The sequence below is a fragment of the Streptomyces sp. TS71-3 genome (assembly GCF_018327685.1).
In the GTDB taxonomy this organism is placed as follows: domain Bacteria; phylum Actinomycetota; class Actinomycetes; order Streptomycetales; family Streptomycetaceae; genus Streptomyces.
Genome location: NZ_BNEL01000001.1, coordinates 5,856,014 through 5,939,903, shown reverse-complemented (window position 1 = coordinate 5,939,903; position 83,890 = coordinate 5,856,014). Strand labels below are relative to the sequence as shown.

Annotated in this window: 75 protein-coding genes and 7 pseudogenes (1 of these 82 only partly in view); 45 read left to right on the top strand and 37 right to left on the bottom strand. The window is 70.7% G+C overall.

Translation table 11 applies throughout. The features are described from left to right. Window positions 1–567: 567 nt before the first annotated feature. The 5 genes and pseudogenes from Sm713_RS24385 (at window position 568) to Sm713_RS24365 (ending at window position 6,191) form a co-directional block, all read left to right on the top strand. A complete protein-coding gene (locus Sm713_RS24385; RefSeq protein WP_212911671.1) occupies window positions 568–1,413 on the top strand; it encodes an SDR family NAD(P)-dependent oxidoreductase in 846 nt (281 codons plus the stop codon). 67 nt (window positions 1,414–1,480) lie between these two features. Then, the gene (locus tag Sm713_RS40625; protein ID WP_308293187.1) at window positions 1,481–2,185 is read left to right on the top strand and encodes a ScbR family autoregulator-binding transcription factor; all 705 of its coding nucleotides are present in this window, start codon (window positions 1,481–1,483) and stop codon (window positions 2,183–2,185) included. 31 nt (window positions 2,186–2,216) lie between these two features. Further along, entirely contained in the window at window positions 2,217–3,827 is a 1,611-nt protein-coding gene (locus Sm713_RS24375) for an FAD-binding oxidoreductase (protein WP_212911670.1), read from the top strand. A 622-nt stretch (window positions 3,828–4,449) separates the two neighbouring features. Then, window positions 4,450–5,784 (top strand): annotated as a pseudogene (locus tag Sm713_RS24370) (NF041680 family putative transposase); the annotation flags it as partial. 203 nt (window positions 5,785–5,987) lie between these two features. After that, a complete protein-coding gene (locus Sm713_RS24365) occupies window positions 5,988–6,191 on the top strand; it encodes a hypothetical protein (protein ID WP_212912246.1) in 204 nt (67 codons plus the stop codon). 92 nt (window positions 6,192–6,283) lie between these two features. On the opposite strand, the pseudogene Sm713_RS24360 reads toward Sm713_RS24365, so the two are convergent. The 7 genes and pseudogenes from Sm713_RS24360 to Sm713_RS24330 all read right to left on the bottom strand — a co-directional run bounded on the left by Sm713_RS24360 (window position 6,284) and on the right by Sm713_RS24330 (window position 12,762). After that, window positions 6,284–7,716: pseudogene (locus Sm713_RS24360) on the bottom strand (NF041680 family putative transposase). 149 nt (window positions 7,717–7,865) lie between these two features. Continuing rightward, complete coding sequence (locus Sm713_RS24355; RefSeq protein WP_212911669.1) at window positions 7,866–8,024, bottom strand: hypothetical protein; 159 nt, start codon at window positions 8,022–8,024, stop codon at window positions 7,866–7,868. A 230-nt stretch (window positions 8,025–8,254) separates the two neighbouring features. Further along, window positions 8,255–8,458 carry a hypothetical protein gene (locus tag Sm713_RS24350; protein ID WP_212912245.1) on the bottom strand — a complete coding sequence of 68 codons (204 nt, stop codon included), beginning with the start codon at window positions 8,456–8,458 and terminating at the stop codon, window positions 8,255–8,257. A 46-nt stretch (window positions 8,459–8,504) separates the two neighbouring features. Next, window positions 8,505–8,972, bottom strand: a complete 468-nt coding sequence (locus tag Sm713_RS24345) for a hypothetical protein (protein WP_212911668.1) — start codon at window positions 8,970–8,972, stop codon at window positions 8,505–8,507. 838 nt (window positions 8,973–9,810) lie between these two features. Further along, window positions 9,811–11,188, bottom strand: a pseudogene (locus tag Sm713_RS24340) (IS1380 family transposase). A 222-nt stretch (window positions 11,189–11,410) separates the two neighbouring features. Beyond that, entirely contained in the window at window positions 11,411–12,253 is an 843-nt protein-coding gene (locus tag Sm713_RS24335; RefSeq protein WP_212911667.1) for a hypothetical protein, read from the bottom strand. A gap of 71 nt (window positions 12,254–12,324) precedes the next feature. Then, a complete protein-coding gene (locus Sm713_RS24330) occupies window positions 12,325–12,762 on the bottom strand; it encodes a peptidase inhibitor family I36 protein (RefSeq protein ID WP_212911666.1) in 438 nt (145 codons plus the stop codon). A 378-nt stretch (window positions 12,763–13,140) separates the two neighbouring features. Between Sm713_RS24330 and Sm713_RS41745 the strand changes: the two are divergent. Next, window positions 13,141–13,308, top strand: a pseudogene (locus tag Sm713_RS41745) (transposase); the annotation flags it as partial. A gap of 45 nt (window positions 13,309–13,353) precedes the next feature. Here the strand turns inward: Sm713_RS41745 and Sm713_RS40620 are convergent. After that, window positions 13,354–14,125 (bottom strand): annotated as a pseudogene (locus tag Sm713_RS40620) (ATP/GTP-binding protein); the annotation flags it as partial. Between the two features lie 167 nt (window positions 14,126–14,292). Beyond that, entirely contained in the window at window positions 14,293–15,237 is a 945-nt protein-coding gene (locus tag Sm713_RS24315) for a helix-turn-helix domain-containing protein (RefSeq protein ID WP_212911663.1), read from the bottom strand. Window positions 15,238–15,552: 315 nt separating this feature from the next. On the opposite strand from Sm713_RS24315, the gene Sm713_RS24310 reads away from it, so the two are divergent. Then, entirely contained in the window at window positions 15,553–15,777 is a 225-nt protein-coding gene (locus Sm713_RS24310; protein WP_212912244.1) for a hypothetical protein, read from the top strand. Window positions 15,778–16,641: 864 nt separating this feature from the next. After that, window positions 16,642–17,232: a CGNR zinc finger domain-containing protein gene (locus Sm713_RS24305; RefSeq protein ID WP_212911662.1), complete on the top strand. Its 591-nt coding sequence runs from the start codon at window positions 16,642–16,644 to the stop codon at window positions 17,230–17,232. Between the two features lie 19 nt (window positions 17,233–17,251). Here Sm713_RS24305 and Sm713_RS24300 read toward each other — a convergent pair whose 3' ends face one another. Then, window positions 17,252–18,106: an MBL fold metallo-hydrolase gene (locus Sm713_RS24300; RefSeq protein WP_249416472.1), complete on the bottom strand. Its 855-nt coding sequence runs from the start codon at window positions 18,104–18,106 to the stop codon at window positions 17,252–17,254. A gap of 418 nt (window positions 18,107–18,524) precedes the next feature. Here Sm713_RS24300 and Sm713_RS24295 point away from each other — a divergent pair, with 418 nt between their 5' ends. Beyond that, a complete protein-coding gene (locus tag Sm713_RS24295; RefSeq protein WP_212911661.1) occupies window positions 18,525–18,995 on the top strand; it encodes a hypothetical protein in 471 nt (156 codons plus the stop codon). Between the two features lie 369 nt (window positions 18,996–19,364). Here the strand turns inward: Sm713_RS24295 and Sm713_RS24290 are convergent, their stop codons facing one another. Next, window positions 19,365–20,540 (bottom strand): substrate-binding domain-containing protein, encoded by a 1,176-nt coding sequence (locus Sm713_RS24290; RefSeq protein WP_212911660.1) that lies wholly within the window; start codon window positions 20,538–20,540, stop codon window positions 19,365–19,367. A 392-nt stretch (window positions 20,541–20,932) separates the two neighbouring features. Here Sm713_RS24290 and Sm713_RS24285 point away from each other — a divergent pair, with 392 nt between their 5' ends. Next, entirely contained in the window at window positions 20,933–22,135 is a 1,203-nt protein-coding gene (locus Sm713_RS24285) for an IS110 family transposase (protein ID WP_212911822.1), read from the top strand. A 198-nt stretch (window positions 22,136–22,333) separates the two neighbouring features. Then, the gene (locus tag Sm713_RS24280) at window positions 22,334–23,590 is read left to right on the top strand and encodes a hypothetical protein (RefSeq protein ID WP_212911659.1); all 1,257 of its coding nucleotides are present in this window, start codon (window positions 22,334–22,336) and stop codon (window positions 23,588–23,590) included. A 181-nt stretch (window positions 23,591–23,771) separates the two neighbouring features. Here the strand turns inward: Sm713_RS24280 and Sm713_RS24275 are convergent, their stop codons facing one another. The 4 genes from Sm713_RS24275 to Sm713_RS24260 all read right to left on the bottom strand — a co-directional run bounded on the left by Sm713_RS24275 (window position 23,772) and on the right by Sm713_RS24260 (window position 28,341). Then, on the bottom strand, window positions 23,772–25,334 hold the full coding sequence (locus Sm713_RS24275) for a M1 family metallopeptidase (protein ID WP_212911658.1): 1,563 nt from the start codon (window positions 25,332–25,334) through the stop codon (window positions 23,772–23,774). Between the two features lie 322 nt (window positions 25,335–25,656). Next, window positions 25,657–26,466 (bottom strand): SgcJ/EcaC family oxidoreductase, encoded by an 810-nt coding sequence (locus Sm713_RS24270; RefSeq protein ID WP_212911657.1) that lies wholly within the window; start codon window positions 26,464–26,466, stop codon window positions 25,657–25,659. Then, entirely contained in the window at window positions 26,463–27,065 is a 603-nt protein-coding gene (locus Sm713_RS24265; RefSeq protein ID WP_249416665.1) for a hypothetical protein, read from the bottom strand. Before Sm713_RS24265 ends, Sm713_RS24270 begins: the two co-directional genes overlap by 4 nt. A 391-nt stretch (window positions 27,066–27,456) precedes the next feature. Next, entirely contained in the window at window positions 27,457–28,341 is an 885-nt protein-coding gene (locus tag Sm713_RS24260) for a TIGR01777 family oxidoreductase (protein WP_212911655.1), read from the bottom strand. 265 nt (window positions 28,342–28,606) lie between these two features. Between Sm713_RS24260 and Sm713_RS24255 the strand changes: the two genes are divergently transcribed. After that, the gene (locus tag Sm713_RS24255; protein WP_212911654.1) at window positions 28,607–29,773 is read left to right on the top strand and encodes a cytochrome P450; all 1,167 of its coding nucleotides are present in this window, start codon (window positions 28,607–28,609) and stop codon (window positions 29,771–29,773) included. A gap of 87 nt (window positions 29,774–29,860) precedes the next feature. On the opposite strand, the gene Sm713_RS24250 is transcribed toward Sm713_RS24255, so the two are convergent. Next, entirely contained in the window at window positions 29,861–30,346 is a 486-nt protein-coding gene (locus Sm713_RS24250) for a MarR family winged helix-turn-helix transcriptional regulator (RefSeq protein ID WP_212911653.1), read from the bottom strand. Window positions 30,347–30,516: 170 nt separating this feature from the next. Between Sm713_RS24250 and Sm713_RS24245 the strand changes: the two genes are divergently transcribed. From Sm713_RS24245 to Sm713_RS24235, 3 genes are all read left to right on the top strand, one after another. Next, complete coding sequence (locus Sm713_RS24245) at window positions 30,517–31,746, top strand: MFS transporter (RefSeq protein ID WP_212911652.1); 1,230 nt, start codon at window positions 30,517–30,519, stop codon at window positions 31,744–31,746. 149 nt (window positions 31,747–31,895) lie between these two features. After that, complete coding sequence (locus Sm713_RS24240; RefSeq protein ID WP_212911651.1) at window positions 31,896–32,312, top strand: heme-binding protein; 417 nt, start codon at window positions 31,896–31,898, stop codon at window positions 32,310–32,312. 134 nt (window positions 32,313–32,446) lie between these two features. After that, window positions 32,447–33,241 (top strand): SDR family NAD(P)-dependent oxidoreductase, encoded by a 795-nt coding sequence (locus Sm713_RS24235; RefSeq protein ID WP_212911650.1) that lies wholly within the window; start codon window positions 32,447–32,449, stop codon window positions 33,239–33,241. 86 nt (window positions 33,242–33,327) lie between these two features. Here the strand turns inward: Sm713_RS24235 and Sm713_RS24230 are convergent, their stop codons facing one another. From Sm713_RS24230 to Sm713_RS24220, 3 genes are read right to left on the bottom strand one after another with little or no spacing between them, the layout of a single operon-like run. After that, complete coding sequence (locus Sm713_RS24230) at window positions 33,328–34,326, bottom strand: ROK family protein (RefSeq protein WP_212911649.1); 999 nt, start codon at window positions 34,324–34,326, stop codon at window positions 33,328–33,330. Between the two features lie 48 nt (window positions 34,327–34,374). After that, window positions 34,375–35,397 carry a LacI family DNA-binding transcriptional regulator gene (locus tag Sm713_RS24225; protein ID WP_212911648.1) on the bottom strand — a complete coding sequence of 341 codons (1,023 nt, stop codon included), beginning with the start codon at window positions 35,395–35,397 and terminating at the stop codon, window positions 34,375–34,377. Then, window positions 35,394–37,136 (bottom strand): class I mannose-6-phosphate isomerase, encoded by a 1,743-nt coding sequence (locus tag Sm713_RS24220; protein ID WP_212911647.1) that lies wholly within the window; start codon window positions 37,134–37,136, stop codon window positions 35,394–35,396. The genes Sm713_RS24225 and Sm713_RS24220 overlap by 4 nt, the downstream gene beginning before the upstream one ends. Window positions 37,137–37,246: 110 nt before the next feature. Between Sm713_RS24220 and Sm713_RS24215 the strand changes: the two genes are divergently transcribed. From Sm713_RS24215 to Sm713_RS24195, 6 genes and pseudogenes are all read left to right on the top strand, one after another. Then, window positions 37,247–38,542 carry an ABC transporter substrate-binding protein gene (locus Sm713_RS24215; RefSeq protein WP_212911646.1) on the top strand — a complete coding sequence of 432 codons (1,296 nt, stop codon included), beginning with the start codon at window positions 37,247–37,249 and terminating at the stop codon, window positions 38,540–38,542. Further along, complete coding sequence (locus Sm713_RS24210; protein WP_212911645.1) at window positions 38,530–39,486, top strand: carbohydrate ABC transporter permease; 957 nt, start codon at window positions 38,530–38,532, stop codon at window positions 39,484–39,486. The genes Sm713_RS24215 and Sm713_RS24210 overlap by 13 nt, the downstream gene beginning before the upstream one ends. Then, a complete protein-coding gene (locus Sm713_RS24205) occupies window positions 39,483–40,295 on the top strand; it encodes a carbohydrate ABC transporter permease (RefSeq protein ID WP_212911644.1) in 813 nt (270 codons plus the stop codon). The genes Sm713_RS24210 and Sm713_RS24205 overlap by 4 nt, the downstream gene beginning before the upstream one ends. Before the next feature lie 28 nt (window positions 40,296–40,323). Beyond that, window positions 40,324–42,723, top strand: a complete 2,400-nt coding sequence (locus Sm713_RS24200; RefSeq protein ID WP_249416471.1) for an alpha-mannosidase — start codon at window positions 40,324–40,326, stop codon at window positions 42,721–42,723. Beyond that, window positions 42,720–43,586, top strand: coding sequence for a hypothetical protein (locus tag Sm713_RS40615; protein ID WP_249416470.1), 867 nt, complete (start codon window positions 42,720–42,722; stop codon window positions 43,584–43,586). Before Sm713_RS24200 ends, Sm713_RS40615 begins: the two co-directional genes overlap by 4 nt. 181 nt (window positions 43,587–43,767) lie before the next feature. Next, a pseudogene (locus Sm713_RS24195) lies at window positions 43,768–44,457 on the top strand (SDR family NAD(P)-dependent oxidoreductase); the annotation flags it as partial. 92 nt (window positions 44,458–44,549) lie between these two features. Here Sm713_RS24195 and Sm713_RS24190 read toward each other — a convergent pair. From Sm713_RS24190 to Sm713_RS40610, 3 genes are all read right to left on the bottom strand, one after another. Continuing rightward, window positions 44,550–45,560 (bottom strand): alcohol dehydrogenase catalytic domain-containing protein, encoded by a 1,011-nt coding sequence (locus Sm713_RS24190; protein WP_212911643.1) that lies wholly within the window; start codon window positions 45,558–45,560, stop codon window positions 44,550–44,552. A 182-nt stretch (window positions 45,561–45,742) separates the two neighbouring features. Further along, on the bottom strand, window positions 45,743–47,062 hold the full coding sequence (locus Sm713_RS24185) for an NAD(P)/FAD-dependent oxidoreductase (RefSeq protein WP_212911642.1): 1,320 nt from the start codon (window positions 47,060–47,062) through the stop codon (window positions 45,743–45,745). A 224-nt stretch (window positions 47,063–47,286) separates the two neighbouring features. After that, window positions 47,287–47,952 carry a LysR family transcriptional regulator substrate-binding protein gene (locus Sm713_RS40610; RefSeq protein ID WP_249416469.1) on the bottom strand — a complete coding sequence of 222 codons (666 nt, stop codon included), beginning with the start codon at window positions 47,950–47,952 and terminating at the stop codon, window positions 47,287–47,289. Between Sm713_RS40610 and Sm713_RS24180 the strand changes: the two are divergent. Continuing rightward, window positions 47,836–48,102 (top strand): annotated as a pseudogene (locus tag Sm713_RS24180) (DUF1275 family protein); the annotation flags it as partial. The gene Sm713_RS40610 and the pseudogene Sm713_RS24180 overlap by 117 nt on opposite strands. A 252-nt stretch (window positions 48,103–48,354) precedes the next feature. Here Sm713_RS24180 and Sm713_RS24175 read toward each other — a convergent pair. Then, the gene (locus tag Sm713_RS24175) at window positions 48,355–48,855 is read right to left on the bottom strand and encodes a peptidoglycan-binding domain-containing protein (protein ID WP_249416468.1); all 501 of its coding nucleotides are present in this window, start codon (window positions 48,853–48,855) and stop codon (window positions 48,355–48,357) included. A 277-nt stretch (window positions 48,856–49,132) separates the two neighbouring features. After that, a complete protein-coding gene (locus Sm713_RS24170) occupies window positions 49,133–50,164 on the bottom strand; it encodes a LacI family DNA-binding transcriptional regulator (RefSeq protein WP_283249791.1) in 1,032 nt (343 codons plus the stop codon). A 210-nt stretch (window positions 50,165–50,374) separates the two neighbouring features. Here Sm713_RS24170 and Sm713_RS24165 point away from each other — a divergent pair, with 210 nt between their 5' ends. Next, entirely contained in the window at window positions 50,375–51,772 is a 1,398-nt protein-coding gene (locus tag Sm713_RS24165; protein ID WP_212911641.1) for a sugar porter family MFS transporter, read from the top strand. Between the two features lie 243 nt (window positions 51,773–52,015). Here Sm713_RS24165 and Sm713_RS24160 read toward each other — a convergent pair whose 3' ends face one another. Next, window positions 52,016–53,086 (bottom strand): class I mannose-6-phosphate isomerase, encoded by a 1,071-nt coding sequence (locus Sm713_RS24160; protein WP_212911640.1) that lies wholly within the window; start codon window positions 53,084–53,086, stop codon window positions 52,016–52,018. Between the two features lie 41 nt (window positions 53,087–53,127). Continuing rightward, window positions 53,128–53,328, bottom strand: coding sequence for a hypothetical protein (locus Sm713_RS24155; protein ID WP_212911639.1), 201 nt, complete (start codon window positions 53,326–53,328; stop codon window positions 53,128–53,130). A gap of 302 nt (window positions 53,329–53,630) precedes the next feature. Here Sm713_RS24155 and Sm713_RS24150 point away from each other — a divergent pair, with 302 nt between their 5' ends. Continuing rightward, window positions 53,631–54,005 carry a cupin domain-containing protein gene (locus tag Sm713_RS24150; RefSeq protein ID WP_249416467.1) on the top strand — a complete coding sequence of 125 codons (375 nt, stop codon included), beginning with the start codon at window positions 53,631–53,633 and terminating at the stop codon, window positions 54,003–54,005. Here the strand turns inward: Sm713_RS24150 and Sm713_RS24145 are convergent. Continuing rightward, window positions 53,989–54,831: a TIGR03621 family F420-dependent LLM class oxidoreductase gene (locus Sm713_RS24145; protein WP_212911638.1), complete on the bottom strand. Its 843-nt coding sequence runs from the start codon at window positions 54,829–54,831 to the stop codon at window positions 53,989–53,991. The genes Sm713_RS24150 and Sm713_RS24145 overlap by 17 nt on opposite strands. Before the next feature lie 430 nt (window positions 54,832–55,261). Between Sm713_RS24145 and Sm713_RS24140 the strand changes: the two genes are divergently transcribed. From Sm713_RS24140 to Sm713_RS24130, 3 genes are all read left to right on the top strand, one after another. Next, window positions 55,262–56,173 carry a Ku protein gene (locus Sm713_RS24140; protein WP_212911637.1) on the top strand — a complete coding sequence of 304 codons (912 nt, stop codon included), beginning with the start codon at window positions 55,262–55,264 and terminating at the stop codon, window positions 56,171–56,173. A gap of 138 nt (window positions 56,174–56,311) precedes the next feature. Then, window positions 56,312–57,256 carry a hypothetical protein gene (locus Sm713_RS24135; RefSeq protein WP_212911636.1) on the top strand — a complete coding sequence of 315 codons (945 nt, stop codon included), beginning with the start codon at window positions 56,312–56,314 and terminating at the stop codon, window positions 57,254–57,256. Window positions 57,257–57,319: 63 nt separating this feature from the next. Continuing rightward, a complete protein-coding gene (locus Sm713_RS24130; RefSeq protein ID WP_212911635.1) occupies window positions 57,320–57,976 on the top strand; it encodes a maleylpyruvate isomerase N-terminal domain-containing protein in 657 nt (218 codons plus the stop codon). Between the two features lie 133 nt (window positions 57,977–58,109). Here the strand turns inward: Sm713_RS24130 and Sm713_RS24125 are convergent, their stop codons facing one another. Together Sm713_RS24125 and Sm713_RS24120 are read right to left on the bottom strand one after the other, a co-directional pair. Continuing rightward, window positions 58,110–58,529, bottom strand: a complete 420-nt coding sequence (locus tag Sm713_RS24125) for a PPOX class F420-dependent oxidoreductase (RefSeq protein ID WP_212911634.1) — start codon at window positions 58,527–58,529, stop codon at window positions 58,110–58,112. 430 nt (window positions 58,530–58,959) lie between these two features. Continuing rightward, window positions 58,960–59,739, bottom strand: a complete 780-nt coding sequence (locus Sm713_RS24120; RefSeq protein ID WP_212911633.1) for a class I SAM-dependent methyltransferase — start codon at window positions 59,737–59,739, stop codon at window positions 58,960–58,962. 346 nt (window positions 59,740–60,085) lie between these two features. On the opposite strand from Sm713_RS24120, the gene Sm713_RS24115 reads away from it, so the two are divergent. From Sm713_RS24115 to Sm713_RS24075, 9 genes are all read left to right on the top strand, one after another. Beyond that, entirely contained in the window at window positions 60,086–60,832 is a 747-nt protein-coding gene (locus tag Sm713_RS24115; protein ID WP_212911632.1) for a DUF969 domain-containing protein, read from the top strand. After that, the gene (locus tag Sm713_RS24110; RefSeq protein WP_212911631.1) at window positions 60,829–61,797 is read left to right on the top strand and encodes a DUF979 domain-containing protein; all 969 of its coding nucleotides are present in this window, start codon (window positions 60,829–60,831) and stop codon (window positions 61,795–61,797) included. Before Sm713_RS24115 ends, Sm713_RS24110 begins: the two co-directional genes overlap by 4 nt. Before the next feature lie 126 nt (window positions 61,798–61,923). Continuing rightward, window positions 61,924–62,976, top strand: a complete 1,053-nt coding sequence (locus Sm713_RS24105) for a DUF2891 domain-containing protein (protein ID WP_212911630.1) — start codon at window positions 61,924–61,926, stop codon at window positions 62,974–62,976. Window positions 62,977–63,388: 412 nt separating this feature from the next. Further along, window positions 63,389–64,999, top strand: coding sequence for an NAD(P)/FAD-dependent oxidoreductase (locus Sm713_RS24100; RefSeq protein ID WP_212911629.1), 1,611 nt, complete (start codon window positions 63,389–63,391; stop codon window positions 64,997–64,999). A gap of 144 nt (window positions 65,000–65,143) precedes the next feature. Then, a complete protein-coding gene (locus Sm713_RS24095) occupies window positions 65,144–65,458 on the top strand; it encodes a multidrug efflux SMR transporter (RefSeq protein ID WP_212911628.1) in 315 nt (104 codons plus the stop codon). Between the two features lie 465 nt (window positions 65,459–65,923). Continuing rightward, complete coding sequence (locus Sm713_RS24090) at window positions 65,924–66,802, top strand: fructosamine kinase family protein (protein WP_212911627.1); 879 nt, start codon at window positions 65,924–65,926, stop codon at window positions 66,800–66,802. 153 nt (window positions 66,803–66,955) lie between these two features. Then, a complete protein-coding gene (locus Sm713_RS24085; RefSeq protein WP_212911626.1) occupies window positions 66,956–67,993 on the top strand; it encodes a hypothetical protein in 1,038 nt (345 codons plus the stop codon). Window positions 67,994–68,110: 117 nt separating this feature from the next. Continuing rightward, window positions 68,111–69,064, top strand: coding sequence for an IS481 family transposase (locus Sm713_RS24080; RefSeq protein WP_212911625.1), 954 nt, complete (start codon window positions 68,111–68,113; stop codon window positions 69,062–69,064). A 57-nt stretch (window positions 69,065–69,121) separates the two neighbouring features. Continuing rightward, entirely contained in the window at window positions 69,122–69,361 is a 240-nt protein-coding gene (locus Sm713_RS24075) for a DUF6332 family protein (protein WP_212911624.1), read from the top strand. Window positions 69,362–69,480: 119 nt separating this feature from the next. Here the strand turns inward: Sm713_RS24075 and hemC are convergent, their stop codons facing one another. Then, a complete protein-coding gene (gene hemC / locus Sm713_RS24070; RefSeq protein ID WP_212911623.1) occupies window positions 69,481–70,416 on the bottom strand; it encodes a hydroxymethylbilane synthase in 936 nt (311 codons plus the stop codon). A 260-nt stretch (window positions 70,417–70,676) separates the two neighbouring features. Next, window positions 70,677–71,444 (bottom strand): DUF72 domain-containing protein, encoded by a 768-nt coding sequence (locus Sm713_RS24065; protein WP_212911622.1) that lies wholly within the window; start codon window positions 71,442–71,444, stop codon window positions 70,677–70,679. 172 nt (window positions 71,445–71,616) lie between these two features. Here Sm713_RS24065 and Sm713_RS24060 point away from each other — a divergent pair, with 172 nt between their 5' ends. Further along, window positions 71,617–71,922, top strand: a complete 306-nt coding sequence (locus tag Sm713_RS24060) for a PadR family transcriptional regulator (protein ID WP_212911621.1) — start codon at window positions 71,617–71,619, stop codon at window positions 71,920–71,922. A gap of 24 nt (window positions 71,923–71,946) precedes the next feature. On the opposite strand, the gene Sm713_RS24055 is transcribed toward Sm713_RS24060, so the two are convergent. The 3 genes from Sm713_RS24055 to rpmB all read right to left on the bottom strand — a co-directional run bounded on the left by Sm713_RS24055 (window position 71,947) and on the right by rpmB (window position 73,983). Beyond that, on the bottom strand, window positions 71,947–73,221 hold the full coding sequence (locus Sm713_RS24055) for an APC family permease (protein ID WP_212911620.1): 1,275 nt from the start codon (window positions 73,219–73,221) through the stop codon (window positions 71,947–71,949). Between the two features lie 220 nt (window positions 73,222–73,441). Further along, complete coding sequence (gene rpsN / locus Sm713_RS24050) at window positions 73,442–73,747, bottom strand: 30S ribosomal protein S14 (protein WP_212911619.1); 306 nt, start codon at window positions 73,745–73,747, stop codon at window positions 73,442–73,444. Next, entirely contained in the window at window positions 73,747–73,983 is a 237-nt protein-coding gene (gene rpmB / locus Sm713_RS24045) for a 50S ribosomal protein L28 (RefSeq protein WP_212911618.1), read from the bottom strand. Before rpmB ends, rpsN begins: the two co-directional genes overlap by 1 nt. Window positions 73,984–74,061: 78 nt before the next feature. Here rpmB and Sm713_RS24040 point away from each other — a divergent pair, with 78 nt between their 5' ends. The 3 genes from Sm713_RS24040 to rpsR all read left to right on the top strand — a co-directional run bounded on the left by Sm713_RS24040 (window position 74,062) and on the right by rpsR (window position 75,680). Continuing rightward, on the top strand, window positions 74,062–74,229 hold the full coding sequence (locus tag Sm713_RS24040) for a hypothetical protein (RefSeq protein WP_212911617.1): 168 nt from the start codon (window positions 74,062–74,064) through the stop codon (window positions 74,227–74,229). Next, on the top strand, window positions 74,229–75,380 hold the full coding sequence (locus Sm713_RS24035) for a GTP-binding protein (protein WP_212911616.1): 1,152 nt from the start codon (window positions 74,229–74,231) through the stop codon (window positions 75,378–75,380). The genes Sm713_RS24040 and Sm713_RS24035 overlap by 1 nt, the downstream gene beginning before the upstream one ends. Window positions 75,381–75,443: 63 nt before the next feature. Next, window positions 75,444–75,680, top strand: coding sequence for a 30S ribosomal protein S18 (gene rpsR, locus Sm713_RS24030; RefSeq protein WP_212911615.1), 237 nt, complete (start codon window positions 75,444–75,446; stop codon window positions 75,678–75,680). A gap of 45 nt (window positions 75,681–75,725) precedes the next feature. Here the strand turns inward: rpsR and Sm713_RS24025 are convergent, their stop codons facing one another. Next, entirely contained in the window at window positions 75,726–76,721 is a 996-nt protein-coding gene (locus tag Sm713_RS24025) for an aldo/keto reductase (RefSeq protein WP_212911614.1), read from the bottom strand. Between the two features lie 127 nt (window positions 76,722–76,848). On the opposite strand from Sm713_RS24025, the gene Sm713_RS24020 reads away from it, so the two are divergent. Together Sm713_RS24020 and Sm713_RS24015 are read left to right on the top strand one after the other, a co-directional pair. Then, window positions 76,849–77,709, top strand: a complete 861-nt coding sequence (locus Sm713_RS24020; protein ID WP_212911613.1) for a helix-turn-helix transcriptional regulator — start codon at window positions 76,849–76,851, stop codon at window positions 77,707–77,709. A 272-nt stretch (window positions 77,710–77,981) separates the two neighbouring features. Next, window positions 77,982–78,392 carry a heme-binding protein gene (locus Sm713_RS24015; RefSeq protein WP_212911612.1) on the top strand — a complete coding sequence of 137 codons (411 nt, stop codon included), beginning with the start codon at window positions 77,982–77,984 and terminating at the stop codon, window positions 78,390–78,392. Between the two features lie 16 nt (window positions 78,393–78,408). Here the strand turns inward: Sm713_RS24015 and Sm713_RS24010 are convergent, their stop codons facing one another. Next, window positions 78,409–79,248, bottom strand: coding sequence for a hypothetical protein (locus Sm713_RS24010; RefSeq protein ID WP_212911611.1), 840 nt, complete (start codon window positions 79,246–79,248; stop codon window positions 78,409–78,411). Window positions 79,249–79,699: 451 nt separating this feature from the next. Here Sm713_RS24010 and Sm713_RS24005 point away from each other — a divergent pair, with 451 nt between their 5' ends. The 3 genes from Sm713_RS24005 (at window position 79,700) to Sm713_RS23995 (ending at window position 83,658) form a co-directional block, all read left to right on the top strand. Further along, window positions 79,700–80,680, top strand: a complete 981-nt coding sequence (locus tag Sm713_RS24005) for a DedA family protein (RefSeq protein WP_212911610.1) — start codon at window positions 79,700–79,702, stop codon at window positions 80,678–80,680. 242 nt (window positions 80,681–80,922) lie between these two features. After that, entirely contained in the window at window positions 80,923–81,897 is a 975-nt protein-coding gene (locus Sm713_RS24000; RefSeq protein WP_212911609.1) for an aldo/keto reductase, read from the top strand. Window positions 81,898–82,323: 426 nt separating this feature from the next. Beyond that, window positions 82,324–83,658 carry a PP2C family protein-serine/threonine phosphatase gene (locus tag Sm713_RS23995; protein WP_212911608.1) on the top strand — a complete coding sequence of 445 codons (1,335 nt, stop codon included), beginning with the start codon at window positions 82,324–82,326 and terminating at the stop codon, window positions 83,656–83,658. Window positions 83,659–83,841: 183 nt separating this feature from the next. Here Sm713_RS23995 and Sm713_RS23990 read toward each other — a convergent pair whose 3' ends face one another. After that, a protein-coding gene (locus Sm713_RS23990) for a helix-turn-helix transcriptional regulator (RefSeq protein ID WP_212911607.1) crosses the window boundary here: on the bottom strand, window positions 83,842–83,890 show its final stretch. 704 nt of this gene lie beyond the right edge of the window; 49 of the gene's 753 nt are visible here — the last part of the coding sequence; its start codon lies beyond the right edge, outside the window; the stop codon is at window positions 83,842–83,844.

Below are 83,890 nucleotides of genomic sequence, written 5' to 3'. Positions count from 1 at the left end.
CTCTGGAAGCGGCTGACCGGCCCGCGCCGCGAGGAGGTGGCGAAGATCATCCGGCGTGCCCGGGATCGGCGGTGAGTCAGCCACCCCGACGAGGAGTTCCTCATCGATCTGGTGTTCGGTCCGATGTGGTACCGGCTGCTCTTCGACCGCGTATCGCTGGACCGGGGTACGCGGCGGCCATCGCCGACACCGTCGCGGTGGCCGCGCGGCTCGACGGCGGGGAAGCGGCCCTCGCCCCCTGACCCCGCGCCGCGCTCCGGACGCCCCTCCGGGCCCCGGCTCCGGACGTCCCCGTCCCGGCCACCCCGCCCGGGACGCCCACCGCCCGGGACACCGCCCGGGACGCCCCTTCCGGGGATCGCGTTCCGGGCGCCCACCACCTCGCACCCGCACGGCCCGCACCACACGTACGACTCGCACCGCGCGCCCGACTCGCATCACGCGCCCGAGGCGCACCACACGTACCACTCGCACCACGTGAACCACGCGACCTCCTGGCGGCCGTACGGGCCGCGTGGGGGCGCGTCATCCACCGGGCAGGGTCCTGCCCGTTACCGGAGGTACGACATGACGTCCATCGCGGACCAGACCATCGTCATCACCGGCGCGACCGACGGGCTCGGCCGTGCGCTCGCCCATGAACTGGCCCCGCTGGGACCCGAACTCGTCCTGCACGGGCGCAGCGAGGAAAAGGGCCAGGAGCTTCTCGCGGAGCTGCGGGCCGCCACGGGCAACGAGCGGCTGAGCTACGAGCGGGCCGACTTCTCCTCGCTCGCCGAGATCCAGTCGCTCGCCGACCGGCTGCTGTCCCGGCCCCGGATCGACGTCCTGGTCAACAACGCGGGCATGGGGGTCGAACTCGACCGCCGGGAGAGCCGGGACGGGCTGGAGCTGACCTTCCAGGTCGACTACCTCTCCACGTACATCCTGAGCTGCCGGCTGGCCCCGCTGCTGGTCGACTCCGCGCCCGCCAGGATCGTCAACGTGACCTCGGCGGGCCAGGCCCCCATCGACTTCGACGACGTCATGCTGCGCAGCGGCTGGAGCGGGGGCCAGGCCTACTGCCAGGCCAAGCTCGCCCAGATCATGCTCACCATGGACCTGGCGGACGTGCTCGACGGCACCGGGGTGACGGTCAACTCCCTGCACCCCGCCTCGTACATGCCGACCAAGATCGTCACGCATCTCTTCACCCCGCAGAGCACGGTCGCGGAGGGCGTGCGGAACACCGCGCGCCTGGTCACGGACCCCGAGTACGCCAGGAACAGCGGCCTCTACGTGAACCGCTCGCAGGTGGCGCGCGCCCACGCGCAGGCGCACGACGAGGGCGCGCGCGCCCGCCTGCGCCGGCTGAGCGAGGAGCTGACGGGCACCCCGATGCCGGCCGTGGGCGCGGACGCCTCTCCGCGCTGACCGTCCGCCGGTCGGCGTTCCGCGCCGACCGCGGGCCGGCCGGACGGCGTAACGGAAGGAGTGCGTTCTGCTGTCGAGAGGCGAGAGCACACGGAGCCGAATCCTCCTCGCGGCCGCGGAAGGCTTCGGCGCACACGGGTACCACAGGACGAGCGTCGCCGACATCAGCCGGGAAGCCGGCGTGACCGGCGGGGCGCTCTACTTCCACTTCGACTCGAAGGAGCAGCTGGCCGCCGCCGTCCTGGAACTGGAGGACGACATCTGGCCGGCCCTGGCGATGGCCGTCCGGGTGCGGGAGCGCAGCGGGCTGCGGGGCCTCGTCGAGTTCTCCTACGAGGCCGCGTGCCGCATGGCGCACGACCCCGTCGCCCGGGCCGGGTTCCGCCTCCGGGTGGAGGGCGAGCCCGACGGCGAGGGCACGCACGGCGCGGAACTGCGGTGGCTCTCCCTGGTCACGGAGTTCCTCGCGCTGGCCCAGCGGCAGCGGGAGATACGGGCGGACCTGCTGCCCGTGGACATCGCCCACGTCTTCGTGGAGGCGCTCACCGGGATGCGGCTGCTCTCCCTCGCGGTGGAGTGGGCCGACCTGGACCCGCGGCTGTGCAGGCTGTGGGACGCCCTGCTGCGGATGGTGCTGGCGGAGGGCAGTACCTTCTCGCTCCGGCCGCCCCGCGAGGTGCCGGCGGCGTGCCCGCCCGGCCGGCCGGAAGACGACCGGGCACACCCGGCACGACCCCTGGGAAGCACGACCGCCCGGAAGCACGAGCCCTGAGAAACAAGATCGCTGAGAACGGGAGATGCAGATGTCAGCACTGACGCGCCGCGGGTTCCTCGGCGCCGGAGCCGGCGGCACGGTCGCCGCGCTCACCACCGTGGGACCCGCGTACGCGGGCGCGCCGGACACCGCCGGGGAGACGGGCCGGGCGGTGGGCGCCCCGCCCGCGGTCACCGTCACCTCGGACGACGTCCGGTACGGCGACCTGACGGCCCGCGGGTACAACGGCCGCTTCGTCGGGAAGCCGGACTCCGTGCGGATCGTCCACACGACCGAGCAGGTCACGGCCGCCGTCGCGGAGGCGGTGCGGGACGGCGCGCGGATCGCCGTCCGCAGCGGCGGCCACTGCCTGGACGGGCTGGTCGACGACGGGCAGGTACGGATGCTGCTCGACGTGTCCGAGATGGACGCCGTGTACTTCGACGAGGAGCGGCAGGCGTTCGCCGTCGAGGCGGGCGCCCAACTCGGCCACGTGTACCGGACGCTGTACCTGGACTGGGGCGTGACGATACCCGGCGGCACCTGCCCGACCGTGGGCGTCGGCGGCCATGTGCAGGGCGGTGGCTACGGGGCGCTGTGCCGCCAGTACGGAGCGGTCGTCGACCACTTGTACGGGGTGGAGGTGGTGGTCGTCGACGGCGCGGGGAAGGCGCGGGCGGTGATCGCCACCAGCGACGTGGACGACCCGCACCGCGACCTGTGGTGGGCCCACACCGGCGGGGGCGGCGGCAACTTCGGCGTGGTCACCAAGTACTGGTTCAGGACCCCCGGCGCCACCGGGGACCCGGCCGGCCTGCTGCCCAGGCCGCCCGGCGCGCTGCTGAAGGCGTCCGTCAGCTGGAAGTGGAGCGACCTCACCGAGGAGGCGTTCACCCGCATCGTGCGCAACCACGGCCAGTGGCACACGGACAACGACGGCGACGGCGGGCCGTACGCCAGCCTGAACAGCGTCCTACTGCTGCACAACGCGGCCCTCGGGACGGTGGGCCTCAACGTCCAGGTCGACGGCACCCTGGCGAACGCGGCCGACTTGGTGGACGACTACATCGGCGCGGTGACCGTCGGCGTGGACGTGGCGCACACCAGGACCCGGGCGACGGGACCCTGGCTGAAGGAGACCCTCAAGAACCCGTACGAGACCGGGGCCTACGACCGCTCCAAGTCCAAGGGCGCCTACCTGCGCCGGGCCTACTCCGAGGACCAGATCGCCGCCCTGTACCGGCGGCTGTCCGACCCCGGCTACGACGGCCACGCCTCCGTCCTCCTCTACACCTACGGCGGCCGCGCCAACGTGCCCGCCCCCGCCGACACCGCCATGCCGCAGCGGGACTCGGTCCTCAAGGCCAACTTCATCACCTACTGGGCCGACCCCGCCGACGACGCCCGGCACGTCGACTGGATGCGAGGGCTCTACAAGGAGACGTACGCGGCGACCGGCGGCGTCCCGGTCATCGACGGCGACAGCGACGGCTCGTACATCAACTACCCGGACACGGACCTGAAGGACCCGGAGTGGAACGCCTCCGGCACCCCCTGGCAGACCCTCTACTACAAGGACAACTATCCGCGGCTCCAGCGGATCAAGGGCGAGTGGGACCCCGGGAACGTCTTCCACCACGCGCTGTCCATCACCTACTGACACACCCCCTGACACCCACGGGCAGCAGACGCTGACATGCGTGTCCGTGCCCTGGCCGGTATCCGCCGGGCGGGCACGGACAGCCGAACTGGAGGGACTGTGCTTCAAGCGGCTCGATGAGCCGTACCGGCCGACGCGCTCCTGACGGAAGTACAACGTACGGGTCACGACCGACGCCGTCATCGGAGCCGTCACCGGCTCACTCACCGCCAGGTCACTGAGGTAGGCGCGACGCTCAGCCATGACCCGGATGTACCACCGGGCGAGCAGAGGCGCCCAGGCGTGCGGAGACGGTTGCAGAAGCACGCAGGCACGCCCCCGCGCCAGTCACGTTGCGACGAGACAGGCACCAGCAACATCCCGCCCCAGCAGTCACCCCACGCAGCCATCGAAACCCACCCGCATACCCAGCCCTCCCAGCACCGCTGATTCGCACCGCGTAAAACACAAAATGCCTGTACATCAGAGGCGAAAACGACCTCTCAGCTTGTCGTTTAAGGTCCGACATCGAACACGGCTCGAACTTGATCAGAGTTTTCGCAATTCGGCGGATGTATAGGCGGCCCTCGTCTGATCCTGTGCTCCGTCACAGAGATACGGGATCTATCGAAGGCAGCTAGAAGTGAGTCTGCTGCATCACGATGTTCAGCGGGAGCCGTTCGGCTTGCTATCACACTTCCGGAGGGAGTTGTACGCGTCGCTGACCGCGCGTGCGGATGCGCTGTTCGAGCTCACCGACGCGATGCTATGCGCTGACGGGCCTGTGAAGACGCTGGTCAGCCTAGCTCTGGTGCCGGAATACCGCCGCGGGCACGGTTCTCTCTATGCGGGTCTGAACCGGGGGCGGATGGACGTGGGCCGACTGCGGCGGGCGCTGGTCTCCGTGCCATTGCCGAAGGCGGCTGACAGCCGCCTGGTTCTCGCGGTCGACGTCTCGCCCTGGCTCCGCCCGGACGCGGACACCACCCCTGACCGGTGCTTCTGCCACACCTACGGGTACGGCGACAACAAGCACTTGATGATTCCGGGGTGGCCCTACTCGGTCGTGGCCGCACTGGAGACGGGGCGGACGTCGTGGACCGCGATTCTGGACGCTGTCCGGCTTCAGCCCGGCGCCGACGTCGCCGCTGTCACCACCGCGCAGATCCGCGAAGTCGTCGAGCGGCTGGTCGATTCGGCTCAGTGGAAGGACGGCGACCCGGACGTCCTGATTGTGGTCGACGCTGGCTATGACGCTCCGCGGCTCGCTCACCTGCTGGCGGACCTGCCCATTGAGATCCTGGGCCGGACACGGTCGGACCGCGTGATGCGCCGGCCGACACCACCACGTGTCTACGACCCCAAAGGTGGCCGACCGCCCAAGCACGGCGGAGAGTTCGTCTTCGGCCAGCCGGATACCTGGGGTGAGGAGCACGTGGTGACCGTCTGCGACACCCGCCTCTACGGCACAGCCACAGTCCGGGCCTGGGACCGGCTCCACCCGCGGTTGACCCGCCGGGCCGCCTGGATCGACCACAATGCCGAGTTGCCCATCATCGAAGGCACGGTGACCCGCTTGGAGGTCTCCCACCTGCCGTCCGGCGCCGACCCGAAACCGTTGTGGCTGTGGTGGTCCAAGACCGGCGCCACCGCAGCGGACATCAACCGTTGCTGGCAGGCGTTCCTGCGAAGATTCGACGTCGAGCACACCTTCCGCATGATGAAACAGACCCTCGGGTGGACCGCCCCCCAAGCTCCGCAGCCCTGATGCCGCCGACCGCTGGACCTGGCTCGCCATCGCCGCCCACACCCAGCTCCGCCTCGCCCGTCCGCTCGTCCAGGACCTCCGGCATCCCTGGGAGAAGCCGGCCCCGCCCGAACGACTCACCCCTGCCCGGGTCCGGCGGGCCCCGGCCGACCGCCGGGGACGAAGAACCGGCACAGGGCAATCCGCCACGACGTGGGCAGAGTGCTCCGGCTGGGAGGGTTTCGGTGCACCTGCTGGGGATGCTGCCGTCGGACGGAGGTTCCTGAACCCCGGCCACCGGCCAGCCACACCAGCGGCCCACTCACCACAAGGTCGGCACCAAACCCCGACGAACGGGGCAGAACCCGCGACAGGCGGCGTTGTAGGTACAGATACTCATGCGCAGGCCATGGGCACCGCTTACCTTCTGCCGGGTGCCCACGAACTCGACACCACAGCCCGCTGCTACTTCCAGGAAGGGCTGGTGCTGCTGTCTGCTGTTCGCCGCCCCGCCCGTCGCCTGGCTCCTTACCGCCCCGTTCCTGCCGGAGCGGGTGTCCTGGTTCCCGATCTGGCTGGCGGCTACGGTCTGGAACGGCACGGACGGCCAGGGCGGAATCAGCCACATGCTCGGATAGGTGGGGTAGGTAGCCACCAACGAGCAGCGCCTTTAAGCGCCATCCTCAGACCCGACGGACATGAACGTTAAAAGCCAAGCTCAGCTTGGCATTTATCCTCTGAGTCGGTTTCGTTCGATGATGCTTTCTGGTCGTTTCACGGTTTTGCCCACGTCGTAGTGGGCGGCGGGTCGCCGGTTCTTCGAGCCGAGTGGCCTTCCAGGGCCGGGAGTTGAGGGTTTCGGTGCACGGGCCGGACAGAGCAGGTGCGGGCGGAGGTTCCTGAACCCCCGGCGGACCCTGGCCGGGGTAAGCCGGCCGGGCTCGGCCGGTTTCTCCCATGGCCGTCTCAGGTCGGTGGCGGCCTGGCGCAGGAGGCGGAGCTGGGTGTGCGCGGCGATGACGATCCAGGTCCAGCGTTCGCCGGCCTCGGGGGTACGGAGCTTCGGCCGGGTCCAGCCCAGGGTCTGCTTCATCAGCCGGAACGTGTGCTCCAGGTCGAAGCGCCTCAGGAACGCCTGCCAGCGGACGTCGACATCCTCGCTGCTCAGAGCGGTGGCCGACGACCACAGCCAGACGGGCAGCGGGTCGCCTCCGCCGGGCAGGCGGTCGACCTGGAGGCGGATCAGTGTGCCCTCGATGACGGGGAGTTCACCGGTGTGGTCGATCCAGGTCAGCCTCGGGTGGATGCGGTCCCAGGCCATCGCGCGGGCGGTGCCGTACCGGTCGGTGACCTGCACCGTTGCCGCGTCGGGCTCTCCGGTTTGGCGAAGCGGAACTCTCCGCCATGCTTCGGCGGGTGACCGCCGCGGGGGTGGACCCGGTAGTACTCCTCGCGGGAAGGCGCCGGGCGGCGCATGACCCGGTCCGTGCGCATCCGCCCGAGGACCTCGACCGGGAGGCCGGCCAGGAGGTGGGCCATGCGCGGGGCGTCGTAACCGGCGTCGAACACGATGAGGATGTCGCGGTCGCCCGCGTGCCAGCGGCCCATCTCGACCAGGTCGGTGATCACCCGGCGGACCTGGGCGGCAGTGACCTCGGCGACGTCGTCCTCGGGCCCGAGACGGACAGCGTCCAGGAGCTGGCACCAGGACGTCCGGCCCGACTCCAGCGCGGCGACGAAGGAGTAGGGCCAACCGGGAATGAACTGGTCCGAGGTCCGTCCGCTGCGGCCGTAGACGTGGCAGAACAGACGCTCCGCGCTGGTCGGCGCGTCGGGGCGCAGCCAGTTGCTGACGTCGACTGCCAGGACCAGGCGCCCGTCGGCGGCCTGCGGCATCGGCAGGCCGGCGAGCACCTGCCGCAGCCGGGGCACATCGATGGTCCCGTTGTTCAGCGCGTTGTACATCGCGCCGTGCCCGCGCCGGTGCTCGGCCACCAGCGTCAGGTCCACCGGCGTCCTCACCGGACCGTCCGCGCACAGCAGCGCATCGGCGAGCTCGAACAGTTCGTCCCCGCGCACGGCCAGGCAGTCGAATAAGTCCTCTCGGAAGCGTGACGCTTGCGCGAACGCTTCCCCGGGACCGTCGGCAGGCAGCGGACTCACTTCACGGCCTTCGTCTCGATCGGTGCACCTTGGTCGGAGCACATGATCAGACGAAGGCCGCCTTTTTGTTCACTGAACTGCGAAAAAGTTGATCAAGTTCGAGACGATTGTTCGATGTCGCTGCGTGGTTCTTTCCAGGCAGCCGGCTGTCACTCGCTCATGGGCTCTGCGGGCGTATCTAGGTGCTTGTCGAGGAAGCTGTTGATGAACTCCACTCCGAAGGCGTGGGCGTCCGGAGAGACGTCGGAGGGCGACTCGCCGAACCACAAGACGGTCTCCGGGTTGCGCTTGGCTTCATCGAGCCACATACGAAGCTTGCCGAGTCGTCCTCCGCTCAACCGGACCGCAGCCTGATGCACGCGTTCACACTCCGCTCCTGTGTAGAAAACAAGGAGTGACAGGGCGCTCGCAGCGTCATTGTCCGGAAATGTGGCGTCGCAAAGCTGACGTGTTGCAGGTGACACGGTCATGGCCGCCATCCTGCCCATCGAGGAGACCGTAGACAACGGCAAGGTTCGGCGGAGGTTAAACGACAAGCTCAGAAGTCGTACGGCTTCTTGGTGCTCCAGTTCAGCACGTCGGCCTCGTTCCAGCTGAACCGCAGCATCTGACCCTTGGTGTCGACGGAGTGGAAGGGGCCGTCATGACCGTCCACGCCGCGTAACGCGATGGCGAACGACCGGGCCGTGTGGTTCTTCGAGCCGTTGTCCGGCTGACTATTCCGATCCGTCTCGCTCCTCACGCTACAGCCAGATCATCTCACTGTGACCAGGAGTTACAGGACACCTTTAGGTCGCTTTCCCGGGTGCAGGAACTGTAAGTTGTACGACGCGAGCCTCGGGCAGGCGTAGCACTGCTCCAACATCTCCGGTAGTCCATCCCTGGCCCAAGAGGAGACGGGACGCGTGGCGTGCTGCATCTCGCTCTGCCTGTTCTGCTTTGGCTCGAGTGATCCGAGCACTCGTCAGCGCGCGTAGTGCAGCCCGAGCTTCGGGATCAGCCGGCTCCACCGAAACGACGATGCTGGTGCGGTCGGCCTCCAGGTACTTGGCGACGAGCTCTTGGATCTCGTCTTCGGCTTCCAACCAGGTGCCTGCTTGGGCCTGCAGGCTGTGTTTACCGGGGAGATCGTGAACGCTGACGTTCCAGGCGGATCCGGTGTGGACGGCCGTGGCGGGGTACGTGGTGAGCTCGAATGTAAGATCGTCGGGATCCGCGGTGATGTCCGGCTGATCGAAGATCGCGTCGAATGGCATGGGGGCTTCCCGTTCGTGGCGCACTGAGGCGAATGACTCTCGTCTTGAGGCTATACCGGCCCAGACGTTTGTCCGTGTCACTTCGGCCACACGCACGAAGATCATGCTCGGGCGTCCCACCGATCCCGATTGATTTTTCGTTGCTCGCGCGTTCAGAAACGGACAGTGCCCTGCCGAGAGCCTGGGCACTTCTCCTTGTGTCCACGCGCCTTGTGATCTGGAGCTTTCTTGCCGACCGGAACAGGCATGGCCTCCCCGCAGAGTCGGCAGAAGCTCGAAGCAGCCATGATCAGCATCCTTCGGGCGTTGGCGTGGGTCATCCAGGCGGTGGCCCAGCAAGGGCGAGATCACCATGGCTCCCTGGGAGCCTCGTGATCGAGTTCACGGGGTCAGCGCCTGGACGCGGCCGAGGAAATGGGCACCGCTCAGTCGTGAAGCAGCGCGTCGATGGAACGCGGGTTCTATACGGTGAGCATTGCACGCAAACTTGATCAACTAAGACTGCGCCTTATGAGATGACCAAAACAATATGACATAGGTCGCAATTAAGATGGTGGAAGCCTGTCGTCCGTTTTCCAGAAACGGTGACCGTGGACACATCGGAAACTGGAAGAGAAAGGCGTCGCACTAACACTGTTACGGACCATGGGCATCCGATTCCACAGGCGATTCTGCTTAGCCTCGAACTTTCGTGACGGGCCGCCGACGGAGTCGGTGGACCGTTTTGTATCGCGTGCTGGGTGAGGGGTAGGCCGAGAGCCCGACTGTCGTGTCGGGTGGTCGCCGGGTTCCACTGCTCCGGGGTGGGTGGTGCTGTCGTTGGGACGAAAGCGGCTGGTCAGCCGGGGTTCGGAAGCTGGCTGAGGCGTTCGAGGGCTGCGGTGATGTGGCTGGTGTAGGGCCAGTGTCGGGCCAGGCGGAGAATCCGGCGGCGGCTGGTGGTCACGAGTTGCCCGGCTGCGGTGAACAGACGGAGTCGCAGGCGGCGGGGCTCCCAGCATCTGGCCTTGCCGGCCAACGCGAGCATCGGCATCAAGGCCAGCAGGTCCAGCGCGATCTGCACGATCTCCAGCCAGATGCGGTTCTGCGCGGTGTGGTGCAGGGGGAGGTTGCGCAGTCCGGTGGCGCGGGCGGCCCGGATCCGGTCCTCCGCCCGGGCCCGCAGGCGGTGGCGGAGTTCGAGTGCCGCGATCGGCCGGCCGGTGGTGTTCGTCGCGAAGCACGTCAGCCGCATGCCGTCCGCGTCGATCAGCCGCAACTGGGCGCCAGGATACGGTCGTTCTTTCCTGACAATGAGCCGCATGCCCTTGGACCAGCCGTGAAGGACGTCGCCCGTGAGTTCGGCGACCCAGGCCCCGTCACGCATCTCACCGTCCGCCTCGACGGCCGGGGTCCAAGCGGATGCGGGGACCTTCAGTACGTGCTGGTGGATCGCCTCGGTGATCACCATGGCGACCGAGTAGGACAGCCACCGTCCCCGCTGGGTGAGCCAGGCGACGAAGTCATGTGTCCCGCCCGCGGAATCGCTGCGGATCAGGGTCCGGCGTCCCCGCCGGTACTCCTTCGGTAGTTGGGCCAAGGCCAGACGGGTGACCGTCATGTGATCGCCGGCGGTGTTTGATCCCGCGTTGCCCGGCCGTAGCAGGGCAGCAACGGGCTCCCCGGTCCCACCCGCACCGTGGTCGACGAACCCCATCAGCGGGTGATGGCACAAAGGTCCGCTTCCAGGTCGGGGCCGCATCTTCCTTGTCGGAGTGCGCGATCACCAGCACCCCGTCCAGGTCCACGGTCACCGCCCCGCCCCCGTGGGGCGCCCTGTCACCAGACAGTCGCCAGACTCCTTCGCGGACTTCGGCCCGCGCGGCGCGAAGGGCCCGTAGGGCCTTGCCGCCGCTGGAAGCGAGGGCCTCGATCAGACAGGAGACGGTCGGGTCGGAGGCGACCGTCCCGAACACGGCCGGCTCGGCCCGCAACATGCCGACATCGGCCAGACAGTCCCCGCCCATCGCGACCATGAGCGCGAGGTCCAGGAGGACCTCCCCGGGATCATGGACGGCTCGTGGCTTGCGCCAGGGCTCCAGCGCAACGGATACCGCCTGGTCAAGGCCGATCTTGCGGACCGTTTCCACCAGCAGGACCGCACCAGCCTGCGAGACCACCTGGCGGCCGTCACCCTGGACACAGACACGCGGGTAGGACGCGATACGCTCGCTCACCTGGAAAGTGCTCTATCCCCCGCAGCCAACAGGACCCTCAGCAAGTCCCACCGTTGCAGGTCAAGAGCACTTTCTGCGTTTCTGATCAACCCTTGGACAACCCACCCCGCGAAAGCGCCAGGCTGGCAGGGCCCGACCCAGGGAGAGCTCCAGAACCCCGGTTCAGCACGTACGGGACAGCGCTGAGGCTGCTGTGATCAAAAGTGTATGAGGCAGAGACGCTCAACCGAGCGCGCGGGTGACGTTGACGCGTAGAATGGCATTGGCCTTACGGATCTTCTCCAGCTCTTTAGCGTACTTCGCGATCAGCCCGCGTTGTACGTCCGCCTCGGCTACTGCCCAGACGGTAATCAGCGATACCTTTTCCTTGCAGGAGACGTCCGCCGTTGCAACGGCCCGCTCCGTCTTTGAAATCCGGGGGGAATCGAGATTCCAGCGAGCATCACGCTGCGCCTGTTCGGGCCCGGTGTAACGATATCCTCGCGTGCGCATGCAGGCGCTCCACTGTCTTTTTGCCTTCTGCACATCGGGGCTTTCCTCGGCTGCGTCCAAGGATCTTCCCCCCAGCCCGAAGAGAAGGACCCTCTTCGTCTTCGACACACCTCGATGGAGGATGCTATCGGATTTCTGACGGCAGCCTTTTTGTTCCTCGCTGCCTTCCAATGCCTCTCGCTGCTTTGCAGTCACGTCATGCAAAAAATATCGGTTGCGCCGCTCGCGGGCGGCGTCGATCGGTAGATGATAGCCGAATGTCCCCGCCACTGTCGGATCCATGAGGCCGTAGCGGCGGAACTCCGGGTTGGCATCCTGGGCCGATATGGGCGGCGGGTCCCAGGCGACTCCTCGCCTGCCCATGCAGGCACGGATGAGGCGGTCCTGGGCAAGACGTGTGGTGAAGGCGAGGGAGTCGTTCCTGTACTCGTCGAAGGGGAGCGATGGGCGAATGGGCGGTTCATTCGGCTCAGCCGCTCTCCTCGCTGTTCCGGGCGTGTCGTTGCTGCTGCAGGCGGTGATGGACAGCAGGACAACTAACAGGACGGCGAAGGCTCGCGTACTTCGGGACATCGATGGGTCCTCTCCGGAGGTCCTTGCCGGGGGGAGGGAGCCCGGTACCGGCCCCCTCCCCCCGGTCGGGATCAGCAGATGAACTTGTGCGAACTTGCCTCGTTGTCCCCGATCTTTTCGTCGCTGAGGAAGTTCGCGTAGTCGCCCGCGCCGAGCGCGAGGCTATCGCCCTCGTAGTCGTCCTTTGCGTAGAGGACCACCGTACACGAGCTATTGTTCAAGACTGAACTGGTCTCATCGTTCATGTTGTCCGTGCCGTCGTGGCTCTTTACTTCCGCGTCACGCCATTCATTGTTTCCGTAGGAGAGGTCACTGATGGACCGACCCTTGAAGCCGAAGGTGCTGTAATCTCCCGCCCCCGGCTTCACGTTACGGTATTCGTTCTCCCACAGGCATATCTCCCCCGAGTCGCACGTGTACTCGTTTGCGTGTGCTGCAGTCATTGCGGAGAACGAGGCGATTCCGGCCAGAACAGCCGCTGTCAATACTCTGTGCAGTCTGGTGCGCAAAATACCCCCTAGTATGCCAGATGCGTGTGCCCATATCGGAGCGGTGGCAACGCCAGCGGCCAGGGCCTGGGACCACAGTGCAGATGGAACCTCGGAAGTAGTTGTCGAGTACGCCCGTGAGGCCACCTCGACAACGTGGCCGGGCGAACGAGTTCACCACCGTCTTCCCCTAAGAATCCCGAAGACTTGCCATGGTGTCGTTGACACCGAGTCTCACGTTTCTTAACTCTGCGTCTTCGCGAGATCTGTCCGGCGTGGTAGAGACAGCATCTCCGTCGGTGATGTAAGGCGAAGTGGTCACCTGGAAACTTGAAGCTTCCCCTTGGTCGTGGACCCTTGGGGACTGGGATCTGGAGGTTCCAGAGGAAGTAGCATCAGGTGGGAAGCAAGTACACGAAGCGGTACACCGAGGAGTTCAAGCGGGACGCCATCGCGCTCGTTGATTCCTCGGGCAGGACGGTCACCGCCGGCGCCCGGGAACTCGGCGTCAGCTCCGAGTCCCTGCGTGGCTGGTACCGCAGGGCGAAGGCGGACCGGGACGAAGTCGGGTCCGGCGAACTGACCTGCGCCGAGCGCGAGGAACTCAAGCGGCTACGCAAGGAGGTCCGCGAACAGCAGCGGAGGCGTGCTCTCGCCGGTGGCCGTGGTGAGGGAAAGCACGGCGTGTCCGGGCTGGAGTTCGCTGACAAGTTCGGAGGCGGACCAGTGTTCCCGTTCTACCTGCCGCACGGTGACCGCGTCGGTGGTGACGGCCTGGCCCGTGACCATCTTCCGTAGGGCGTGGATGGCGCGGGTGGTGGGCTGGTCGGCGTAGACGGTGTGTTTGGCGGTCTCTTTGATGGTCACTTTGCGGGTGCCCCAGGCTTCGGTGAAGCGGCGGCCGTCCCAGGTGGTGATGCCGGAGAACGCCATGCAGCAGCCAACTGCGGCGTGCAGCGCGCCGTGCAGGGGCTCGGGGACGCTGGCCATGGTGCGCAGCGTCAACCACGCCAGCGTGCCGAGAGCGGAGCCGCTGGATACCGCGGACGGTGCCGGGCGTGAGGGCCTGCGCGGCGGCGTCGAGCACCAGACACAGGAACGGGCTCTGACAGCCCGTGGAGCGGCCTGGGGCGAGTCCGGTGAACTGGGCCAGCAGGAGGCGGGTAAGGAGCCGGGAGGCGTCCTCGTGGAGCTGCTCGGGCAGGTCGATGCGTACACGTAGCGGGTGGCCTGCCATGGCCCCCAGGAAGAAGGTCCGTGCGGAGCGAGGGCCGGCGCCGAAGAAGTCGGCGAACGCGGGGCGGTCCAGGAGTACGAGCCGGTCGGCGAGCGCGCGGCCCAGATCCGCGGTACCGGCGGCCCGGACGCGGGCGTCGAGCTCCTGGGGGCTGAGTTCGCGCGTGCCCGGTTCGCTCAACGATGGGTCGCCGGCGGCGTCACGACCAGGGGGAGGGGGGCGACCGTAGCGTCGTCGCGGTAACCGTCGCTGTCGGGCTCAGCGGCGGCCACGACCTGCGCGCCACTCGATCAATACCGTCATCGCCTCCCTCATCAGCGCTGGCGGTCCTCGCTGGGAGTAGTGCCGTAGACGGTGCGGTAGAAGCGGGCGAAGTCGGCGTGGCTTTTGAAGCCCCACCTGGTCGCAATGACGCCTATGGGGATGGCGGCGAGTGCCGGGTTGATGAGGTCGCGATGGGCGCGTTCCAGGCGACGTCGGCGAATGTGGGCGGCCACGGTGGTGTGCTCAGTGCGGAAGAGGCGGTGCAGGTGGCTGAGAGAGATGTGGTGGGCGGCGGCGATGGTGGACGGGGTGAGGTCCACATCGTGCAGGTGGCCTTCGATGAAGGCGAGGATATGCAGGGTCAGAGTACGGGTACGGGTTTCCGGCTCAAGACAGTTTTCGATTTCGAGGTGGTGGGCAAGCATCGCACAGAAGAGGTCCGTCACAACGCCTTCAAGGCGAGGCCCATCGGAAGGCCGGTAGCGTGCGCCCTCGGCAATCTGGGTGAGTAGCCCTGCCAGCAGCGCCCCCACTCCGCTGCGGCCGGACAAAGGCCGGGTCAGTAAGTGTTCGACCGCGGCTGGCGCCAGCGGCACCCGTCCCCGCGGTACCTCCAGACCTATTGCTCTGAGAGCTGAGGCGGAGAAGTCCGAGGGGCGGGAGCTGTCGACAATGTACATCTGCCGGTCGCTATGCCGCTCCTGCCGACCATGCTGGCTGACGCTGATGACACCGTCCAGCGGCAGCGAGAGGTGGTAGAGCTCCGGGTCGGACTGCTGGATTAGTCGTTTGGTGCGGACCATACGGCATGGCTGAAAGGTGGTCGGCCACACCCGCACCTCGCCGAGCATCAGCAGGCGCAATTCCCCCTTGAAACTGGGGGCGGTGCTGTAGACGTCGTTGGCGTAGGCCGCGTGGGTCATACTTTCGCGAAAGCCGTCCAGACGGTCCTGCTTCGGTAAACCACTGGTTGTGAATACCGACTCAATCAGCATGCTCCCCGCTCCCTACGCGAACACGAGCCCGTTCCACAGACGAACTCGCATCATCAGATGGTGCGAGACGAGTACACCGGCACAGCGACGGCCGTGACAAGACAGGCATCGGCCGATCCCTCCCGGACACTCCCCTCACGCCGACCAGAGCGCGAACCAGGACGGGACGCTGCACCACCCAGACCAGGACACGGAGACCTGACGGCCCCGCGGCACCTGGTGAGCAGCACCTCCCCGGCTAACTCCACGGTGTGCTGTCCGATGACCGCCGGCGGATACGGCAGACTGGAGGTCCGCCGAACGAGGGACCTACCGATGCCCGAAGACCCGATCAGCCAGGAAATGGCCCGCATCCTCAACGAGAAGCTCCAGCGGGTCATCGACAAGCAGACCGAGCACACCATCGCCCTGGCCAACCACACCGCCTCGCTGGACCGGCTGGAGAAGGGCCAGGAACAGATGCGGGTCGCGCTCGCGCAGCAGCAAGGCGCCCTCGACGAGATCCTGAGCATCCTGCACAGCCAGCAGTCCCCCACCTGACCCCGGCTGCGCGACCTGCCACCGGCTTGCACGAGGCGTGCTTTGTCCCCAGGGTCCCCCCCCAAGGCGGGTCCTGGGCCGCATGGGGCAACACGGCAGGCCGGACGCCCCCGCTCCTCGTGTCGGCCGCCGCTCCCCCGCCCGAGCGGCAAGGCGGTGCATGGCGAGCGGGTCCGGCAGGCGAGGCGCCAGGGGCAGTGCGATTTCTCACCTCGGTGCGCTCGGGATTCTCACGCGATGTCACCAGCGATCCCGGTAGATGTCATCAAGAACATCACCTGACCAGCAACTACTCATGACACGCAAGTGAGAATCTGTCGTGACAGCCGGCTGAGAAATCGCAATGGCTCGCAGCACATATCCCGAACACCGTCGGACACCTGGAGCAGGGCGAGGGCCACCTCTCCATCGCCATCAACGCGGCCGATCGCATGCTGAAAGAACTCACCGACACCCTGTAAAAGCCAAGGCCTGACCAAGACGGCACAGGCAGCGGGATGCTCCGGACCCTGAGCATCCCACTGCCTGTCCTTCCTTCCACGAGCCGGCCTACTCGCACTCGCTGCTGACACCGGAGAACCTGGAGCGTCCCAGGCAAGGGCACGGGGCCCCTTCGCCTCCGACTGCAGGGAAGCCGGGGCCTTTCCGTCCACCCGGTCGGCCACGCCGTCCAGGCCGGACCGTGCCTGCGGTCGTCCAATCCCGAACGTACCGCCAGCGCTGGAGCAGGCTCCGCGAAGCGCCGGCACGGAACCGCATCACGTTCGGCAGCTCCCCCATACCCCGTCGCGCTGAACGCGCCTCTCCATATGAAAGAATCCAACTGGAAACGCGTCTGTCGTGTGTCCAGGTGAGGAGGGTGAGATGGCTGCCCTGCGCGGCAATCCGGTGGAAGGCGCCAGCAGAGCGGGGCTCATGTTCACCTCGGCCCTGTTGGCCACGACCACCGCCGAAGAGGCCGGCGTCCCAGGACGGGACCGGCTCGCTTCGCCGGCATCGGCGAACGCCTGGGTCGAGCAGCTCGCGGAGGGCGTCCCCGGCGATTACCTGCGTGACCTCGTCCTCACCCCGGCCGGGCTCGTACAGCTGCGGCGATTCCGCGAGTTCCTCAGGGCGGCGTTGCGGGCCGATCGCATCCTTTCGGAGTCGACGGCCGACACGCCGTCGGCACCGTTCGTCTCGGCCGCCAAGCTGTCCTGGACGCCCGCCGGGGCGAGACTGCTCCCCGGCGGCACCGGATGGCACCGCGCCGTGGCCGTGGCGACGGCCGAGCTCCTGCTCGCCGAGGCGGCAGGGCACCTTCGCCGCCTGAAAACCTGCGCCTACGGGCCCTGCGGGTTCCCGTTCATCGACTCCTCCCGCAACCTCTCCCGCGCCTGGCACGACACCGCCCGCTGCGGAAACCTGGTGAATCTCCGCGCGTCCCGAGCCCGCCGAGCGCAATTGGAGGGGTGATCTTCCCGGGTGCCGCCGGTCAGCCGGTTCGGGCGGGCAGCATCCGGGCCGACATCCATACGGTCAGGGGATTGATGCGCTCCGGGTAGAGCCTGATCATCTCGTCGAAGTAGGTCCCGCGATCCGGCCTGGTCGCGAGCAGCCTCTCGGCGTCGTCGAGATACCTGCGCGTCTCAGCGATGTCGGACGGATTGTCCCCCCGCTGCTGGTCCTGGTGCCCGGCGACGACGTGGGCGGGGTCGAGCGACTCGACGGTGTCCAGGGCCCGGCGCCATGCCTTTAACCCACCGTCCAGGCACTCCCCCAGGTACTGGTGGACGTTGTTGTAAACCACGTCGCCGGCGGCGACCAGCCCGATCGAGGGAACGTGCAGCACCGTGGAGTCATCGGTGTCGCTGTGCCCGACCTCGACCGGCATCAGCACGTGGCCGTCGACCTGGAAGCCGTCCTCCGGCGCCGGCAGCAGGGAGAGGGGCGCCTCGGCGATCCGCCCCGGAAAGGCCGCCGGCCAGAGCCCTGTCGCCGGCCCCTCGCGCGCCACCTGCCGCACGGCCTCGATCGTGCCTGGCGTGGCGTGGACCGTCACGCCTTCGAACCGTTCCACCAGCGGCTGCGTGCCGAGCCAGTGATCGCCGTGGCCATGGGTGATGTAGATGAAGGACAGCCGTTTGCCGAAGCCCTCGATCCAGTCGCCGAGTGCATGCGCCTGGCCCCGGGTGATCGGCGGTTCGACCAGGGCCGCTTCGGTCCGTCCGTGAATCAGGGTGTGCGCCAACGGGGACCAAGAGCCCGCCTCGCCGTTGGGCAGCTTCAGCGCTGCCGAAGGGACGGGCGTCATGCCTGACACGTACACATCGAAATCGAGAACGGTCATGGTAGCGCTCCTCCGGGAGGCGTCGTAGCCACTCACCCCATGACAGGAGTATAGGCGCTATGGTTCTGTCGGTGGCAAGCGGTTCGAGGGGGTGACGGCGGTGGGATCCGCTGGAGCCGCGCCCTCTCCCCCGGGCACCTCGCACGGTGAAGTGGACCAACTCCCGCCCCACCACCGGCACTACGGCGCCGGGAGGCACACGACGGTCATCGGAAGCCGCCCGCATCGCGGGCCGGGAGCTCTGCACCGACGGGCGCGGCACGGAGTCGATCAAGGCGCTGATCATGTCGCTCAGGAGGGTGCGACCGACCAGCCCGCCCAGACCGTTTGACATAGGCAAAAAAGCTATGGTTACCTCGATTTGAGGTAATGGTTCGGGTCGGCAAAGCGCCGACCCACCAGAGAGGAAAACCTCATCATGACGTATTTGGGAAGTGGTGATCCAGTGCGGGAGCGCACGGACTACTACCCGCCGTGGCTAGATCAGCTGGCCGACGACGTGACCCTGGAGGGAGCCGCCCTCAACGGCGTCGTTCATGGTGCGGACAACGTGCGGAAGCTCCTGGCGTACGCGCGGACGCTGTATGAGTACCAGGACTTCGAGTTCATCGGAAAATACGGCGAGAACGGCTTCGTCGAGGACTATTCCTCGCGCGTGCAGGGGCAGCCGATCGCGAACATCGCGGTGGTTCGCAAGAACGCGGCCGGGCAGGCCCAGAGTCTGATCATGAACCACCGGCCATTGGCCAGCGTGCTGATGTTCTCCCGGCTGATGGGCAAGCACTTCGCCGGCACGCAGTACGCGCGGTATTTCATGTCCGATTCCGCCGGCGGCCGGCAGGACGTCGGCCCTTCACCGCGCCCCATTCCTCAATGGGACGCGCCGTGACCCGTTGATTGGATATGAGAAAGAGATACCAGGGCCGGCGTCACGGGATATGTGACGTCAGCCCCGGTGTCACGGGATAGCGCCATGGGATATGCGGCGACACCACATCCAAGACATCCACGGCCCGGTGCCGACGATCACTCACGAAGTCGCCGGTCCCCACGCTCGGCGCGCCCGCCCGAGCATCGCGCCGGATCCCGGACCGACTCCGCTGCCGGACCCCCAGCATCCCGCCGACCATGAGTGATCGTGGTCTTACGGTCGGTGTCCAGTGGTGGATCCGGAGCTACGGGGCGCGGCACAGCCGGCCTGCGGGTCGTGGACGCCTCGGTGCTCCCACCGCTTTCCGGTCGGGGCGGCCTTCCGATGTCACCTGGCGCCGCCGGGCGCTGGTCCGGTGGAGTCGCGTATCACGAGGCGGGGTACGAGGGCTTCCTGCCGTCGCGGCGCCTCGGGATCGGCGATGCGGGCGGCGAGTACGCGCGCGGCGCGTCTGCCGATCTCGGCCTTCGGCGGGGACACCGCGGTCAGCGGTATCTCGCACAGGTCGGCGACCTCATCGTCGTAGCTGATCACGGAGAGGTCGTCGGGGACGACCAGGTACCTTCGCCGGGCGGCGCTGACGAGCAGGGACGCCTCGCGGTCGGCGAAGCAGAGCACGCCCGTGATGCCGTGGTCCAGGATGCGTTCGAGGAAGCGGTCCGCGTCGTGAGGGGTCCAGCGCGCCAGCGAGGTCGTGATCACCGGGTCCGGGCCGAGGCCGGCTTGCTCCAGGGCCGTGGACAGGCCCGAGCGGATCTGGGGGGCGGTGTGCGGACTTGATCGTTCCATGTAGCCGACGCAGGTGTGGCCCAGGCTCAGCAGATAGCGAAGGGCGGACAGTGTGCCGGCCGCGTGGTGGGTGCAGACGAACTCGTGCAGGGTCGCCGGCACGGTCAGGCCTCGTTCGACGAGCACGCTGGGGACGCTGAGTTCGTCGGGGTCCGAGGGCCACAGGTCGGCCCGGTCATGGCTGAGTGCCGGCACCAGGATCAGGCCCGTCGAGCCCGCCCTGATCAGCTCGTTCACGGCGCCCCGCTCCATGGCGGGGTCCCAGTCGGTGCAGCGCAGCAGCATCCGGGAGCCGTGCCGGGCCAGTTCACGCTCGATGCCGGCGATGACGCGCGGGTAGTAGTAGGTCAGCGACGGCACGACCACCCCGACGGCGTAGCCGGTCTCGGCCGCCTGCGGGGAGGAGACGTAGGTTCCCGATCCTTGCTTGCGGTAGACCAGCCCCTCGTGGACGAGGAGGTCGACGGCGCGCCGTACGGTGTTGAGGCTGACCTGCTGGTCCTGTGCCAGTTCCTGTTCGGTGGGCAGTTTTCCACTGGGCCAGCGCAGCTCGGCGATACCGCGGCGCAGTTCGTCGGCGAGGCGCCGGGTCTTGTGCCCGCGCGCCGCGGTGCCCGCGGGAGGGCGTGCGGAGGTCTTCTCCTCGCCTTCGGACCGCTGCGTGTCTCCTTCGGACCGCAGCGTCTCGGGTTCGGACCGGTGCGTCTGTGTCACGCGGATGACCTTATCTGCCGTCAGGGCCCGTGCCCGGGCACCGGATCCATGGATTCATTCCAATGAATCTGTTGACGCAAGGAATGACTTGGGCCCACACTCCTCGGCAAGCGAAGCACGACCGCCACCCCCCCCCGTTATCTTTTTCGCGGTCCTGCAAGAGGGCCGCTGGCCTCCGGGCCCGGCATGACTGTGTCCCCCTGTCCGAGATGACGTGGGGGGTGGTGTTCACCGGGCCCGAGAGGTGCCGTCGGAGCCGCTGATGAGAGGTCCGGCCACCGTCCGGTCCGGCGCAACGCCGGACAGTTCACGGGCGGCAGGTCTGCATAACGTGGATGCGCGCGTACGACACCGAAGCCCAGGCCAGCCGCACCAAAGGAGCTGACAGCACGATGTTCGACACCGGCGACGTGGGCGTCTTCCTCGGCCTGGACGTCGGCAAGACCGCCCACCACGGCCACGGACTCACCCCAGCCGGCAAGAAGGTCTTCGACAAGCCCCTGCCCAACAGCGAACCGAAACTGCGAGCCGTCTTCGACAAGCTGGCCGCCAAATTCGGCACCGTCCTGCTGATCGTGGACCAGCCCGCCTCGATCGGCGCTCTGCCACTGACCGTGGCCCGGGACGCAGGCTGCAAGGTCGCCTACCTGCCCGGACTTGCGATGCGCAGGATCGCCGACCTCTACCCGGGCGAGGCCAAGACCGACGCCAAGGACGCCGCGGTCATCGCGGACGCCGCCCGCACCATGCCCCACACCCTGCGGTCCCTGGAACTGACCGATGAGATCACCGCCGAACTCACCGTGCTGGTCGGCTTCGACCAGGATCTTGCCACCGAGGCCACACGCACCAGCAACCGCATACGCGGCCTGCTCACACAGTTCCACCCCAGCCTCGAACGCGTCCTGGGCCCGCGGCTGGATCACCAAGCAGTCACCTGGCTGCTGGAGCGCTACGGATCCCCATCCGCCCTCAGGAAAGCCGGCCGCCGCAAACTCGTCGAAACCATCCGACCCAAAGCCCCGCGCATGGCCCAGCGGCTGATCGACGACGTCTTCGACGCACTCGACGAACAGACCGTCGTGGTCCCGGGGACCGGCACGCTCGACATCGTGATCCCCTCGCTGGCCCGCTCGCTCGCGGCTGTCCACGAACAGCGCCGCGCTCTTCAAGCGCAGATCGAGGCCCTGCTGGAGGAGCACCCTCTTTCCCAGGTCCTGATCTCGATGCCGGGGATCGCGGTCAGGACCGCTGCCACCCTGCTGGTCACCGTCGGCGACGGCACCAGCTTCCCCACCGCCGCCCATCTCGCCTCCTACGCCGGCCTGGCCCCGACCACCAAGTCGTCGGGCACATCGATCCACGGCGAACACGCGCCACGAGGCGGAAACCGCCAGCTCAAACGGGCGATGTTCCTGTCCGCTTTCGCCGCCTTGCACGATCCCGTCTCCCGCACCTACTACGACCGCTGCCGAGCCAGAGGAAAGACTCATACCCAGGCTCTCCTCCGCCTGGCCCGCCAGCGCATCAGCGTGCTCTACGCGATGCTCCGCGACGGCACCTTCTACGAACACCGAACCCCACGCCCCGCTTGACCAAGGACATAGAGGCACCCCCCCCACTTCGAACCGAGGTCTCGTCGTGTCCGTCTCCGCGTCCTTCGGCAGAAGGAGCCGCCTCGCCGCGGTCTTCGTCTGCGTCCTGCTTCTTCTGGGTTTCCTGGCCGATCGCACGGCTTTCGGGGTCGGCGCCCCACCGGGTGCGTCGGCCGCCGCGGCTACTACGTCGATCCCGTGAACGGCTCGTCCGCCAATCCCGGTACGTCCGCGCAGCCTTGGAAGTCCTTCCAGGACATCTTCGCCCAGGGACGGACGTACGGCTCCGGCGACGTCGTCTACCTGCGCAGCGGGAACTACGGTGCCGCCGTCGTCAACGGGGGTGTCTCCTCGGGGAACCGGACGATCAAGGCCGCTCCCGGGGCGGTGCCCCGTATGAAGACACTGCGCTTCGCTGCCGGGGCCACGCACTGGACGGTGGACGGGGTCCTGGTCTCCCCGCAGGAGGCCGACGGCACGTACACCACCGCCAACCTCGTGCAGTTCGACTCCGGTGCGACCAACGACATCCTGCAGAACTCGCAGGTCCGCGCGGCCAGTGATGAGGCGGCGGACACCTGGTACAACAACGACTGGGTGAACCGCAGCGGCACCGGCATCGTGGTCATCGGCAGCAACGACCAGGTCCTGAACAACCAGATCCGCAACGTGCGCAACGGCGTGATGCTGGAGCGCACGTCGACCGCGGGCGCCGGCGCGACCGGAGGAGTGGTCAGGGGCAACAGCGTGAACCACTTCTGGGAGGACGCCTACCGCTGCAAGGTCAGCGGCTGCCTGATCGAGTACAGCTCCGCCGTCAACAGCTACGCGGTGGTGCCGCCCGGTACGGAGAGCGATCCGCCTCACCGGGACATGTTCCAGAGCTACCGCGGTGACGGCAGTTTCACCCCGGTGGCGAACGTGGTGCTGCGCGGCAACGTCTTCGTCAGCCGCATGGGCACGCGCTACTCCAAGATCCCGTTCCAGTACGACGGGAAGTACACCATCCAGGGCCTCAGCGCGTTCGACGGCCCCTACTCCAACTGGACGATCGAGAACAACGTGGTGCAGGTCGAGGTCGGTCTCGCCATGGGCCTGTACGGCATGAACGACAGCAGGATCGTCAACAACACGGTGGTGCCGCGCTACCCCGCCGCCGACAGCGAGATCCGCCTCACCGACCAGAAGGACGGCACACCGCCGACCGGCGACATCGTCCGCAACAATCTGGCACACACCTTCAACACCGCCGCCGCGGCAGACGCCCAGCACTCCAACAACATCACGGTCGGCACCTCCTACTCGACCTACTTCGTGAACTACCAAGCAGGTGACCTGCACTTGAAGGCGGGCGACCCCGCGATCGGCGCCGCCACCGACAGGGACGCGCCCACGGTCGACGCCGACAAGAAGGCCCGGTCCGCGCCGTACGACGTCGGGGCCTACGAGTTCTGACATCCCGTTGCCGGTCAGGCCGAACCGTTCACGGTGCACCCGCTCCAGTCGCCCCCCGACGGCGTCCCGAGCAGGTAAGCCGTGAACGGCGTCGGCGCGTGTGCCCTCGGTGCGGAGGGACGCCCCCACACGCAGGATGGCTGCCTACCGGCAGCGGCTCATCGACGCCGGCCTGCTTCCCTCAGCTGGGCTTACCCGGCTTCCAGTCCTGGTGCCCGGGCATGGGTGGCGTCGCCCGGCCGTATATCCAGCTCCTGATGTACGAGGTGAGGTCGCGGCCCGAGACGCGGTTGGCGACGTCGATGTAGTCCTGGGTGTCGGCGGAACGGCCCTCGTACGTGTCGAAGAAGGTGCGCTCGATCTGGTGGAAGGTGGTGTCGCCGACCTTCTGGCGCAGCCCGTAGAGCATCAGGGCGCCGGGTACGTCCGTGTCGAAGAGGACGCTTGTCGGCTGCTTCAGGCGGCCGGGCGGTCCGGCCGACGTGCGCTGGTCCGCGTCCACCTGGTACTCGTCGTGCATGGCGGCGTCGAGTCGGTCGCCGCCATGGGACGCGGCGTAGAGCAGCTGGTAGTAGTTCGCATGGCCCTCGCTGAGCCACATGTCGTCCCAGGTGCGGACGGATACGGCGTCACCGAAGAACTGGTGTGTCAGCTCGTGCACCATGGTGGGCGTGCCCTGCTCCGCCGGGAGGCCCAGTCCGCGGGCGGAGAAGGTGGAGAGGGTGGCCGTTTCCAGGGCAACGCCGCCGTAGTCGCTGTCGACGGCCAGGACTCCGTACCGCTCGAACGGGTAGCGCAGGCCGAGTGTCTTCTCCAACCAGGAGATCTGGCCGGCGGTGCGCCGTGCGGCCGGGGCGAGGCCGGCGTACATCCCTGCCGGCACCCAGTTGCGGACGGGCAGTCCGTGGGGGCCGCGCTGGTCGATGGGGCGAAGGTCTCCCACCGCGACCTGGGTCACGTCCGTGGGGATGTCCTCGCGTGTGAGGTACGTGAACTCGTCGCGGCTGTCCGGGAGCCGCCGGTGCCGTACGAGATCGCCGTTGGCCACGGCTACCGTGCCGCGCGGCACGGTGACGTCGAAGCTGACACGGGCCTTGTCGTCGGGCACGTCGTTGGAGGGGAAGAAGAGGTGTGCCCGGTCCGGCTGCCCCATGAAGGCGAAGCCGTCCTTGGTCGCCACCCAGCTCTTGAAGGGCCACTTGACCCCGTCCGGGAGGTGGTAGGCCGGCGAGGTCGGGTTCTTCGCCCGGTCGGCGGTGTATCGGACATCGACGCGGAACAGGCTCCCGGTGGGCAGGGGGTGCTCCGGCGTGACGTACAGCTTCTCGTGGCGGGCGTCCACGCGGAAGGCTGCCGGACGGCCGTCGACGGTGACTGCCGTGACCTCCTGGGCTGCCGAGTCGAGGCTGAGGCGGGAGAGGCTCTGGGTGGCACGGGCGTTCACCACGGTGCGGGCGGGCATCCGGGACGTGCCGGGGCGGTAGTCGAAGTGGACGGCGTAGGTTCGGGCCTCGTAGCCGCCGTTTCCGAGATCGGGGAAGAGGCGTTCGTGACCGTGGTCCGCGCCGGGACGGGCAGCCAGGGCGTCGGTGACGACGGTGGTGGTAGGGGCGGCGTCGGCCGTGGAACAGCCGGTGGCCGCGAGCGGCACGACCAGGGCGAGTGCCACGGCCGAGGCGCTCTTCCTCGTGGTCACAGCCGCGAAGCGCGCACCGGCCGGTGAGGGGTGCGGATGGAGAGGCATGGCGTGGGGTCCTTCCTCTCCGCTCGGCGTACCTGACGTGCGTGCGCTGGTCCGACGTGCCGTTGCGGAGACGAGTATGCGAATGGTGTCCCCGCGGGCGCGGGAGGGGCCGAGGCTGGGATGAGGGAGCCGGAGCTCCCTCATCCCAGCCTCGGCGCCTTTGACGCTATTCACCGGGGAAAGGCGATTCATCAACCGCGGGAGGCAGTTCGCGAGCCATCCATCAGACCGGAGCGTGACGTTCCAGTAGATCTGGGGGCCGACTCGTCGTCGTCCTCGGGAGGTACGGCCCGATCGACGACCAGCCGGCGCGGGACAGCCCTCAGCTTGAGCCCGGACCGCCGAAGCCGTGCTCGGACAGGTCGAACCAGTTGCCCTCGGGATCCATGGCCCGGTACTCCGCGAACGGGCGGCCGGTGGATCGCTCTGCCGGTTTCTGCACACCGCGGGAGGTCAGCAGGGCCGTCACGGCCTCGGTGTCGCCGATGTGGAACCCGAAGTGGTTCATGCCCAGCGGGGTCTCGCCGTCGAGCCGGTGCTGGATCAGGGCCAGGGTGAAGTAGCCGTCGCTGAGGAACCGGCTGCCGTCGGGGTCCTTGTGGAAGACCTCCATGCCGAACACGTCCTGGTAGAACGCGGCGAGGCTGCCGGGGTCGCTGACGACGATCGCCAGATGGCGCAGCAGGGAGGAGGCGTGCTTCTCCTGATTCCCAGCGGTGCGCCGGGACGGCTGCTCGGCCGGCCGGCTCACCGGGACCATGTTGTGGAAGGCGACGATGCGCCACCGCCCCTCGTGCGCGTCTCGGCGGACCAGGGCGAGGGCGTCGGTGTCGGCGAGCTTGCCGCCGTCGGCCGTGGCGATGGTGGACGCGGCGTGGACGACGGCGAGGTCGGGGGTCGGATGGCTGATGCTGTCGATGCGTACCTGGAGCACGGTGGAGCGGTAGGCGGTGCGGAAGAGTTCCTCGTGCCGCTGCACGATTCCGGCGCGGCCGGCGGGGCGGTCGCCCCCCACCGTGGTGAAGTCGCAGTCCGAGGCGAAGGCTTCACCGAAGAGCGTGGCGTCGCCCTCGGCCCAGCCTCGCGCCATCGTGTCCCACAGAGCACGGATGTGTTCGTCATGCACGGTCATCGGGAACCTCCGGCGTCGGCGCCCACGCCCACCAGGTCGGCGGTGCGGATGCGCAGGGGCAGTTCGGTGCAGTCGGCGTCCGGCTCGTCGAGCGGCGGTGGCGCCCAGGCCGCGAGCGTGTGGTAAAAGTCGCCCGCACGACGCTCCAGGTAGCAGATCACGTTGATCGGCCAGGCCGTGTTGCGGTACACGTGACGGTCCATAGGGGTGGGCCGCTCGTTCAGCACCATCGTGCGTTCGCAGGGCGGGCCCAGGCGGTGCCAGTCGGGGTGCATGTGAATGGAGCCCACGATGTCCAGTCCCTCGCCCTCGGCTTCGCGCCATAACCGCAGAAGGTCGCCGGAGTCGATCCACCAGCCCCGGTTCTCGTTCTCGTAGGCGGGGCCGAAGGTCGGCACGATCGACTCGGCGAACTCGCGGCAGGCCGCCGGATCGTAGGTACGCGCGTTGCGGGCGAAGGCCACACGCTGGATGTGGACCGTGTCCGTCTGCGCCGTCCCGATGGCGAGCGCGAAGCAGGGCAGCGGTGCGTCCTCGGTGATGAGCCGGTATTCACGCATGGCCACGACCAGGAACTCGCGGAGTGCCCGGTCGTCCATGAGCACCGCGGGAGGATCCGAACAAAATGGCGAGGACATGACAAGCCTCTCTCTCGGCGCCCGGGTCGGCACAACGGAGCCCTGGAGGGCGCCGACCTGTGGGGGGTGCGCTGGGATGGCCGACTGTACTGAGTAGTAATTGAGGTCTCAAGAGTTGGAAAGAGCCATGATGCTGGGCCCGTGATCAGCCAGGGGCCTCCGGGACCTCACCACCCGGGCCGGAAGACGTGGCAGGGCCGTGGCAGGGTCGTGGCAGAGCCGCGGCGGGGCCGAAAGCGGGCACGATCGAAAGCGCGGCCGACCGGGCGAGTACCACTGCCGTCGCCCCCGCACCGCGGTCGGCGGACCACGCCCCGGCCCGCCGCGTCACCAACCCCTGCGAACAGGTCGGTCAGGGCCTTACGGCGGCGGTGAGGGCGACGGACACCGTCGGGTGGCGGAACTCGAAGCCGTGGCGGACGAGGACGTCGGGCACGGCCCGCTGGCCCGTCATGGCGCCGGCGTCGGCCAGTTCGCCGACGAACAGGCGCAGCAGCCAGGCGGGATAGACCCAGGGTGTGGGCCGGTGCAGCAGCCGGCCGACGGCGCGCACCATCTCGGCGTTGGTGACGGGCTGCGGCCCGCAGAGGTTGACGGGGCCGCTGATCTCGTCGTGTTCGAGGGCGTACTGGATGGCCGCCACCTCGTCGTGCAGGGAGATCCACGAGAGGTACTGCCGGCCGGTGCCCATCCGGCCGCCCGCGCCCCACGCGACCATGGGCCGCAGCTGGCCGAGCAGGCCGCCGGTGGGCGACAGCACGATCCCGGTGCGCAGCAACACGGTCCGCGCGCCGGCGGCCGCTTTCGTCGCGTCCTCACGGGCATGGTCCACCTCGGCGAGGAAGCCGCCGCCGGCCGGCTCCGACTCGTCCATCACCCGGTCACCCGTGTCGCCGTAGAGCGCGATCGATGAGCTGTTCAGCAGCGCGGGCACGCCGTGCGCCGCGACGGCCTCGGCCAGCACCCGGGTCGGGACCACCCGGCTGTCACGCAGCTCCGCCTTGAACTCCGGCGTCCAGCGCTTGGCGGTGGTGTCGACCGCGCAGAGGTTGATCACGGCGTCGGCCCCGTCCAGCGCCCCGTCCGCGATGACGCCGGTGGTCGGATCCCACTGCCGCTCGTCGGCCGCCCCGGGCGGGCGCCGTACCAGCCGGACCACCTCGTGCCCGGCGGCACGCAGCACCGGCGTCAGCGCCGTCCCGATCACGCCGGACGCTCCGGCCACGACAACACGCATCGGTTTTCCCCTCTCGCGGACGCCGGGTTCCACGGACGTCGGGTTTGCGGACGTCGGGTTTGCGGACGTCGGGTTCTACGGACGTCGGGTTCTACGGACGGACGCCGGCTGCTACGACGCCGGGTCCTGCGGCGTGAACGCTAGCGGTGGCAGAAGTCCTCGGACAGGCCGGGGCTGAACCCCTGGCGGCCTTCACGCTCAAAGTGGTTGATAGCGTCGGGAGGGACAACTCTTTCCGCTGCTTGGATACGGTGTGGTGCACGTCGTGGATCTCTTCCCGCTGGGTGCCGGGACCAGCGTCACCGAACTCACCGGAGATCCGCACCCGCGGCTGGCGCTGCTCCGCGCTCACGAGCCCGTCTCCTGGGTGCCGGAACTCAGTGGGTGGCTGGTGACGCGGCACGATCTCGCCACGAGCGTGATGCGTGACTCCGCGACCTTCACCGTCGACGATCCCCGGTTCTCCACCGCCCAGGTCGTCGGCCCGAGCATGCTGTCCACGGACGGTGAGGAGCATGCACGCCACCGTGCGCCGTTCACGGCTCCTTTCCGCCACGGGGCGGTGTACGAGGGTTTCGAGGCGTTCATCGAGCGCGAGACCGACCGGCTGATCTCCCTCCTCGAACCGGCGGGCACCGCCGAACTGCGACGCTCCTTCGCCGGACCGCTGTCGGTCGCCGTCGTCACCCGGGCACTGGGGCTTGAGGGCACGACCACCGAGACGGTGCTGTCGTGGTACGACGCCATCGTGCGGTCGGTCTCGGAGATCAGCGCGGGGCGCGAGGCCGGGCCGGCCGGGGCCCGTGCATACGCCCAACTCCAGAGTTCCGTGGAGGCCACTGTCGCCGGGCCGGGTGGCGCCTCGCTGCTGGCCTCCGCAGCCGAGGCGCTGACCGTGCCCGAGGTGGCGTCCAACGCCGCGATCCTGATGTTCGGCGGTATCGAGACCACCGAGGCAATGATCATCAACGCGCTGCTGCACCTGCTGCAACGTCCGGATCAACTCGCCCTCGTCCGTGCGGATGCCGACCTGCTGGGCGGAGCGATAGAGGAATCGCTGCGACTCGAACCGGGTGCGGCCGTGGTGGACCGCTACGCCACCCGCGACGTGGTTCTCGACTCGGTCACCATCCGCCGGGGCGATCTGGTCACCGTCTCGCTGGCGGGCGCCAACCGCGACCCGGCGGTGTTCCCCGACCCCGACCGGTTCGAGGCCCGGCGCGACAATCTCCGTCTCCAGTTGGGCTTCGCCTACGGCTCGCACTACTGCCTCGGCGTGCACCTCGCCCGCCTGGAGGCTCGCATCGCCCTCAGGCACCTGCTCGAACGCCTCCCGCAGCTGCGCCTGGACCCGGCCCACCCCGCCGTCCCGCGGGGTCTGGTCTTCCGCAAGCCCTCCGCACTCCACGTGCTGTGGGAGAGCTTCTCCTAGAGCCGCACGGGCTTCACTTCAACTGGACCCGCCCACCTAGGCAGTTGCGGTTGCGGTTGCCGTTGCGGTGGTCATCGCAGCGGGGATTCACACCTTCCCGTTGTCGAGTCTCCGCGCGCCACCACCCTGCACCTGCTCGACCGCATGGACCAGGGGCGCGAGCGCGGGCTCGGTCGCTGCCCGGTCGAGGGCCTCTCGCAGGGCGGTGTTGTGGGTGGGGCGGGCCTCCTCCAGCAGGCGCAGGCCGTCGTCGGTGACCTCGGTGTAGATGCCGCGGCGGTCGGTGGGGCACAGGTAGCGCTGGAGCAGCCCGCGGTCTTCCAGGCGGGTCACCAGCCGTGTGGTGGCGCTCTGGCTGAGGACGACGGCGTCGGCGACCTGCCGCATCTGCAGGTGTCCGCCCTCGCCGTCGTGCTGGCGGCTCAGCACGTCCAGCAGCGAGTACTCGCGTGCGCTCAGACGGTGCGCGGCCTGCAGCGCGCGCTCGACTCTGCTCTCGATGCGTCCGTGCAGCAGAGAGAGGGCCGACCAGCTGTGCGCCAGTGCGGTCATCGCCGGGTCGGTGGCGGTCATGACCAGCTCCCTCGGTCGGCTCGTACGGGTGGAGACGCCGGCAGGGGACCTGCCGCCTTATCGCGTACCTCACTATACCCGCGTTTGCCATTAACCAGCGCGTGCAACTATTGTCGACGCACGTAAGGCGCTCACGCATCCTTCACCTCGCACGTCTAAGGACCCTCGCCATGCCGCTCGCACTGCTAGCCCTTGCCATCGGGGCCTTCGGAATCGGCACCACGGAATTCGTGATCATGGGGCTGCTGCCCCAGGTCGGCGCGGACCTCGGCGTGTCCGTGCCGACGGCGGGCTTCCTGGTCACCGGCTACGCGCTCGGCGTCATGATCGGCGCACCGATCATGACCGTCCTCGGCACCAGGATCTCCCGCAAGAACATGCTCATGCTGCTCATGGGCCTGTTCATCCTCGGCAACCTGATCTCCGCCGTGGCCCCGGTCTTCGCGGTCATGCTGATCGGCCGCGTGGTGGCCTCGCTCGCGCACGGCGCCTTCTTCGGCATCGGCTCCGTCGTCGCCGCCGAGCTGGTGGCGCCGGAGAAGAAGGCCGGCGCCATCTCCATGATGTTCACGGGCCTGACCGTCGCCAACGTCGTCGGTGTCCCCCTGGGCACGTACGTGGGCCAGAGCGCGGGGTGGCGCGTGACCTTCCTGATCGTCGCCGCCCTCGGCGTGGTCGGCCTGGCCGGCGTTGCCAAGCTCGTGCCCGACGTGCCCAAGCCGGCAGGCGTGCACCTGCGGGACGAGGTCACCGCCTTCAAGAACGTCCAGGTCGTCCTCGCGATGGCCATGACCGTCCTCGGCTTCGGAGGCGTGTTCGCCGCGATCACCTACATCGCGCCGATGATGACCGAGGTCAGCGGCTTCGCGGACTCCTCCGTGACCTGGCTGATGGTCGTCTTCGGGCTGGGCATGGTGGCGGGCAACCTCACCGGCGGCCGTTTCGCGGACCGCAAGCTCATGCCGATGCTCTACACCGCTCTGGGCGGCCTGGCGCTGGTCCTGCTGCTCTTCACGTTCCTGGCCTCCGGCAAGGCCGCGGCCGTCGCGGCCGTCTTCCTGATCGGCGCTCTCGGCTTCGCCACCGTCCCGCCGTTGCAGAAGCGCGTCCTGGACCACGCCCACGGCGCGCCGACGCTGGCCTCGGCGGCCAACATCGGCGCCTTCAACCTGGGCAACGCGCTGTCCGCCTGGCTCGGCGGCCTGGTGATCTCCGCCGGCCTCGGCTACACCGCGCCCAACGCCGTCGGGGCCGTCCTGGCCGGCGCCGCCCTGGTGCTGGCCGTCATCTCACACCGGATCGAGCTCCGGCCCGGCCGGACCGGCCGCACCAGCCGCACCGCCGCGGCTTCCGCTCCGACGCACCTCGCCCGGCCCTCGGAGCGAGCAGTCCGCTCCTGAGCTCCGCGCCCACGGGGTCCGCTCCAGAGCCCCGTACTCACAGAGCCCGCTCCTGAGCCCGACACCCGCACCCGCACCCACACCCGCACCCACACCCACAGAGCCACACCACATCAACCGCAAGTCCCGTACCGATCAAAGGAGTTTTCATGAGCACCACCGCCGTGACCCCTCTCACCGCTGCCGACGCGGAGGCCCTCGTCCTTGCCGCTCGTCAGGCTGCCGACGCGGCGGCCGTCCCCGTCAGCGTCACCGTCCTCGACGCCGGTGGACACCTGCTGGCCTTCCGCCGCGACGAGCGTGCCGTCCTCATCTCCGGTGAGACCAGCACCGCCAAGGCCTACACCGCCCTGCAGCTGAACGCGCCGACGGCCGACCTCGTGGACCTGGTCAAGCCGGACGGCCCCTTCCACACCCTGCCCACCGCGCTGGACAAGCCCCTGCTGTTCATCGCCGGCGGGGTGCCGATCCACCGCGAGGGGCAGCTCGTGGGCGCCCTCGGCCTCGGCGGTGGCGCCCCCGAGCAGGACCACACCTTCGCCCAGAGCGCTCTCCAGGCTCTCTGAGCGGCCTCGACCGCAGACCGAGGGTGGCCCGGCACAGCCGGGCCACCCCACCGGCCGAGCCACCCCGCCCGCACCGCCGGCGCCTTTCGGCACGGCCCCGGCACACTCCACCGCCTCGACGAGGGGAACGCACCATGCAGATCGATCTCTCCGGCCGCACCGCTCTGGTCACCGGCTCCACCCAGGGCATCGGCCTTGCCATCGCCACGGGCCTCGCCCGCGCGGGCGCCCGCGTCGTCGTCAACGGCCGCGGCGAGGAGCGCGTCGCGGAAGCCGTCGCCACCGTGCGTGCCGGCTCCGGCAGCGACGACGTCGCCGGCGCCGTGGGCGACCTGTCGACGGAGCAGGGCGCCGACGCCGTACTGGAGGCCGCGCCCGCGGTCGACATCCTCGTCAACAACCTCGGCATCTTCGGGTCGGTGCCCGCGCTGGAGATCGACGACGCCGAGTGGCGCCGCTACTTCGAGGTCAACGTCCTCTCCGCCATCCGGCTCATCCGCGCCTACCTGCCCGGCATGAAGGAACGGGGCTGGGGGCGCGTCCTCAACATCGCCAGCGACTCGGCCGTGGTCATCCCCGCGGAAATGATCCACTACGGCATGACGAAGACCTCGCTGCTCGCCGTCAGCCGCGGGTTCGCCAAGGACGCCGCCGGCACCGGCGTCACCGTCAACTCCGTCATCGCCGGACCGACCCACACCGGCGGCGTCGAGGGGTTCGTCCGCGAGCTCGTCGGCGACGAGCTGCCCTGGGACGAGGCGCAGCACGAGTTCATGGTCACGTACCGGCCCCAGTCCCTGCTGCAACGTCTCATCGAGCCCGAGGAGATCGCCAACATGGTCGTCTACCTCGCCTCGCCCCACGCCTCCGCCACCACGGGCGGCGCCGTGCGCGTCGACGGAGGCTATGTCGACTCGATCCTGCCCTGAGAAGCAGGTGGCCGGCACACCACGGGCCGACCCATGTGGCCGGCATGCTGCCGGTATCCCCGGATATCCCTCCGTCAGCCTGCCGGTCATCCCCTCGGTCGGTCCTCCGCGGACGCCGCGCAGGCCGCACCGATCAGCGCGGCGTCCTCGGGCCGGTCGGCCGGTTTCATGACGCGGGTGTGCCCTGCGGCTGCCCGAGCGCCGCGATCCGGTCCGGGGGAGGCGGCTCCCTCAGGGCTCTGCGGGGCCCCGGGAGGCGGCGGCCCCGCGCCCGGGTCCGCGTCGTCCGGCACCCAGCGCCCACGCCCGCTCCCGGCCGCGAGCCCGCTGCGCAACGCAGGGGCCACGAGGTCCCAGGAGCCGGCTATGGAGCCCCCGACGACGAGGGCGCTCGCACCGAAGTCGGCGAGGCGTGGGCCCAGCACGGTCCCCAGTCCGGTGAAGGCATCGTCCAGCACCCGCCGGGCCCGCCCCTCCCCCGCCCTGGCGCGCTCGGCGACGTCGCGTACGTCGGCGTCCCGGTCGCCGTAACGGGCCAGGATCGCCCGGCGCGAGACGGAGTCCTCCAGCGGCCGGCCGTCGAGCTCGGTCAGGTCCAGGCGGCCCTCGGGCGGCACGCCGGGACCGCTCTCACGGATGCGGCCGTCGGCGAGGAACGCCGAGCCCACGCCCGTGCCGAGCGTGATGCCGACGACCCGGCGGTGGCCGCGGCCAGCCCCCGTGGACCACTCGCCCAGCAGGAAGGCGTGGGCGTCGTTGACGAACGCGACGTCGCCGGGGCGCTTCCGCAGCCCGTCGAGGAGTGCCGTCCGCACGTCGACTCCGTACAGGGCCTCGAACTTGCCGACGCCCGCGAAGAGCGCGATCCCCCTCGCGTAGTCGAACGGCCCCGGCACCGCCACGCCCCACCGCGCGCCGGCAGGCGCCGGCAGCCCGTCGGCGCAGCGCCGTACGGTGCCGAGGATGTCCTCGGCACCGCCGTGCGCGTCGAGCGGCCCCCGCGTCCGAGCGGTGACGTGCCCGTCGCGCGGGTCGACGAGAGCCGCGGTGACATGGGTACCGCCGATCTCCAGGACGGGAATCAACCGACGAACACCTTCCTGAGTGGCACTGGGGCCCCGAGCGACAGGGGCCTACCGCGGTGTGGGGTGGTCGACGAGGGTGGTGCTGATGGTCACCCTCCTCGGTTGCGGCGACACCGTGCTCGTCTGGCGCTCGAACAGCAGGGAGGCGGCGACGCGGCCGACCTCGACGGGGTCGTACGACACGACGGTCAGAGGCAGGTCCAGCATGTCGGCGAGTTCGATGTCGTCGAAGCCCGCGACGGTGATCGCCTTGCTGCCGTCCGGACGGTCCCGCAGGGCGCGCAGCGCGCCGACCGTGTTCCGGTTGTTGGCGGTCAGCAGAGCTGTCGGCGGTTCGTCCAGGGCGAGCATCCCCCGTGCCGCCTTCTCCGCGAGTGCGCTGTCGCCGCGGTGCCGGCTGACGTACCGCTCGTCCATCGCGATGCCCGCCTCCTCCAGGGCCAGCGCGTAGCCGCGGAAGCGCTCCGAGCCCGTCCACAGCGACGGTGGCAGGCCGAGGAAGCCGATGCGCCGGTGGCCGCGGGCGATGAGTTCCCGGCAGGCCTGCCGGGTGCCGCCGAAGTCGTCGACGAGCACGCAGTCGACCTCGATGCCCATGGGCGGGCTGGCCGCGAGCACCACGGGCGTGCCGTTGAGCAGGTCGCCGCCGAGGTGGCTGTGGTCGTGACCGGCCGGGACCACGACCAGGCCGTCCACACCGCGCTCCACCATGTCCGCGACGACCTCGCGCTCCGCCTGAGGGTCCTCGCCGGTGCTGCCGAGCATGACCCGTGCCCCGTAGCCCACGCAGACCTGCTCGACGCCCACGGCGAGCTGGGAGTAGAAGGGGTTCGCAAGGTTGGTGACGACCAGTCCGATCAGCTCGTTCGGACCGCCGGAGCGCAGGTTCCGGGCACGCTTGTTGGGGCGGTAGCCGATGGCGGCCACCTCCGCGAGCACCCGTTTCCTGGTGTCCTCGCCGATGCCGCGCTGGCCGCGCAGCGCGCGGGACACCGTCATCGGGCTCACGCCGAGCCGCTTGGCCACGTCCCGCATGGTGAGAGCCTGTTCGGGGTCCGAATTCGTGCTCATACCACCTGCGCCTTCACCAGTCGGACCGGCTCCGGTCCCTCGTTCCGCACGCCGTAGGCGGCGACGGAAGCGGGGACGACGAGAGTCTCCGCATAGTGTACGAAGTGCCGGTGCCCGGCCGCTGTCGTAATCAGCGCACCGGGTCCGTCCACGACGGTCAGGACGTGGAAGCGTCCCTCGGTGTGCTGCTCGGCCGTGTGGCCCGGGTCGACGACGGTGCGGCGGACCTCGAAGAACATCGCGGGCAGGGCGCCGAGGAGTTCCTCCCGCCAGCCGTTGCCCTCGTGCACCAGGCGAGGTCGCTGTATCAGGTCGCGGGAGACGGCCCCGCCCGACCGTGCCGGGTCGAGGTTGCGGAACGCGTGGTTCACATGGACGGGGCGCTGGTCGCCTGCCGAGTCGTGCCGCAGCCAGTCGTAGAACCGCAGCGAGTACAGGTACGGGGTGGCGCTGACTTCGAGGACGACGTTGCCCTCGCCGCTGCCGTGCGGCGTGCCCGCCGGGACGAGGTAGAGCTGCCCGGCGTCGGCGGGGAAGGTCTGCACGTACCGCTCGATGTCGAATGGCGTGCCGTGCGTGTCGGCGGCGTCCGCGTGATGGTGGAAGGTGTCGAGGTCGACGCCGCCGTGCAGGCCGAGGAAGACCTTGCTGCCGGTGCCGGCGTGCATCAGGTAGTAGGTCTCGTGCTGGGTGTACGGCCAGCCGAAGACGCTGCGCATGTCGTCGGTCCGCGGGTGGCAGTGGACGGAGAGGTTCCCGCCGCCGACCGTGTCGAGGTAGTCGAAGCGGATCGGGAACGACGTCCCGAAGAGTTCGTGGACCGCCGGCCCGAGCACGTCCGCCGGTGAGAGGGCGACGACGAGCTGGAAGGGTACCTCCACGCACCGGGCCGGGTCGTCGCCGAGCAGGACGCCGCTCTCGGGTGCGATCAGCTCGTACCCGAGCGCGGTGTTCTCCGCGTCCGGGTTGTGGCCGAGGGTCTCCTGACCCCAGTGCCCGCCCCACGGCGTGGTGTTGAAGGTGGGCCTGGTGCGGAAGGGACGGGTGGCGAGCGAGCGGCACGTCTCGCGCAGTGCCGCACCGCTGATCGACGTCGGTTCGACGGTATCGGTAACGTCGAACCAGCGGTCGATGCGCTCCGCCATGTCGTCACGGTGCCTGTCGAGCAGCGGCCAGTCGACGTAGAGCAGCCGGCGCAGCGTCGGGGGCTCGCTCTCCGGGGCGGCGACGTTGCGTCCCCGGCCCTGCCGGACGGCCGCTTCCGCGTACCGCTTCGGCAGGTCGGCCCACCACAGGATGTCGGCCTGCCCGAGCGCGGCGCCGGGCCCTACGAGGACGCGCAACCCGTCTTCGCCGACAGGGGCGGCCGCCAGCTCCGCCAGCGCGTGCGGGTCCATCAACTCACCGAGCGAGCCGCCCGCGAGCCGTGCGAAGTCCGGGTCGTCCCGCAATGCGTCCGACTCCGTGAGGTGGCGCACCGTCAGCCAGTCGCGCGCCGCGGATCGGACGTCCGCGACCTCCACCCGGCCCCGGGTGTCCGCGAACGCCGCGCGCAGCCGCTCGGCGACGGCCGCCCAGTCCAGTACGGCGGGACCGTCGACGGCGAGGACGCGGGTGCCCGCCGGCAGCGCTCGTGCCGCGTCGTGCCAGCCGACGGCGACGGTGCCGTCGCGGACCGGATAGCAGGGTGCCGGGTCGTACTGCGCTGCCTGCACCGCCGCCTGCGGGCTCCCGCCCATGTCAACGACCCCCTAGCGATAACGTCAACGTTACTTCTTTTCAAATCACGAGGCGATGTGTACGTTACCGATAACTTAGCAGGTCGATGCTTCCACGACGAGGTGGTTCCATGCAGTCGATCGACACTCCGCCTCCAGTGAGCCGGCGCGCGGCCCTGACTTCGGGGCTGGTCGGCGTCGCCGGACTGGCGCTCGGTGCCTGCGGCCAGGGCTCCCTGACCCGGCCCGCGCCGGCCGACGTGGTCTCGCTCTTCAACGACAACTCCACCTGGGCGCCGGGTTATCAGGCGGCGGGAGCGCAGGTGCACCGGCTCGCCGGTTACCGGCTGGCGCCCCGGGCCGTGCCCAATGTGAGCAACTACCAGCAGATCGTGCGCATGTCGGCGCAGACGGACTCCACGTCCGACCTGATCAAGTGGTGGAACGGGTACCGGCTGCGGGACGTCGCCCGTGCCGGAATCCTCGCCGACGTCTCCGAGGCCTGGAACGAGGCGGCACGGCAGGGCTGGTGCGATGACGCGGCGCTGCGCGAGTCCTTCAGCTACCGGGGCAGGCAGTACGGCGTTCCACTGTACAAGTCGTACTACGCCGTCTTCTACAGCAAGAAGGTGTTCGACCGGCTGGGAGTCGGTGTCCCGGCGACATGGCAGGAGTTCCTGCACGTGGTGGATGCCGCGCGGGCCCGGCGCATCACACCGATCATGTCGGGCGGTGCGACCACCTGGGAGTCGTCGATCTGGTTCCAGCAGCTGGTCAACGGGCTTGACCACCGGTTCTATCTGGATCTCACGGCGGGCCGGGCCTCGTACACCGACGAGGTGTGCCGCCAGGCGATGGGTCTGTGGAGCGATCTGTACCGGCGGGGTGCGTTCTCCCCGCCCGATGCGGCGGTCTCCGACGCACCGGGCCAGTTCGCGCAGGGGCGTGCGGCCATGTGCCTGTACGGCACGTGGAACACCGGCGCCTTCCTGGACGCCGGGGTGAAGGACGCCGACCTGGGTGCCTTCCTGCTCCCGCCGCCGGGCGGCGCTCAGTCGGCGCTGGTGGAGAGCGGTGTGCTCGCGGTGGCGGCGCACGCACACAAGCGGGACGCCGCGGTGTCCGTGGCGCGCGCCTGGCTGAACCCGGCCGTGCAGAGGGCGTGGACGGGCTTCCTCAGGGACACCTCCGCGGACCCTTCCGTGGTGCCGGATGTCGGAGCTGTGCGCCAGGTCGCCGCGCAGGTGAGACGCGAGCGGCCGACCCAGGCCGTCCGGTACTGGGAGGCGTCACCGCCGGTGCTGATCGAGGGCAACGTGCTGGACCTGAGCGCGTTCATGATCAACCCCACGGCCGCGCAGGCGAAGAGCACTCTGGCGAGCATGCAGCGTCGAGCCGACAAGGAGTGGAAGATGTGGACGTCGTAACCCATGCCGCCAAGGCGGCACCCCCGACAGAACCACGTACGTCCGCGGCGCCCACGTCCACGGCGCGATCCGGTGAGTTCCGCCGAGCCGCCGCGGTGGGTGCCTTCCTGCTGCCGGCCGTCGCACTGATCGTCGCACTGCTGGTGGTGCCGTTCGCGGTCACCGCGGGGCGCAGCCTGTTCGACGACAACGGCATCAGCGCCCGCTTCGTGGGCCTGTCCAACTACGTCGCGCTCTTCACCGACCCCGACTTCGCCCGGTCCCTGCTGAACACGGTGTGCTGGGTGGTGGGCACGCTGGTGCTGCCCGTGCTGCTCGGCCTCGTCCTCGCGGCGCTGACCAACTCGGTGCGCTGGGGCGTGGTGGCCCGTACCGCGGTGGTCATCCCGTACGCGCTGTCGGGCTCCGCGACGGCGTTGCTGTGGACGTTCCTGCTGAGGAGCGACGGGGCCGTCAACCAGACGCTGGGCGCCATCGGACTCGGCGGCTGGCAGCAGGAGTGGCTGCTGCACTGGCCGCTGAACACGATCGTGATGATCGTGGCCACGACCTGGCAGGCGACCGGCGCCTCGCTGATCCTGTTCCTGATCGGGCTCCAGACCATCCCGGTGGACACCATCGAGGCCGCGCGCCTCGACGGCGCGCAGGGCATGCAGCTGTTCCTCCGGGTGATCGTGCCGCAGCTGCGGCCGATGACCGTCGTGGTGGTGGGCATGTCCATCGTCAACAGCCTCAAGACCTTCGACATCGTCTGGCTGCTGACCCAGGGCGGGCCGGGCACGGACTCCGAGACGCTGGCCCTGACGATGTACCGGCAGACCTTCACCCTCAACCGGTACGGCTACGGCGCGGCGGTCTCCGTCGTGCTGACGGTCGTCGTCATCGCCGCGTCCTGGCTCTACCTGCGCCGGCAGGTGCAACCGCGCTGGGGGGAGGTCTCATGACCGGGAGGTCCGTCCGGGGCGTCCTGGTCGCCCTGATATCGCTCGTGTGGCTGGTGCCGACCTGGCTGGTCGTCGTCAACGCGTTCACACCCGCCGGGCAGTACACCGGCTCACCACGCTGGTGGTTCTCCGCTCCGGGATTCCTCGGCAATGTCCGCACCGCGTTCACCAGCGCCGACGTCGGCCGGGGGCTCCTCAACACGCTCCTGTACGCGGTGGTCGGCGGGGCGGTGGCGGTGGTGGTCGCCGCGCTCGCCTCGTTCGCCGTCGTCGTGATGCCTGTGCGCCGGCCCGCGGTCTGGTTCTGGGCCATCTTCATCGGCACCGTACTGCCGTTGCAGACCTTCCTGTCCCCGCTGTTCACCGGGTTCGCCAGGACCGGCCTGTACGACACGCAGTACGGCATGGTGCTGGTCTACGTCGCGCTGACCATCCCGTTCGCCTTCTTCGTCAACCGGAACTTCATGCTGACGGTGCCGCGGGAGATCTCCGAGGCGGCTCAGCTCGACGGCATGAACTGGCTTCAGATGTTCCTCCGCATCCACCTGCCGCTGGCCAGGAGCGCGCTGCTGGCCGCGTTCATCTTCCAGTTCACCTGGATATGGAACGACCTGCTGTTCGGGATCACGCTCTCGCTGAGCCCCAACGTGCGGCCGGTGATGGCGACGCTGGCCGACCTCAACGGCAACTACGGCACCGTCGGGCCGCCCGTGGTGCTGGCCGGTGCGCTCGTCGCGTCGGTGCCGACCGTGGTGCTCTTCTTCGTGTTCCAGCGGTTCTTCGTCAACAGCCTCCGGCTCACGTCCTGACCGAACCACCTTGGGAGACAGGAAAGATATGACAACGCGTGCACTCGTACGCGACCGCCGATGGTCGAACGACAAGGTCCGGGCCGGCATGGTCTCGCTCGCCGTCGCCGCCACCGCGCGGGCCGGCGACACGGAACTGCGGGCCATGCCCGAGCACCTCGTGCGGCGGGGTGCGGACGGCGCCCAGCGGTCGGTACGGATCCTGATCTCGGGCGATGTCTCGGGGCACGGTGACTGGGCGTTCGACGTGACGGCCGGCGGCGGCCCGATACCCGTGGAGGTGCTCCCCGCGCCGGGCGGGGCACGGCTGCTGCTCCCGCTCGCCTCCGAGCGCCACGACATCCGGATCGAGGCGGGCAACGGCACGGACTCGGCGGTCCTCGCCTTCGCGCTGGACCCGCCGCGCGACTGGACGATCCACCTGGTGCACCATTCGCACCTGGACATCGGCTACACCGATCCGCAGGGCACGGTGCTGGGCGAGCACGTCGCCTTCCTCGACTCGTGCCTCGACCTCACCCGCGCCACCGACGGCTGGCCCGACGACGCGAGGTTCCGATGGGCGGTGGAATCGCTCTGGTCGTTCGAGCAGTGGGCGTCCGTCCGGCCGCCGGAGCGGGTCAAGGAGTTCGTCGAGCGGGTCCGGGCCGGCCAGATCGAGCTGACGGCCATGCCGTACAACCTGCACACCGACACCTGCTCGACCGACGAGCTGCACGAGCTGCTGCGGCTGGCCCGCAGAGTCAGGGACGAGTACGGGGTCGAGTTCCGCTCCGCCATGCAGACCGACGTGCCCGGCACCGTCGCCGGGCTGCCCGACGCGCTCTCCCAGCTGGGCGTGCGGTACCTGTCGGTGGCCCACAACTGGGCGGGGCGCTCGGTGCCGAACGCCAACGGCGGATCGCGGCTGCCGCGGCTGTTCCGGTGGCGCGCGCCCTCGGGCAACGAGGTACTGGTGTGGATGACCGACAGCCCGCACGGCCTGGCGTACATGGAAGGCCCCATGCTCGGCTTCGCCACCTCCTACGAGATGGTGGACGACCTGCTGCCGGCCTACCTGACCTCGCTCGCGACCAACCCGTACCCGTTCCCGGTGGAGCTGCTGGGCTGGCAGGGCCCCGGCGCGCAGGACCGCGAGCCCTACCCGTGGGACGTGCTGCATCTGAGGGTGCAGGGCCACTTCGGGGACAACGCGCCACCGCGGCTGATCATGGCCGAGACCGTGCGCCGGTGGAACGAGACATGGCAGAGCCCCAAGCTGCGGCTGTCCACCAACACCGACTTCTTCGACGACGCCGAGGCGCGGCTGGGCCCGGAGATTCCCACCTTCGAGGGCGACTGGGGCGACTGGTGGGTCGAGGGCGTCGGCTCGGGCGCCCGGCCCCAGGCGATGGTGCGCCGCGCCCAGTCCGTGGTCACCGACGCCGGCACCCTGTACGGCATGGCCGCGCTGATGGATCCTGCGGGGCCCACCGCCCGGCTGGCCGCCGACGTCAGGCTCGGCGCCGCCGACGCCTACCGGTCGATCTCGCTGTTCAACGAGCACACCTGGGGCGCGGCCGACCCGTGGACGCACGGCGACGGTGGCGGCCAGTCGGGCGAGCAGCAGTGGCACTGGAAGTACGGCTACGCCCTGCACGGCAGCAACTACGCCGACACCTTCCTCGACCACGCGTCGGCCGCGCTCGGCGCGGTGCTGCCCACGTCCGGGAGTGCCGACGCGACGTACTGGGCGGTCAACACCACGGCGGCTCCCCGGACGTCCGTCGTGAGGTTCTTCCTCCGGGAGAGCCGGGTGCCGCTGGACAAGCGTGTGTCGGTCGGCGACGGCCGCACCGGCGCTCCCCTGCCGGCGGTGGAGGAGCCGCAGACCAACCACGTCCATCGCGATGCCGGGCGGTGGCTGAGCGTCGAGGTGCCCGACGTGCCGCCGTTCGCAATGGTGCGGCTGGACGTGGCGGTGGTCGACGCGGCGGACCCGTCCGGCCGGGCGGCCGAGCGGCACACGCGCTCCGCCGAGGAGGAGGCCCGTTCCCAGGGGCGGGTCGGTACCGGCGAGAAGGAGGACGGTGCCGCGGTACCGCTGCCCACCGCCGAGGACCTGGTCCTGGAGAACGACCACCTGCGTGTGCGCGTGGATCTGGCGAAGGCATGCGTGGCGAGCCTCGTCGAGAAGGCGACCGGCCGGGAGCTGGTCGACCAGGACGCCGTGGTCGGTTTCAACGGCTACGTCTACGACACCTACACGACCGCCGGCGGCTACAACCACCAGGCCAACAAGACCACGGTCAGCGAGGAGCTCGAACTGCTCGGCTCCCGGACCCTGGCCCGCCCCGCGTCCTGCTCGAACGCCGCGACGACGGGCTCGGACAGCGGCTCACCTTCGAGTACGCGGCGGACGGCGTCCACCGGGCGCGCACCACGGTGAGCCTCGGCCGCGACGACGCGCATGTCGTGTTCGACAACCGGTTCGACAAGCCCGCCACCATGACGAAGGAGAGTGCGTACCTGGCGTTTCCTTTCGCCCTGTCGGAGCCGGTCGTGCACTACGAGATCACCGGAGCGCTGACCGGTACCGGCCTCGAACACGTGCCCGGCGCACCCCAGCACATGCGCGCCGTGCGCTCGTTCGTCTCGCTGGAGGACGCCGGCGGCCCCGTCGCCTGGGTCACCCGGGACGCGCCGCTCGTGCAACCGGAGACGATCGCCCTGCCCTACGCGCCGTTCCCTGACTCGACGTCACCGCGGCAGCCCGGCACGGTCTACTCCTGGGTGCACAACAACCTGTGGGACACGAACTTCCCCTCCCAGCAGGCGTTCCACACCACCTTCCGGTACGCGGTGGGCGTCCGCCGCCGCGGCGAGAGGATCAGCGCCGACGCCCTGGCGGTGCGCACGGCGTACGAGATCGACCACCCCCTGGTCGGTGTGCCGGCGCACGGTGCGCCCGATGGCGGCCGGCCCGCCGTGTTCGCCTTGCTGTCCCTGGACGACGCGCAGGTCAAGGTGGTCGACGTGACACCGGTGGCGGTCGGGGGCGGCGCGGGTGGGGATGCGGGTGCGACGGGGACTGCGAGGGAGGCCGCAGGCGCGGGTGCCGATGTGCTGGTGCGCCTTCAGTCGTACGCCACCGAGGCGCGCACCGTCCGCCTTCGCTGCGGCTTCCCGGTCACCGGCGCGGAACGCGCCACGTACCTCGGAGACCCCCTCGGGCCGGCAGGCCTCGACGGCGCCGACATCCTCGTGGAGATCCCCCGGCTGGGGAGCGCGGCGGTGCGGGTGCGGCTCTGAGGGGAGGGGCCCGGGGGGCTGGGGGCCGAAGGCTGGGCTGAGGGCTGAGGGCCAGGCGCCATCCCGTCGGCTTCGATCGCGGTGAAGAAGTGCGGCGCTCCCCGGGCAGGACCGGCGGAGCGTCGCACTTCCGTGTGCGCTGCGCGACGTGGCGCCTGCCCGGCCTGGTCGCCGCTGCGGTATGCCTGGTGCCAGCCTGTCCCTGCCGCTACCAGGGTTCCCAGGGCTCTGGCTGGCAGCCGGGCGTGGCGGCACCGTGGAAGGTGCCGGGCCCGAGGCACGCTCCGGGCCGGCCCCGATCCCCACGCACCTGAGAGGTCTCGCGATGACCGGCACCATCCGCACACCCTTCGGCTTCAGCTCCACGGCTGACGATGTCCTCGACGGTGTGGACCTCGTCGGCAAGCGCGCCCTGATCACCGGGGCCGGATCCGGTATCGGCATCGAGACCGCGCGCGCCCTCGCATCCGCCGGCGCGGAGGTCGTCCTCGCCGTGCGCCGCCCGGGGGCGGCCGAGGAGATCGCCGCGGAGATCACCAGTTCCACGGGCAACACCAGGGTGACGGTCCGCGCCCTGGACCTGGCGGACCAGGCATCCGTGCGCCGGTTCCTGGACGAGTGGGACCAGCCGCTGCACATCCTGGTCAAGAACGCCGGGATCATGGCCCTCCCCGAGGTCGAGCGCACGCCCGAGGGCTGGGAGATGCAGTTCGCCACGAACTTCATGGGCCACTTCGCCCTCACGCTGGGCCTGCACGACGCGCTGGCGGCCGCCCACGGCGCCCGGATCGTGTCCGTCAGCTCCGGCGGCAACCTCTTCTCCCCCGTCGTCTTCGACGATCTCCACTTCGACTTCAGGCCGTACGACCCGCTCATCTCTTACGGCCAGTCGAAGACCGCCGACGCGCTTCTCGCCGTCGAGGCCACCCGCCGCTGGTCCGGCGAGGGCATCTACGCCAGCGGTCAGTCGAAGGTGATGACCGACCGCTTGCCGGAGCTGCCCTTGGCCATGGCGTCGAGTACCGCGTTGGCGTCGCGCAGGGCGATGGTGGTGATCTCGGGCAGGATGCCGTGGGCCGCTGAGAACGCGAGGGTGTCGCGCGCGTCGTGCGGGGAGCCGGATGGGTTGACCATGGCGTGCAGCCGGTTGAGGACCAGCGGCTGGGTGGGCAGGACCAGCGGCTCGGGGCCGTACCCGCACAGGACGAGCCTGCCGTCGGGCGCCAGACCGGTGAACGTGGCGGCGGCGGCCGAGGTGGACGGGGTGGTGTTGAGGATGAGGTTCGCTCCGCCGTGCCAGGCCCTGAGTGCCTTGGCCGGGTCGGCGTCCTGCGTGCTGATGAACCGTTCGGCGCCCATCTTCCTCACCGCCGCCTCGTGCCGGTCCGTCCGGCCGACGACGGCGACACGGGCTCCCATGGCGACGGCGTAGCGGATCGCCAGTGCCCCGACTCCGCCGGCGCCGATGACGGCGACGCGCGAGGTCGGGGTGATCCCGCCCTGCCTCAGGCCGTTGAAGGCGGTCAGGCCCGCGCACATCAGCGGAGCCGCCGCGACCGGGTCGAGCCCCTCCGGCAGTGGGGTGACGAAGTCGGCCTTGAGAAGGGCGTATTCGGTGTAGCCGCCGTCCATGTCGATGCCCGTGAAGCGCTTCTGGGGGCAGAGGATCTGCTCGCCGCGCACGCAGTAGTCGCAGCGGCGGTCGGAGTCGCCGAGGATCTGGGCACCCACGGACGCGCCGGCCTCCGGCCACGACACGCCGGGACCGGTGGCGTCCACCACGCCGGTGATCTCGTGACCGGGGACGAGCGGGAAGCGGGCGTCGGGCCATTGGCCCTGGAGCACGTCCAGGTCCGTGTAGCAGACTCCGCACGCGGTGATCTTGACCAGGACCTCTCCCTGGCCGGGTTCGGGCACGTCGCGTTCGGTGAAGGTGAGCGGCTCACCGACTGCGGTGGCAACGGCCGTCAGCATGGGTGGACCCCGTTTCAGTCATGTCCCGACGACCGTAGTGGGGATGGGTCGGACGCGGATGGCACCAGGCGGTGGGCCGGACGACGACCACCCGAAAGGCGACCTACCCGTCGGTGTCCGGGTGTCTCCGGGTGTCTCCGGGTGTTCTCCGGCTGATTCCCGGGTGATCTCCGAAGGGGCCGTCATCGACTCGCCCTGCGTCCGGGGCGTGCCCGCATCACGCGTAGTGCCGTCGGGGGAGACAGCAGGCGGGACGGCGGGGCCATGAGGTGCGCGACGTGCAGGAAGCGGGTGCCGAGTACCGGGTCGACGGAGGCGGCGGCCCTGTAGCGGTCAAGGTAGCGCTCGACGAGCCTTCCCAGGGCAGGACGCCGCCCCTCGACCTCGGGGAACCGGTAGTCGCCTCCCGCCGCGAGCTGCCAGGGACCGTCGACCACCTTGGCGGCCGCGGCGAAGAAGCGCCGCGGCAGGTCGTGTTCCTCCTCACCGGCGAGGAGGTCCCGCAGCAGTTCGGCCTCCATGGCGGCGACCGTCATGCCCTGCCCGTACACGGGGTTGAAGTCGCACAGCGCGTCGCCGACGGCGAGGAAGCCGGCGGGTGGCGCGTCGAGGCGTTCGAAATGGTGGCGGACGCTCTGGCGGAACCGCATCTTGGCCGGCTCGTCGAGCGGCTCCGACGTGTCGATGACGTCGGCGACCTCGGACGACGGCAGCGAACGGGCCCAGGCCGCGTACGCCCCCTCGTCGAGCGGCGGTTCCTCCCCCAGCATGCCGGCGAGCACGATGGCGAACCTGTCGCCCTCCTGCCGCACCACGACGCCACCGCGCCGCATCCCCGGATACGGGATGATCGTGGCGCCGAGCAGCCCGTTCAGGTGCTCGGGCCTGCGGGCGTAGTGCCGGGTGACGTAGACGACGTCGGCGCGGATGGCGGAGGTCGGGGGCACCGGGGCACCGGCCTCGCGCAGCCACCGTGCGCCGTGGGAGCCGCGGCCCGTGGCGTCGACGACGAGGTCGGCGCGGACCTCTTCGGCACCGGCCGGCCGTACCCCGGCGACCCGTTCGCCGTCCCCGGTGAGGACGAGGCCGGTGACGGCGGTGCCGTCCACGATCGCCACGTTGGGCAGCGCGGTGACCCGGGTGCGGATCAGGTACTCGATGAGCGACCTGCTCGCGCCGTAGAGGGTGAGCCCGGACGCGGCGGGCACGATGAGGTGCCCGTCCAGGTACATGTGGTGGTCCCGCTGGCCGTCCCCCGTCGGCACACCGGCGCCCTTCAGGTCGTCCAGGAAACCGGGCAGCAGCGCCCCAAGCGTCTCGGCGCCGCGATGGAGCAGGGCGTGTACCTGGCGCCCCTGCGGCACCCCGGTGTGCGGCCGGGGCTCTGGTGGCAGAGCGTCCCGGTCGAACACGGTGACCTGCTCGAAACGGTCGCTCAGCGCGCGGGCGGCCAGCAGTCCCGCCACGCTTCCCCCGACGACAACCGCACTGCCCCTGGCCATGAGACCTCCTCGACGACGATCCACAGGGGACACGACGATCCGACGCGCGCAGCCCGGCAGCCGTGTCCCGTCCACGCCTCGCTCTCCGCGTCTCCCAGCCAACCCCCTCCGGGGGACGATTGACCACCTTTCGGACCGGATCCAACCTCTTCGTGCGACAGACGGCATGCGCGCCCGGAGGGGTGATGCGGACGGTGGGCCCGGTCCTCGACCGGATCAGGCGATCAGGCGTTGCGTGGGCCGGTGACGTCGTCCGCGGCGGTGATGAGTGCTCCGAGGAGGGCTTCGGTGGCCGCCGTGGGGCGGCGGCGGGTGCTGACGGCCGCGGAGAGGTGCCAGGTCAGTTCCGGTGCGTCGAGGGGAATCACGCACACGCCGGCGGCGCCGGCCACGGCCGATGCGGGCATCAGCGTCGCGCCGAAGCCGGCACGGATGAGCTTGACCATGAGCGTGTAGCCGGCGATCTCGGTGGCGGAGTCCACCGGGCCGAGCACCCGGTCCACGGTGTCCCGCGTTCCCCAGCCGGGCGGGAAGCGCAGGATCGGCGTGCCCGACAGATCCGCCAGGGTGATCAGGGAGCGCCCGGCCAGCGGATGGTCCGCCCGGCAGAGGAACGCGAGCGGTTCGTCGACCAGGGGCCGCAGCACGATCCCGTCGGGCGGTCGCCGGCCACCGACCGTCAGGGCGAGGTCCAGCGAACCGTCCAGGACGGCCTGGAGGTTGCCCGCGGACCCGGCGGAGGACTGACGCAGCTGGTCGGCGGCAGCGGTCCCATGACGCCCGACGGGCCGGGCTCGCAGCGCGCCGCGCACACCGGCGGTCCCGGCGCGTACGTGCCGATCGCGCTCCTCGCTCTGGCGGCAGGGCTCCAGAACAGCACGGTCCGCCATTTCGGCGTACGCGACCCCAACACCTCCGTACTGACGTTGACCCTCACCGGGCTGACCGCCGACAGCGCCCTCGGCGGGGGACGGGGAGCGAAGGTCCACCGCCGGCTCGGATCGATCACGGCGATGCTCGGGGGCGCCGCGGTGGCCGCGGCCCTGCTCCATGTCTCAGCTAGGGCCGTCGTCGTTCTCGCCGCGGTCCTGGTCGCGGGGGTCTGCGGAGCATTCGCCTCCGGGCGGTCCACGGTGTCGGAGCGGACGTCGTGGCCGGGGAGGGTGTGGCGGGTGCGGCGTAGAAAGGTAGCGGCAGGTACGGCGACGGGTGCCGGAAGGGACGTCGTACGCCGCGTTCGCGCTGCCCGGTCGGGCTGTCGCGGGGCGGCCCCGCGTCAGCCCGACCAGATGTCACACGCCGTCGTCCTCGATGAGTGCCTCGGCGTAGCGCGCGAACGCGGCCTCGGTCTCCGGGGTGTCGGTTCCGTCGATCGCGCCCCGGTAGCCGGCGATGGCCGTGAGGAGCTGTTGCAGCGCCGACAGCGTGTCGGAATCGACGACTCCGTCGATGGGGCCGCTGTACACCCCGAACGTCTGCAGCTCGCGCTGCAGGGCCATCCAGCTGTCGGCTCCCAACTGCCCGTCGATCGCGCCCTTGTAGCTGTAGGCGCTCGCGAGCCAGCGCTGTACGGCCTGGGCCTGCCGGGTGGTGAGGCCGAGGTTGACCGACGCGTCGGAAGCGAGGACGCGGGCCCCCGGCAGGCTCACCGTGGAGTGCGCGGTGCGGGCCACACCGGTCGATGCGGCGGTCGCCGCCTGCGCGGGGCCGGCGAAGGCGAGCGCGGCGAGGCCGAGCACGGCGGCGCCGGCCGCAAGGGTGGGGGTGTGGCGGATTCTGGCTGAGTGGGACACAGCGAGGTTCCTCCGGGAGACGTAGTCAGCAAGTGACCGGATGTCAGGTGCTGAGTGCGCTCTCGGGTACGAAGGCGACCGGCGGTCGGCTCAACCCCCATGGGGAATGTGATCCTCGCGACAACGACGTGCCGTCAGGTTTACCGGCCTCGGCTCATCGGCAAGGCGTCGGCCCGCGCTCCTCCGGTATCGAACCTGCCGGCGTCAGGGGGGCGCCTGGCAGGGCTCGCCAGTCGGCCCGGGAGGATCCGGATCAGGCGTGCCGCAGCCGGGACGGTCAGCCGGCCGGGCCGTCTCCTCCACCGGCATCGCCCAGTGCACGTACCGAGCGGCGCTCGACGAGTTCCGCCGGGAAGCGGTCGGTCACGGGTGCCGGCATCTGAGCGGGATCGCGCGAGTCCAGCGCCTTGAGGAGGTGGTCGACCGCGGCCTGGGTCATGGTCCTGATCGGCTGCCTGAGCGTCGTGATGGACGGCTTGACCCACTCCATCCAGGGCAGGTCGTCGAAACCGACGAGAGAGAGGTCCTCGGGTACCGAGATGTTCCGCTCGGTGAAGACGGTCAGGCACGCCTCCAGGATGAGGTTGTTGCCGGCCATCACCGCCGTCGGACCCCACCGCAGCGCCTCGTCGACGGCGTTTAGCGAATCGGAACGCAGGAACGAGGACGCGGCGACGGCCTTCACGTCGGCGCCGAGGCTCCGCCCCCGGTCGAGCGCGCCCCGGCTTCGTTCGGCACCGGTCGTGATCTCCTGGGGCCCGCTGATCACGGCGATCCTGCGGTGCCCGCGCGCGTGGAGGTGCTCGATCGCCGCGGCCGCCGCCGACTCGTTGTCCAGCAGGATGCTCGAACACGCCAGCCCGGGTACCGCGCGGTCGATCTGGACCGTCGGCAGTCCGCCGTCCCGGACACGCTCGATGAGGTCCCCGTTCTCCGGTGTCGGCGTGATCAGAAGGGCGTCGGCCCGCATCTCCAGCACCCCGCGCAGCAGTTCGCGCTCGAGCTGCGCGTCCTCGTCGCTGTTGCCCACCATCAGGCGATAGCCGTGCGGGGCGAGGGCGCTCTCGGCGGCCCTGGCGATGGCCGCGAAGTAGCCGTTCTCGATGTCGGAGACGATGAGGGCGACCAGCCTGCTGCGCTTGCGCCGCAGGCTCCGCGCGACCTCGTTCGGAACGTAGTCCAGCTCCTTGGCGGCCTGGAGCACCGCCTCACGGGAGGCGTCCGACACGTACCCGCGCCCGGAGAGCACACGCGAAGCCGTCATGACGGACAGACCAGCGCGGGCCGCGACCTCAGCGAGCGTGGCCATCGTCCATCCCTTCGGTCGGGTCGTCCCAGTTTATGGCCACGCAAAGGATGACCTGGCTCCCTGGGGGATGAGCCGATGGCCCAGTCCCGTCCTCACCTTCCGAATTCGGGCCCTGTTAACGATAACCGCTGCGTGTTAACGTTACCCGACCTCTCATGTGGTAACGATACCTCATCAAGATCGAGACCCGTGTCGAGTCGGGAGACGTCAATGGCGACGAACAGGACCAGTGCAGTCACAGTGGAGAGCGAAGGAGCCAATCCCTGGCGTGGTGCCGTCATCTGGGCGTCGGTCGTCGCCGGGCTCGGAGGGCTGCTCTTCGGCTACGACACCGGGATCGTCTCGGGGGCGTTGCTCTATGTCACCGATGAATACCACCTCAGCGAGTTCGCCCAGCAGGCGTTCGTCGCGATTCTGCTGGCCGGAGCCGTCGTGGGCGTGCTGGTAACCGGCCCCGTGACCGACCGCCTGGGCCGGCGCACCGGCCTGGCCGGCGTGGCCGCCCTGTATCTCGTGGGCGCGCTCGGCAGCTCGGTGGTCGGGTCGCTGCCGCTCATCTACACCTCGCGGTTCCTCCTCGGCGTCGCCGTGGGGGCGGCGTCCCTCGTGGTTCCGATGTACATCGCCGAGGTGGCTCCGGCCCGGATCCGCGGGCGCCTGGTCTCGTTCAACCAGTTGTTCGTGGCCTTGGGGATCTTCGTCTCCTACCTCGTCGGCTACGCGTTCGCCGACAGCCACGGGTGGCGCTGGATGATCGGCCTGGCCGCCGTACCCGGGCTGGTCATGCTGGTGGGGCAGCTGTCGCTTCCGGAGAGTCCGCGCTGGCTGGCCGCGGTCGGCCGGGGCGACGACGCACGTGCGGTGCTGGGCCGCATCCGGAGCACGCCGGGTGAGGTCGACGAGGAAATCTCCGCGATCACCGAGGCGATCAGCCAGGCGAAGGCCGTCACGTACCGTTCGCTGTTCCGGTCCCGCGGTGTTCGCAGGGGGATCGTGATCGGCGTGGTGGTCGCCGCCACGAACCAGCTCGCGGGCGTGAACGCGATCCTCTACTACGCCCCGACGATGCTCACCCAGGCCGGGTTCGGCGACTCGTCCGCGATCCTGTCCTCGGTCGGCATCGGCGGCGCGTTCCTGCTCTTCACCGTGCTGGGGCTGCTCCTGGTGGACAGCCTCGGCCGGCGCCCGCTGCTGATCGGCGGCACGGTCGTGGTCGCGGCCACCCTGGCCGCCATCGGGTTGCTGTATCTCCTGCCGCGCACACCGACGGTCGGCGTCCTGCTCGTCGTCGGACTCGTCGTCTACGAAGGTGTCTTCGCGGCCAGCCTGGGCATCGCGATCTGGCTCGTGAACAGCGAGATCCTGCCCAACAACGTGCGCGGCAAGGCGCAGTCCTTCGGCACCGTCACCCACTGGGGCCTGGATCTGGCCATCTCGCTCGTGGTGCTGACCGTCATCTCCTCGCTCAGTGCCACGGGCCTGTTCTGGGCCTTCTCCGTGTTCGCCATCGCCGGGGCCGTCGTGCTCTGGCGGATTCTGCCCGAGACCAAGGAACGGAGCCTGGAGGAAATCGAGTTCCAGCTCGAATCGGCATCCACCGGGCGCTGAGCAGGGGCCCCGGCCGGTCGGGCCGTGGCGCTCGCCGGGAGGGCATGCGGCCGGATCTGGGAAACCACGGGTCCGGCCGCATTCCCGGTACCCCGTAGGCCCGGCCGCGCGCCGTGTCAGCGGACGGATCCATCCGCACCCCCGCACGGGGCCACCACCTCATGCCGGGCGACTCCCCAACGGCCCCGACTCCCCAACGGCCCCGACGCCGCACACAGGCGGCAGCGCCTCACGGCGCCCCGATCACCCTGCCCGCTCCGGTGCCGGCGGAGCGCAGTGGATCGCCGACAGTGTCCCGCCGAGCGTCACCTCGCCCGCCCCGTACGGAAGCAGGGCGCAGGTGCCGGCAGCCAGGGGAAGGCGTTGCCCTCGGCTTTCGAGCCAGCCCTGGCCTTCCTCGACGACGAGCACGCCGAACCCCGGGGCCACCTGCCCGGTGCCGTCGACCCTCCTGCGGAACGCCCGGAAATACGGTTCGGCGCTCCGTGACAGGAGTGGTTCGTCCGGGCCGGGGAACGGCTCTGCCGCATTGAGCAGGCGGGCGAGAGCGGCATCGTCCACGGCGGTCCGGTCGAGTCCCTCCAGGGCCGTCTCCGGAGAGAGTCCGAGGAAGGCGTCGTCCTGTGACAGTCCGAACGATCCGTACTCCAGCAGCAGGGACAGATCGGTCGGTTCCTGGAGCTCGACGAGCGTCACCCCCGGACCGATCGCATGGGGTGTCCCGGCCGGGACGAACAGCGTGTCCCCGCGGCGCAGCGGGACCCGTCGCATCGCCCCGAGGATCCTCTCGACGTCCTGGCCGGCCACCCATCCGGCGACCTCGGACTCGGTGACCCCCTCGGTGAAACCGATGTACGCGTAACCGTCGCCACCGGCCGTGTCCAGGATGATCCACGCCTCCGTCTTGCCGGTGTCCCGGCCGAGGTGGCGCTGGGCGAACGCGGCGTCCGGATGGTAGTGGGCGAACAGCCGCTCGTCCGTGCTCAGGAGTTTCACCAGCAGTCTCGTGTCGGCACCGAACCGCCGGACGTGCTCGGGTCCGAGCCAGGCCGCGGGATCCTCCGAGACGGCCGAACGGAGCGTGCGCCCGTCCGGCAGGACCGTGAGCCCCACTCCCCCGCCGGCGAACACCTCCGTGGTGGACGCGAGGAAGTCCTCGGGGCGGCGGTCATCGGGCAGGGAGATGCCGCGGAACCGGGCGATGCCGCTGCCTCCCCGGTACGGGCGCCTCGCGGGCCGGTTGGCCGGAAGCAGGAGCGGGCTGCGGCCGTCGCAGACCGCGGGATCGGGGGAGCTGCTCGTCGGGCTCGACATGGTCCTCCTCATGTCTCGGAGTCGGGCGGTATGCCTCGGAGTCAGGCCGTGAAGGTGAACTCGATGTCGTAGCGCACCCGCTCGCCGGCCTCCAGAAAGGGCAGCGTCCCCTCCTCGGCTGCGGCGGCTCGACCCGTGACGACGAACTGGTCGACACCCGCCATCTGGCGCATCGAACCGAGCAGTTCGGGACGTATCGCCCACGAGCGAGTCGGCGCACCGGCGACCTCTTCAGCGCGCATCACAGCCTCCTACCCCTCCGCTGTTAACGTTACCATGCGAGGGTGGAGCACTCCCGGGTGTCCGCCACGACGGCTCCCGCCCCAGCCCGGTCGTGGGCACATGCGGATCACCTGATATCTCATCTGAAGGTGACTTTCCGGAAAGGGCTCAGCGTTCCGCGCGTCCCGGCGCTCCTGCCGCCCGGGGTCCAGGGGGCCGTCCGGTTTCTGGGAGCACTGGTCCGTATCCGGATCGGAGGGACGCGAGCGGCGGGCACGGCGCCGTCCTGGAGCACCGGGCCGAGCGCGGCTTCGGCAGCCCCGTGCACCGGCATGACGCCGACGAGGAGACGTTCCTGGTGCTGGAAGGCGAGCTGCGCCTCCAGGTGGACGGCGAGTCGCACCTGGCCGGAGCGGGCGCCGCCGCGCTCCTGCCCCGGGGGCTTCCGCACGCCTTCGTGGTGACCAGCCCGCAGGCCCGGTACCTCACTCTGCACACACCGGCGGGGTTCGAGCGGTTCGCGCTCGCGGACGGAACACCCGCCTCGTCCGGCGACATCACACCGCCCGGCGAACCGCCCCCGACCCGGAAGCGCTCGCGGCGACGGCCCGATCCTGCGGCATCGACACCCTGGGGCCGCCCCTCACCCCCTGACGACGGCACCACCGTCGCACCGAGCGTCAGCGCAGCAGCCTGATCACCTCGGCGAACGCCGCCATGTGCGGCTCCAGAACGCTGATGTAGTTGAGACCGAACTCCTCGCGGTACCGCACCAGGCGGTCCGCGATCTCACGCGGCGAACCGATCAGCACGCCGGGCAACTGCATGAGCTGCGCGTCGTCGAAGCCGCTGGCCTGGCGGATGACCGAGAGGTCGACCTTCTGCGTGCTCTCGCCCACGGCCGCGACGAAGAGGTTCAGCTCGATGTCGTCGAAACGGTCGCCGGCGGCCTCCCGCAGCACCTGGACGCGGCGGGCGAGCGCTTCCTCCGGGGCCACGCCCTCCGTCACCCCGGCCATGATGGAGAAGCTGAAGATGTCGGCCTCGCGGGCGGCGAAGCGCAGCATGCGCTCGCCGGCGCCCGCCAGCATGATGGGCGGCACCGGGTTGTCCGCCTCCGCGGCGAGCAGCTCCCGCGTCGCCGCCAGGTTCTCCTGCAGCTTCCGAAGGCGCTCGCCGCCCGTGCCGAAGGGCAGGCCCACGGCCTCGAACTCGGCCGGGACGTAACCTGCGCCGAGCCCCAGCTCGAAGCGGCCGTCGGTGAGGCGGTGCACGTCCGCGACATCCCGGGCCAGGTAGGCGGGGCTGGTGATGCCGGCGTTGAGCACGAACGTGCCCAGCCGGATGCTCGTCACGTCGGCCGCGGCCACCAGCGCCGGGAACGGTGCCGCCACGCCCAGGTGGTCGGCCACCTGGAGCACGTCGTACCCGAGGTCCTCCACCTCGCGCGCGCGGTCGCGCCATGCCGACCGGGAACCGACAGTGAACAGGCTGACGCCGAAGCGGAACGGGGGGTGGGTCATGGCAGTCCTTTGCGCTGGTGAACAAATGAGCGAGTGAACCGATCCGATCCGGTCCAACCCACACAACGTGTGCCACTCGTGTCACGTTCACACCGCACAGGAAATCTCACCCTGCGGACGGTAGCCGAGGCGATCGGCGTGCGGTGCCGCCACGGTCGGCGGTTCCAGTCCTGCCACCGCGTACTGCCACTGCGTACCGCCGCCGTCGCCACTCCGCGCTGCTCCCCGGCGGCACGGAAGTGTGGGTGCGCGGATTCGCGGGTGCACGGATCGGTGGCAAGTCGATACGGGTTGGGCCAAACGGGTGCGGACCTGTTTCTCCGGTGTTCGTGTCCCACCGGTCACGGGATGGGGTCGGCCCACGTCCGACTGCGGGCCTGGCGGGGCGGGCGGTAGGCTGATCCTCTCGGGGTGTTATGGGAGGTTTGCCATGCCCCGACCCATTTGGAACGGAAGTATTTCGTTCGGTCTGGTGACCATTCCGATCCGGGTCATCGCCGCGACCGAGACACACAACATCCAGCTGCACCAGTACCACGAGACCGACCAGGGCCGCATCCGCTACCAGAAGGTGTGCGAGCTCGACGGCAAGGTTCTGGAGCCGGAGGAGATCGGCCGCGGGTACGAGATCACCCGCGACAACGTCGTGCCGGTCACGGACGACGAACTGGACGATCTTCCGCTGCCGACCGCGAAGGCCATCGAGATCGTGTCGTTCCTGCCGGCGGAGCGGATCGACGCCATCCGGATGGGTGACGGTTACTACCTGCAAGCGAGCGCGCCGGCCGCCGAGAAGCCGTACGTGCTCCTGCGGCGTGCGCTGGAGCGCTCCAGCCGGGTCGCCATCGCCAAATACGCCTGGCACAACCGGGAACGCCTGGGGATGCTGCGGGTCGTCGGTGACGCGATCGCCCTGCAGAGCCTGAAGTGGGACGACGAGGTACGCAGCCCCTCCAGCCTGGCGCCCCCGCCGGTGGAGATGCGCGACGACGAGGTCGACGCCGCCGTCGACCTGCTGGAGAGCATGGGCCGCGACGACGTCAGCGGCTACACGGATGCGTACACGGAGGCCCTGGCCACGCTGATCGAGGCCAAGCAGGAAGGCGTCGAGCCGCCGCCTGCGCCCCGTGAGGAGCGGCCCAGCGAGGTGGTCGACCTCATGGACGCCCTGCGCAGCTCGGTCGAGAAGGCCCGCACCGCCCGAGGCGAGGGCGAGGAGGCGACAGTGCACGAGATGCCCGAGAGGAGGAAGAAGGCCGCGGCCAAGACCGCGAAGAAGGCGGCGGCGAAGAAGACCGCGGCGAAGAAGAGCGGGGGCCGGCGACCGCGGCGCTCCGCCTGAGCGGGGCGGCCCCGCACCGGGCGCCTGCGGGTGTACTCCACCTCGCCCGGGCGGCGGAGGCTGTTGCGTCCCGCGGAGGACGTGGTGTGGTGCGGTCGCGGGTGAGAGTGGGTTCCTGCCGACGGGAGGGGAACCCTGGTGGAGAGATGGGACCGGGCGGGCCGGTTCGCCGCGTACGGGGCGGCGCTGGCGCTCTTGCCGTACGCGCTGATCAAGGTGTCGTGGGTGGTCGGGGCGCTCGCGGGGCTGCTGCCGGTGGGGGCGGGGTTCGGTCTGGTGGAGTGGGTGGCCCTCAACACCGTGACGGTCGGTATGGCCGGCATCGGCATCACCGTGGCGCTCGCGCTGGCACGGCCCTGGGGGATGCGGATACCGGGGCCGCTCGTGGCGTTCGTCGCATGGGTCGCGACAGGGCTCCTCGTTCCGCTGCTGCCGTACGCCGTTCTGGATTCGCTCCTGGGATCGGCGGACGGGGGATCAGGGGAAGGTGGCGGCGGTGGTGACGGGCCGTCCATGCCCGGCTGGGAGGCGGCGCTGATCCAGGTCGGCTTCGTGGGGATGGGACTGGGCCTGGCCGTGGCGTTGCCGGCGTACCTGCGGCGGCGCTGGCCGGACGCGTTCGCCGAGCGGGCCGGTGGGGGTGCGGAGGGCTCGCGGCTCGCGGCGTGGGTGGTGGCCGGCGGTGCCGTCATCGGGCTGGCGTGGCTGTACTGGGCTGCCGGCGGCGCGGGCGGTGTCGCGCATCCGGACGAACGGAACGCCCACTGGCGTGCGCTGAACGCCGTGTGCGGGCTGTGGGGGCTCGCCGCGTCCGCGGCCGCCTTCGCGCTCACCCGTGCCGGGTGCGTGCGGCTGCCCCGTTGGGTTCCGATGGCGGTGGGTTGGCTGGGGTCCGGTTCGTTGTTCGCCTGGAGCGGCTGGAAGTTGCCGCTCACGCTGTACGTGTCGCTCGCGAAGCCTGACGACGCTGCACTGCCGGAGGACCTTGCCGTCGCGGTGGTCCTGCGTCTCGCCGCGGTCGTGGTGGGTGCCGCGATGATGCGGATACTGGTCCGTTCCCACCGCCGGACGGCCGGTGGTTGAGGTGAGCGGCCCCGGCGGCCGAATTCGCTTGTCCGCCGTTGCCCACCGCATTAGCTTGCCGGGGTGGATCTCTTCTCGCGCTGCTGGACGGCGTTGCGCACCGCGGTGGCCGACCTCCCCGACGAGGACTTCGAGCGGCCGTCCGGCTGCGCGGGGTGGCTCGTGCGGGATCTCGTGTGCCACCTGGTCATCGACGCGCAGGACGTCCTGATCACGCTCGTCACCCCTGCCGGGACGGAACCGACGGTCAACGCCCTGACGTACTGGCAGGTCACGAACCGGCCGCCGAGCGGTGAGGACCCGCTGGACGCTCTGATCGTCCGGCTGGCCGCGGCGTACGAGGACCCGCGGCTGCTGAAGTTCCACCTCGACGACGTCGGCTCCGCCGCAGGACGCGCGGCCGAACTCGCGGATCCCCGCCGCCGGGTGGGCACCCGCGATGAGGTGCTCACCGCGGGCGACTACCTCAGTGCGTACGTCCTGGAGTGGACGCTGCACCACCTCGATCTGGTGGCCCACCTCCCGGAGGCGACGGAACCTCCCGGGGAAGGGCTGGCCCGTTCGCGCGCGATGCTGGAGGAGATCGCGGGGGCAGAGTTCCCCGCGTCGTTCACCGACACGGACGCCCTTCTGGTCGGCACGGGGCGCCGGGCACCGACGGACGCGGAGAGGGCGGGACTCGGGGAGTTGGGCGCCAAGTTGCCGTTCGTCCTCGGTTGATGCGTCCGCCCTGGTGTCGCCGGGCCTGGTGAGTCCGACGTCGGATCGGGGGTCCGAGTCAAGCAGGTCGTCCTGCCGGCGCGGCACCCCGGAAGACCGATCAGACGGGCAGGCCGGTCAGACGGGCGGCCGATCAGCCCGGCTGAGCGCTGTCCTTGAGCTCGCCCCAACCAGACCAGCGGTCCACCTCGATCCACGCGCTGATCCGGCCACGGTCCCGCTGCGGGTACTGCTTGCCGGTGTAGTGCGTGGAGAGGCTGTCGATGTCGGACAGATCGCTGTCCGCGAGGAACTCCGCGACGTGTCCGATGATGGTGACGTGGGAGTACCAGTCCTGCCCGTTCAGCACGGTCAACGTCACGCGCGGGTCGTTCCGCATGTGGACGAGCCGCTTGCGGCCCTCATCCATGTTCACCAGAATCCGGCCGTCTACCCACAAGTACCACGTAGCAGCAGATACGGGCTGACCGTCCGCGCGAACTGTCCCTATGACAGCAGGGTTCGGCTTCTTCAGCATGGCGATCTGAGCCTCGGGCAACGGCGGAAGCGACACGACACACCCTCCACGGATAGAACGGTTTCTCTTCGGTTGTCCCCCTCCCCCGGTCCCACACCTTCCCACACCTTCCCACACCGCCCCCGACGGCACCCCATCAGCCCACCAGCCACGCCACCTCGCGCAACGCACACGCAGCGAGCAGTCGGACCACCAGCGCCGAGGCATCGGCCGCGCACTGCTCACCGCGGCCCGAGCGCGTCTGCGACCCAGCACCGTCACGACCCTGGACGCCTGGACAAGGGACCGGCCGGACACGCTGAGGTGGTACCGGGCCATGGGGTTCGGGGAGAGCGATCACTACCTCCATGCCTACGCGAACCGCTACACCGACCCCGAGGAGCCCGATCGCGCGATCGGCAGCCGCCGGCCCGGGTTGCGGCCCGTCGCAGCGTTCCTGCATGCCGAGATCAAGGACGAGCAACGGCTACGCCGGGAGTTCGCCCGCGTTCATGTCTGCCGCCGCTTCAGCATGCGGCTCCGGCCGGCGGAACAGGACCGTCCACAGGAACGGCTCTCCGAAGGAGGGTGACTCGGGAGGCTCGTCGCGCATGAGGCGTGCCTCGATCTCCGTCAGGTCGGAGAAGATCCAGCGCAGGGACTCCAGCGTGTAGGCGAGGCCGCCGTGGAGGCCGGACTGGCGGTAGAACTCCGCGTCGGACAGCTCGGAACCCATGCGGCCCGCAGCGAAGCAGGAGAGCGCGAAATGGCCGCCGGGGGCCAGGGCGCGGTCGAGCAGCGCGAGATAGCTGATGCGGCGGTGCGGTGGCAGGTGGTGGAAGCAGCCGGAGTCGTAGATCACGTCGTACAGGCCGCCGAGTTCGGTCGCTGTGAGGGCGAAAGCGTCGCCGCGGTGGAAGCGGACATCGGCCCCGACCTCACGGGCGCGGTCCTCGGCCCAGGCGATGGCAGCCGGTGAGAGGTCGACGGCGTCGACGTCGAACCCGCGCGAGGCGAGGTGGAGGGCGTTCCGCCCGGGGCCGCACCCCAGGTCCAGTGCGCGGCCCGGCGCGAGCAGTCCGCGGTCCAGGTACGAGACCAGACTTTCGTCGGGCTTCGCCACGAAGAACGGCACCGGCCTGGAGCGGTCCGCATAGAAGGCGTCCCACCAGTCGCCCGCGTCGGCCGTCCAGCGGTCCGCCTCCGGTGCGAAGAGATCATCCAGGAGTCGCAACACATCATCCGTTGTGCGTATGTTCCGGTTCATCCGGCCCCTTTCTCCGGAGGGGAAGGTGGGCAGGCCCGGGACGGGTCCACCAGTGGATATCGCGGCTGATCCGAGCCGGACACCACCGAGCCGAGCCGGGCTCCGGGATCGGTGACGTGACCGGTCACGTCACCGATCCCGGAGCGGCCCCCGCGGCCGATGCGGGCCCGGCGATCGGCGCCGGGCGCCGTTGGTGTCCCTTATCGGGTGAAATGCCAAGAGCCGACGTGAGAAAGAAACAACCAGCATATTGATGGATTGTTGAACAACATCCTAATCTCCCGGGGCGAGCCGCCTCGCACTCTTGCGGGGCGGAGAACAAGCACAACCGTCCAAAGGGGCTCGGATGCTCGTCCTCCTCGGCGTACTCGTGGTCGTCCTCGGGTTCGCCACCAAACGCAATCCCCTGCTCGTCGTCGCGATCTCAGGCATCGTGACGGCGGGCATCGACGGACAGTCCCCGAACGAGATCCTGACCACGTTCGGGTCCAGTTTCGCCACCAGCCGGTCGGTGACCGTCTTCGTCATCACCCTGCCGGTGATCGGCCTCCTGGAACGCTACGGCCTGCGCGAGCAGGGCAGGATTCTGATCACCAGGCTCGCCCGCCTCACCACCGGCCGGCTGCTCGCGCTCTACCTGCTGCTGCGGCAGGTCACCGCCGCGTTCGGGCTGATGAGCATCGGCGGTCCCGCGCAGACGGTGCGCCCGCTGATCGCGCCCATGGCGGAGGGCGCCGCGGAGCGCCGCTACGGCAAGTTGCCCGACAAGGTGCGCGAACGGGTCAGGTCGATGGCGGCGAGCGCGGACAACGTCGGCGCCTTCTTCGGCGAGGACATCTTCCTCGCGGTGGGCTCCATCCTGCTGATCACCGGGTTCGCGAACGCGACGTACCACACGCACCTGGAACCGTTGAAACTCGCCCTGTGGGCCATCCCGAGCGCCGTCTGCGCGCTGATCATCCACGGCGGCCGGCTGCTCCACCAGGACCGGCGGCTCGCGCGTGAGCTGAAGCCCCTCACCACCGGCACGACCACCGATACCACCACCGGCACCACCACCGGCGCGGGCACGTCCGAGGAGGCCGGCGCATGATCAAGGCAGAGTGGTTCTACTGGCTCGTCGGGGCCGTCTTCATCGTGATGGCCCTTCAGATGTTCCGCGACACCACCAACCCCAAGCGCTACGGCACCGGGGCCTTCTGGGGGCTGCTCGGGATCTGCTTCGTCTACAGCACGTGGGTGGTGAACAAGCAGGCTCCGGCCCAGCCGCTCGGAGTCGCCGTGTTGGTCATCGCGGCCCTCGCGGGATTCGGCCTGACGGGACGCGGCACCGCCGAGGGCACAGCGCCGGAGCAGCGGGAGGCGTCCGCCGCCCGGTACGGCAACAAGCTGTTCATTCCCGCGCTCTGCATACCCGTGGTGGCCGTGCTCTGCTCGGTACTGGTCAAGCGCTGGCACATCAACGGCATGCCCCTGCTGGAGAAGGACTCCGAAACCCTCCTCGGCCTCGGCATCGGCTCCCTCGTCGCCCTCGTCGTCGGCATGATCCTGCTGCGCGAGCGGCGGGTGTCGGTGCCGCTGCACGCGGGCCGTTCGATGCTGGAGTCGATGGGCTGGGCACTCGTGCTGCCGCAGATGCTCGCGATCCTGGGCGCCATCTTCGCCACCGCCGGGGTCGGCGACCAGATCGGCAAGATCACCACGCACCTGCTCCCGGACGGCCAGAAGTACACCGCGGTAGCCGTCTACTGCATCGGCATGGCACTGTTCACCGTGATCATGGGCAACGCGTTCGCCGCCTTCCCGGTGATGACCGCGGCGGTCGGCTGGCCCGTCCTCATCGAGCAGGCGCACGCCAACCCCGCCGTGGTGCTCGCCGTCGGCATGCTGGCCGGCTTCTGCGGCACCCTGCTGACGCCGATGGCGGCCAACTTCAACCTCGTTCCCGCCGCGCTGCTGGAGTTGAAGGACACCTACGGGCCGATCAAGGCCCAGGCTCCCACGGCGGTGGCGATGCTCGCCTGCAGCATCGCCATCATGTCCGTCTTCGCCTTCTGAGGCCCGCCAGCCCCCGTGCCGTCCTCCCGGACCGGTCCCTGAGACCGCCCTCGGCCCTCGGCCCTCGGCCCGAGAGCGTTCCCACCGTCCGCGTCCACCGCCGAACCCCCCGATCGGAGCACCACCGTGTCCCCCGCTGAAGACCCTGCCCACCGCCCCGCCCTTCTCGATGACCACGCCGACTCTTTCGCGCGCCTCGCCGCCGCGAACGTCACCCGCGCCTATCCGTACGCCCCGCAGCAGCTGCTGACCGGGCCCACCGACCTGACCCCGCCGCGCTCGCGGCACCCCGCCTTCTACGGCTCGTACGACTGGCACTCCGCCGTGCACATGCACTGGCTCCTGGTGCGGCTGATGCGCAGGGCGCCCGGGCACATCGACACCGCTGCCGTACGCGAGGTGCTCGACGCCCATCTGACCGTCGACGCCCTGACCGCCGAGGCCGCCCATCTGCGCGCCAACACCACCTTCGAGCGCCCTTACGGCTGGGCCTGGCTCGCCCGGCTGGCGGCCGAGTGCGGGGACGCGAGCGCGGACGGAGTCGAAGGTGCGGACGCGTGGGCCGAGGCGACGCGACCCGCCCGCGACGCCGTCCGGGAACTCGTGGAGGCCTGGCTCGCGAAGGCCACCTATCCGGTCCGGCACGGCGTGCACACCAACAGCGCGTTCGCGCTGGGTCTGCTGCTCGACTCGGACACCGCCACCGAGGCCGCGACGGACGCCGTGCGCCGGTGGTTCCTCGCCGACCGCGACTACCCGGCCGGCTGGGAGCCGTCGGGGCAGGACTTCGTCTCCCCCGCGCTCACCGAGGCGGACGCGGTGCGCCGGGTCCTGCCGGACGGGGAGTTCGCGCAGTGGCTGACCGGCTTCCTGCCGGGCCTGGCCCAGGCGCAGCCCGCCTCGCTGCTGACCCCGCCCGAGGTCTCCGACCCGGACGACCCGCAGATCGGGCACCTGCTGGGGCTCGGGCTCAGCCGCGCGGCGGCGCTCGGTGCCATCGGGCGCGCCCTGCCGGCCGACGACCCGCGCGTGCCCGTGCTGTCCACCGCGGCCGTACGGCAGCTGACCGCCTCCCTGCCGCACGTGGCGACCGGCACGTGGGCCAGCGACCACTGGCTGGCGACGTTCGCGACGCTCGCGCTGGAGTCCGTCGCGGAGGCGGGGCCGGTGACCGTCTAGTTTCCGCCGGCGCGGCGCCACCCGCATGGCGTTCGCACCGCACGGCGTTCGTCCCGCGGCAGCGGGAGGTTCCGGCTTCGGCTTCGGCTTCGGCTTCGGCTTCGGCTTCGGCTTCGGCTGGATGCCTACCGGGGCCGCCGGAACGCCGCCGTGTTCTCCGTGCGTCCGCGCAGCGGCCCGCGCGGACCGTCTGACCGCCCTGGGGATCGGGTTCCCCCGGGGCGGTCAGGCGCACGCGGGCCCGACGGGGGGCAAGCCGGCCGGAGGACACTCCCCCGGACCACGGCTCCGGGCGCGATGGCGGCCGCTGCGGCAGACTGGTGCGAAACGGCGCGCCGCTGCGCCGCGGCGCGCGGGTGGCAGGTGCCGGCAGCGAGCCGTCGCCGCCTGACACGACCGCAGGGAGCCGGCGATGGCGGACGTCACCGACGCAGTGGTGATCGGCGGGGGAATCAACGGCTTGGTGGCCGCCGCCGAGCTGGCGGGCGCGGGGTGGACGGTCCGCCTGTTCGAACGGGGTGAGCGGCTGGGCGGCTTCATCGCCTCCGCGGAGCGCACCCTTCCGGGCTACGTCCATGACACGTTCGCGTCGTGGCACCCGCTCTTCACGTCCGGTCCGGCGTACGCCGCGCTCGGCGACGCGCTGCGCTGGCACGGGCTGACCTACCGGAACACCGACGGCCCGCTGACCGCCAGCGTCGCCGACGACGGCCGGGCGGTCGTCGCGGACCGCGACCCCGAGGCCACCGCCAAGGGCTTCGCACACGCCGCGGACCGGGATCGCTACCTGCGGATGCTCCGCGACATGCAGCGGCACGCACCTCTCATCGGGGCGCTGATGTCCACCGAGCTGCGCTCGGCCAGGGCGCTGCGCCCGGCCGCCGCCCTGGTCCGCGCGCTCGGCCTGGCGGGGACGGAACGCTGCGTGCGCGACCTCGTCACCAGTGGACGGTCCTGGTGCCGGCGCGAGTTCGACGGTCACGAGGTGGACCACCTGATGGTTCCCTGGCTGCTGCACACCGGACTGTCACCCGACCACGCCTCGGGCGGGCTCATGGTGCCGTTGCTCGCGGCCTCCCTGCACGGGTTCGGGTTGCCGATCGTGGCGGGCGGGTCGGGGCGGTTCGTGGACGCCTTCTGCTCGCTGCTGCGGGAGCGCGGAGTGCACGTGCACACCTCCGCGGAGGTGGAGGAGATCGTCGTCAAACGCGGCCGGGCCACCGCCGTGGTCGTGGACGGCGAGCGGCACGGCGCGGGCCGGGCGGTCCTCGCGTCGGTCGGCCCGCGGGCGCTGTACGGCACGCTGCTGCCCGCGGGAGCCGTGGGCGCCGCAGTGAGCGACGAGGTCCGCAGGTTCCGGCCGGGCCGCGCCGGGATGCAGATCCATGTGGCGCTGTCGGGGCCGCTCCAGTGGCGTGACGAACGGCTGCGGCGGGTTCCGCTCGTGCATGTCTCGGACGGTTCCGCGAGCACCGGCATCGCGTGTGCGCAGGCCGAGGCGGGGTTGCTGCCCGACAGGCCCACGGTCGTGGTCGGGCAGCAGCACCTCCTCGACCCGTCACGGGCGCCCCGGGGCGCGGCCGCCCTGTGGATCCAGTTGCAGGAGGTTCCGTTCCGCCCCTCGGGCGACGCCGCCGGCGAGCTGCCCGTCGCGGACGGCTGGGACGCACGGCTCGCCGACTGCTACGCCAGACGTGTCCTGGCCCGTGTCGCGCGCCACTCTCCCGATCTGGACGGCAAGGTGCTCGCCATGGACGTCCTCACGCCCGTGGACATCGCCGCCGCGAACCCCAACGCCGTCGACGGGGATCCCTACGCCGGCTCCACCGAGTTCGACCAGAACTTCGTGTGGCGGCCCGTGCCGAGCGCGGCACGCCACCACACGGCCGTCCGGCGCCTCTGGCACATCGGTGCGTCCACCCATCCCGGCGCGGGCCTGAGCGGGGGTTCGGGCCACCTGGTCGCCCAGGCCCTTCTCGCGGCGGACCGCCGGCGTCCGAACCGGCGGGCTTCCCACCGGTAGCGCCCCGGGGAGGGGACTCGCTGTGCCGGTGCGGAGGACGAGCCCGGGGCGGGTGGCGTGTGAGGATGGCGGGCAGGGCCCGATCGGCTCCCGGACGCGAGGTACGGTGCCCGGGTACGGCAAGGCGGCACTGGGGATTCGGACATGGCATGGATCGTCCTGGTGGCCTCCGGTGTGCTGGAGGCCGTGTGGGCAACCGCGCTCGGCAAATCGCACGGCCTCAGCCGTCCGCTTCCGACCGCCGTGTTCCTCGTCGGCCTGGCGCTCAGCATGACGGGACTGTCGTACGCGCTCAGGACCGTGCCGGTGGGTACCGGGTACGCGGTGTGGGTGGGCATCGGCGCCGTGCTGACCGCCACGTACGCCATGGTCTTCGCGGGCGAGTCCACGAGCGTGCTGAAAGTGCTCCTGCTGGCCGGCATCATCGGCTGCGTGGCAGGTCTGAAGCTGGTGCAGTGAGCGCGCCCACGGCAACGAGGGCCCGGCCGGAGCGGCCGGGCCCTCACACCCACCCTGCGAAGGAGCAGAGGGTCTACCTACCTCACGACAGCCCGACGCAACCCGCGAAGGCAACGAGGACACTGACGGCAGCAGCAAAACCCATGATCTTCTCCTCAAAGATCCAGAACCTTCAACTCACCGCGTTTGTGCGGGAGTTGAGCGCTTCGAGAAGCTCTCGCGGCGCACTGATCTTGTGACCCGGAGGGCTGGAGGTATGCCCGAACACATGACCGTTCACCCACTCTCCCGATCCGTGCAGAGCATGGCGGGTGGAGTATACGAAGCCGCAGGTGACAGGACATGTGTCGAACGTCTGTTCTTCACACGTGGCCGGGTGCGGGCGGCGCGGACCGCTGGGACGTGCGGGCCTGCGGGGAGAGGCGGCATGTATGGGACGCACCCATCGAGCGGAAGGTACGGCGTATGACGGTTCCTCCGGCATCCGACGACCGGGGGCCCGGCGCCGTGGCGGCACGGATGACCGGGCGTGCGGTGGCCGCGGAACACCGGCTGTCCGGGAACCTCACCGAAGTCGCCCTCGACGGCGGGCAGATGGTGGTGGTCAAGCACGGGGGCGGACCCGGCGCCGTGGAGGCCGAGGCCGCGGGGCTGCGCTGGCTCGCGGACGCCGGTGCGGTCCGGGTGCCCGCCGTGTTCGGCCAGGACGCCGACCGGCTGGTGATCGAGAAGGTGCCTGCGGGACGGCCGGACGCCCGGGCCGCAGCGCGGTTCGGCCGCGACCTCGCCGCCCTGCACGCGGCCGGCGCACCCGCCTTCGGCGCGCCGCCGCCCGGTGGCCCCGAGGACGCCTGGATCGGGCTCGCCCCGATGCGCAACGTCCCCGGCGAACAGTGGCCGCACTGGTACGCCGAGCACCGGGTGCTGCCCTATCTGCGGCGCGCCGTGGACGCCGGCACCATCCGCCGCGGCGAGGCGGCCCTCGTGGAGACCGTCTGCGAGCGGCTGCCGGAGCTGGCCGGCCCGGCGGAGCCGCCCGCGCGGCTGCACGGCGACCTGTGGAACGGCAACGTGCTCTGGGGCGCCGACGGCCGGGCATGGCTGATCGACCCCGCGGCCCACGGCGGGCACCGCGAGAGCGATCTCGCCATGTTGCGGCTCTTCGGCTGCCCGTATCTGGAGCAGGTCCTGGACGGCTACCGCCAGGCCGCGCCGCTCGCCGACGGCTGGCGGCACCGCGTCCCGCTCCACCAGCTCTTCCCGCTCCTGGTGCACACGGTGCTGTTCGGCCGCGGCTACGGCGAGGAGGCGCTGTCGGCGGCGCGGGCGGCCCTCGCCGCCTGACCGGAGCCGGGCGGCGGTGGGTCCGGGAGCGGCTTCGGCGCGTTGCCCGTGGGGTATCCCTGAGTCGCTCGGCGCCGGTGGACCGCCTCACCGCACCCGTGAGAACCGCGGCCCTCCTGCGCTGCTCTGCCGGCCGAGGACGGAAGGACTGCTATGCACCTGCCCCTGAACCTGGTCAGGACCCGGTTGCGCACCGCGGCCGCGGGCGCCGCGGCAGCGCTGCTGCTGGTGGCACTCGGCGCTGAGGGCACCGCGGGGGCCGTGCCGCGCGACGCGCCGCCGTCCGACGGGCCGAGGGCCGAACTGCGCGGGATGATCGAGGACGTGCGGGGTTCCGACGCCCACCACTACCAGGCGAAGGACAGTGCGGGCAACGGGATGGACGCGGCGAAGGTGATCCAGGACGGCACCGGGAGATACCTCGCCGTCTACCACTCGCTGCGACCCGACGGGCGTTTCCACGCGTTCCTGGCGACGTCGACGGACCTGATGTCCTGGACCCTCGCTCACGACTTCGGGCCCGGTGCCTCCCAGCCCACCATCAAGGCGCTCACCAACGGCGGCTACGTGATGGCGTGGGAGCAGGACCCGGACAACCATGTCGCGGTGCGCTACTACGCCAGCCGGAACGATCTCCTGTCGGGCACCGCCAGCCGGAGCTTCGACGCACCGCAGACCCTGTCCGACTGCGCCGAGGGCACCCCCAACATCTACTCGGTCTCGCTCCACCCGGACATCGACCACTCGACCATCGACATCGGCGGCCACTTCTACTCCGGCTGCGACGTGGACCGGCAGATGCGCGCCACCCTGACGGACTTCGCCTCCTGGTCCGCCGCCGCGCAGCCGAACGTCGACAACGCGCTGCTCCACTGGGGGGTGAAGGGCAACATCGGCGACCGTGACGCCCTGACCTTCCGCGGCTTCCCGTACGGGATGTTCGAGGGGCAGTACGTCAAGGGGGACTTCGGTTCCTGGCGCACCTTCGTCTACGACTACAGCACGGGCAACGCCGACACCACGGCCATCAGGACGGACGGCGGCAGCACCGCGTTCGCCAACCCGACGGCGACCGTGCTGACCGCACCGAACGGCCGGCCCGCAGTGTTCGTCGGGCTCTTCCTGCCCGGTGAAGGAGCCGCTCCGGGCGAGTCCGGCGAGCTGCTGTACTACCGGACCTACGCGCCCTAGGTGTTCTGTCCACGGAGGTTGGTGACGGACGCCACGGCTGAGCGATCTTGAAATAGGTGAGGGCCTTCTGGCTCGGTGTGGATTGCGACATCTGCACCGGCGACCAGAAAGGCCCTCGTGCCCCACCGTAATGCACCCCTGACCGAGACAGGACGACTGCGGCTGGCCCGCTGCGTCGTGGAAGACAACTGGCCCCTGCGCCGGGCCGCGGAACGCTTCCAGGTCTCGCCGACAACGGCACAGCGGTGGGCCGACCGCTACCGCAGGCTCGGCGAGGCGGGCATGACCGACCGCTCCAGCCGCCCGCACGCCAGCCCACGCCAGACGTCGACACGTACCGAGCGGCGGATCATCAAGGTGCGCGTACTGCGCCGCTGGGGCCCCGCACGGATCGCGAGCCTTCTGCGGCTGGCGCCCTCCACCGTGCACCGGGTACTCACCCGCTACGGCCTGGCCCGCCTCACGCATCTGGACCGGGCCACCGGCCGCGTCATACGCCGCTACGAACGCGTCAGGCCCGGCGAGCTCGTCCACGTCGACATCAAGAAGCTCGGCAATATCCCCGACGGTGGCGGCCACAAGATCCTTGGCCGCCAAGCGGGCCGCAAGACCCGCTCCGGCGCCGGCTACAGCTACCTGCACACCGCCGTCGACGACCACTCCCGCCTGGCCTACAGCGAGATTTTCACCGACGAGAAGAAAGAGACCGCCGTCGCCTTCTGGATCCGGGCGCAGGCGTTCTTCGCCTCGTGCGGGATCACCGTCGAGCGCGTGCTGACCGACAACGGCTCCTGCTACAAGTCCCGTCTGTGGCGCGATGCCCTGGCGGCGGCCGGGATCACCCACAAGCGAACCCGGCCCTACCGACCCCAGACGAACGGCAAGGTCGAACGCTTCAACCGCACCCTGCTCGATGAGTGGGCCTACGCCCGCCCTTACCGCTCAGAGCAGGAACGACGCGACGCCTTCCCTGACTGGCTGCACACCTACAATCACCACCGCGGACACACCGCGCTGAAAGGCCAACCACCCGCCAGCCGCGTCCCCAACCTCACAGGGCAATACACCTAGGCGCCGGCCGACGCCCCCTCAGCCCGGTGTCCTGCATGATGGGGAAAAGGGGGAACCATGACGAGGAGTCAGAGCGAACGGGACCGCGTCACCGTAGAGATCTGCTACGCGTTGCTGAGCGCCGGGGTGTCGGCCGTCCTGGTGTTCGGGGCCATCGCGGGTCCGGTCGCCGTGTGGGACCTGCCCTCCGGGGTCGAGCGGACGCTGCTGCTCGCCGGCGGGTTCGTGGCCGCGGCGCTGGCGGTCGTCCGCGTGGTACACGTCCTGCGCCGGTTCTCCCGGAATCTGCGCGGCTGACACCGGCGGGCCGCTCCGGGCCCGCCGGAGCGGCTTCTGTCTCGTCCACGTGCCGTGGTGCCGCCGGTGCCGGGCACTGCGGCCTCCGGCTGCCGGCGCCCGGTGGGCCGTGGCGCGGGTCAGTGGTCGATGGAGTCGATCAGCTCGCGGGCGCCCTGGCGCAGCAGGGCCACGGCGACGGACGTGCCGAGCGTCGCCGGGTCGAGGCGGCCCGCCCACTCGTGGGCCGGGAGGACCGTCTTGCCGTCCGGGCTGAACACGCAGGCGCGCAGGGAGAGGTTGCCGTCGTGCTCGTTGCGCGCGTAGCCGGCGATGGGGCTGTTGCAGTGGCCCTGGAGGACGTGCAGCAGCATGCGTTCGGCCGTCGCCTCGCGGTAGGTCGCGGAGTCGTTGAGATCGCTGATCGCGTCGATCAGGTCGGTGTCGTCCTCGCGGCACTGGAGGGCCAGGATGCCCGCTCCCACCGGAGGCATCATCAGCTCGGCCGGGAGCAGGTCGCTGATCAGCTCGGTGCGGCCGAGGCGTTCTAGGCCGCACGCGGCCAGCAGCAGGGCGTCGGCGTCTCCGGCGGCGAGGCGCTCCAGGCGGCGGCCGACGTTGCCGCGCATCGGCACGCACTCCAGGTCGGGCCGGAGGGCGGCCAGCTGAGCCTGGCGGCGCACGGCGGAGGTGCCCACGCGGGTGCCGGCCGGGAGCTGGTCGAGGGTGAGGCCGTCCGGGTGGATGAGGGCGTCCCGGATGTCGTCGCGCTTCAGGAAGGCGGCGAAGACGGTGCCCGCGGGGAGCGGCCGGTCGGCGGGGACGTCCTTGACGCAGTGCACGGCGAGGTCGGCCTCGCCGGCCAGCAGGGCGGCGTCGACCTCTTTGGTGAACGCGCCCTTGCCCTCCACCTGGGAGAGGGCGCCCATCCACTTGTCGCCGGTCGTCTTGACCGGGACGACTTCGGTCGCCAGCCCGGGGTGGTGGGCGGCGAGCTCCGCGCGCACCCGTTCGACCTGCGCCAGCGCCATCGGCGAGTCACGCGAGACAATCCGGACCAATTCAGGAACCGCCATTCCCCTACTCTAGCCGCTCCCCGGGGGCCACTTCGCACGCGCCCGGACCCCCGCGGGGTGGGGCGGGCGCTCTCCCGGCGCACGCACCGGCGCCGGAGCGGTGCCGGACCCTCGTGCGGTGCCGGACCCTCGTGCGGTGCCGGACCCTCGTGCGGTTCCTGGCGGTCCCGCGATTCCCGGCAGTGCTGCGGTCCCGGACTGTCCCGGGGTTCCTGAACGTCCTACGGTTCCCGACCGCCCCGCGATCCCCTGCGGTCCCGTCAGCCGGGCAGATCCCGGGGGACGCGGCTGACCGTGCGGCCGAGGGCCCGGACGGCGCGGGCGAACGTGACGGCGTCGTGGACCGCGGCGCCACCCGGGTCGTTGTTGAAGTACACGTAGACGTCAGCCGTGTCCGGCCAGGTCCCGGCGATCCGCCCGGCCCAGCTGTCCAGCGCGCGCCGGCCGTAGCGCGGCCAGGGACTCGCGCCGCCCTCGTGCAGCCGCAGGTAGCCCCAGTCCGCGGTCCGCCAGAGCGGGCTGACCGGCCGGGACCGGGCGTCGGCCCAGCACAGGGCGGCGCCGCGGGCCACCAGCACGTCGCGCACCTCGGGCACGTCCCACGAGGGGTGCCGGGTCTCCACCGCCACCCGGACGCCGGACGGGAAGCAGCGCAGACAGGTGTCCAGGAGCTCCGCGTCGGCGGTCAGCGTGGGCGGGAGCTGGAGCAGGACCGGGCCCAGCCGGTCGCCGAGCCCCTCGGCATGGCTCATCAGCCGCCGTACCGGTTCGCCGGGTTCGCGCAGGCGCCTGATGTGGGTGAGGTAGCGGCTCGCCTTGACGGCCATCGTGAAGTGCTCGGGCGTACGGTCCCGCCAGGCGGCGAACGCCTCGCGGTCCGGGAGGCGGTAGAAGGCGTTGTTCAGCTCGACCGTGGCGAACCCCTTGGCGAACTCCTCCAGCCACAGCCGCTGGGGGACGTCGCCCGGGTACAGGACGTCCCGCCAGTGCCTGTACTGCCATCCCGACGTGCCGAGGTGGACGCTCATCCTCCCAGGCAAGCACGCCGGCGCCGCCGGGGCGCGTCGGCGGTGCCTCCCGCACCCGGCCGGAATTGATCGTTCCGGGGTTGCCGGGCAGGTCGAGGGCCCCGTGCCGGGCATAGGATCGGCGGCCGATATCGGTTCCGTCACGGCCGGCCCGAGCGTGGAGGTTCGAGGAGTGCGGGAGTTCCAGCGGGGAGCGGTGCGGCTGCACATCCTGCACCATGCGGCCGAGGGGGAGATCCACGGCGCGTGGATGACCGGGGAGCCGGCCAGGCACGGGCACCACATCAGCCCCGGCACCCTGTACCCGACGCTGCACCGGCTGGAGGCGGACGGACTGCTCGTGTCCGCGCAGCGGGCGGTCGGCGGCCGGGTCAGGCGGCTGTACCGCGCGACCACGGCGGGCAGGCAGGCCCTCGCGGAGGACCGGCGGGCGCTCGCCGCGCTGGCCCGCGGGGTGCTCGGCCACGCCCCGTCGTGACGGCTGCCGCCGGCCGGCGTTCCCCTACTCCGCCCGGCGCCCGGTGACGGCCCGGCGCAGGGCGTAGAGGGCGGCGCCGGCGGCCAGCACCGCGCCGCCCCGGAGCACCGAGGAGGGCGGCAGGGCGAAGGCGAGGACCAGGCAGCCGGCCAGGCCGGCCGCGGGCACGGTGCGCGCGGCCCGGCGTCCGGCGGGCGGCAGCGTCCACGCCGAGGCGTTCGCGACCGCGTAGTACGCCAGTACGCCGAACGACGAGAAGCCGATCGCCCCGCGCACGTCCGCGACCGCCGAGAGCACCGCCACCACCGCGCCGACCACCAGCTCGGCGCGGTGCGGCACGCCGAACCGCGGGTGCATCGCGGCCAGGGCGCCCGGCAGGTACCGGTCCCTGGCCATCGCGAGGGTGGTCCGGGAGACGCCCAGGATCAGGGCGAGCAGCGAGCCGAGTGCGGCGAGGGCGGCCCCGGCGCGCACCACCGGCGCGAGACCGTCCGCGCCCGCCGCCCGGACGGCGTCCGAGAGCGGCGCCGTGGAGTGCCCGAGCCCCTCGGGCCCCAGCACGGTGAGCGCGGCGACGGCCACCACCGCGTAGACGACGAGGGTGATGCCCAGCGCCATGGGGATGGCCTTGGGGATGGTGCGCTCCGGGTCGCGGACCTCCTCGCCGAGGGTGGCGATGCGCGCGTAGCCGGCGAACGCGAAGAAGAGCAGACCGGCGGCCTGGAGCACTCCCGGCAGTCCGGCGCCGCGGGTGATGTCGAGCCGTGATGCGTCGGCCGTGCCGGAGGTGAGCGTGGTGACGGCCACGGCGGCGAGCACGGCGAGGACCGCGGCCACGATGCCCCGGGTGACGAGTGCTGATTTCTGCACCCCGCTGTAGTTCAACACGGTCAGCGCCACCACCGAGGCCGCCGCCACAGCATGCGCCTGCTGCGGCCAGGCGTAGGCGCCGACGGTGAGCGCCATCGCCGCGCAGGAGGCGGTCTTGCCGGTCACGAAGGCCCACCCGGCGAGGTATCCCCAGAAGTCGCCGAGGCGTGCGCGGCCGTAGACGTAGGTGCCGCCGGAGGACGGGTAGCGGACGGCCAGCCGCGCCGAGGAGTTGGCGTTGCAGTAGGCGACCAGGGCGGCCAGGGCGAGGCCCGGAAGCAGGCCCGACCCGGCGGCGCGTGCGGCCGGCCCGAGGGCGGCGAAGATCCCGGCGCCGATCATCGAGCCGAGACCGATCACCACCGCGTCCAGCAGGCCGAGCCGGCGCCGCAACCCGCCGGCCGTCCCGGGCGCCTGTGCCGTGCCCATGTCCCCACTCCTTCGGCCGCGTCCGCGCCGGGCGGTGCCTGCGTACCCTGCTCGCCTCCGGCGCGCATCCGACCGGCCCGACCATCCTGTACCGGGTCCCCGTGCGTCCCGGCGGCAGGGGCACGGTGCAGGACGTGCAGGACGTGCGGGCCCCGGGCGGAGTGGCCCGGGGACCCTGTCCCGTGCCCCGGGCCACTCCGTCAGGACGCCGGGGCGGTTCTCACCACGATGACTTGGTGACACCGGGCAGGAAGCCGGCGTGGGCCTGCTGCCGCACCCTGATCCGGGAGAGCCCGAACTTCCCCAGGTAGCCGCGCGGGCGGCCGTCCACGCCGTCGCGGTTGCGGACGCGGGTGGCACTGGCGTCGCGCGGCTGGCGGCGGAGTTCGGCGAACGCGGCCCCGCGCTCGGCCTCGGTCGAGGAGGGGCACCGGATGATCTCCTTCAGCTCGGCGCGCCGGGCGGCGTACCGCGCGACCACGGCCTTGCGCCTCTCGTTCTTCGCGATCTTGCTCCGCCTGGCCATCAGACCTTCACCCCCCGGGCGCGGATACGGGCGACCGCCGCCTCCACGCCGATGGCGTCGACGATCTTGATGCCCCGGGCGCTCAGCGACAGCCGCACGTAACGGCCCTCGCCCGGCAGCCAGTACCGCTTGCGCTGGATGTTCGGGTCGAAGCGGCGTGAGGTGCGCCGGTGCGAGTGCGAGATGCGGTTGCCGAAGACCGGCCGGGCGCCGGTCAGTTGGCAGTGGGCGGACATGGGACGACCTGCCTCTCTCGATACGGACAGCCGTGACCGGCTATCGATAATGGAAATCATTCCCATATACTAGCGTCCATGGCTCGCAACGAACTCCGCCCGGTCGTCGGACCCCGCCCCGCCGCGGGAACCGGCGACACCCACATGGCCCGCAAGAACCTCCGCGGCACCCAGCGCCGCCCCCCATGCACACCGCGCCGGACGGACGCCCTCGGGCGCCGCAACGGCCGCGTCGGGGCCCGGTGATGCGGGCGGAGGGCCGGATGCCGGTCGTCCTCGTGGGCGGCCTGCACTCCGATGCCCGCGCCCAGGTCGTCGACCGGCTGCTCAAGGCCGTGCCGGGCAGCGTGGCCCTCCACCACGACCTGGCCACCGCGGGCGCGGGAACCGTACGGCGACACGTCCGCGACGCTTCAGGCGTCCTCGCGTCGGGCGACGCTCCGCTGGTCAACGACTGCGCGTGCTGCGCACTGCGCGAGGACCTCGTCCCGGAGCTGCGACGCCTGGCCTCGCACGGACTGGCGCGGCTGGCGATCATCGACCTGTGGGACTCGGTCGAGCCCAAGGCCATGGCCGAAGTCGTCGCCGAGCACAGCGGGGACGTTCTGGCGCTCACCAACGTGATCACGGCGATCGACCCGGCGCTCGTCCTGCCCTTCCTCGCGAACGGCGACGACCTGGCGGACGTCGGTCTCGCCGCGGCGGCGACGGACCAGCGCACCGTCGCGGACACGTTCGCACGGCAGCTGGAGTACGCCCCCGTCCTCGCCCTCGTGGACGGTGAGGACGCGGACGATCAGGACCACGCCCTGCTGGCCCAGCTGCACCCCACGGCGCGCCACGTCCTCGCGTCCGGCCACGAGCTCGCACGGCTCGCGTTCACCGGCTTCGACGTTCAGGCCGCTGCCGCTGCGCAGCACCCCGCTTCCGCACTGCTGCCGCAGGAGGCCGACGAGGCGGGCGTCACCACCCTGGTCTGGCATCGCAGCCGGCCCTTCCACTCCGAACGGCTCCACCAGGCGCTGGAGGACCTGTGCTGCGCTGCGGCGCGCAGCAGGGGCCGCTTCTGGCTCGCCGACCGGCCGGACACGCTGCTCTCCTGGGACTCCGCCGGCGGTGCTCTCTGCGTCGAGAGCACGGGCCCCTGGCTCGCCTCGCTGCCCGACGCCGCCTGGGAGATGGTTCCCCCGGTACGGCGGGCGGCCGCCGCCCTGGACTGGCACGCGGAGCACGGAGACCGCTGCCAGCACCTCGTCTTCACGTCCCCCGGCCTCGACCGCACCGGTGTCGCACGGCTCCTGGACTCCTGCCTGCTCACCGATGCCGAGTACGCGGCCGGTCCACAGGCGTGGCAACGCCTGCCCGGGGCCTTCGACTGGCTGCTCGACCCCGCCTGACCCCACTCTCCTGCTCCGCTACCGCTCCCCACCCACCGCTTCCCACCACTCGGAGGAATCCGCATGACCCGCAGCAAGGGCACCCCCAAGCCGGCCAAGCGCCGCTCCAACCCGCTCGATGCCGCCGGCATCACCTACGTCGACTACAAGGACACCGATCTGCTGCGGAAGTTCATCTCCGACCGCGGGAAGATCCGCAGCCGCCGCGTCACCCACCTCACCGCCCAGCAGCAGCGCCAGGTCGCCGCGGCCATCAAGAACGCCCGTGAGATGGCCCTCCTGCCCTACTCCGGCAAGTAGGGCAGGAGGGTCGGGCCCCTTCCCCACCGGGTCCGGGAGCCCGGCTCAGTTACCCACGTCGAGGCCGGACATGAGCGCGGACGGGTAACGGTCGCCGCGCGCCGCGCCCAGGGGCACCGCCTTCTCGATCTCGGCGAAGTCGTCCGCGGTGAGGTGCAGCTCCATCGCGGGCAGCGCCTCGGCCAGCCGCTCGCGGGTGCGGGCGCCGACGAGCGGCACGATGTCCTCGCCTCGGGCGGCCACCCAGGCGATGGCCAGCTGGGCGACGGTGCACCCCTTCGTCCCGGCGACCCGGCGCAGGGCTTCCACGAGGGCGAGGTTGTGTCCCACGTTCTCGCCCGAGAACCGGGGGCTGTGGACGCGGCCGTCACCGGGGCCCGCGGCGCGGCCCGCGGACCAGTGGCCGGAGATGAGGCCGCGGCCGAGGACGCCGTACGCGGTCATGCCGATGCCGAGCTCCCGCAGCGTGGGCAGGACGTCCGCCTCCACCCCGCGGGAGATCAGCGAGTACTCGATCTGGAGATCGGCGACGGGGTGCACGGCGTGCGCCCGGCGGATCGTCGCCGAGCCGACCTCCGACAGGCCGATGTGCCGCACGTATCCGGCGTCGACCAGCTCCTTGATCGCGCCCACCGTCTCCTCGACCGGTACCGCCGGGTCCAGCCGGGCGGGGCGGTAGACGTCGATGTGGTCGGTGCCCAGCCGGGTCAGCGAGTACGCGAGGAAGTTCTTCACCGACTCGGGACGGCAGTCCTGCCCGAGAAACGCCCCGTCCGCCCCCCGCCGCACCCCGAACTTGACGCTCAACAGGTAGCTGTCGCGGTCCCGGCCGCGCAACGCCTCGGCGAGCAGCATCTCGTTGTGGCCCATGGCGTAGAAGTCGCCGGTGTCGATCAGCGTGACACCGGCGTCCAGCGCGGCCCGCACGGTGGCGAGGCTCTCCGCGCGGTCGGCCGCACCGTAGGCGCCGGACATGCCCATGGCGCCGAGGCCCAGCGCGGACACGGCCGGACCGGTGCTGCCGAGGGTGCGTATCTGCATCAGGTTCTCCTTCGTGGTCGATCCGTCACCCACTCTGCGCCGGCCCCGGCGGTGCCTGGGAGCGGAGCGTTCATCATGGGAGTGCCGCTCCCTGGATCGGTTCGCCTGCCCGATGGACCATGGAGGCATGCAACGTGACCAGCTCGCCGACTTCCTGCGCCATCGCCGCGAGGCGATCAGCCCGGCCGAGGTCGGCATCGCCGACAGCCACCGCCGCCGCACGACAGGCCTGCGCCGGGAAGAGGTCGCCATGCTCGCCGGCATGTCGGTGGACTACGTCGTCCGCCTGGAGCAGGGCCGCAGCAGCCAGCCCTCGCCGCAGCTGCTCGGCGCGCTGGGCCGGGCGCTGCGGCTCTCCGACGACGAGCGGGACCACCTGTTCCACCTGGCCGGCCACCGGCCACCGCCCGCCGAGGGGGTGGCCCGCCTGGCCCGCGCGGGGCTGATCCGCATGCTCGACCTGCTCCGCGACACCCCGGCCCTGGTGATGTCCGACCTGAGCGAGGTCCTCGCGCAGAACCGGGCGTCGGTCCTGCTGACCGGCGATCACACCCGCCACAGCGGTGACCGGCGCTATCTCGTGTACCGCTGGTTCACCGACCCCGCGGTCCGCGCCGTGCACTCCCCCGACGAGCAGGAGCACCATGCCCGCCATATCGTGGCCGACCTGCGCGCAGCCGCCGGCCGCCGTTCCGACGATCCCGCGGTCGCCGGACTCGTCGACCGGTTGCAGGCCGCGAGCGCCGACTTCCGCAGGCTGTGGGCCGAGCACGAGGTGGCGGTGCGGCGCGCCGACCGCAAGACGCTGGTGCACCCGAGGGTGGGCCGGCTGGTGATGGACTGCGAGACCCTGGTCACTCCCGACCAGGGCCAGCAGATGCTGGTGCTGACGCCGGCGAACGCCGAGGCCCGCGAGCGGCTGCAGCTGCTGCTCGTCCTCGGCAACGAGGAATTCCCCACGAGAGCGGCGAGCACACCGACGCGGTGACCAGAGGCTGGGGCCCTTCCGCCGGGGCCCGCCCGCCCGCGTCCGCCGGCGTCATCTGCCGCGGCCCGCCGGGGGCGCCACGGTCGCGGCGTGCGGCGCGGTGAGAGGCCACAGGGCGTATGCGGGAGCCATCACCGCGCGTCAATGTTTATGACCGTATATAGCGCATATAGCGACCTCATCCGATACTCCACCCGATTTACCCCTCCCAGAGTGGGCACCCCTTGCCCGTGTGGCCGTCCCAAGCCCACTTCGCCGGGAAGGAGCCGAGCATGCAGACCATCGAGACCATCTCCCTGGAGGACGCCCGCCGGATCATCGACGCGGGCGAGGCGCGGGCCCGGGAGCTCGGGCAGCCGAGCAACATCGCCGTCGTGGACGCCGGCGGCAATCTGGTCGCGCACATCCGGATGGACGGTGCGTGGATCGGCAGCGTCGACATCGCCATCAACAAGGCCTTCACCTCGCGGGCCTTCGACATCACGACCGCCGACCTCGCCGGGGCGGCGGGCCCGGGCGAGCAGTTCTTCGGGATCAGCGGCTCCAACCAGGGCCGGGTGATGATCTTCGCCGGCGGCATCCCGCTCCGGCACGACGGCCACGTTCTCGGCGGCGTCGGCGTCAGCGGCGGGTCCGGGGAGCAGGACCAGAGCGTCGCCGAGGCCGCCGCGGCCGGCTTCTGATCGGAGCGGAGGCGGGTCAGCCGACTTCCCGTGCCAGTTCGAGGCCCAGGACGCCGTCGAGGAGGGCGAAGGTCTCGAACTTGACGCCGTCGGGAACGGCATCGCTGGTGGCGATCTCCCGCAGCAGGTCCAGCACGGCGCGGGTGTCGAGGTCGTCCGCGAGGCGGGACTCGGCCTGCCGGCGCAGCTCCGGCGGGACGGGGCGCGAGGGGCTGGTGGCCCACCGGGCGGTCAGCGCGCGCCAGCGGCGCAGCTCCTCGTCTGCCGCTTCGAGGGAGCGCCGGTCGAGCTTCGCGGGGTCCCCGTGCGGGAGGTCGAGCAGGGCCAGCCTGACCGCGAGCAGATCGGAGCCGCCCTGCTCCGGCGCGGGAAGGGGCTCCGCTGTGGCCGGGCCGATCCTGAGCCAGGCGCCCTCCCCGCCGCCTCCGCCCGCGGCGCCGCCTGTGCTGCCGCGCGTGCTGCCGTTGCCGTCCGTGCTGCCGTTCCCGCCGGGGCCGTCGTTCCCGCCCGGCGCCGGGCCCACCCGGACGTCCGGTTGGCCCCCGAGCGCGGCCGTGACGCCGGCCCCGCGGACCACGTCCGACGGCGGGTGGGCGCCGAGGGCCGCCACAACCGGGTGGAACGGCGCCGGGCTCTCCGCCGCCGTGCCGTCCGGGACGTCCCACACCATGGCCACCTGCACACCGGTGCGCTCCAGGACGCGCAGCAGAACGTCACCGACCACGACGACGCGCATGTCGCCGGTGCCGGGAGCCCCGCCGGGCATGGCCAGGTGTTCGCAGAGCCGCAGCAGCCCGTGCCGGGCCGAGGGCACCTCGGCGGGCCGGCCGGTCCTGCCGTCGGTGATCGTCACCATCCGTCGCGTCCTCCCGTACAGCGTGCGCGTGTCACACGGTCCCGGGGAGCGGTTCCGCCGGTCAAGGGCGCACTTCTCCGCGGCAGCGGCGCGGTGCGTGCACGGCCTCGGCCATGCCGCGCCCGGTCGCGACCTGGCAACGTGACCGGCAGGTGGCCTGCGGTACGCGCCGCTGCGGTGCGGGCCGGCCGCCGGGCCCGGGTCCAGTTCCATGCTCGGTGCCGGCCGCGACAACCGCGATACGGCACCGTGCCGCTCGCCGGCGGAGCCGCCGGGGTGAGCGGAGCGTCGTCCACGGGCTTCACGGCCGGGGCACCGCCGCATGCCGAGGTACCGTAAAAGGTCGGCTTTGTCGCACCCGGCGCGGCGCCCCGCCCGGCGGGCCCGTGGGCGCCCTGGTGGCGGACCGGGCCGGCCGTGTCGCAATGACCGCACTTCGGAGGAGACCGCCATGGCGGGGATGCCGCCCCTCCCCGGCGTCCTGGCCGATCTCGCACCGCTTCTGGACCACTGGGGCTACCTGGCGGTCGGCGCCCTCGTGGGCGTGGAGGACCTGGGCATCCCACTGCCGGGCGAGACGGTCATGATCGTCGCCGCCATCTACGCCGGTGCCGGACGGCTGAACGTCTTCGGCGTGGCGGGCATCGCCTGGATCGCCGCCGTCCTGGGCGACAACATGGGGTACTGGATCGGCAGGACCGCCGGCCGGAAGCTGGTGGCGCGCTACGGCAAGTACGTGTTCCTGCCGCCGCGCAGGGTCGCCAAGGCGGAGGACTTCTTCGGCCGGCACGGCGGCAAGGTGATCGTCGCGGCCCGGTTCATCGAGGGCATGCGCGAGGTGAACGGGCTCATCGCGGGCATCGTCCACATGCCCTGGCGGCGCTTCCTCGTCTACAACGCGGTGGGGGCCGCCTTGTGGGTCGGCACCTGGGTGTCCGTCGGCTATCTGGCAGGCCAGCACATCTCGTCGCTGTATCCGGCCATCCGGGACTCCGAGCTCTGGCTGCTCATCGCCACGGCCGTCCTCGTGGCGGCGCTGCTCGCCCGCCGCATCCGCCGCCACCGGCGGGAGAAGCGCGAGGAGGACCGCGAGGAGCGCGAGGACGGCGGAAACGGCGGAGACGGCGAGGAGGGCAAGGATCGGGAGGACGACGGGGATCGCGAGGACGACGGGGGCCGACCGGAGGCCGATCAGCAGGCGGACGGCGGCAACAGCACGGACGCCGACGGCCGGACAGATCCCGACGACCACGCAGACCCAGCTGATCGGCCAGACGCCGACGACCGCACGGACGGTGGCACGGACGGCGAGGACCGGACGGACGGCGGCAACCGGACAAGCGGCAACGGCAACCCCAACGCCGACAGCGACAGCGACAGCGACAGCGACAGCGACAGCGACAGCGACAGCGACAGCGACAGCGAAGACTGACGCGAGCGAGCGGCAGCAGCGCGCGCAAGGGCCGCAAGAGCGGGCCTGACCCACCGTCGCGTGGCCAACTCCTCATCCGCTGCCGTGTATCCGGTCCCGCAAGGGGCCTCAGCACCAGCGCATCCCAGCACTAGGCTGCACGGTACACGTACCGTGCAGTATGCCGGTGTCCCCCGAAAGGGGCACCGGCTCTGCGCGGCCGGCAGGACGCGAAACTCCTTCGACACTAGGAGCACACCGGCATGCGCTACACACGACTGGGATCGACCGGACTTCAGGTCTCGGCGCTGAGCCTGGGCTGTATGAGCTTCGGGGATCCGACGCGGGGCAAGCACGACTGGACGCTCGACCTCGACGCCAGCCGCTCCATCATCCGCAAGGCGCTGGACGCCGGGATCAACTTCCTCGACACCGCCAACACCTACTCCGACGGTTCCAGCGAGGAGATCGTCGGCCAGGCGCTGCGCGACCTCGGGACCCGGCGCGACGACGTGGTCATAGCGACGAAGGTCTTCAGCCGGATGCGTCCGGGGCCGAACGGCGCGGGCCTGTCCCGCAGGGCGATCCTCGCGGAGATGGACAACAGCCTGCGCCGGCTCCAGGTCGACCACGTCGATCTGTACCAGATCCACCGCTGGGACTACGAGACGCCGATAGAGGAGACGCTGGAGGCCCTCCACGACGTGGTGAAGGCCGGAAAGGCCCGCTACATAGGCGCGTCGTCGATGTACGCCTGGCAGTTCTCCAAGGCGCTCCACCTGGCCGACCTGCACGGCTGGACGCGCTTCGTGTCCATGCAGAACCACTACAACCTCCTGCACCGCGAGGAGGAGCGCGAGATGCTGCCGCTCTGCGCGGACGAGGGCATCGGTGTCATCCCGTGGAGCCCGCTGGCGCGCGGGCGGCTCACGCGTCCGTGGGACTCGGCGACGGCCAGGTCCGAGACGGACGAGTTCGGCAAGACGCTGTACGGGGAGGAGGACCGCGTCATCACCGAGCGGGTCCTTGAGGTCGCCGAGCGGCGCGGGGTGGCACCGGCGAGCGTGGCGCTGGCCTGGGTGCTGCGCAATCCCGCGGTGACCGCGCCGATCATCGGGGTGTCCCGTGCCGAGCAGCTGGACGCCCTCCTCGCGGGCGTGGACCTGACGCTCGACGACGAGGACGCCGCCTACCTGGAGGCCGCGTACGTGCCGCACGCGCCCGTCGGCTTCAAGTAGGAACGGCTGAGCCGGACCCACCGAGCCGCCCGCCGCCGGCGCCGGCGAACGCGCCCGCGCCGGCGGCGGGCGGCGATGGCGTCACCTCACGTCCGCCTCACGTCCGTCACGTCCGCCTCACGGCCGATGGGTGGGGCGGGCGCCGCGCGAGACGCCGAATGGCCCTCGTGGTGGCACTCGTCCGGGCACCTTCCGGCCCTGGCGCGGTACCGGCGCCCAGCGGCGGGTAGATCGCCTGGTCGGCGGAGGGCGCCGGTGCGCATGGCCGCCCGAGGGTCCGGTGGCCGCGCGGAGCGCCCGATCGCGTGGCCTGTGACCGTGCCGGTCGCACGGCCCTCCGCGGTGCCGGCCGCGGTGGTCCCGGCGCCGCGCGGGCGTGGTCCGACGCGGGTGACGGGCCGTCCGCCCGGTGAGAGAGGAGTGCGTATGCCCAGCGCGGCCGACCACGAACAGGTCCTCGGCGACCTCCTCACCGCCAGCCATACGATCACCCTGGAAGAGCTTCCGGACGTGGTCGCGGAGCATGTCCCGCGCGCCGGTTGGCCAGAGGTACTGATCTACGTCGCCGACCTCCAGCAGACCGTGCTGTCGCTGCTGGCCCCCCGCACCGGCGACGCCTCCCGGCGGGCACGGGGGTATCCGTCCGCGCTGCGGGTCGACGACAGCGTGGCCGGCCGGGCCTTCCAGCTGGGGCGGATCGTCGCGGACCCGGACGAGGCGGCCGGCGGGCAGCAGCCGCGGCACCGCTGGTGGGTGCCGCTGCTGGAAGGCACGGAACGGCTCGGGGTGGCGAGGGTCGCGGCCGATGCCGACATCGGCGACGACGCCGGCGCGGTGAAGCGGCTCCGGGGCCTGGCGGCGCTGCTCGCACTGCTGCTGGCGAGCAAGCGGAGCGCCAGCGACTCGTACGCGCGGCTGGTGCGGCGCCGCGGCATGAACGTGGCCGCCGAGATGGCGTGGCGCCTGATGCCGCAGCACACCCTGACGACCGGCCGGGTGCTGATCAGCGCGCTGATGGAGCCTGCCTACGAGGTCAGCGGCGACGCGTTCGACTACGGCGTGGCCGGGGAGGTGGTCCATCTGAGCCTGTTCGACGCCATGGGCCACGACACCGCCGCCGGCCTCACCGCGACCCTCGCCCTGGCCGCGGCCCGCAACCACCGGAGGCATCAGAGCGGAATCCTGGAGGCGGCAGAGGCGATCGAGGCCGCCCTGGTCGAGCAGTTCGACGGTGCCCGGTACGCCACCGGCGTCCTGGCGGAGTTGAACGCGCGCACCGGGGAGTTCAGCTGGACCAACCTCGGCCATCTTCCACCGGTGGTGCTCCGCCAGGGCGACACGGCTTTCCTGCACTGCCCGCCGGCGCCACCGATGGGCACCGGGCTGGGCCTGTCCGCGACGCTCTGCCAGACCCGCCTCCAGCCCGGGGACAGGCTGCTGCTCTACACCGACGGCGTCACCGAGGCCCGCAACCGGCGGGGCGAGGAGTTCGGGCTGGCCCGCGTCACGGACTTCGTCGCCCGGCACCAGACCGCCAGCCTGCCCGCCCCCGAGACCCTGCGCCGGCTGATCCTGCTGCACCGCAGGCACCACGAGGGGCGCCTGAACGACGACGCCACCGTGCTGCTCCTGGAGTGGAACGGGCCCACACCCTACCGGTCGGAGGACGTCGAGACCCTGCTCGGCCTGCCGGACGACACCGCGCACGCGGACAGCCCGCGCGAGGCCGGACAGGCACCGGACGCGGACGGCATGGCCTGAGCGGGCCGGGTGAGCACCGGGGCGCCGGGCGGGTGTGGTGAACGGCGCCTCGGTTGTCCGGCCGCGTGGCCGTCCGTTCTCGGTCAGGTGGAGCGCGCGCATCCCGTCCCCGGGCCACACGCCGGACGCCATGGCGCCGTTCTCGGTTCGTGGGGGATACGACGGCGGCAGGCCGGCAGCGGTTCAGCGCGGCGGTCGGCGCCGGTACGCACCCGGGGTGTGGCCGAAGGTG

What these genes read in the sequence shown, in the direction of transcription:
- Sm713_RS24085 (WP_212911626.1), top strand. Translation starts at nt 66,956, where the DNA reads ATGCACCTGCCCCTGAACCTGGTCAGGACCCGGTTGCGCACCGCGGCC.
- Sm713_RS24235 (WP_212911650.1), top strand. Translation starts at nt 32,447, where the DNA reads ATGCAGATCGATCTCTCCGGCCGCACCGCTCTGGTCACCGGCTCCACC.
- Sm713_RS24295 (WP_212911661.1), top strand. Translation starts at nt 18,525, where the DNA reads ATGACGTATTTGGGAAGTGGTGATCCAGTGCGGGAGCGCACGGACTAC.
- Sm713_RS24385 (WP_212911671.1), top strand. Translation starts at nt 568, where the DNA reads ATGACGTCCATCGCGGACCAGACCATCGTCATCACCGGCGCGACCGAC.
- Sm713_RS24100 (WP_212911629.1), top strand. Translation starts at nt 63,389, where the DNA reads ATGGCGGACGTCACCGACGCAGTGGTGATCGGCGGGGGAATCAACGGC.
- Sm713_RS24220 (WP_212911647.1), bottom strand. Translation starts at nt 37,136, where the DNA reads ATGGGCGGGAGCCCGCAGGCGGCGGTGCAGGCAGCGCAGTACGACCCG.
- Sm713_RS24095 (WP_212911628.1), top strand. Translation starts at nt 65,144, where the DNA reads ATGGCATGGATCGTCCTGGTGGCCTCCGGTGTGCTGGAGGCCGTGTGG.
- Sm713_RS24190 (WP_212911643.1), bottom strand. Translation starts at nt 45,560, where the DNA reads ATGCTGACGGCCGTTGCCACCGCAGTCGGTGAGCCGCTCACCTTCACC.
- Sm713_RS24270 (WP_212911657.1), bottom strand. Translation starts at nt 26,466, where the DNA reads ATGACCGTGCATGACGAACACATCCGTGCTCTGTGGGACACGATGGCG.
- Sm713_RS24015 (WP_212911612.1), top strand. Translation starts at nt 77,982, where the DNA reads ATGCAGACCATCGAGACCATCTCCCTGGAGGACGCCCGCCGGATCATC.
- Sm713_RS24010 (WP_212911611.1), bottom strand. Translation starts at nt 79,248, where the DNA reads ATGGTGACGATCACCGACGGCAGGACCGGCCGGCCCGCCGAGGTGCCC.
- Sm713_RS24035 (WP_212911616.1), top strand. Translation starts at nt 74,229, where the DNA reads ATGCGGGCGGAGGGCCGGATGCCGGTCGTCCTCGTGGGCGGCCTGCAC.
- Sm713_RS24355 (WP_212911669.1), bottom strand. Translation starts at nt 8,024, where the DNA reads ATGTGGCTCGATGAAGCCAAGCGCAACCCGGAGACCGTCTTGTGGTTC.
- Sm713_RS24205 (WP_212911644.1), top strand. Translation starts at nt 39,483, where the DNA reads ATGACCGGGAGGTCCGTCCGGGGCGTCCTGGTCGCCCTGATATCGCTC.
- Sm713_RS24245 (WP_212911652.1), top strand. Translation starts at nt 30,517, where the DNA reads ATGCCGCTCGCACTGCTAGCCCTTGCCATCGGGGCCTTCGGAATCGGC.
- Sm713_RS24225 (WP_212911648.1), bottom strand. Translation starts at nt 35,397, where the DNA reads ATGAGCACGAATTCGGACCCCGAACAGGCTCTCACCATGCGGGACGTG.
- Sm713_RS24000 (WP_212911609.1), top strand. Translation starts at nt 80,923, where the DNA reads ATGCGCTACACACGACTGGGATCGACCGGACTTCAGGTCTCGGCGCTG.
- Sm713_RS40610 (WP_249416469.1), bottom strand. Translation starts at nt 47,952, where the DNA reads ATGGCGGACCGTGCTGTTCTGGAGCCCTGCCGCCAGAGCGAGGAGCGC.
- Sm713_RS24250 (WP_212911653.1), bottom strand. Translation starts at nt 30,346, where the DNA reads ATGACCGCCACCGACCCGGCGATGACCGCACTGGCGCACAGCTGGTCG.
- Sm713_RS24065 (WP_212911622.1), bottom strand. Translation starts at nt 71,444, where the DNA reads ATGAGCGTCCACCTCGGCACGTCGGGATGGCAGTACAGGCACTGGCGG.
- Sm713_RS24115 (WP_212911632.1), top strand. Translation starts at nt 60,086, where the DNA reads ATGCTCGTCCTCCTCGGCGTACTCGTGGTCGTCCTCGGGTTCGCCACC.
- rpsN (WP_212911619.1), bottom strand. Translation starts at nt 73,747, where the DNA reads ATGGCCAGGCGGAGCAAGATCGCGAAGAACGAGAGGCGCAAGGCCGTG.
- Sm713_RS23995 (WP_212911608.1), top strand. Translation starts at nt 82,324, where the DNA reads ATGCCCAGCGCGGCCGACCACGAACAGGTCCTCGGCGACCTCCTCACC.
- Sm713_RS24285 (WP_212911822.1), top strand. Translation starts at nt 20,933, where the DNA reads ATGTTCGACACCGGCGACGTGGGCGTCTTCCTCGGCCTGGACGTCGGC.
- Sm713_RS24300 (WP_249416472.1), bottom strand. Translation starts at nt 18,106, where the DNA reads ATGACCGTTCTCGATTTCGATGTGTACGTGTCAGGCATGACGCCCGTC.
- Sm713_RS24165 (WP_212911641.1), top strand. Translation starts at nt 50,375, where the DNA reads ATGGCGACGAACAGGACCAGTGCAGTCACAGTGGAGAGCGAAGGAGCC.
- Sm713_RS24140 (WP_212911637.1), top strand. Translation starts at nt 55,262, where the DNA reads ATGCCCCGACCCATTTGGAACGGAAGTATTTCGTTCGGTCTGGTGACC.
- Sm713_RS24075 (WP_212911624.1), top strand. Translation starts at nt 69,122, where the DNA reads ATGACGAGGAGTCAGAGCGAACGGGACCGCGTCACCGTAGAGATCTGC.
- Sm713_RS24055 (WP_212911620.1), bottom strand. Translation starts at nt 73,221, where the DNA reads ATGGGCACGGCACAGGCGCCCGGGACGGCCGGCGGGTTGCGGCGCCGG.
- Sm713_RS24200 (WP_249416471.1), top strand. Translation starts at nt 40,324, where the DNA reads ATGACAACGCGTGCACTCGTACGCGACCGCCGATGGTCGAACGACAAG.
- Sm713_RS24090 (WP_212911627.1), top strand. Translation starts at nt 65,924, where the DNA reads ATGACGGTTCCTCCGGCATCCGACGACCGGGGGCCCGGCGCCGTGGCG.
- Sm713_RS24025 (WP_212911614.1), bottom strand. Translation starts at nt 76,721, where the DNA reads ATGCAGATACGCACCCTCGGCAGCACCGGTCCGGCCGTGTCCGCGCTG.
- Sm713_RS24375 (WP_212911670.1), top strand. Translation starts at nt 2,217, where the DNA reads ATGTCAGCACTGACGCGCCGCGGGTTCCTCGGCGCCGGAGCCGGCGGC.
- Sm713_RS24215 (WP_212911646.1), top strand. Translation starts at nt 37,247, where the DNA reads ATGCAGTCGATCGACACTCCGCCTCCAGTGAGCCGGCGCGCGGCCCTG.
- Sm713_RS24040 (WP_212911617.1), top strand. Translation starts at nt 74,062, where the DNA reads ATGGCTCGCAACGAACTCCGCCCGGTCGTCGGACCCCGCCCCGCCGCG.
- Sm713_RS24335 (WP_212911667.1), bottom strand. Translation starts at nt 12,253, where the DNA reads ATGTCCCGAAGTACGCGAGCCTTCGCCGTCCTGTTAGTTGTCCTGCTG.
- Sm713_RS24305 (WP_212911662.1), top strand. Translation starts at nt 16,642, where the DNA reads ATGGCTGCCCTGCGCGGCAATCCGGTGGAAGGCGCCAGCAGAGCGGGG.
- Sm713_RS24185 (WP_212911642.1), bottom strand. Translation starts at nt 47,062, where the DNA reads ATGGCCAGGGGCAGTGCGGTTGTCGTCGGGGGAAGCGTGGCGGGACTG.
- Sm713_RS24170 (WP_283249791.1), bottom strand. Translation starts at nt 50,164, where the DNA reads ATGGCCACGCTCGCTGAGGTCGCGGCCCGCGCTGGTCTGTCCGTCATG.
- Sm713_RS24240 (WP_212911651.1), top strand. Translation starts at nt 31,896, where the DNA reads ATGAGCACCACCGCCGTGACCCCTCTCACCGCTGCCGACGCGGAGGCC.
- Sm713_RS24310 (WP_212912244.1), top strand. Translation starts at nt 15,553, where the DNA reads ATGCCCGAAGACCCGATCAGCCAGGAAATGGCCCGCATCCTCAACGAG.
- Sm713_RS24345 (WP_212911668.1), bottom strand. Translation starts at nt 8,972, where the DNA reads ATGCCATTCGACGCGATCTTCGATCAGCCGGACATCACCGCGGATCCC.
- hemC (WP_212911623.1), bottom strand. Translation starts at nt 70,416, where the DNA reads ATGGCGGTTCCTGAATTGGTCCGGATTGTCTCGCGTGACTCGCCGATG.
- Sm713_RS24120 (WP_212911633.1), bottom strand. Translation starts at nt 59,739, where the DNA reads ATGAACCGGAACATACGCACAACGGATGATGTGTTGCGACTCCTGGAT.
- rpmB (WP_212911618.1), bottom strand. Translation starts at nt 73,983, where the DNA reads ATGTCCGCCCACTGCCAACTGACCGGCGCCCGGCCGGTCTTCGGCAAC.
- Sm713_RS24155 (WP_212911639.1), bottom strand. Translation starts at nt 53,328, where the DNA reads ATGCGCGCTGAAGAGGTCGCCGGTGCGCCGACTCGCTCGTGGGCGATA.
- Sm713_RS24265 (WP_249416665.1), bottom strand. Translation starts at nt 27,065, where the DNA reads ATGGACGACCGGGCACTCCGCGAGTTCCTGGTCGTGGCCATGCGTGAA.
- Sm713_RS24110 (WP_212911631.1), top strand. Translation starts at nt 60,829, where the DNA reads ATGATCAAGGCAGAGTGGTTCTACTGGCTCGTCGGGGCCGTCTTCATC.
- Sm713_RS24315 (WP_212911663.1), bottom strand. Translation starts at nt 15,237, where the DNA reads ATGCTGATTGAGTCGGTATTCACAACCAGTGGTTTACCGAAGCAGGAC.
- Sm713_RS24005 (WP_212911610.1), top strand. Translation starts at nt 79,700, where the DNA reads ATGGCGGGGATGCCGCCCCTCCCCGGCGTCCTGGCCGATCTCGCACCG.
- Sm713_RS24145 (WP_212911638.1), bottom strand. Translation starts at nt 54,831, where the DNA reads ATGACCCACCCCCCGTTCCGCTTCGGCGTCAGCCTGTTCACTGTCGGT.
- Sm713_RS24260 (WP_212911655.1), bottom strand. Translation starts at nt 28,341, where the DNA reads ATGCGTGTTGTCGTGGCCGGAGCGTCCGGCGTGATCGGGACGGCGCTG.
- rpsR (WP_212911615.1), top strand. Translation starts at nt 75,444, where the DNA reads ATGACCCGCAGCAAGGGCACCCCCAAGCCGGCCAAGCGCCGCTCCAAC.
- Sm713_RS24020 (WP_212911613.1), top strand. Translation starts at nt 76,849, where the DNA reads ATGCAACGTGACCAGCTCGCCGACTTCCTGCGCCATCGCCGCGAGGCG.
- Sm713_RS24160 (WP_212911640.1), bottom strand. Translation starts at nt 53,086, where the DNA reads ATGTCGAGCCCGACGAGCAGCTCCCCCGATCCCGCGGTCTGCGACGGC.
- Sm713_RS24275 (WP_212911658.1), bottom strand. Translation starts at nt 25,334, where the DNA reads ATGCCTCTCCATCCGCACCCCTCACCGGCCGGTGCGCGCTTCGCGGCT.